Origin of the sequence: Paraburkholderia bryophila (assembly GCF_003269035.1) — a bacterium.
GTDB classification, from domain to species: Bacteria; Pseudomonadota; Gammaproteobacteria; order Burkholderiales; family Burkholderiaceae; genus Paraburkholderia; species Paraburkholderia bryophila.
Genome location: NZ_QLTK01000024.1, coordinates 1 through 115343, shown reverse-complemented (window position 1 = coordinate 115343; position 115343 = coordinate 1). Strand labels below are relative to the sequence as shown.

General features: G+C 64.0%; 102 protein-coding genes, 3 pseudogenes and 2 riboswitches. Of the genes and pseudogenes, 56 read left to right on the top strand and 49 right to left on the bottom strand.

Annotation, left to right across the window (positions count from 1 at the left end; genetic code table 11):
* Nucleotides 1-434 precede the first annotated feature (434 nt).
* The 4 genes and pseudogenes from BX591_RS27175 to BX591_RS27160 all read right to left on the bottom strand — a co-directional run bounded on the left by BX591_RS27175 (nt 435) and on the right by BX591_RS27160 (nt 3144).
* Nucleotides 435-725 carry a hypothetical protein gene (locus tag BX591_RS27175; protein ID WP_111934411.1) on the bottom strand — a complete coding sequence of 97 codons (291 nt, stop codon included), beginning with the start codon at nt 723-725 and terminating at the stop codon, nt 435-437.
* 311 nt (nt 726-1036) lie between these two features.
* On the bottom strand, nt 1037-2116 hold the full coding sequence (locus BX591_RS27170) for a linear amide C-N hydrolase (protein ID WP_111934410.1): 1080 nt from the start codon (nt 2114-2116) through the stop codon (nt 1037-1039).
* 195 nt (nt 2117-2311) lie between these two features.
* Nucleotides 2312-2656 (bottom strand): cupin domain-containing protein, encoded by a 345-nt coding sequence (locus tag BX591_RS27165; RefSeq protein WP_111934427.1) that lies wholly within the window; start codon nt 2654-2656, stop codon nt 2312-2314.
* Between the two features lie 83 nt (nt 2657-2739).
* Nucleotides 2740-3144: pseudogene (locus BX591_RS27160) on the bottom strand (VOC family protein).
* Between the two features lie 692 nt (nt 3145-3836).
* Here BX591_RS27160 and BX591_RS27155 point away from each other — a divergent pair.
* Nucleotides 3837-4157, top strand: a complete 321-nt coding sequence (locus tag BX591_RS27155) for a hypothetical protein (RefSeq protein WP_111934409.1) — start codon at nt 3837-3839, stop codon at nt 4155-4157.
* Between the two features lie 264 nt (nt 4158-4421).
* On the top strand, nt 4422-4784 hold the full coding sequence (locus BX591_RS27150; protein WP_111934408.1) for a translation initiation factor Sui1: 363 nt from the start codon (nt 4422-4424) through the stop codon (nt 4782-4784).
* 41 nt (nt 4785-4825) lie between these two features.
* Here BX591_RS27150 and BX591_RS27145 read toward each other — a convergent pair whose 3' ends face one another.
* Complete coding sequence (locus BX591_RS27145; protein ID WP_111934407.1) at nt 4826-5959, bottom strand: FAD-dependent oxidoreductase; 1134 nt, start codon at nt 5957-5959, stop codon at nt 4826-4828.
* Nucleotides 5960-6070: 111 nt separating this feature from the next.
* Here BX591_RS27145 and BX591_RS27140 point away from each other — a divergent pair, with 111 nt between their 5' ends.
* Nucleotides 6071-6751 (top strand): TetR/AcrR family transcriptional regulator, encoded by a 681-nt coding sequence (locus BX591_RS27140; protein ID WP_111934406.1) that lies wholly within the window; start codon nt 6071-6073, stop codon nt 6749-6751.
* 40 nt (nt 6752-6791) lie between these two features.
* Here the strand turns inward: BX591_RS27140 and BX591_RS27135 are convergent, their stop codons facing one another.
* Nucleotides 6792-7439 carry a LysE family translocator gene (locus BX591_RS27135; protein ID WP_111934405.1) on the bottom strand — a complete coding sequence of 216 codons (648 nt, stop codon included), beginning with the start codon at nt 7437-7439 and terminating at the stop codon, nt 6792-6794.
* Between the two features lie 103 nt (nt 7440-7542).
* On the opposite strand from BX591_RS27135, the gene BX591_RS27130 reads away from it, so the two are divergent.
* Nucleotides 7543-8391, top strand: coding sequence for a LysR substrate-binding domain-containing protein (locus BX591_RS27130; protein WP_111934404.1), 849 nt, complete (start codon nt 7543-7545; stop codon nt 8389-8391).
* A 46-nt stretch (nt 8392-8437) separates the two neighbouring features.
* Here the strand turns inward: BX591_RS27130 and BX591_RS27125 are convergent, their stop codons facing one another.
* A complete protein-coding gene (locus BX591_RS27125) occupies nt 8438-8911 on the bottom strand; it encodes a GNAT family N-acetyltransferase (protein ID WP_111934403.1) in 474 nt (157 codons plus the stop codon).
* A 77-nt stretch (nt 8912-8988) separates the two neighbouring features.
* Complete coding sequence (locus BX591_RS27120; protein WP_111934402.1) at nt 8989-10269, bottom strand: DUF445 domain-containing protein; 1281 nt, start codon at nt 10267-10269, stop codon at nt 8989-8991.
* A gap of 196 nt (nt 10270-10465) precedes the next feature.
* Between BX591_RS27120 and BX591_RS27115 the strand changes: the two genes are divergently transcribed.
* Nucleotides 10466-11608 (top strand): metallophosphoesterase family protein, encoded by a 1143-nt coding sequence (locus tag BX591_RS27115; protein ID WP_111934401.1) that lies wholly within the window; start codon nt 10466-10468, stop codon nt 11606-11608.
* On the top strand, nt 11605-14229 hold the full coding sequence (locus BX591_RS27110; RefSeq protein WP_111934400.1) for an AAA family ATPase: 2625 nt from the start codon (nt 11605-11607) through the stop codon (nt 14227-14229). The genes BX591_RS27115 and BX591_RS27110 overlap by 4 nt, the downstream gene beginning before the upstream one ends.
* 93 nt (nt 14230-14322) lie before the next feature.
* Here BX591_RS27110 and cobJ read toward each other — a convergent pair whose 3' ends face one another.
* From cobJ to cobG, 4 genes are read right to left on the bottom strand one after another with little or no spacing between them, the layout of a single operon-like run.
* Nucleotides 14323-16083: a precorrin-3B C(17)-methyltransferase gene (gene cobJ, locus BX591_RS27105; protein ID WP_111934399.1), complete on the bottom strand. Its 1761-nt coding sequence runs from the start codon at nt 16081-16083 to the stop codon at nt 14323-14325.
* Nucleotides 16080-16811 (bottom strand): precorrin-2 C(20)-methyltransferase, encoded by a 732-nt coding sequence (locus BX591_RS27100; RefSeq protein ID WP_111934398.1) that lies wholly within the window; start codon nt 16809-16811, stop codon nt 16080-16082. The genes cobJ and BX591_RS27100 overlap by 4 nt, the downstream gene beginning before the upstream one ends.
* Entirely contained in the window at nt 16812-17438 is a 627-nt protein-coding gene (locus BX591_RS27095) for a precorrin-8X methylmutase (protein WP_111934397.1), read from the bottom strand.
* On the bottom strand, nt 17431-19068 hold the full coding sequence (gene cobG, locus BX591_RS27090) for a precorrin-3B synthase (protein WP_276330784.1): 1638 nt from the start codon (nt 19066-19068) through the stop codon (nt 17431-17433). The genes BX591_RS27095 and cobG overlap by 8 nt, the downstream gene beginning before the upstream one ends.
* Before the next feature lie 91 nt (nt 19069-19159).
* Nucleotides 19160-19338, bottom strand: a riboswitch (cobalamin riboswitch).
* An 84-nt stretch (nt 19339-19422) separates the two neighbouring features.
* Between cobG and cbiE the strand changes: the two genes are divergently transcribed.
* The 3 genes from cbiE (at nt 19423) to cobM (ending at nt 22401) form a co-directional block, all read left to right on the top strand.
* Entirely contained in the window at nt 19423-20826 is a 1404-nt protein-coding gene (gene cbiE, locus BX591_RS27085) for a precorrin-6y C5,15-methyltransferase (decarboxylating) subunit CbiE (RefSeq protein WP_244147127.1), read from the top strand.
* Complete coding sequence (locus BX591_RS27080) at nt 20823-21545, top strand: cobalt-precorrin-6A reductase (RefSeq protein WP_111934395.1); 723 nt, start codon at nt 20823-20825, stop codon at nt 21543-21545. The genes cbiE and BX591_RS27080 overlap by 4 nt, the downstream gene beginning before the upstream one ends.
* A 130-nt stretch (nt 21546-21675) precedes the next feature.
* The gene (gene cobM / locus BX591_RS27075) at nt 21676-22401 is read left to right on the top strand and encodes a precorrin-4 C(11)-methyltransferase (RefSeq protein WP_111934394.1); all 726 of its coding nucleotides are present in this window, start codon (nt 21676-21678) and stop codon (nt 22399-22401) included.
* Nucleotides 22402-22412: 11 nt separating this feature from the next.
* Here cobM and BX591_RS27070 read toward each other — a convergent pair whose 3' ends face one another.
* Both BX591_RS27070 and speB read right to left on the bottom strand, forming a co-directional pair.
* A complete protein-coding gene (locus tag BX591_RS27070; RefSeq protein ID WP_111934393.1) occupies nt 22413-23513 on the bottom strand; it encodes a polyamine ABC transporter substrate-binding protein in 1101 nt (366 codons plus the stop codon).
* Between the two features lie 66 nt (nt 23514-23579).
* Complete coding sequence (gene speB / locus BX591_RS27065) at nt 23580-24542, bottom strand: agmatinase (RefSeq protein WP_111934392.1); 963 nt, start codon at nt 24540-24542, stop codon at nt 23580-23582.
* 178 nt (nt 24543-24720) lie between these two features.
* Between speB and BX591_RS27060 the strand changes: the two genes are divergently transcribed.
* The 3 genes from BX591_RS27060 (at nt 24721) to BX591_RS27050 (ending at nt 27907) form a co-directional block, all read left to right on the top strand.
* Nucleotides 24721-25611: a LysR substrate-binding domain-containing protein gene (locus tag BX591_RS27060; protein WP_167444621.1), complete on the top strand. Its 891-nt coding sequence runs from the start codon at nt 24721-24723 to the stop codon at nt 25609-25611.
* 176 nt (nt 25612-25787) lie between these two features.
* Nucleotides 25788-26762, top strand: a complete 975-nt coding sequence (locus BX591_RS27055) for an AraC family transcriptional regulator (RefSeq protein ID WP_244218699.1) — start codon at nt 25788-25790, stop codon at nt 26760-26762.
* A 2-nt stretch (nt 26763-26764) separates the two neighbouring features.
* A complete protein-coding gene (locus BX591_RS27050) occupies nt 26765-27907 on the top strand; it encodes an alpha/beta hydrolase family protein (RefSeq protein ID WP_111934390.1) in 1143 nt (380 codons plus the stop codon).
* A gap of 43 nt (nt 27908-27950) precedes the next feature.
* Here the strand turns inward: BX591_RS27050 and BX591_RS27045 are convergent, their stop codons facing one another.
* Nucleotides 27951-29447, bottom strand: a complete 1497-nt coding sequence (locus BX591_RS27045) for an MDR family MFS transporter (RefSeq protein ID WP_111934389.1) — start codon at nt 29445-29447, stop codon at nt 27951-27953.
* A gap of 186 nt (nt 29448-29633) precedes the next feature.
* Here BX591_RS27045 and BX591_RS27040 point away from each other — a divergent pair, with 186 nt between their 5' ends.
* The 5 genes from BX591_RS27040 to BX591_RS27020 all read left to right on the top strand — a co-directional run bounded on the left by BX591_RS27040 (nt 29634) and on the right by BX591_RS27020 (nt 33129).
* Complete coding sequence (locus BX591_RS27040; RefSeq protein WP_111934388.1) at nt 29634-29894, top strand: DUF1488 family protein; 261 nt, start codon at nt 29634-29636, stop codon at nt 29892-29894.
* A 219-nt stretch (nt 29895-30113) separates the two neighbouring features.
* Nucleotides 30114-30422 (top strand): DUF4148 domain-containing protein, encoded by a 309-nt coding sequence (locus tag BX591_RS27035; RefSeq protein ID WP_111934387.1) that lies wholly within the window; start codon nt 30114-30116, stop codon nt 30420-30422.
* Nucleotides 30423-30854: 432 nt separating this feature from the next.
* Nucleotides 30855-31490: a carbonic anhydrase gene (locus tag BX591_RS27030; RefSeq protein WP_111934386.1), complete on the top strand. Its 636-nt coding sequence runs from the start codon at nt 30855-30857 to the stop codon at nt 31488-31490.
* A gap of 197 nt (nt 31491-31687) precedes the next feature.
* Nucleotides 31688-32371: a type 1 glutamine amidotransferase domain-containing protein gene (locus BX591_RS27025; protein ID WP_111934385.1), complete on the top strand. Its 684-nt coding sequence runs from the start codon at nt 31688-31690 to the stop codon at nt 32369-32371.
* Between the two features lie 38 nt (nt 32372-32409).
* Entirely contained in the window at nt 32410-33129 is a 720-nt protein-coding gene (locus BX591_RS27020) for a carbonic anhydrase (protein ID WP_111934384.1), read from the top strand.
* Here BX591_RS27020 and BX591_RS27015 read toward each other — a convergent pair.
* Nucleotides 33126-33707 carry an alpha-ketoglutarate-dependent dioxygenase AlkB gene (locus BX591_RS27015; protein WP_111934425.1) on the bottom strand — a complete coding sequence of 194 codons (582 nt, stop codon included), beginning with the start codon at nt 33705-33707 and terminating at the stop codon, nt 33126-33128. The two genes, BX591_RS27020 and BX591_RS27015, sit on opposite strands and share 4 nt — an antisense overlap.
* Before the next feature lie 362 nt (nt 33708-34069).
* On the opposite strand from BX591_RS27015, the gene BX591_RS27010 reads away from it, so the two are divergent.
* Nucleotides 34070-34435: a tlde1 domain-containing protein gene (locus BX591_RS27010; protein ID WP_111934383.1), complete on the top strand. Its 366-nt coding sequence runs from the start codon at nt 34070-34072 to the stop codon at nt 34433-34435.
* On the top strand, nt 34432-34776 hold the full coding sequence (locus BX591_RS27005; RefSeq protein WP_111934382.1) for a hypothetical protein: 345 nt from the start codon (nt 34432-34434) through the stop codon (nt 34774-34776). Before BX591_RS27010 ends, BX591_RS27005 begins: the two co-directional genes overlap by 4 nt.
* A 149-nt stretch (nt 34777-34925) precedes the next feature.
* Here the strand turns inward: BX591_RS27005 and BX591_RS27000 are convergent, their stop codons facing one another.
* The gene (locus tag BX591_RS27000; RefSeq protein ID WP_244147128.1) at nt 34926-37247 is read right to left on the bottom strand and encodes a PA14 domain-containing protein; all 2322 of its coding nucleotides are present in this window, start codon (nt 37245-37247) and stop codon (nt 34926-34928) included.
* Nucleotides 37248-37615: 368 nt separating this feature from the next.
* On the opposite strand from BX591_RS27000, the gene BX591_RS26995 reads away from it, so the two are divergent.
* Both BX591_RS26995 and BX591_RS26990 read left to right on the top strand, forming a co-directional pair.
* Entirely contained in the window at nt 37616-38515 is a 900-nt protein-coding gene (locus BX591_RS26995; RefSeq protein WP_111934380.1) for a DMT family transporter, read from the top strand.
* Nucleotides 38516-38832: 317 nt separating this feature from the next.
* Nucleotides 38833-39780, top strand: coding sequence for a DUF4148 domain-containing protein (locus BX591_RS26990; RefSeq protein ID WP_167444620.1), 948 nt, complete (start codon nt 38833-38835; stop codon nt 39778-39780).
* Between the two features lie 83 nt (nt 39781-39863).
* On the opposite strand, the gene BX591_RS26985 is transcribed toward BX591_RS26990, so the two are convergent.
* The gene (locus BX591_RS26985) at nt 39864-40604 is read right to left on the bottom strand and encodes an LrgB family protein (RefSeq protein ID WP_111934378.1); all 741 of its coding nucleotides are present in this window, start codon (nt 40602-40604) and stop codon (nt 39864-39866) included.
* Nucleotides 40601-40972, bottom strand: a complete 372-nt coding sequence (locus tag BX591_RS26980; RefSeq protein ID WP_111934377.1) for a CidA/LrgA family protein — start codon at nt 40970-40972, stop codon at nt 40601-40603. Before BX591_RS26980 ends, BX591_RS26985 begins: the two co-directional genes overlap by 4 nt.
* 138 nt (nt 40973-41110) lie before the next feature.
* Here BX591_RS26980 and BX591_RS26975 point away from each other — a divergent pair, with 138 nt between their 5' ends.
* From BX591_RS26975 to BX591_RS26965, 3 genes are all read left to right on the top strand, one after another.
* On the top strand, nt 41111-42274 hold the full coding sequence (locus BX591_RS26975) for an epoxide hydrolase family protein (RefSeq protein WP_111934376.1): 1164 nt from the start codon (nt 41111-41113) through the stop codon (nt 42272-42274).
* A gap of 257 nt (nt 42275-42531) precedes the next feature.
* Nucleotides 42532-43887, top strand: a complete 1356-nt coding sequence (locus BX591_RS26970) for a sigma-54 dependent transcriptional regulator (RefSeq protein WP_111934424.1) — start codon at nt 42532-42534, stop codon at nt 43885-43887.
* A 342-nt stretch (nt 43888-44229) separates the two neighbouring features.
* Nucleotides 44230-45204, top strand: a complete 975-nt coding sequence (locus BX591_RS26965; protein WP_111934375.1) for a hypothetical protein — start codon at nt 44230-44232, stop codon at nt 45202-45204.
* Between the two features lie 72 nt (nt 45205-45276).
* On the opposite strand, the gene BX591_RS26960 is transcribed toward BX591_RS26965, so the two are convergent.
* Nucleotides 45277-46278: a YkgJ family cysteine cluster protein gene (locus BX591_RS26960; RefSeq protein ID WP_338068908.1), complete on the bottom strand. Its 1002-nt coding sequence runs from the start codon at nt 46276-46278 to the stop codon at nt 45277-45279.
* Between the two features lie 633 nt (nt 46279-46911).
* Here BX591_RS26960 and BX591_RS26955 point away from each other — a divergent pair.
* Nucleotides 46912-49077, top strand: a complete 2166-nt coding sequence (locus BX591_RS26955; protein ID WP_111934373.1) for a M1 family metallopeptidase — start codon at nt 46912-46914, stop codon at nt 49075-49077.
* A gap of 127 nt (nt 49078-49204) precedes the next feature.
* On the opposite strand, the gene BX591_RS26950 is transcribed toward BX591_RS26955, so the two are convergent.
* Nucleotides 49205-49852: a glutathione S-transferase family protein gene (locus tag BX591_RS26950; protein WP_111934372.1), complete on the bottom strand. Its 648-nt coding sequence runs from the start codon at nt 49850-49852 to the stop codon at nt 49205-49207.
* A 43-nt stretch (nt 49853-49895) separates the two neighbouring features.
* Nucleotides 49896-51011 carry an alkene reductase gene (locus BX591_RS26945; RefSeq protein WP_111934371.1) on the bottom strand — a complete coding sequence of 372 codons (1116 nt, stop codon included), beginning with the start codon at nt 51009-51011 and terminating at the stop codon, nt 49896-49898.
* A gap of 322 nt (nt 51012-51333) precedes the next feature.
* Between BX591_RS26945 and BX591_RS26940 the strand changes: the two genes are divergently transcribed.
* From BX591_RS26940 to BX591_RS26925, 4 genes are all read left to right on the top strand, one after another.
* Nucleotides 51334-52278: a metallophosphoesterase family protein gene (locus tag BX591_RS26940; RefSeq protein WP_111934370.1), complete on the top strand. Its 945-nt coding sequence runs from the start codon at nt 51334-51336 to the stop codon at nt 52276-52278.
* 33 nt (nt 52279-52311) lie between these two features.
* On the top strand, nt 52312-52656 hold the full coding sequence (locus BX591_RS26935; RefSeq protein WP_111934369.1) for a cupredoxin domain-containing protein: 345 nt from the start codon (nt 52312-52314) through the stop codon (nt 52654-52656).
* 428 nt (nt 52657-53084) lie between these two features.
* On the top strand, nt 53085-53858 hold the full coding sequence (locus tag BX591_RS26930) for a hypothetical protein (RefSeq protein ID WP_111934368.1): 774 nt from the start codon (nt 53085-53087) through the stop codon (nt 53856-53858).
* A gap of 67 nt (nt 53859-53925) precedes the next feature.
* Nucleotides 53926-54987, top strand: a complete 1062-nt coding sequence (locus tag BX591_RS26925; protein WP_111934367.1) for a GGDEF domain-containing protein — start codon at nt 53926-53928, stop codon at nt 54985-54987.
* Between the two features lie 10 nt (nt 54988-54997).
* Here the strand turns inward: BX591_RS26925 and BX591_RS26920 are convergent, their stop codons facing one another.
* On the bottom strand, nt 54998-55207 hold the full coding sequence (locus BX591_RS26920) for a DUF1289 domain-containing protein (protein WP_111934366.1): 210 nt from the start codon (nt 55205-55207) through the stop codon (nt 54998-55000).
* Between the two features lie 82 nt (nt 55208-55289).
* Between BX591_RS26920 and BX591_RS26915 the strand changes: the two genes are divergently transcribed.
* Nucleotides 55290-55418, top strand: coding sequence for a phytochelatin synthase family protein (locus tag BX591_RS26915; protein ID WP_244147129.1), 129 nt, complete (start codon nt 55290-55292; stop codon nt 55416-55418).
* Between the two features lie 20 nt (nt 55419-55438).
* Here the strand turns inward: BX591_RS26915 and BX591_RS26910 are convergent, their stop codons facing one another.
* From BX591_RS26910 to BX591_RS26890, 5 genes are all read right to left on the bottom strand, one after another.
* Nucleotides 55439-56089 carry a glutathione S-transferase family protein gene (locus tag BX591_RS26910; RefSeq protein ID WP_111934365.1) on the bottom strand — a complete coding sequence of 217 codons (651 nt, stop codon included), beginning with the start codon at nt 56087-56089 and terminating at the stop codon, nt 55439-55441.
* Between the two features lie 142 nt (nt 56090-56231).
* Nucleotides 56232-56621, bottom strand: coding sequence for a VOC family protein (locus BX591_RS26905; RefSeq protein WP_111934364.1), 390 nt, complete (start codon nt 56619-56621; stop codon nt 56232-56234).
* A 99-nt stretch (nt 56622-56720) separates the two neighbouring features.
* The gene (gene glgA, locus BX591_RS26900; protein ID WP_111934363.1) at nt 56721-58364 is read right to left on the bottom strand and encodes a glycogen synthase GlgA; all 1644 of its coding nucleotides are present in this window, start codon (nt 58362-58364) and stop codon (nt 56721-56723) included.
* Between the two features lie 313 nt (nt 58365-58677).
* Complete coding sequence (locus BX591_RS26895; RefSeq protein ID WP_111934362.1) at nt 58678-60150, bottom strand: sodium:solute symporter family protein; 1473 nt, start codon at nt 60148-60150, stop codon at nt 58678-58680.
* Nucleotides 60147-60362 (bottom strand): DUF3311 domain-containing protein, encoded by a 216-nt coding sequence (locus tag BX591_RS26890; RefSeq protein WP_111934361.1) that lies wholly within the window; start codon nt 60360-60362, stop codon nt 60147-60149. Before BX591_RS26890 ends, BX591_RS26895 begins: the two co-directional genes overlap by 4 nt.
* Nucleotides 60363-60660: 298 nt before the next feature.
* Here BX591_RS26890 and BX591_RS26885 point away from each other — a divergent pair, with 298 nt between their 5' ends.
* From BX591_RS26885 to BX591_RS26875, 3 genes and pseudogenes are all read left to right on the top strand, one after another.
* A complete protein-coding gene (locus tag BX591_RS26885) occupies nt 60661-61338 on the top strand; it encodes a MarC family protein (RefSeq protein WP_111934360.1) in 678 nt (225 codons plus the stop codon).
* 30 nt (nt 61339-61368) lie between these two features.
* Nucleotides 61369-61632 (top strand): annotated as a pseudogene (locus tag BX591_RS26880) (class II glutamine amidotransferase); the annotation flags it as partial.
* A 31-nt stretch (nt 61633-61663) separates the two neighbouring features.
* Nucleotides 61664-62524, top strand: a complete 861-nt coding sequence (locus BX591_RS26875; protein WP_111934359.1) for an MBL fold metallo-hydrolase — start codon at nt 61664-61666, stop codon at nt 62522-62524.
* Between the two features lie 14 nt (nt 62525-62538).
* On the opposite strand, the gene BX591_RS26870 is transcribed toward BX591_RS26875, so the two are convergent.
* Both BX591_RS26870 and BX591_RS26865 read right to left on the bottom strand, forming a co-directional pair.
* On the bottom strand, nt 62539-64287 hold the full coding sequence (locus tag BX591_RS26870; protein ID WP_111934423.1) for a cobaltochelatase CobT-related protein: 1749 nt from the start codon (nt 64285-64287) through the stop codon (nt 62539-62541).
* A gap of 11 nt (nt 64288-64298) precedes the next feature.
* A complete protein-coding gene (locus tag BX591_RS26865) occupies nt 64299-65522 on the bottom strand; it encodes an AAA family ATPase (protein ID WP_111934358.1) in 1224 nt (407 codons plus the stop codon).
* Nucleotides 65523-65895: 373 nt separating this feature from the next.
* Here BX591_RS26865 and BX591_RS26860 point away from each other — a divergent pair, with 373 nt between their 5' ends.
* The 8 genes from BX591_RS26860 (at nt 65896) to tkt (ending at nt 74640) form a co-directional block, all read left to right on the top strand.
* Nucleotides 65896-67005, top strand: a complete 1110-nt coding sequence (locus BX591_RS26860) for a porin (RefSeq protein WP_111934357.1) — start codon at nt 65896-65898, stop codon at nt 67003-67005.
* 213 nt (nt 67006-67218) lie between these two features.
* Nucleotides 67219-67668 carry a sugar dehydrogenase complex small subunit gene (locus BX591_RS26855; RefSeq protein ID WP_111934356.1) on the top strand — a complete coding sequence of 150 codons (450 nt, stop codon included), beginning with the start codon at nt 67219-67221 and terminating at the stop codon, nt 67666-67668.
* A gap of 2 nt (nt 67669-67670) precedes the next feature.
* Nucleotides 67671-69305, top strand: coding sequence for a GMC family oxidoreductase (locus BX591_RS26850; protein WP_111934355.1), 1635 nt, complete (start codon nt 67671-67673; stop codon nt 69303-69305).
* Nucleotides 69306-69307: 2 nt separating this feature from the next.
* Nucleotides 69308-70594 carry a cytochrome c gene (locus tag BX591_RS26845; RefSeq protein WP_111934354.1) on the top strand — a complete coding sequence of 429 codons (1287 nt, stop codon included), beginning with the start codon at nt 69308-69310 and terminating at the stop codon, nt 70592-70594.
* A 290-nt stretch (nt 70595-70884) separates the two neighbouring features.
* On the top strand, nt 70885-71130 hold the full coding sequence (locus BX591_RS26840; protein WP_111934353.1) for a DUF6723 family protein: 246 nt from the start codon (nt 70885-70887) through the stop codon (nt 71128-71130).
* Nucleotides 71131-71342: 212 nt separating this feature from the next.
* A complete protein-coding gene (locus BX591_RS26835; protein ID WP_244147130.1) occupies nt 71343-71660 on the top strand; it encodes a hypothetical protein in 318 nt (105 codons plus the stop codon).
* 80 nt (nt 71661-71740) lie between these two features.
* Nucleotides 71741-72286 (top strand): cupin domain-containing protein, encoded by a 546-nt coding sequence (locus tag BX591_RS26830; RefSeq protein WP_111934352.1) that lies wholly within the window; start codon nt 71741-71743, stop codon nt 72284-72286.
* A gap of 275 nt (nt 72287-72561) precedes the next feature.
* On the top strand, nt 72562-74640 hold the full coding sequence (gene tkt / locus BX591_RS26825) for a transketolase (RefSeq protein WP_111934351.1): 2079 nt from the start codon (nt 72562-72564) through the stop codon (nt 74638-74640).
* A gap of 139 nt (nt 74641-74779) precedes the next feature.
* Here the strand turns inward: tkt and BX591_RS26820 are convergent, their stop codons facing one another.
* From BX591_RS26820 to BX591_RS26805, 4 genes are all read right to left on the bottom strand, one after another.
* Complete coding sequence (locus BX591_RS26820; RefSeq protein WP_111934350.1) at nt 74780-75862, bottom strand: hypothetical protein; 1083 nt, start codon at nt 75860-75862, stop codon at nt 74780-74782.
* Nucleotides 75863-76090: 228 nt separating this feature from the next.
* Complete coding sequence (zapE, locus tag BX591_RS26815) at nt 76091-77182, bottom strand: cell division protein ZapE (protein ID WP_111934349.1); 1092 nt, start codon at nt 77180-77182, stop codon at nt 76091-76093.
* Between the two features lie 153 nt (nt 77183-77335).
* Complete coding sequence (locus tag BX591_RS26810; RefSeq protein ID WP_111934348.1) at nt 77336-79666, bottom strand: hybrid sensor histidine kinase/response regulator; 2331 nt, start codon at nt 79664-79666, stop codon at nt 77336-77338.
* Between the two features lie 269 nt (nt 79667-79935).
* Nucleotides 79936-80838, bottom strand: a complete 903-nt coding sequence (locus BX591_RS26805) for a YihY/virulence factor BrkB family protein (RefSeq protein WP_111934347.1) — start codon at nt 80836-80838, stop codon at nt 79936-79938.
* A 353-nt stretch (nt 80839-81191) separates the two neighbouring features.
* Between BX591_RS26805 and BX591_RS26800 the strand changes: the two genes are divergently transcribed.
* The 3 genes from BX591_RS26800 to BX591_RS26790 all read left to right on the top strand — a co-directional run bounded on the left by BX591_RS26800 (nt 81192) and on the right by BX591_RS26790 (nt 84766).
* Nucleotides 81192-82436 (top strand): ligase-associated DNA damage response exonuclease, encoded by a 1245-nt coding sequence (locus BX591_RS26800; RefSeq protein WP_244147134.1) that lies wholly within the window; start codon nt 81192-81194, stop codon nt 82434-82436.
* The gene (locus BX591_RS26795; protein WP_111934346.1) at nt 82433-84115 is read left to right on the top strand and encodes an ATP-dependent DNA ligase; all 1683 of its coding nucleotides are present in this window, start codon (nt 82433-82435) and stop codon (nt 84113-84115) included. Before BX591_RS26800 ends, BX591_RS26795 begins: the two co-directional genes overlap by 4 nt.
* A gap of 192 nt (nt 84116-84307) precedes the next feature.
* Complete coding sequence (locus BX591_RS26790) at nt 84308-84766, top strand: response regulator (RefSeq protein WP_111934345.1); 459 nt, start codon at nt 84308-84310, stop codon at nt 84764-84766.
* Nucleotides 84767-84834: 68 nt separating this feature from the next.
* Here the strand turns inward: BX591_RS26790 and BX591_RS26785 are convergent, their stop codons facing one another.
* Nucleotides 84835-85239 (bottom strand): PRC-barrel domain-containing protein, encoded by a 405-nt coding sequence (locus tag BX591_RS26785; RefSeq protein ID WP_176343127.1) that lies wholly within the window; start codon nt 85237-85239, stop codon nt 84835-84837.
* 188 nt (nt 85240-85427) lie between these two features.
* Here BX591_RS26785 and glgX point away from each other — a divergent pair, with 188 nt between their 5' ends.
* The 3 genes from glgX (at nt 85428) to BX591_RS26770 (ending at nt 90159) form a co-directional block, all read left to right on the top strand.
* On the top strand, nt 85428-87644 hold the full coding sequence (glgX, locus tag BX591_RS26780; RefSeq protein ID WP_111934344.1) for a glycogen debranching protein GlgX: 2217 nt from the start codon (nt 85428-85430) through the stop codon (nt 87642-87644).
* Nucleotides 87645-87807: 163 nt separating this feature from the next.
* Nucleotides 87808-88047, top strand: coding sequence for a DUF2934 domain-containing protein (locus BX591_RS26775; protein ID WP_111934343.1), 240 nt, complete (start codon nt 87808-87810; stop codon nt 88045-88047).
* Between the two features lie 6 nt (nt 88048-88053).
* On the top strand, nt 88054-90159 hold the full coding sequence (locus BX591_RS26770; protein WP_111934342.1) for an AI-2E family transporter: 2106 nt from the start codon (nt 88054-88056) through the stop codon (nt 90157-90159).
* Between the two features lie 49 nt (nt 90160-90208).
* Here the strand turns inward: BX591_RS26770 and BX591_RS26765 are convergent, their stop codons facing one another.
* The 6 genes from BX591_RS26765 to BX591_RS26740 form a co-directional block, all read right to left on the bottom strand.
* Nucleotides 90209-91819 carry an efflux transporter outer membrane subunit gene (locus tag BX591_RS26765; protein ID WP_111934341.1) on the bottom strand — a complete coding sequence of 537 codons (1611 nt, stop codon included), beginning with the start codon at nt 91817-91819 and terminating at the stop codon, nt 90209-90211.
* 1 nt (nt 91820) lies between these two features.
* Nucleotides 91821-93407: a DHA2 family efflux MFS transporter permease subunit gene (locus BX591_RS26760; RefSeq protein WP_111934340.1), complete on the bottom strand. Its 1587-nt coding sequence runs from the start codon at nt 93405-93407 to the stop codon at nt 91821-91823.
* A gap of 100 nt (nt 93408-93507) precedes the next feature.
* Nucleotides 93508-93825 (bottom strand): DUF4148 domain-containing protein, encoded by a 318-nt coding sequence (locus BX591_RS26755; protein WP_244147131.1) that lies wholly within the window; start codon nt 93823-93825, stop codon nt 93508-93510.
* Nucleotides 93826-93966: 141 nt separating this feature from the next.
* A complete protein-coding gene (locus BX591_RS26750) occupies nt 93967-95166 on the bottom strand; it encodes an HlyD family secretion protein (RefSeq protein ID WP_111934338.1) in 1200 nt (399 codons plus the stop codon).
* Nucleotides 95167-95274: 108 nt separating this feature from the next.
* The gene (locus BX591_RS26745) at nt 95275-95457 is read right to left on the bottom strand and encodes a hypothetical protein (protein ID WP_111934337.1); all 183 of its coding nucleotides are present in this window, start codon (nt 95455-95457) and stop codon (nt 95275-95277) included.
* A complete protein-coding gene (locus BX591_RS26740) occupies nt 95454-97028 on the bottom strand; it encodes an FAD-dependent oxidoreductase (protein WP_111934336.1) in 1575 nt (524 codons plus the stop codon). Before BX591_RS26740 ends, BX591_RS26745 begins: the two co-directional genes overlap by 4 nt.
* 220 nt (nt 97029-97248) lie before the next feature.
* On the opposite strand from BX591_RS26740, the gene BX591_RS26735 reads away from it, so the two are divergent.
* From BX591_RS26735 to BX591_RS26725, 3 genes are all read left to right on the top strand, one after another.
* Nucleotides 97249-99417, top strand: coding sequence for a hybrid sensor histidine kinase/response regulator (locus tag BX591_RS26735; protein WP_111934335.1), 2169 nt, complete (start codon nt 97249-97251; stop codon nt 99415-99417).
* 129 nt (nt 99418-99546) lie between these two features.
* Nucleotides 99547-99831 carry a hypothetical protein gene (locus BX591_RS26730; protein ID WP_111934334.1) on the top strand — a complete coding sequence of 95 codons (285 nt, stop codon included), beginning with the start codon at nt 99547-99549 and terminating at the stop codon, nt 99829-99831.
* 274 nt (nt 99832-100105) lie between these two features.
* Nucleotides 100106-101131 (top strand): alpha/beta hydrolase, encoded by a 1026-nt coding sequence (locus tag BX591_RS26725; RefSeq protein WP_111934333.1) that lies wholly within the window; start codon nt 100106-100108, stop codon nt 101129-101131.
* A 123-nt stretch (nt 101132-101254) separates the two neighbouring features.
* Here the strand turns inward: BX591_RS26725 and BX591_RS26720 are convergent, their stop codons facing one another.
* From BX591_RS26720 to BX591_RS26710, 3 genes are all read right to left on the bottom strand, one after another.
* Nucleotides 101255-102274: a class I fructose-bisphosphate aldolase gene (locus BX591_RS26720; protein ID WP_111934332.1), complete on the bottom strand. Its 1020-nt coding sequence runs from the start codon at nt 102272-102274 to the stop codon at nt 101255-101257.
* Between the two features lie 89 nt (nt 102275-102363).
* Nucleotides 102364-102783, bottom strand: coding sequence for a secondary thiamine-phosphate synthase enzyme YjbQ (locus BX591_RS26715; RefSeq protein ID WP_111934331.1), 420 nt, complete (start codon nt 102781-102783; stop codon nt 102364-102366).
* A gap of 9 nt (nt 102784-102792) precedes the next feature.
* Nucleotides 102793-103113 (bottom strand): thioredoxin family protein, encoded by a 321-nt coding sequence (locus tag BX591_RS26710; RefSeq protein ID WP_111934330.1) that lies wholly within the window; start codon nt 103111-103113, stop codon nt 102793-102795.
* A 253-nt stretch (nt 103114-103366) separates the two neighbouring features.
* On the opposite strand from BX591_RS26710, the gene BX591_RS26705 reads away from it, so the two are divergent.
* The 4 genes from BX591_RS26705 to BX591_RS26690 all read left to right on the top strand — a co-directional run bounded on the left by BX591_RS26705 (nt 103367) and on the right by BX591_RS26690 (nt 107134).
* A complete protein-coding gene (locus BX591_RS26705) occupies nt 103367-103663 on the top strand; it encodes a DUF2628 domain-containing protein (RefSeq protein WP_111934329.1) in 297 nt (98 codons plus the stop codon).
* 153 nt (nt 103664-103816) lie between these two features.
* Complete coding sequence (locus BX591_RS26700; protein ID WP_111934328.1) at nt 103817-105157, top strand: sugar efflux transporter; 1341 nt, start codon at nt 103817-103819, stop codon at nt 105155-105157.
* Between the two features lie 232 nt (nt 105158-105389).
* Complete coding sequence (gene gnd, locus BX591_RS26695) at nt 105390-106427, top strand: phosphogluconate dehydrogenase (NAD(+)-dependent, decarboxylating) (protein WP_111934327.1); 1038 nt, start codon at nt 105390-105392, stop codon at nt 106425-106427.
* Between the two features lie 14 nt (nt 106428-106441).
* A complete protein-coding gene (locus BX591_RS26690) occupies nt 106442-107134 on the top strand; it encodes an HAD family hydrolase (protein WP_111934326.1) in 693 nt (230 codons plus the stop codon).
* A 63-nt stretch (nt 107135-107197) separates the two neighbouring features.
* Here the strand turns inward: BX591_RS26690 and BX591_RS26685 are convergent, their stop codons facing one another.
* Nucleotides 107198-107743 carry an ankyrin repeat domain-containing protein gene (locus BX591_RS26685; protein ID WP_111934325.1) on the bottom strand — a complete coding sequence of 182 codons (546 nt, stop codon included), beginning with the start codon at nt 107741-107743 and terminating at the stop codon, nt 107198-107200.
* An 88-nt stretch (nt 107744-107831) separates the two neighbouring features.
* Nucleotides 107832-107957 (bottom strand): hypothetical protein, encoded by a 126-nt coding sequence (locus tag BX591_RS37180; protein WP_276330783.1) that lies wholly within the window; start codon nt 107955-107957, stop codon nt 107832-107834.
* 457 nt (nt 107958-108414) lie between these two features.
* On the opposite strand from BX591_RS37180, the gene BX591_RS26680 reads away from it, so the two are divergent.
* Entirely contained in the window at nt 108415-110808 is a 2394-nt protein-coding gene (locus BX591_RS26680) for a phosphoketolase family protein (protein ID WP_111934324.1), read from the top strand.
* A 12-nt stretch (nt 110809-110820) separates the two neighbouring features.
* Nucleotides 110821-111978 (top strand): acetate/propionate family kinase, encoded by a 1158-nt coding sequence (locus BX591_RS26675; protein WP_111934323.1) that lies wholly within the window; start codon nt 110821-110823, stop codon nt 111976-111978.
* A gap of 2 nt (nt 111979-111980) precedes the next feature.
* Here BX591_RS26675 and BX591_RS26670 read toward each other — a convergent pair whose 3' ends face one another.
* From BX591_RS26670 to BX591_RS26660, 3 genes and pseudogenes are all read right to left on the bottom strand, one after another.
* Nucleotides 111981-112241 (bottom strand): BON domain-containing protein, encoded by a 261-nt coding sequence (locus tag BX591_RS26670; protein ID WP_111934322.1) that lies wholly within the window; start codon nt 112239-112241, stop codon nt 111981-111983.
* A 148-nt stretch (nt 112242-112389) separates the two neighbouring features.
* Nucleotides 112390-113601 (bottom strand): D-amino acid dehydrogenase, encoded by a 1212-nt coding sequence (locus tag BX591_RS26665; RefSeq protein WP_111934321.1) that lies wholly within the window; start codon nt 113599-113601, stop codon nt 112390-112392.
* Nucleotides 113602-113783: 182 nt separating this feature from the next.
* A riboswitch (glycine riboswitch) is annotated at nt 113784-113878 on the bottom strand.
* A gap of 404 nt (nt 113879-114282) precedes the next feature.
* Nucleotides 114283-115233: pseudogene (locus tag BX591_RS26660) on the bottom strand (MFS transporter); the annotation flags it as partial.
* Nucleotides 115234-115343: the final 110 nt, after the last annotated feature.

Sequence of the window (115343 nt, the reverse complement as noted above, 5' to 3'; positions counted from 1 at the left end):
GTTGGGATTGTTGATCATGGGATCGATCGGGGTGGCGATCCATGGCTACGACTTGAGTTCAAGGTAGGCAACCTTGTCGTCGGACACGCCGACCACTACCGAGAAAGATATAGACGTCTCAATGGACGTCATATCCGCTCCCGCGAGCGTTGCCTTCAAAGCATGCGTCACACCCGTCAACGCTTTTATGGGCCTCCCCGATTCAATCCGTTGTGAGCAATCATGGATCGACTACCACGGCCACGCGATGGTCGAGGGACAGGAAAAATCGCGAATTTACGTACCGGCAGTTCGATAGCGATGCGACGAACAGTCTCCAACCAGCCCCGGTCGGCAACGATTTGTGTGGCCACCTCGAAGGTCCGCTGCTGGCCGTACACGCTCCAACGCAAACCGCACTCGCTTGCTCCTGCCGAGTTCGCAAATTCGCGCCGTTATTGCAGGCCGCCCCGGTGTATCACGAACGTTTCGGTGCGGGAACCATATCGTTTCGTGACTTCTGCGTCTGTCATCATGCGGGACGATTTCAGGATGGGACTTACCACGACATACAGTCGATCGGGATCGGGGCCGTACATATAAAAATAACCGTCATTGCCGTCAAGGTGAAATTCGGTCTCACCGAGTTCGCCAACACCCGCAAGCTTTATCGCGCTTTCTAGCCGATGTTCCAGCGCGTGAATTCGCGGCAAATCTTTGGGGTAATAGTCGAAATGGACCATCATTATCGGCCCTGTGGCCTTTGTAACGGCTCCGAAGCTGCTGCGTTGCCCGCAAACAAAGCCATGCATAGAAACGTGGTGACTGTTCGTCTCAACATGAACACGAAATCGTAGGTGAAGTGAGGATCAATTGTCGACCATGCAGGCAGTTCGTCGAGTGTCACTTTGTGGCCCGACGTCTGTCCAACGTGGCCGCTGTAGCGGACCCGAATCGGCCCTTGGCGAACCCTATTTCAATGATCGTTCCCGAGCGTCCAGTCGCCAACCGAGCCCAGCGGGCACCGCTGAACGCGAGGTGCGGACAGCACAGGAAGTCAGTGCGACTTGTCGGCATCGAGCCCGAGGAACTTAAACGGCGCTGCGGGCTGGAAGTCCGCAGAGACTTCACCGTTAAACGTATTGCGCTGGTCCTTGCCGAGATCGAGTCGCTTGACGGGGGCGCCAGTGGAGAAATCGACCTTCTTAAGATCGACCCAGAAAGTGTTGGGCGTCAGCGCGGACTCGAAGAAGTAGAGCATGCGCTTGTGGTCGACGACCGTACGCCAGCGGGTGGACGAGATGTTCGGTTCATCCGGCGTCGTGATCCCGAACGGCACCGACACGTTCCGGATCACGCTGAAGACGCTGGCGAGCGCGACAACGGGATCCTCGCTCTTCGGGATGGCATTGATGTAGAAGGAAGCACGCGCAAAGCGATCCGCCGAGCGATTCGTCCCGGGCAGCCACGACGTGCCGCCAATCCGCTTCCAGTATTCGTTCAGTGCGAGTTGTTCGTCGAAGGTCGGCGAGTTGGTCATGACCTGGTACTGCCGCCCATGGTGGATGATCTGCCGGCCGTTGATGTATTCGACGATGGCACTGTCACCGGTGGCATCCGACATGGACAGGTGCAGCGTGGCAAGTCGCTGCTCGCCGGGCACGTTGTCGCTCACGACCGTGAAGGGCTGCTTCTCAAGTGCGGCAACGGCTTCTGAGACGGTCGCAAAGTTGTCGAGCACGTACTGCGCCCACGCGGCGATGGTGAGGCCGGGTTTCGAGTTCCTGTCGTAGGCGGGGTATTGCGATTCGACGAGCCAGAGCAGCTCGGCAGCCAGGCCCTTTTCGTTCATACCGTCGGTGGTGGAGACGTCGTAGCCCGTGGCCACGACACTACCGTATTTTGCGGTCCATTTGAGCGAGTTCGGACCCGCTTCTCCAGTGCGAGCGATGCCGCGCGGCAGGATATAGAGATTGGTGGCCACGTCGAGTTTCCAGTCCATTGATCGGGCCGTGATGACATCGTTGTTGTCGCCCAGATAGACAACACGCGTACAGGCAAACGACGCGACGGGCAGACTGACAAGAGTCGTCGCAGCGACGAAACAGGACAGAACCGAACGAAGCGTGCTGTGCATGACAACTCCTTATTGTGGTTGCCAGATACTGATTTCCTGCGCGCGAGGACCCAGTCACCTGATCAGGCGACTCAGCTAACACTGGCCATTCAGAGCCCCGGAGTGGATGACACTTCCTGGCTGCGTGCTGCTCACCGCGCCAGCCACATGTCGACCTGTTAGGGACATTCGCTGTTCGCGGAAGCGGACGTTCGTTCACGTCTGAACGCCGCCTTCTGGGCCGAAGAAGATTACCCAAGTCCTGAAATCATCACTGAAGCTCTCAAATCGATGATCCACATGCGCGGGCACGAAGAGCAGATCGCCGCTGCTGAATTCAAGGACGTGGTCCGCGCGGCGGAACGTTCCCGAACCTGAGGCAATGATGTAAAGCTCATCGCGCGTATGTGGCGATTGCTTGTCTGAACCTCGTGGCGCATACAGCTCGATTGATACGTCGCCACGCTCGAACAGAACGCTAAACGGCAGCGGGAGCTTGGACAGCAGGCCAGACGCTTCCGCCTCGGAGATGTGAAGAACATCGTTTGGAATAGTTGTCATGATCTGATTTTCTCGCACGCCGTTGCAAGCACAACTATCGGGTCTGCGTCCGCTGAACTCCGTCATGCACCCTGAGAGGGGCTTCATGCCCCATCGAACGCAGGGACGTGACTGGCAACGCAGAGTTTGTTTCCCTCAGGGTCGCGAAAGTACGCACCGTAGTAATTTTCATGATATTGCGGCCGCAGCCCAGGCGGACCTTCGCAGCTACCGCCATTGTCCAATGCTATCTGGTAGGCAGATCGGACAACCGCCCTGGAGCTTGCTGCGAAGGCGATCATTTGTCCATTGCCCGGATGATGTGGCTGTCAGTTAAAGGGCTGGCAGATAACGAAGAAGGGGCGCGCGCTGTCTGCACTGTGCCACCCGGCCCATGGCCTATCCCGGTCGCAGAAACGCAATTCGACGCCCAGGCTGCCCATCACGGCATCGTAGAAGCGCAAGGCGCGCTCGAAATCACTAACGCTGAAAAAGACATGAGAAAACACGCTTGCTCTCGCGGAGATACGGCAATCGCTTCAACCACCCGTTGCCAGCCGGGCCCGGAAGTCGCCCAGGCGCGAGGACAGATACCTGGTGGACCGTCGGAATGTCGACGCATGATTGTCGGCGAATCTGGCGGTCATGTCGAGCGTCTGGAACTGGCCGCGTACTGTCAGACACGGTCGGCACAGCGAGGGACACGCTCGTCGAACGGGAATGTCGGATCGTTTGTCGTGTCGGACATGATTCTCTTGCGAACAGGATTTGAAGTTATGTTGCTTGAATATCCATTCGCAGAGAGCTTTCACCTACGAACCTCCTAAGTGCCAGCAATGTCGTGATTGGTCGCGATGCTACACCGAATAAAGCATGACCAAATTACCACGCGCGCTCGATTTTCTTCGTTGAATGCCGCCGGCCTCATGGTCAATTCTCGGGGCAATCGGGCGAAGAATCCGTTAGTTTTTTCCATGAAAAACTTCGCTGCACGACACAAAAAGTCCGAGTTTTTCCGACCTCGACGCGTTCAACCCGAATCCGCGCGGTAAATGCATCCGCTTTGCAGCAGCCATACACGTATTCGCGCAGCCCCTGATGCATCCCCACAATCGCGCGGCACACCGCTTGCTCGATTCATGGTCAAGCAGACGACGTTCGTCTGCGTCGATTTTCCAATCCGATCGAGGAGGGATGGATCATGAACAAGGCAACCAGCGCATTAATCGCGGCCGTCGCCGCACTCACGCTGTCGGGCGGTGCTCATGCCCAAGCGGCCGGCGGTTCGAACAGCGGGTCGTCAGGGAGCACGGCAAGTCCGGCGAACCAGATGAATCCGATGAACGGCGCAAACAGCGGGTACGGTACGCCGGGCACGCCGAACTCGGATAGCGGCAGGGTCATGGGCGCGCCGAATTCGGGCCTGCCGAGCAGCACGAACAGTACCTCGACCAACAGCGCGCCGAAGAGCAACAACACGCTGGCAAGGCCGAGCGTCGTGTCGCCGGCCGCGGGTCAGTAGTAGTCGGTAGCAGTGGCTTGATCAAGGCGAAGAACTAGTCGCGAATAAACCGCGGGGAGTTAACCGCCAATAAGCGATCAAGCAAATTAATCGTGCGGGGCGCCGGGTCGTGACGACCGGCGCCCTCGTTTCGTGGCTCGGAAACTCTGACACCCCATCGGCGACGCGAGGCAAGAGTTCTGCAGTTACGCCCGCGACGATCACATCAACGCGCCTGCTAAACTCCTCGCGTTCCCGATCTCCTTGTCTTCCAGTAAGCCAATCATGAAGAGCAGTTCAAAAAGCGGCCTCGTCTATTCGACCGAAGGCGGGCGCATGTGTCCCGACTGTCGGCAGGTACGCGCGGAATGTGTTTGCAAGACACTGGCCAAAAAGTTACCCGCAGGTGACGGCGTCGTGCGAGTGAGTCGCGAAACCAAAGGCCGCGGTGGAAAGAGCGTGACAATCGTCAAAGGCCTGGCGCTCGATCCCGTTGCCCTGGCGGTGCTCGGCAAACAATTGCGTACGGCCTGCGGTACGGGCGGAACGGTCAAGGACGGCGTGATTGAAGTGCAGGGCGATCATTGCGAACGCGTCATCGAGGCGTTAAAAAAATACGGCCACAGCGCGAAGCGGGCCGGCGGGTAATCGCTTCAATCAGCGGTAACGCGACCCGCCCAATCGTCCCCTTACTCGACCGCCTGATAATTAGCCAGCATGTCGACCAGACTCTGTGGTGCGTCAGAGCCTAGGCAGATATCCAGAATACCTACCGCCTCCCTGGCTTCGAACGCGCTGCGCGGAAACAATTCTTTTTCATACGCGAGAAGCGCGACTTCTACATTCCCCTGATTAGCGATTAAAGCCTTCGCCAGTTCAGCACCGTCGAACATGGCGAGGTTCGCCCCTTCGCCGGACGGCGCCATCAGATGCGCCGCATCGCCGAGCAGCGTCACGCCGGGCACGCGCGACCATCGGTGCTCGACCGGTAGCGCATGAATAGGGCGCGGCACCGGGTCGGTTTCACCATCGGTTATCAAGGCTTTCAACGCCACGGCCCAGCCATCGAACTCTTCCGCCACGCGAGCCAGGGCCGTCGCCGGCTCGGAGAAGTCGATGCTGTCGATCCAGTCCTTGGGCTTGTTTAATTGCACATACGTATGCAGCACGCCATCGGGCTCACGGTGCGCGGCAATGCCCTTGCCCGGCGTCATCGCGAACAATGCGCCACCGCCCACCGCTGCCGCGCTTGCCTTGTGACGGGTGTCGCTATCGAACAGGTAGGTCTCGATGAACGACGTACCGACATACGTCGGCCTGGCATCCGAAACGAGCGCGCGGATTTTCGACCATGCGCCGTCGGCGCCAACGAGTAGATCGGTAGTGACCGTAGCGCCGTTGGCAAACGTCAGCCCATGCCGTCCACCGCCGAGCGCGGCCACCTCGGTGACCTTGTGCCCCCAGCGCACCGTGTCGGCAGGAAGCGAGTCGAGCAGAATCCGGCGGAGCGCGCCGCGCGGCACCTCTGGCCGGCCGCCCGAACCGTCGTCGGGATGGTCGAGCAGAACCGCGCCGTCCTTGTCGAGCACCCGCGTTGCCTGACCGCCCGGATGGATGATCTCGACGAATCGATCGAAGAGTCCCGCTGCCTTGAGCGCGAGCTGCCCGTTGTTTTCGTGGATATCCAGCATGCCGCCCTGCGCTCGCGCGTCGGCGGAGGCTTCCGCTTCGTAGATCGTCGCGGCGATGCCATGAACATGGAGAACCCGCGCCAGCGTCAGCCCGCCGAGCCCCGCGCCGATGATCGCAATTGAAGTGTCCATCCTGATTCCCTTGAGCAGTCGGAGACGCCCAGAGAACCTGCAGAAGGCAGTCTCTGGAACGGCATTCCATAGTAATATTGGAACAACATTCCATAAGTGTCAAGGCGAGACATGGCAAAGAAAACCCGTAGCGTTCAGCGTAGAGAGGATTCGCTATCGCCCGAACGAATCGTCGAGGCTGCTATCGAGGTCCTCGACAGCGGCGGAGAGAAAGGCCTGACGTTCCGGGCCTTGTCGGAGCGGCTCGCTACCGGCCCAGGTGCGATTTACTGGCACATCGAGAGCAAGAGCGATCTGCTGACGGCCGCATGCGACGCGATCGTCGCTCGCACACTGAACGCGCCAGTGGACGGCACGACGCCGGAAGCAGGCATTCGCGCGCTGGCGCTGGCCATGTTCGACGCGATCGACGAGCACCCGTGGGTCGGCTCGGCGCTGACACGCGCCCCCGGGCAACTGCCGACGGTGCGCGTGTTCGAGCGCATCGGCCAGCAGTTAAGGGCGCTCGGTGTGCCGCGCGAAGAAGAGTGGGCCACGGTGTCGGCGTTGCTGAGTTACATCCTCGGGGTCGGCGGGCAGAACGCGGCGAACACGCACTTTGCCCGCGAGCAGGGCCTCGATCGCTCCAACTTTCTGGGTGAGGTGTCGACCGTGTGGTCCGAGCTCGATCCGGATGAGTACCCGTTTACCCGCAGCGTGGCGAGCCAGTTGCCCACGCACGACGACCGCGCTGATTTCGTCGCGGGCATCGATCTTATTCTTAGGGGTGTTGCGTCAACGCGCGATCGCTGAGCCGGGTTGACTCGTCGTTTCGTGTCCTCAGAAAGTCGAGTCAATGCCCGCCCGCCAGCCTCACCGCGTCGATCGCCATGTGTCCGCCGAGGGCCAGCAGAACGCAACCCATGACCCAGCGTTGCGCGAGCAGAAGTCCCGGGCGGCTCGCGAGAAACGACGCCATGCTGCCGGAACAGATCGCCACGAAGCCATTGACCGATGCGAACGCAACGATCAACGAAGACCCGAGCACCAGCGATTGCTTCAACACGCCACCCGCCTGATAGTCGATGAATTGCGGCAGCAGCGACAGAAAGATCATCGCGAGCTTGGGGTTCAGCAGGCTGGTCGTGGCGCCGATCGCGAGAAGCCGGCGAGGTTGTTCGCGAGGCAGATCGCGCACCTCCAGCGGAGAGCGGCCACCCGGTTTCACCGCCTGCCACGCGAGATAAAACAGATACGCGGCACCCGCCGCCCCCAGAACGCTCGCCGCATACGGCACGCTTAAAAACAGCGCCGTAATGCCGAACGCCGCCGAAAACATATAGAAGAGATACCCGAGCATCACCCCCGCCAGCGATATCAGCCCGGCGGTGCGCCCTTGCGCGATGGAACGCGACATGACGTAGACCATATTCGGGCCCGGTGTCACGGCCAGCATGCCGCCTACCGCGAGAAATCCGTAAATCGACGCCGTACCGTGCATGTTCAGAAGCTCCTTCAGGGATTCGTCGCTGACAGTATCGGTTCGATGCAGTTTCAAGTAAAACGCATTAAACTGAAGTCATTGCTCAGATTTTCTGACGAATATGAAAAAGCTCGATCTCGATGTGCTGGAAATGGTGGTGGCGGTCGCCGAGACGGGATCGTTCGTGGGCGGTGCGGAGTCGGTGCACCGCTCGCCATCGGCGGTGAGCATGCAGATCAAGGCGCTCGAAGACGCACTCGGCAAGCCGCTTTTCGAGCGCAGTACGCGTAGCCTCGCGATTACGGCGGAGGGCAAGACGCTGGCGGACTACGGCCGGCGCATGCTGGCCATGCGGGAGGAAGCCTGGGCGTCGATCGTGCGCCCGGAGATGAAGGGCCGCGTCACCATCGGCGTTCCCGACGACTACGCTTCATCGTTGCTGCCGCAGGTGCTGGGCAAATTCGCCGCGGCACATCCACGGGTCGACATTCGCGTGATTGGTCTTGCCAGTGTCGCGCTCGTCGCGTTGCTGAAAGACAATACGCTGGACCTCGCCTGCATCACCAGGGTCAAGGGTCTGGCGAGCGAATTCATCCGGTTCGAGCCGATGGTGTGGGTGGGGTCGTCGGCGAGAAAGGTGTGGAAGGAGCGCCCGCTGCCGATCGCCGTGTTCGCGCAAGGGAGTACGGCGCGTGCCAATGCGATCCGCGCGCTGCAGCGGGAGAACATTAAATATCGCATGTCGTACGAAAGCCCGAGTTTGCTGGGACTGATCAGCATGGTGGACGCCGGGCTCGCGGTGGCGCCGCTCGCCAGGTGCAGCGTGCCGGCGCACCTGGCTCAGTTGTCGCAGAACGAAGGCTTGCCGCCGCTGGATGATCTCGAAGTGGTGCTTGCCCGCAGCGCCCGGTCGGACCGGCCACCTTGCGATTTTCTGGCTGAGCAGATTCTGGCCGGGATGCGGGTGTAGGGCGCTCGCTTAACGGCGCGGCCCGCTCGACAATTTCCTGAGCCGGTCAGACTTCCGCGCCCGTTATCCGTTCGGCCGTCGGATAGACGTAGTGGCGATATCCCTGTTCGTCGTGCGTATAGCGAAAGCCCGCGTTTTCGTAGAGACGGCGAGCCGGATTGTCTGCCTTCACACCCAGGGTAAGTGTGCCAAAACCCTGCGCGCGGGCATCGGCGATGAACTGCGTGAGCAGTTGCCGACCGAGCCCATTGCCACGCCGATCGGGGACCACGTAAATCGATGCGAGAACCGCCGCCTCGCCGTGGACTTCCCAAAAGAAATAGCCCACCGGCGTGTCACCCGATTCGGCGATGAACATGCGATCGAGATCGTTCGTCCATTGTTTCAGATGAAATTGCATGCCACCCGCCCAGCGTGTTTCCTGCTGCGGCTCGATCTGCCGGATGTAGTCCAACTCACCGAGATAGATTGTCGGCAGATCGGTGGGGCGGGCACGGCGAATCGAATAAAGGCTCGTCATTAGTAAATTGAGTACACATCAACTGGTGGAAGAAAGCATGGCAACGCCTCTTGCCTAAAAAGGTCGCACCCGGCAACTCACTGAATATGCGCGCGCAGCACCTCAAACAGCAACGAACTCCCATACAGTAACAAGCCAATAAACCCACCGACAATCGTCCCATTGATCCGGATGTACTGCAGGTCCTTGCCGATATTCAGTTCGATTTGCCGCGACATCTCACGCGAATCCCAGTTCTTGACCGTATCGCTGATATGACGCGTGAGGAACTGCGCGAATTCCGGCGCCATTGCGCGAGCGGCGTCTTCCAGATGATCGTTCAACGATTGTCGCAGCGCGGGATCGTTCGCCAGTTCACGGCCGACCCATTGGCCCATTGCCATCACACGCGCGTGCAAGGCGGAATCAGGGCTCTGCAGGTCGCGCTTGAGCCAGGCGCGCAATTCGCCCCACATGTCTTTCACATACGTGCTGAGCGCTTCGCCTTCCACCAGATAACGCTTCAGGTCTTCGCCTTTCTGCAGGAACGCCGGATCGGTCTTGAGTTTGACGATCAGCTTGTGCGCGGCCTCGTCGAACCGGGCGCGCAATTCGTGGGTGGGGTTGTCGCTGATCTGCTGCAGCATGCGGTCCACGGTGTTGGCGATGGCCTCCGCGCCTTTCTCGCCGAGCCACGCGGACGGCAGAATCTTCTCCATCTTCGGATACTCATTCTTGACCCAGTCGACGATCCGCCCGGCGATAAACTCGCGCGCCTGCGGTTCGCGCAGCAGCATCACCACCTGTTCGATGCCGGCGTCGAGCAACTCCTGGTGGCGGCCGTCTTTGGTCAGCGTATCGAGAATTGAGCCCATCGATTGCGACAGGTCCACCTTGGTGAGCACGTCGCGCAGCGCGTCCTTGATGAAGCTCTGAATCCGCACGTCGTCGGTCAGTTCCAGAATGCCGCCGGCGAGCTTCACGACGTAATCGCCCAGGCGCGCGGTATTGGCGGGCTCGGTCAGCCAGCCGGTGATGCTCTGCGCCGGATCGTGCCGCTTGATCAGGCCGACCAGCGAGGGCACGTCGAGGAACTTATCCTGCACGAACACCGCGAGGTTGTCGGCGATCTTATGCTTGTTGCGCGGAATGATCGCGGTGTGCGCGGATACGATCAGAATCGGCACGCGGCGAAACAGCGCGGCCACCGCGAACCAGTCGGCGAGCGCGCCGACCATCGCGGCTTCGGCCACGGCCTTGATGCCGTCCACCCACACACCACGCGGCATGAACGCGGTCACCACGAAAACGCAGGCGGCCGCGAGCAACAGCAGCAACGGCGTGCGTTTGGCCTGTTTCAGTTCGATTGCTTTATTCATCGGCGATTAGGCGAGGTTCGAGTCTGATGCGATTGGACTGCACGCTCCGTACACGTCCGGACACGCGAGTGTAGCGCCGCTCGCCGGGCAATGCGCCAATCGCGCGGAGGTATCTTTAGCGCGTCGGCGCGGTAACATTCGCGGTTAGACTGCGAGGTCGTGTAATAGAACGCAATGTGAACGCAATGGAGGCACAGTGATCAGGTTTCTGCACACCGCGGACTGGCAGATCGGCACGCAATTCGGCCAGTTCGAGCCGGACGAAGCCGCGCATCTCGCGGAGGCGCGATTCGACACCGTGCGCCGCATCGCGACGGAAGCCGCCGCGCGCAAGGTCGACGCGGTACTGGTGGCGGGTGACGTATTCGATCTGCAGACCGTGTCCGACACGGTGATCCGCCGTCTGTTCGGCGCGCTGCAAGCGTTCAGCGGTGCGTGGATCATGCTGCCGGGCAATCACGACGCGGCGCTGGTGGAGAGCGTGTGGACCCGCGCGCAGCGCCTGAATTGCATCGCGCCGAATGTGCGCGTGGTGCTCGAACCCGGCGTGGTGCTGCTCGACGATTGCCGCTGCGCCTTGCTGTGCGCACCGCTCACGCAACGCATCACGTACGACGACACCACCGGCTTCTTCGATACGACGGAGACGCCGCCGGGTTATCACCGCATCGGTCTCGCCCACGGCAGCGTGAGCGGGATTTTGCAGGAAGGCATCGACTCGTCGAATCCGATCGCGCCGACGCGCGCCGTGAGCGCGCGTCTCGACTACCTCGCGCTCGGCGACTGGCATGGCCATCTGCGCGTCGACGAACGCACCTGGTACGCCGGCACGCACGAGCAGGACCGGTTCCGCGCCAACGATCCGGGCTTCATGCTCGACGTGACCGTGAGCGAGCCGGGCGCCGCGCCGGTGGTCGAGGCGGTGCGGGTCGGTCAGTATCAGTGGCATCGCTGGGACGAAACGATCGCCGTGCCGACCGACGTGGACGCGCTCAAGACGCGGCTCGCGGCGCTCGGCAGCCACGACGTACTGCGTCTCGCGGTAAGTGGCACGACCGCGTTGGCGGACGCCGAGGCGATTCATGTGGCGGTCGAAGAAGCCCGTGCCCGCGTACGCGCGCTGCGCGTCGACCTGAGCGGCCTGCAAGTGCTACCTACCGCCGACGACCTCGCGGAACTCGGCGCGCAAAGCGGTTATCTCGCCAAAGTCGTGGCGCGCTTGCGCGGCTTGCAGGAAGACCCGCAGTCCGACCCGCAACAGGTCAAGCGCGCGGCGGAAGCGTTATTGCTTCTGGCGCGTTTTCAACGTGAACTGCCGCGCGAAGCGAGGTCCGCATGAAGTTGGAAAGTATCGCGATTCAGGAGTTCAAGCAGTTTGCGGGGCGTATCGTCATCGACGATCTGCAACCGGGACTCAACCTGTTCGTCGGGCCGAACGAGGCCGGCAAAAGTACCATTGCCGAAGCCGTGCGCGTGGTGTTTCTGGAGCGCTACAAAGCCTCGCATCTGAAGGATTTATTGCCGTGGGGCAAGGCGAGCGGACAACCGTCGGTCGAAGTCAGCTTCAATCTGGACGGCGCCGCCTGCCGGTTGTCGAAGCAGTTCGTCACGCGGCAGCGCTGCGAGCTGAAGATCGGTCAGAGCGTATTCGGCGAAGACGAAGCCGAAGACAAACTCGCTGCCTTGCTCGGGTTTTCTCGCGCCGCGCGCGGGCCGCTGAAGGCCGAGAACGCGGGCGTGCCCGGTTTGTTGTGGGTGCAACAAGGCGGCACGCAGGAGGTGCGCGACTCCACCGGCCACGCGGCGCAATATCTGCGCGATGCGTTGTCGCAACTGTCGGGCAGCCGCGAATCGGCCGGTGAAGACGCGTTGATCGTTGCCGTGCAGCGTGAACTGCGGCAATTGCTCACCGCGCGCACGCAGAAAGCCACCGGGCCGCTGGCCGAAGCCGAGCAAACGCTCGCGGGTTTGATCGAGCAACGCAACGAACTGGAGCAGCAGCGTCTGCAGTTCGAAGAGAACATTGCACGCCTCGCGACGCAGCAGGAAACGTTCGAAGACACCGAGCGCAAGCGTCCGTGGGAGCTTCACGAGCAGAAGGCCGTGCTGGCGCAACAGCGCGCCGAGGCCGCGGCGGAACTGGAGCGCGGGCTGGAGGGATTGGTGCACGCGCTGAAATTAGGCGAAGCGGAACTCGCGCTGTCGTTGCAGCAGGAGCAGAACGCTGTAGAACTGGAAGCGAACGTCGCACGCGAGCGGCAGCAGCTCGACGTGGCAAGAGCCGGCGTAGCCTCCATACAGGCCGACTATGCGCAAGCCGCGGCAAGCGTCGCGCAATTCGAGCAGGCCTCCGTAGCGGCCGACCGTGCGCTCGATCTGGCGAACGCGGCGGTGACCGCAGCCGACTTGCGCAATCAGATTGGCCTCTACGAGAGCGAAAGCCAGCGGCTCGACGTGGCTATCCAGGCCGCCAGCCAGGCGAATGAAGCCGTACTCGACGCCGCTCGCGCAGCGGCGGCCGTCGAAATCGACGAGGCGAAACTGAAGCGGCTCGCCACGCTCGACGGCGAATTAACCCTATTGCGCGCCCGCACCGAAGCGGCGATGACGCGCATCGAATACACGTTGAGCGGCGCGATTGCCGTCAATGGGACGACGGTGAGCGGTGACGGCGTGCTGCGCGTCGACGAGGAAAAGCTGATCGGCCTCGGCGCACTCGGTGAATTGAGGGTGATTCCGGGCGTCTCGGATCTCTCTGCGCAGTTGACCGAACTGGCGTCGCTCGAAACGCAGCATGCGCAGTTGCTGCAGGCGCTGGGCGTGGCGTCGCTCGTTGAAGGCGAACTCAGGCGCGAACAGTGGAAGACGCTCGTCGCGCAGCAGAAAAGCCATGCCGGGATTCTCCAGGTCCACGCACCGCAAGGCATCGACGCGTTGCGTGCGGCCTTGGCTTCGGCGGCGGCGCGTTGGCAGGCGTCGAACGATCGCCTGAAGAACTTGCCCGACGTGTCCGCCGCGCCACCGCTCGACGAAGCGCGACGCAACGCCGGGACCGCGCGCGACATGTTGGAAGCGGCGCGCAAGGTGTTGGCGCAGGCAGCGGAGAAACGATCGACCGGCGTCGCCAACGCGGAATCGCTTGCTGCGCAATTGCAGCGCAAGGAAGCGCAGTTGAGCGATGAAACCTTCTGCCGCAACCGTGCGCAGTGGCAGACCAAAATCGTCGAACAACGCGTCCAGGTCGACGCGCAACGCAGGCAGCACGAAGCGCGCGAGCGCGAACTGCAAGCGGCGCGGCTCGACGATCCGGCGGCCGAGGCGAAACGCTATCGCGCGTCGGCGGATCTGGCGCGTGGTGAACAGCACGAGCGTCAGGTGCGGATCGCGCAATTGCGCAGCCAACTGGAAACGGTCGGTGCGTCCGGGCTCGGTGAACGGTTGGCGGCGCTGGAAGCGCGCGTCGAACAGGCCACGCGTCGCAAGGAAGAGTTGAGCCTGCGGGCCGGCGCGCTGAGTTTGCTCGACGAAGTGCTCGTCGACGAACGCGACGCGGCGGTCGCGCAATTGCGTGCACCCTTGACCGAGCGGCTCGGCTATTACCTGCGCCGAATTTTCCCGCAATCGACGATCGCGCTCTGCGACGATCTGAGTCCCGCTACGCTAGACCGTTACGGCCGCGCGGATACGCTGGAAGCATTGAGCTTCGGCACGCGCGAACAGCTCGGCATCCTGACGCGGCTCGCCTATGCGGACCTGCTGAAGGCGTCGGGCCGGCCGACACTGCTGATGCTCGACGACGCGGCCGTGCATACCGACGCCGCACGTCGCGACGCGATCAAGCGCGCGCTGCTCGACGCGGCTACCCGGCATCAGATTCTGGTGTTCACCTGCCACCCGGAGTTGTGGGACGATCTGGGCGTGCGGCAACGGGCCATCGACGATCTCAAAGTCGCGGCTTAGGCGGACGTCGCCGGGCGCATGCCCGGCGGCCGGTTTGCATCAGCCAACGGCCGATTCACATCGGGCAACGCATCCGCCGTCACGCGTCCCGCTTCACTCATACCATCGGGGCGTATAAACCCATTCGTCGCCTTCGAGGTCACCGGCGCCTTTTGCAAAACGCCGCGTGGTCGATGAACCGACGATCACCATCGTGCGCATATCCACGTCGGACGAGCGCAGCTCGCCTAGCGTGACCGTGCGCAGCGTGCCGCCGGGTCGACCGACGTCGCGCCCCAGCACCACCGGCGTTGCCGACGCGCGATACGTCCTCACGATATCCAGCGCCTTGTCCAGTTGCCACGGACGGGCGCGCGAAATCGGGTTATAGAACGCCATCACGAGATCCGCTTCGGCGGCATGCCGCAGGCGCGTTTCGATGATGCTCCACGGCTTCAGATTGTCCGACAGCGACAGCATGCAGAAGTCGTGGCCCAACGGCGCGCCGGCTTGCGCGGCGGTTGCGAGCGCCGCCGACACGCCGGGCACGATGCCGAGTTCGACTGCTGCCCACGCGTCGTTCGCGGCGGCTTCGAGCGCTTCGAGCACTGCGGCCGCCATTGCAAATACGCCGGGGTCGCCCGACGACACCATCACCACCGAACGTCCCACGCTCGCCAGTTCGAACGCATGACGCGCGCGTTGCAATTCCTCGCGATTATCCGTGCCATGAACCCGCTGATCGGCGCGAAACGGGCCGGCCATTTTCACGTAGGTGTCGTAGCCGAGGATATCGGTTGCATGGTCGAGCGCGAGGCGGGCGGCGGGCACCATCAGCTCGGCGCTGCCCGGGCCCAGGCCGATCACGGTCAGGCGGCCGCGCCCCATGCCGACCGTGTTCGCGTCGATGGCGAGCGGCGTGAGGGCCAGCGCGACGCCCGCAGCGGGATCGTCGTGCAGGGTTTCGTAGGGGATGCGCAGCGCCGCGTGCAGCAGGTTGCTGGGTGGGGCGCCGTCGTCGGGGCGGGTCTGGGCGAAGCGCAACGGGACATTCAGGCTCGCGGCGGCGTCGGCCAAAGCGGGGTCCGCGATTCGATCCGAGGCGGCGAGCAGGGCGGCTAACGAAAGCGTCGCGAGGCCATGTTCGTTCAATGCGGCGCGTACGCTTGCTGCGATTTCGGTGCCCGATAAACATGCATTCGCGCGAGCGCCGTCGCCATCGCCAGCACCTTCACCAGCAGCAACCGCCGCCACCACGCTGCGCGGATGAATCACCAACTCGTCCTCACATCCATCCCACGCACGCGGCGTCACGCGAATCGCGAGACGCGCCGATGCCGAGCGCGGCAATTGCGCGTCGTCGAGCCACGGCGCTTCACCTTCGACACGCGTGCTTTCCCCCGCCAGCAGATCCGACACGAAGCGTTTGCCTTGCCCGATATCCGCCAGCGCGTAACCGTCGGGCGGATTGAGCACACAGGTGCCGAAGCGCAACTCACCGCTCGTCGTAATCGCGGGCGACACCTTCAACGCGGCGGCAATCTCGCGCGCCATCACGTTGACGCCGGCCAGACCGCCGAGCAGCGGCACGACCGCGCTGCCGTCTTCGGCCACCGCCAGCACCGGCGGCTCGACACCTTTGTTCGTCAACAACGGCGCGACGCAGCGAATCACGATACCTGCCGCGCACAACGCGACGATCGGCGTGCCGCCTGCATACAGCTCGCGCAACTGGGCGCCGAGTTCGGTGTACGGCACGTCGGCTGTCACGCGTTCGTGCAGCGCGTATACCTGGCTACCCGCGTACAGCGTTTGAATGCGCCGCGCGGTTTCCAATGCGCCCGCGCCGAGAATCACGATGGCCGGCGCCTTCATCCTTGCCATTTTTCCCCCGGCACGACCAGCAGGGAAAAATACGGCGACGCCATCGGCTCGACCTCGGCGAGCGGCACGATGCGCTGATTGCCCATCGTCGCGCGTTCGACGTACAGCGCGCGATCCGCGAGACCGAGTTCGCCCAGCACGCGCCGCACCTTGTCGAAATTGCGGCCGAGTTTCATCACGACGGCGGCGTCGGCGTCGGCGAGACGGCGGCGCAATTCGGCTTCGGGCAGCACGCCGGAGAGCACCGACAAGCTCTGATTCCGGTACACCAGCGGCGCGCCGAGCACCGCCGCGCCGCCGAGCATCGAGCACACGCCCGGCACGACTTCGCTCTCGTAGCGCGGCGCGAGCCGGTCGTGCAGATACATGTAGGAACCGTAGAAGAACGGATCGCCCTCGCAGATCACGGCGACGTCGCGGCCTGCATCCAGATGGCCCGCGACGATCTCCGCCGCGCCGTCGTAGAACTCGGCGATGATCGCTTCATACGACAGCGGCGGTTCGAGCGCTTCGGTCGTGACGGGATAGACCAGCGGCAGATGCTGCTGCGTGTCGTGCAGATGCGCTTCGATAATGCTGAACGCGTTGCCTTTCTTGCCCTTCGCGACGAAGTACGCGACCACCTGCGCCGCTTTCAGCAGACGCAGCGCTTTCAGCGTGATGAGTTCGGGGTCGCCGGGGCCGACACCGAGTCCGACTAGACGTCCTCGCACGGTCATTTATTCGACCTCCGTGGCGAGCGCGTTGACGGCGGCGGCAGCCATCGCACTGCCGCCGCGCCGGCCTTCGATCGCCACGTAGGGCACGCCGCGGCTGTCCTGCGCGAGCAGCGCTTTCGATTCCGCCGCGCCGACGAAGCCGACCGGAAAGCCGAGAATCAGCGCGGGCTTCGGCGCGCCGTCGTCGAGCATGTCGAGCAGATGGAACAGCGCAGTCGGCGCATTGCCGATCACGACGACGCTGCCCGCGAGGTGCGGGCGCCACAATTCGAGCGCGGCGGCCGAGCGCGTATTGCCGAGTTCGCGCGCGAGCGACGGCACGTCCGGATGCGTGAGCGTGCAGATCACCTCGTTGTTCGCCGGCAAGCGTGCGCGCGTGATGCCTTGCGCGACCATGCCCGCGTCGCACAGAATCGGCGCGCCTTGCGCGAGCGCCGCGCGGCCCGCCGTGCCCGCGCCTGCGGAAAAGCGCAGCGCGTCGACCACGTCGACCATGCCGCACGCGTGGATCACGCGGACCGCGAGTTTGTCGAGATCGGCGGGAATGCGCGACAAATCGGCCTCCGCGCGGATCGTCGCGAAAGATTGGCGATAAATCTCCTGACCGTCGCGGAGGTAATCAAGCATCGGGGTGACTCATGGGTTTTGCCTGTGAAGTTTGCTTAACGGCGACGTCGATCGGGGCGCCGATGTCGGCCAGGCGCGCGAGCGTGTCGGCGGCTTCGTCGATCGTGAGTCGTTGCGCGACGCAAGCGCCGAAACCGGGCGGGCCGTCGCGTCGATACAGGTCGTAAGCGCCGGGTGCGACGGCCAGCAACGTGTACGGTGCGCAATGCGCGGCGGCGCACGAACGCGGGCAGCCGCTCAGATGCAGCTCGACGCCGGCGGGCAGGCGTGGCGCGAGTCGCAGCGCGTCGGCTTTGGTGTCGGCGAGGCTCCTCGCGCAGCCAGTCGAGCCCGTGCAGGCGATCAGACGCGTGATGGCTTGCGCGGGAGCGGTGGCGAGGCCGAGTTCGGCCAGGCCGGTTAGCACGTCGGCCACGGCGTGGGTTGCGATGTCACGCAGCAGCACGCTTTGCCAGGGGGTCATCCGTAACGTGCCGTCGCCATGTCGTTGCGCGAGCGTGGCGAGGCCGTGGAGGGTGACGGCGTCGAGCCGTCCGAGCGGCGCTTGGCCGCCTGCGTGCCAGGTTTGCGGCTGGCTTTGCGCGTGTGCGCCGAGTCGCAGCGAAGCGTCGGCTGGCGTGTGGCGTCGCCAGTCGGCTAGCGACGTGTCGCGTAGCAATGGGAAATCGACGTAGCGTTGCGCGTGATGCAGCAGCGTGCCGGTGCCATGACTGGCGAGCAGGTGGCGCATACGCGTGGCATCGGCTGCGGCGAGATCGAGGAACGTGTGCAGCAACGCGCGGATCAGCGGGCAGACTTGTGACGGCAGCACGGCAGCTAAAGCGCCGCTGTGGTCGGCATGTTGTGATCCGGCTTCAGGCGGGCAACCCGCCAGACCAAACACGAACCGTACACCGTCGGCATCTTGCGTCGCCGCCAGCCAAACGTCGTGTGGATGATCGACACGCGCAAGTTTTTCGCCACCGTCCAGCAACACGGCGAATTTCGGCGACAGCGCCGCGAAACGCGGTTCGCTTTGCAGCAACGCGAGCGATTCGGCGCAAAGGGGAGCGGTATCGAACAACGCAAACGGGTCACGTCCCGCAGCGGGGCTGATCATCACGTTGCGGACATCGTCGGCGAGGCTGGCCGCTGCGTAGGCGGCGCGATCGACGTGAGCTGTTTCCGGCGCTGTCATGGTCCGCGTCGGGCTTGGTCCAGTCTCGACCGGCGCTGTCACGGTCGGCAGCGGGCTAGTTCCAGTCTCGACCGACGCTGTCACGGTCCGCGTCGGTCCAGGTTCAGCCTTGATCGATGCGTCGGTCTGCCAGGGTGCCGCCTCGACCAACGCGCCGCTCGGCCCGAGTCCCGCTTCAATCAACGCCTCGATCAACGCCGCGTCGTGACCCTGACGCACGCCACGCACCTGCAGATTCGCACGATTGGTCACTTCGATCGCGCCGGCGGCATGCTGCACGCTCGCATCGGCAATCGCGCGCGCCTGGGCCGCGCTCAACGCGCCGCCGGGCAGCTTGATCCGGCACAGGCCGCCGTCGCGCGCGGCGACGATCCGCAGCAGTCCCGGACAGGCGGACGGCCGCAGCGCATGCGCCGCACGATGCACAACAGGGAAGGACGAAGCTTGCTTCAAAACGGACACCGGGTAGCGTCGCGCGGTGGCCCGAGCAAGCCTGGAAGTGGGCGTTGCTGCGGCATCGGTACACCCCGCCCGATGTTGGCTGGCACGAACAGTCTCGCCGGCAGGTCTCCTGGCTGGCAGGTCAAAGTCCGTCGCGGCCTTCCCGGTCGAACCAGTGGCGCGCAGCGCGGGCGGACTCGCTGCATACAGTTGCGGGGGCAGCCACAGTGACACTGTGTTCCCTCTTAGGCCCCGAAGGGCGCCGGCGGCTGTATTATGCCTTTTTTCGAACAGCATAACGAGGCTGGACGCCTTGATCGGCGTGGCTCAGCGCATTATTTGAAGATACAGAACGAGGATGTCCGGATGCCGGCATGGCTGACCGTGGTAGGCATTGGCGACGACGGCTTCGCCGGGTTGGGGCGGTCCGCGCGACGTGCGTTGCTGGCGGCGTCGGTGGTGTATGGCGGCGAGCGGCATCTGTCGATGCTGCCCGCGCGGATCGCGGCGCGGCGGGCCGCGTGGCCGCGTCCGTTCGATCTCGCGCCGTTGCTCGCCGAGCGTGGCGGCGCGGTGTGCGTGCTGGCGAGCGGCGATCCGATGCTGTTCGGCGTCGGCGCGACGCTCGCGCGCCAACTGCCGGCCGACGAGTTGCAAGTGTTGCCTGCGCCGTCGTCGTTGTCGCTGGCGGCCGCGCGGCTCGGCTGGCCGTTGCAGGATGTCGCGACGGTCTCGCTGGTGGGCCGCCCGCTCGCGACGCTGAACGCGCATTTGCATCACGGCGCGCGCGTCTTCGTGCTGAGCGCGGACGGCCGCACACCTGCGGCGCTCGCGGCGTTGCTGAACGCGCGCGGCTTCGGCGCGACTCGCATGGTCGTGCTGGAGCATCTGGGCGGGGAGTTGGAACGGCGGATCGACGGTCGCGCGGATCAGTGGTGCGCGGGTGACGTCGCCGCGTTGAATCTGATCGCACTCGAATGCCGGGCGACTCAGGGCGCGCCGCGTTTGCCACTCACTTGCGGCTTGCCCGACGATGCGTTTCGCCATGACGGCCAGTTGACCAAGCGCGACGTGCGGGCCGTCACGCTCGCGCGTCTCGCGCCGACGCCCGGCGAGTTGTTGTGGGACGTGGGCGCGGGCAGCGGTTCGATCGGCATCGAATGGATGCGCGCGCATCCAACCTGCCGCGCGATCGCGATTGAAGGCCACGCGGAACGGCAACGCTTTATCGAACACAATCGCGACGCCTTGGGCGTGCCGGGCTTGCAACTGGTGGCCGGCCGCGCGCCGGATGCGCTGCAGGGCTTGCCGGCGCCGGATGCGGTGTTCATCGGCGGCGGCGTGACCGTGCCGGGCGTGCTGGAAGCGTGCTGGGCGAGCTTGCGCGACGGCGGGCGGCTGGTGGCCAACGCGGTGACCCTGCAGGGCGAGGCGGCGCTGGTCGCATGGCGCGAGCGGTTTGGCGGCACGCTGACGCGCATTGCGCTGGCGGAGGCGCAACCGCTCGGTGGTTTCGATACGTGGCGGCAAGCGTTGCCGATCACGATGTTTGAGGTGACGAAACCGGCGCGTGAGGTGAGTGTGGCAAACGGGGGAAGTGGTGCAGGCGGCGCGACCGGCGGGAGCGGTGCGAGCGATGCAAGCGGCGATAGCGGCGCAAATGCGGCCAACACCGCCAACACCGCCAACACCGCCAACACCGCCAACACCGCCAACACCGCCAACACCGCCAACACCGCCAACACCGCCAACCACGGCGCCGCGCAATGACGCGCATCCTGCTGCTAGGCGGCACCGGCGACGCATTGCGAATCGCGCGTCAACTCGGCTCGACACATGTGTACAGTCTCGCCGGTCTCGGCAAAGTGCCCGACGATTTGACGTGTGCAGTGCGCGTCGGCGGGTTCGGCGGTAGCGAGGGCATGGCGCGTTACATCGCGGACGAACGCATCGGTCTCGTGATCGATGCGACTCATCCCTACGCCGCGCGCATCAGCGCGAACGCCACGCACGCCAGCCACACGGCGCGCGTGCCGTGTTGGGCGCTGCGCCGCCCGGCCTGGCAGCCGCAAGGCGGCGACGACTGGCGCATGGTCGGCGACTGGAACGAACTCACGGCGGCGCTCGCGCCGTTCAGAAAACCGCTGTTCACGCTCGGCCGCGAACCGCTCGCGCATCTCGACGAGATCCCCGCGCATCAGTTCTGGACCGTGCGCTGTCTCGATTCGCACCCGGACGCAGCGCGCGCAAGGATCATCGCGACGCGCGGCCCGTTCACGCTCGAAGGCGAGCGCGCATTGTTCGCGCTGCAAGCCTTCGATGTCGTGGTCAGCAAGAACAGCGGCGGTGGGGCGACCGAAGCGAAACTCGAGGTGGCGCGCGAACGTCGCCTGCCGGTGGTGATGTTGCGCCGCCCCGATTTGCCGGCGGTGGATCGCGAGTTCGACAGCGTCGACGCTCTACTCGACGCGCTGCGCGTGCTCGCGTGAACCTTAGTGCTGGCGGCGGCGCGAATCGTAGCGCTAGTCACGGCCGCAGCCACAACGTGAGCGTGTGCCGCGAAAACGGAACCGGCCATTCACCCAGCGCACGCCACCCCAACAAACCACGGAGCAGTCAATGACGGTGTTTTTTATCGGCGCGGGTCCAGGCGACCCGGAACTGATCACGGTAAAAGGCCAGCGCCTGATACGCAGCTGTCCGGTGATCCTGTACGCGGGCTCTCTGGTGCCCGATGCCGTGCTCGAAGGTCACACGGCGGAACAGGTCGTCAACACCGCCGACCTCGATCTCGATCAGATCGTCGCGTTGCTCGAAACCGCGCACGGCAACCACCAGCACGTCGCGCGCGTGCACTCCGGCGACCCGTCCTTGTATGGCGCGATCGGCGAACAGATCCGGCGTCTGCGCGCGCTGAACATTCCGTACGAAATCGTGCCGGGGGTGACGGCCACCGCCGCCTGCGCCGCGACGCTCGGTTGCGAACTCACGCTGCCCGACGTGTCGCAGACGCTGATTCTCACGCGCTACGCAAGCAAAACCCGCATGCCCGAAGGCGAACAGCTCGCGGACCTCGCCCGGCATCGTGCGACCATGGCGATCCACCTGGGCGTGCGCCATCTCGCGCGGATCGTCGATGAACTGCGGCCGCATTACGGCGGCGCGTGTCCGATCGCGGTGATCTATCGCGCGAGCTGGCCCGACGAGGAGAAGATTGCCGGCACGCTCGACGATATCGTCGGCAAGGTGCAGTCGACATCGATCGAGCGGACCGCGTTGATCCTGGTGGGTCAGGTGCTGGCCGCCGAAGGTTTCGCGAATTCGACGTTATACGCGAAGGATTGAACCAACCGCCTCTACGCCCCCGACTTCAACTGCGCCCACAACCTGCCTTCCAGCCGTTTGATCGGCGCGGACAACGGCTTCAGCAGAAACAGCGTCTTCAACACCGGCTCAGGCGGATACACGGTCGGGTCGTTGAGAATGTCGGCGTTGACGAATTTACGCGCGGCGGCATCCGCATTCGGATAGAACACCGCGTTCGTAATTGACGCGTGCACCTCGGGGCGCTCGATAAAGTTGATCCATTCGAGCGCCGCCTGCGGATGCGGCGCGTCTTTCGGAATCGCCATCATGTCGAACCAGACCGGCGCGCCGCCTTGCGGAATGAAGTATTTGATCTGGTAACGCTTGTTGGCTTCGCGCGCGCGATGGCTCGCCATCGACACATCGCCCGACCAGCTCAGCGCGAAACAGATATCGTCGCCGGCGAGATCGTTGATGTAGCTCGTCATATTGAACTGCGTGATGTACGGGCGAATCTTCTTCAACGCTTCATACGCGGCCTGATAGTCGGCCGGATTGTCGCTGTTCGGGTCGCGGCCGAGATAGTGCAGCGTGACCGCGAACACGTCGGTCGGCGCGTCGAGCATGGACACGCCGCAGCTCTTCAGCTTGCTCAGATATTCCGGCTTGAACAGCACATCCCAGCTATCGAGCGGCACGTTGTCGCCGAGAAGTTTCTTCACGCGCGTGACGTTATAGCCGAGCCCGGTCGTGCCCCACGCCCACGGCACCGCGTACTGATTGCCGGGGTCTGCGTTGGCGACGAGCTTCATCAGCGCCGGATCGAGATTTACCAGATTCGGCAGCTTCGACTTGTCGAGCTTTTGATAGATGCCGGCTTCGATCTGTCGGGCGAGAAAGTTCGAGGTCGGCACCACGACGTCGTAGCCGGTCGAGCCGGTCAGCAGTTTCGCCTGCAAGGTCTCGTCGCCGTCGTACTCGTCGTAGCGCACCTGAATGCCGAACTCTTTCTGGAAATTCGGCACGGTGTCTTTCGCGATGTAGTCACCCCAGTTGTACAGGTTGAGCTGCTTGTCGTCGGCGTGCGCCGCAGTGCCGAAGGCGCACATCAGCAAGGCGGTCAGGATCGGTTTGGTGGCGGTGTGGGGCATGGTCGTCGGATCGTCCGCTAGGGGTTCGGGGAGGTTTTTTCAGTGCATGCGTTCGAGTGAACGGGTCTAGCCGTGCCGCTGGCGTTGCAGCTTCTGATTGCGCATCAGGCACAGCATGTCGGACGCGAGATGCGCGGCGGCGAGCGCGGTCACGTCGCTGTGATCGTAGGGCGGCGACACTTCCACCACGTCGGCGCCGACCAGGTCCACGGCGCCGAGCGAGCGCACGATCTCCAGCGCCTGCGCCGAACTCAGGCCGCCCGCTACCGGCGTGCCCGTGCCGGGCGCGAAGGCCGGATCGAGACAGTCGATGTCGAAGGTCAGGTAAGTCGGCGCGGCGCCGACGATCTTCAGCACTTCGTCGATCGTCGCCTGAATGCCGTTGCGGTGAACCCATGGGGCGTCGAGAATGCGCACGCCCATGAAGTCGTCGTTCCAGGTACGAATGCCGATCTGCACCGAGCGCGCGGGATCGATCAAGCCTTCGCGGATCGCCTTGTAGAACATCGTGCCGTGGTTCAGTGAAGCGGGGTTGTCGTCGGGCCAGGTGTCGCAGTGCGCGTCGAAGTGGATCAGGCTCAGCGGCTTGCCGTATTTCTCGGCATGCGCGATCAGCAGCGGATAGGTGATGTAGTGGTCGCCGCCGAACGTCAGCATGCGCGTGCCGGTCGCGAGAATGCCGCGAGCGTGCGCGACGATCGCGTCGCGAATCCCGAGCGGATTGTGCGCGTCGAACCAGCAGTCGCCGTAGTCGACCACGTTCAACTGGTCGAACGGGTCGACGCCCCACGGAAATGCGCCGAGTTCGGCCAGTTGGACCGAGGCGGCGCGCATGGCGGCCGGCCCGAAGCGGGTGCCGGGGCGGAAGGTGGTCGCGAGGTCGAGCGGCACGCCCGAGACGGCCACGTCCACGCCGGTGAGGTCGCGCGTATAGGGGCGGCGCATGAACGACAGCACGCCGGCGTAGGTGGGGGCGGCGGGTTGTTCGTTGCCCGGCACGGGCGGGTTGGGGGAGCGTTCCAGAGTCATGCGTGTCGGTCCAGTTGGCATTGGCGAGGCGCCCATTGCACAAATATTTCTCATGTCTGTTGAAACAGGAAAACGTGCAAAGGGCAACTGGAGCTATGATTGCGAGGAAAAATTCCCGCGAAAAGCGAAGAATCTTGCTGGAAGTATCGATATTTTTAATATCTCGCCAGGATCGCCCATGCGTAGACTGCCCCCGCTGCAAGCCTTGCTCGCCTTCGATGCCGCCGCGCGCGTCGGCAGTTTCACGCGCGCGGCGCAAGAACTCGCGCTGACCCAGTCGGCGATCAGTCATCAGATCCAGCAACTCGAGGAGTGGACCGGGCAACCGCTGTTCCGGCGGATTGGCCGTGGCGTCGCGTTGACCGCCGCCGGCGTGCTGTACGCGCAAACCGTCACGACGGCGCTCGCCACGCTGGCCGACGGGCGCGACCGGATCGAGCCATACGGCAATCCGGATTCGGTGATCCTCGTGTGCGCGCCGCAGTTCGCTTCCGGCTGGTTGATGCCGCGCATGCGGCAGTTCGCCGAGGCGCTGCCGGCGCTGGAAATCTGGCTCGTGACCGGTGAGGAGGTCAACGAGATCGATCGCGTCGACGTCGACCTGGTGGTGTCGGCCAAACCGATCCGCACGCCGGAAGTGACGTGCGAGTTGTTGCTCGAGGAAGAGGCGGTCGCGATCTGCGGACCCGAAACCGCGCGCCGTCTGCGTGACGCACCGTTTCCCGAGGTGCTGACGCAAGCCCCGCTGCTGGTTCACGAGGCGCGTCCGGAATGGGCGCCGTGGCTGCCGGAACTCCGGCGCGGCGGGTTGCGCACGCGCCGCGCGCTGACGGTCAGCGACCCGCGTTTTGTCGTGGCGGCGGCCGAACAGGAGGCGGGCATCGCGATGGTGTCGCGGCTCACCGCGGCAAACGCGTTGACGAGCGCACGCGTGGAAGTCTTGCCGCAGGTGCCGGGCTTCGCGTTGGCGCCGCTCTGGTTGATGCGCTCGGCGCAACCGGCGCGCTCGGCCGCGGTCGACGCCGTGCATGCGTGGATGATCGGCCTGTGCCGGCCTGCCGACCTGTAAAAACGATTCGGCCACGGTACGGCACCGAGTGGGAAAGCAACGCTCGCCGCGCGGGGCTCGCAAGGCAAAGCCCGGCATGGTGCGATGACACGCGGCCGCATCGCCGTGCGCTCGCGATGAAATTTCGCAAGCTCTGCACCGTATTGTGGCGGCGAGGCCGCTATCCTAGCGCCATGATGAAACCCAGCACAGAACTCGATTATCGTCGGCGGATCGCGCGTGTGATCGAGGCGATTCTGCTCGAACCGGGCGCGCCGCATACGCTCGACAGTCTGGCGGCGGTCGCGCATCTGTCGCCGTATCACTTTCATCGCATTTATCGCGCGCTCGCCGGCGAGAGCGTTGTCGAGACCGTTCAGCGCCTGCGTCTTGCGCAAGCCGCGCAACGTCTGACCGACGCTTCGTCGCGCGTGACCGCCGTCGCGCACGACGCCGGTTACAACAGTCCACAGGCCTTCGCCCGTGCATTTCGCGGTTTTACCGGCGTCACGCCGAGCGAGTTCAAGGCGCGTCAGAAACATCTCGCGACGCCGGCGGCGAGCCGCCGTTCCGGCGCGGCGGCTAACGTAGCCGACGCTGCGAATATCGTCGACGCTGCGCACCAACCCGACGCCGCCGACGCCGCCGACGCCAACGCAAACCTCGCCACGAATCCGGACGATGGCCGCAGGTCGCTCTGGCCCGCGGTCGAACTCGCGCAGATCGCGCCTATCGACGTGCTCTGCCTGCGTCACGACGGACCGATCGCAACGATCGGCCAGACGTTCCGCGATCTGTTGCACATGCTGCGCTGCGAGGACGACGCACACACGGTTCGACGCGTCGGCATTTGCGTGCGCGACACTGCGTTGAAGGGCAGTTTTCGTTATCTGGCGGGAGTGGTCGCGTCGCCCGATGTTGCATTGCATGAAACGCCGCCCGTGCCGGTCGAACCGCTGCGCGTGGACGGTGGTTTGTACGCGATACACCGGCTGGTCGGCCCGTATGCGCTGATCGCGCCGACCTTTCGCGCGCTGTACGGTGTCTGGCTGCCGCAAAGCGGCTATGCGCCCGATACCCGTCCCGCGCTCGAGTTGTATCGCGGCGCGGCGCGCGCCGGATTGCAGCGTGCCTGTGTCACGGATCTGATGATCCCCATTCGCCGGGACTGACAATGTTGCGTAGATGCGGTGCCGCCCTCCTGGGTGCGGCGGCTTTGTCGTGGGCGGGCGGTACTGTCTCGGCGCAGGAAGTGGCCGGGGCAGGCTGGCATGTGGGCGAAACGGTACGGATGGTTCATCCGCCGGTCGCGCGCAATTGGCGCGGCGCGGCCACCGAAGCGCTGGTGACGCGGATCTGGTATCCCGTCGATCCCACCGTACCGGAGCAGCCGCACGACGTCGGCGCGCCCGGCGATCCTTTGTTCGTGGGACATCCCATCGCCGACGGCGCGCCGCTGTCGGCCGTGCGCGCCACCTATCCGCTGCTGGTGCTGTCGCACGGCACCGGCGGCAGCGCGGACAGTCTCGACTGGCTCGGCGCCGCGCTGGCCGCGCACGGTTATATCGTGGCGGGCGTCAATCATCCGGGCAACAACGAACTCGAACCCTTGACCCGCGACGGTTTTACGCTGTGGTGGGAGCGCGCGACGGACGCCAGCGAAGTGCTCGATAGCGTGCTGGCGGACCCGAAGCTCGGCGCGCATGTCGACCGCGACAGGATCGGCGCGGTGGGCTTTTCTCTGGGCGGTTACACGGTTCTGGAACTGGCCGGGGCGCGCACCGATCTGGCGGGCTTCGACCGGTTCTGCGGGTCGCCGGCGGCCGATGCGATTTGCCAACCGCCGGAAGCGGCGCGGATTCGTGACGCGTCCGGCGCGGCGGTGCCATTGCGCGATAAATCGACGGACGATGCGGCCTCGCCGGAGACGAAGGCATCGCGCGCGCGCTCCGGTGCGTCGTATCGCGATCCGCGCGTCAAGGCCGTGTTCGCGATTGCGCCCGCGCTTGGCGAGGCGCTGAGCGCGGCGTCGCTCGCCGCGATCACGATTCCCGTGTCGTTGGTGGCGGGCGCGGGCGACGTTACCGCCCCGGTGGACACCAACATTCGTCGCATCGCGTCGTCGATGCCGAAGGCCAGCGTCACGCTCGTGCCCGGCGCGTCGCACTACACGTTTCTCGATACCTGTTTGCCGGCGGTGGCCAACCGTCTTGCCCGCATCTGCCGGGACGCCGCCGGCGTGGACCGCGACGCGGTGCATGCGAAAACGGCGGCGCAGGCGGTGGATTTTTTCGCCGCGACGCTGCCCGCGAAATAGCGCTGGAAACCGCCATGCGAGCCGCCTTCAACGCAGCCGCTCGTCAATCCTCCAGCGGCGACAATGCTTCGAGCGGCACCGGTCTCGCGGTGCGAATGCTCACCGGCGGTACGAACGCCAGCAGCACGACCACGAAGATCGCGATCACGAACAGCGAGATGAACGTGAGGTGCAGCGACTGATGCAACACCATGCGGATCATGTCGCTGTCGCCGAGACTCGCTGCCTGATTCTGCAGCAGCGCCTTCAGTTGGTCCGACGTGACGACCGCCAGACCTTTCGAATGCGTGAGCCCGAAGTTGAGCACGGCGCCGAACAGCGTCGCGCCCAACGTGCTGCCGAGATTGCGCGAGAACAGATTCGACGCGGTGGCACTGCCGCGTTCGTCCATGCCGACGATCTCCTGAATCAGCACCAGCGAGCTGACGCTCGACGTGCCCATGCCGAAGCCCATGATCAGCGAGCCGAACGCGGCGATCAACGGCGATGCACCGGGCGACAGGAACAGCAGCAGTGCCGCGCCGATCGGTACGAACGCGCTCCCGCCGATCAGAATGCGCCGCAAGCCGAGGCGGTGAAACGACTTCGCCGCGAGCGTGGCGCCGGTCGGCCAGCCGACCATCATCATCGTGAGCGCGAGGCCGGCGACCACTGGCGAGCGATGCAGCACGCCTTGCACGTACATCGGCAGAAACGTGGTGGCGCCCATCAGGATCATGCCGGACAGCAGCGTCGAGCCGTTACAGGCGGCAATCGGCCGGCGGCTCCATAGTGCGAACGAGATCATCGGCTCGGCCGCGCGACGCTCCTGCGCGACGAACAGCAGCACGCACAGCAGAAATGCGCCGCCCGCCAGCGCGGCGCGCGCGAATGCGTCGTCGCCCGCGTAGGTCAGCGCCATCATCAACGCGGCGATCGCCGCCATGAACAGCGCCGCCCCGGCGAAGTCGATCGATGGCCGCGCATGGCGCTCCGATTCGCGCAGGAATGCAATGAAGCCGCCCGCGGAGGCGAGGCCGATGGGTATGTTCATCCAGAAGATCCACGCCCACGAGAGGTTATGGATGATGAAGCCGCCGACCATCGGCCCGATTACCGCTGAAATCGCCCAGACGCTCGCGAGATAACCTTGCACCTTGCCGCGTTCATGTGCCGGATAAAGATCGGCGACGATGGTCAGCGTGACCGGCTGGATCGCGCCCGCGCCCACGCCCTGAAGCAGGCGGAACACGATCATGGCGGGCATCGACCACGCGAAGCCGGCCAGCACCGAGCCGAGCAGGAAGATCGCGATGCCGATCAGCGCGATGGGTTTGCGCCCGTACAGGTCGGCGAGCTTGCCGAACACCACCGTCATGGCGGTTTGCGTGAGCAGGAACGACGAGAACACCCAGCTATACAGATGCAGGTCGCCGAGTTGCGCGACGATTTGCGGCATCGCGGTGGAGACGATGGTGGCTTCGATGGCGACCATCGCCATCGAAGCCATGACCGCGGCAATGACGAGAGGACGCGACGATTGTGGGTTGCGGGAGGGCATTGGGCGTTAGTATCAGGATGTCAGGCACGTCGCACGGCACCAACTGCGGCCTGCCGCGACGCATCAGCGCGGCCGCGCGAAAGCGGCCGAGGGTCGAGTATGCACCTTGCGGAGAAAGCGCGCAGCGCTTCGCGTTTGGCACGGCGTTTGCGCGTTCATCGTTACTTTCACAGATGGAGGGTCACCATGAGGATCGAATTCACCGGACGCCGCGAAGTGGTAGCCGCGGCGCGCGTCGCCTTCGAAGCCAATGTCGACGGGGCAGACGTCTGGTGCAGCGTGTCGCTGGATGCGCTGAACAACCATTTCGGCAACGACGGCCCATCGGCCCACAATCTGGTCAATACCTTCGAGGCAAATCGCGCCAGGATTGAAAACGCTACGCGTCGGGTCCTCGAAAAGAACGGTGGACAGTCCGTGGAACTCGAAACCGGCGACTTCAATTAAGGCAATGAAAGTCCGGCGTTTGTGCGCCGGGCTTTTTCGCGAGCGCTGGCCGCGTTTGGCTATTCACCCATTGAGCACGACTTCTCCAGATCCAACAACAATCCCTTCGGCGGGCGCCCATTATTCTCCGACGACTCGACGCCTATATTGAGTTCTGCGGCGACGGCGAGCACGACTCGACGCACCGCAGACCATCAATTACCGGAGGTTGTTTTCATCATGAAGTCTTTGCTCAAGGCCGTCGTTATCGTCGCTTCGCTCGCTGCCTCGGCCACGGTGTTTGCCCAGTCGAGCACCCGTATCACCCGCGAGCAGGTTCGCACCGAACTGGTTCAACTCGAACAGGCTGGCTATCACGTCGGCGACGGCGACCAGGCACATTACCCCGATGCGATTCAGGCCGCCGAAGCGCGCGTGGTCGCACAAAACAGCAACGCCAGCGGCTATGGCGGCAATGTAGCCGGTGCGTCGCAAAGCGGCGGCCCGGCAGTGTCCAAAGCCGACTGGAATGCGATGTATAGTCGTTGATCCGGCGTGCTTCGCGCGACGGGGCGCGTTGCGATCGCAGTCAATGTGGAGCGTGCTGGTTGTGTTGCGCTTATGCGTGTCCGGTGTCGAAACCGCGCATTAGCGCAACGCTTCGAGCGGTGAGCCGCGATGGAAAGGACTCTTCCAGCGCGGCACCTATATCCGCTTCGTCGCCCCCGATACAGTCGTCATGCACGCACGGTTCCGGTGTGCGAGCGAGAGAGTTTGCCCCGGCTGGTCACAGCCGGGGCTTTTTGATTGGGGCAACCCGTCGATGAAATCGTTGCGATGGACGTGCGGACGATTTGCCGACGCACGAGACCGGTGTGCCGGACGCCAGCTGAGGTATAGTCGCGCCAACAGACAGCCGACTCGCGCCGTTTAACCGGTGCGGGCGCTGCACACCTAAGCCTCGACTATCTGGAGATCATCGTGCAGGAAATCATCGAAGGTATCATCCGCTTTCAACGTGACGTCTTTCCGCAGCAAAGCGAGCTGTTCAAGCGCCTATCAGCAGCGCAAAGCCCGAATACGCTGTTCGTGACCTGTTCCGACAGCCGCGTCGTGCCGGAACTGCTGACGCAGACCGAACCGGGCGCGCTATTCGTGATCCGCAATGCGGGCAATATCGTGCCGTCGTACGGTCCGGAACCGGGTGGCGTTTCGGCCACGGTCGAATATGCGGTGTCGGTGCTGGGCGTGCGCGATATCGTGATCTGCGGGCACTCGAACTGTGGCGCGATGACCGCGATCTCGACCTGCACGAATCTGGATCATCTGCCGGCGGTGGCCAGCTGGCTGCGTCATTCCGATGCCGCCAAGGCGATCAACGCGTCGCGCACGTATCACTCGGACGCCGAGCGTCTGTCCGCGCTGGTGAAGGACAACGTGATCGCGCAGTTGTCGAACATCCGCACGCATCCGTCGGTGGCGGTCGGGCTCGTGAACAAGACGCTGCAATTGCACGGCTGGATCTTCGACATTGAAAGCGGCACGATGCTCGCACTCGACGGGCGCACGGGCCAATTTTTGCCGCTGGTGGACAACCCCAATATTTACGCCGTCTGACAACGCGTTTTTCGATGTGAGCGGGCCGCCGGCCCGCTCGACCTGGGCTGCAACAAATCCTCTTCGGCGTCGCCCGGCGCCACCTATACTGCCAGAGCGCCTGGAGCGGCTTGCGCCACTTCAGGCCACTTCGGCGCCCCTCCAGCGCCGTCCGGCGCGCGCAAGCGAGGCGCATTGAAACCGCTTCCGAGGTCGATATGAAAATCCTGGTGGTCTTGACGTCCCACGATCAGCTTGGCAACACAGGCAGAAAAACCGGTTTCTGGCTGGAGGAATTTGCCGCGCCTTATTACGTGTTCAAGGACGCGGGCGTCGCGACGACCCTCGCTTCACCCAAAGGCGGACAGCCGCCGCTCGATCCCAAGAGCGACGACCCCGACGCGCAGACCGACGCGACCCGGCGCTTCGGCAAGGACGCCGATGCGCAAGCCGCGTTGGCGAATACGGTCAAGCTCGCCAGTGTCTCGGCGGCGGACTACGACGCGGTGTTTTACCCCGGCGGCCATGGGCCGTTGTGGGATCTGGCGGAAGATCCGCAGTCGATCGCGCTCATCGAAGCGTTGTATGCCGCGGGCAAGCCGGTCGGCGCGGTGTGCCATGCGCCCGGCGTGTTTCGTCATACGAGGACGCCCGACGGCACGCCGCTGGTGCGCGATAAACCGGTCACCGGCTTTGCGAATTCCGAAGAGGCCGCTGTCGGGCTCACCGACGTCGTGCCGTTTCTGGTCGAAGACATGTTGAAGAAACACGGCGCGAGTTATTCGAAAGGGCCGGACTGGCTCTCGCATGTGGTGGTCGCCGGAAATCTGATCACGGGGCAGAATCCGGCTTCGTCGGAAGCGGCCGCGAAGGCGCTGCTTGCGAAACTCGGCGTGGCGTAAGTTCCTACCGTCACGCACCGGCACATAGGAGAGCGGCCATGTGCGAGCGTCATCCGATTTCTTCCACACGACGTGACTGGCTGCTGGCCGGTGCCTCCGCCATCACGTTCGCGGCGTTGGCGCCGCACGACGCAATGGCGGCCGAACCAATTGCCGGCCACACGCCGAATTCGATTCCACCGCAGGAAGCGCTCGACCGGATCATGCAAGGCAACGCCCGCTACGCGGCGAATAGCCCTTCAAACAAGGACTTTTCCGCAGGCCGGGTGGCGCGTGTCGAGGCGCAGTATCCGATTGCGGCCATTGTGGGTTGCGCCGATTCGCGGGTCGCGCCGGAACTTGCTTTCGATCAGGGCCCGGGCGATCTGTTCGTGGTGCGCGTGGCCGGTAATTTCGTCAACGACGATATGCTCGCGAGTCTCGAATACGGCGTCGAGTTTCTCGGTGTGCCGCTGATCATGGTGCTCGGACATACGAACTGCGGGGCGATTGCCGCGACCGTCAAGGTGATTCAGAAGGGCACCCTGTTGCCGGGTCATTTGCCAGACCTGGTGCGCTCGCTCAAGCCGGCGGTGCGATTGGCCGGTTCAGCTCACGATGACGATCTGCTTGCGCGCGCCACGATCGAGAACGTGAAGCTGAACACGAGTCGGCTGATGGTGTCGAAGCCGCTGATCGGCCAGTACGTGCGACGCGGCAAGGTCAAGGTAGTGGGCGGCATTTACGACCTGGCGACGGGCAAGGTCGGGCTACTCTAAGGCGCGAAACACCGGAACGCGAGACTGATGTGCGGGCCGACCGCCTCCGCCAGTTTGGGGATGCCATGCTCGTGCGTGAATTGCGACGCGTAGCTCATCACCAGACAACTGCCGGGTTCGAGTTCGACATGAATGGTCCGGCCTGGACCTGTTTTGGACCGGATCGACATGCGGCGGCTCGCGCCGAGCGAGACGATCGCAATAGGTTGGCCCGGTATGAGTTTGTCCGTCTTGTCGCTGTGCGGCGCGACGCTGTCGCCGCCGTCGCGGTACAGATTGAGGCCGACGCGATTGAACGGCGCACCGACCAGCGCGCGCACCGCTTCGAACGCCTCGCCGAGCGGCGCGGGCAAGCCGGCCGATTCGCGGGCGAAAGTGGTGAGCAGGCGCGGAACGGCCACCTCGCGTTCGTACATCATGCGTTGCTGGCTGAGCCAGCCGACATTGCGCTGTGCCTCGTCGAACCAGCGCTGGGCGATGGCCGGCGGGATCGAGTCGGGCAGGTAGCGGATGCCGCCTTCCCGGTCGTGAACGAGAGCGACGGGTTCGGCGGCGAAGAGGGCTTGCTGGGCGGACATCATTCCAACGACGGTAGCGAGGGCGCGCAAGCGCGCGGGTGTTTGCTGCCGCCTATTGTACTGTGTTTTTATACAGTATTCTGGGGCGTTGGAAATGCGGGTCGGTTCTTGTCGGTGCGATGCCTGCTGCGGCAGGTCGACGACATGCACATAAGAATTTTGCGGACGAAAGTAAGTCCAAAGGCCTGAAAACAATCTTTATCCTATGAATAATTAATAAGAATGAGTTTTTTCTTGGGTTGATGCAGGAGAATATAAGAGAAAAATAAAGGAGTTGCTGTCGCTATCTCGAAACGGTTGCGCATGATGTCATCGTGTTGTAATGTGCCGGCAATCTAATTAATTGTTAGGTGCGGTATTTAATGACATGGACATATCAGCAAAGCACCGGCCACCTCCGTTTTAACGAGGCGTACATTGAAAGCGGGTATTCGGGGAAATCCGCATGGAAAAACCATCCCGAGTTTCAGGGTTTCAATGGTAAAGGACCGATTCCGCGCGGCCGCTATACGATCGGCGCGCCATTCACCCATCCGCAGACCGGCATATATTCGCTGCGATTGACACCGGGCATTGGTAACGTTATGTTCGGGCGCAGTGGTTTCCTGATTCACGGGGATAGCCAGGACCACCCGGGCGACGCATCGGACGGCTGCATTGTCGTTTCCTTGCACGCCCGACATAGAATATGGGGCAGCGGAGATCGCGCTCTGGAGGTAATCGAATGAAGCGCCTGATTGCTGTGTTCATGTGTGCCGCACCGCTTTTTGTATCGGCCAAAACAGCAATATTGCATTGCGAACATTGGCCAATGACGATGGCTTTGATGTCGCTAAAAAACAGCGGAATGATTGCCGGTGACGATATCCAGGAGAAGCGCACGAAAATCGAATTGATGGCATCTGAAAAAATTGGCCGAGATTTGTATCGGCAGGTTTATCACATGACTTTTTACGGAGCAACGGGAAAAGTCATAGACGTCATCACCAATAACCAGGCTTCGTCGGTTGAGTGCTCGGTATCGGCGGTCGATGTTTATGTCACGGGCAAGAATATCGGAAGGCGATAATAATCGATCTTTTATCGACTTGACGCGACCTGCGACCTGCAACCCGCGCCCAGCCCAAATCGCCAGGCAAATCAACCGCCACAGCCGGCAGATCGACCGACGAGTCGTCCGGCAGCGTTGCACTGCCGGACGACTCCCTCACCACCCGATCAATTCGCCGTCACGAGCGACTCCGACGGCACGATCCGCAAGGCCGACGGATTGCGTGCCGCCGAACTCGACCACAGCAGATGCATGCTGGCCGGCCCGGTCCCATGCACGTACTCGACCTTGATCGACGCGCGTTGCTTGGCTGCGAGCCAGGTCTTGCCGCTCAACGTGCCTTGCGACGCGCTCTTTTTGTCGATGATCTTCACGCCGTTGATCCACAGCCGTGCAATGTTGTCGCTGTCGATCGAGAACGTGTAGAGCCCCGCCTGCGCCGCCTGAATCGCACCGGTCCAACGCACGCCATAGCCGGTTGCGTTGACGCCGGCGGACGCGTCAGGCGAATCGGTGCCGCGCTCGGTGTTCAGATCGAAGTCGATCAACGGCGTAACCGACGTCTTCACCGGTGCGCTTTTGAAAGTCGGATCGTTGTAATAGCCGACCTGCAGCACCGGCAGTTTCACGTCGAAGCCGCCGGTCAGCGCCTGCGTTTCTGAAGTCTGCCACGGGTGGCCGTCCGGATAGATCGTGCCCTGGAACGGAATGGCCGGTTCCACCGTAGCGGGTGCGCTCGGCACTTGCCCCCAGTGGAAGCGCGTATTGGTGCGCCCGATCATCAACTCCCACACGATAAACCCGGTGCTGCCGCCGTAGTTCGCGACGATGCCCGGCATGGTCTGCCCCGTGGTGCCCGGAAAACCGCGCTGCAAGGTTTCGGAATTCAGCGCGCTGACTGAGCTGCCGTTCACCGGACCCGTGTACGGATTGCCGTACGGATGGAACGCGTAGAAGTCCGAGAAGTACGTGCCTTCGTCCTCCTGCACTTGCGGCGCATTGATCGGCTGGGTGGCGCCGGCATTGAGGATCGCGATGCGGGCGTCGTTCATCAGCACGGCGCGGGTTTCCTGCAACGCGCCGTTACCGCTGCAACCGGGCTCGTTCATCGTCTCCCAGAAAATGATGCGGGGATCGTTACGATGCGGCGCGACGAAGTCGGTGATGTAGCTCGCCAGACTCGCCTTATACGTGACGCTGGCGTTCGACGCGCTCGGCTGGAAATAGGCCTGTTCGACCGGCGTGCCCGGCGACTGCACCCACTGGCTGTTATGCACGCCCCAGACCGGCGCGGGTTGCGGGCCGTATTGCGGGGTGGGATTCCAGCAGTCGTCGTAGAAAATCGGCGAGACCTTGATGCCGTGACGCGCGGCGATTTTCAGCAGGTTCTCGAACTTGCTCAGGAACGCGACGCGGTCGTTCGCCCACACCAGGTAGTGCAGATACACGGCAATGGTGTTCATGCCGTAGGTCTGCGCGTACGTCAGTTCACGATTGACGATCTCCGGGTCGTAGTTCTCCCAGAAGTCGATCGCGTTCACCGCGTTCGACGGCGTGTAGACCGCACCGACCACCTTGGAAAAATCGTAGCTCGGCGAGCTCACCGTGGGATACGTGCGAATCGTGACGTTGCTGAAGCTCGCGCCGACGCCGAAGCGTCGCAGCCCGAAGCTGCCCGACTGGAACACGGCGGGCAGGGCATTGGTGGCGTCGTTGACGCTGATCACGCGTTGCTGGTCGAGGTCGACGGTGATCGCGGTGCCGCTCGTCGTGACCTTCAGGTGGTGCGTGCTGCCGCCCACCACCGAGCTGACCGGATACGCGATGAAGTTGGTCCAGTTGTTGTTCTCGCGTCCCACCACGACCGAATGCGTGCCGGTGTCGAGGCCGATGTAGTAGCCGGTCAGGCTGTCGGGACCGCCCGCCGTGGGGTTGGTGGTGCGTACGAGAAAGCCCGCGTTGGCCGCCCCGTTGCCGACGGGTGCGCTGACCGTCAGGTCGGCTTCGTACGAGGCCGTGGCGTAGGTGCTGGCGAGCGCGACGGTCTTGTCGCCGGCGCCCGTGCCGTTGCTCGGCGGCGCGGGAATCGCGATCGTCGAGCTGTTGGCGCCGGGCTGCCAGCCCTGGGTCGAGCCGGGCGCGAGGTAGCTGGTGAAATCGCCGAACGAGAGCGTGGTGGTGGAGACCGGGGCGGGCGGCGCAGGCGGTGTGTAGGGCGCGAGGCCAAGCGTCGGATCGGCGATCACGAGCGGCGGCGTGGTCGTTTTCATGCCGAGCGGAACCGTCTTCGCGGCCCGGAATTCGTTGTCGACGCTGGCCAGGTCGGCCGCCGAGGCTGCCGATGCCGCGGCCGCCACGGAAGAGGCCGAAGCCGATGGATCGACCGCGACGGTCTGCCTGTTCGCCGATGCGGCCGCACCGGGCGAGCCGTCATTGCCACCGCAAGCGCCAAGCGTAGCCAGCGCCGCAAGCACGAGGTAATTGCGCACCTGTATCTCCTGATGCCCCGTTTAGTAGATGGTCATAATTATTATTAAACCTGTGCGAGGCCATTCAACGATAGTCTTGGCCTGGAGATGCGGAAATCGATATGAATAATATTATTACTTTTACTTACCTGTATCGGGACTTACCCGGAATCGTCGGTGGAAAGTTTGGAGACCGCTGAAGCGGCCGGGCAATGCGAATTGGGTAGGTGCTCGGCCCGAGGTCGACCCCGGGGTCGATCGGCTTGCCGGACAGCGGGCATAATCCGTTTTCCGATGGCGCTCGCTTCCCGAGCGCCATGCGAAGACTCCACGAACGTCACGCAAAGCGCAGCCGCCGCCGTTGCCTTGCGCGCTGTCCAGGACCCCTCATGCCGCTCATCGCCGCCGTTCGAACGACCGCTGTACCGCCGCGCAGCATTGCGCTGATCCTCGTTTCGATGTTCTGTTTCGCGCTCGTCGACGCGCTGGCCAAATCCGTGGCGCTCGCCTATCCGGCCAACGAGGTGACGTTCTTCCGCATGCTGTTCGGGCTGGTGCCCGCCGTCGCGGTCTGCCTGCGCGGCAAGCCGCTTGCCGAACGTCTCAGACACATGGACGTGCGCGGTCAGACGCTGCGCGCGCTGACCTTGCTCGGCGCGTCGGGTCTGTTCTTCGCCGGTTTGCCGTACATGCCGCTCAGCGAAGCGGTCGCGATCGTTTATTCCGAAACCTTGCTGGTGATCGTTCTGGCGCCGTTGCTGCTGAAGGAAAAACTCAAGCCGCGCGATGCGCTCGCGGCGGCGGTCGGTTTTATCGGCGTGCTGTTCGTGGTGCGCCCGGACGGTGCGCATTCGAGCTGGCTCGGACCGGTGCTGCTGATGTCGAGCGCGCTGTTCGGCGCGTTGTCGATCGTTCAGATCAAGCGCATTCGCGCCACCGACGATTCGGGCACCACGGTGCTCTACTTCACGGTGATTGGAACGCTCGTCACCGGCGCTTCGCTGTTGCTGGCGTGGCGCACGCCGTCGCTCGAAGCACTCGCGACGATGGCGCTGCTCGGTGCATTCGCCACGGCCGGGCAACTGCTGATGACGATGGCGTTTCGCGAAGCCGACGCGGGCGCGCTCGCGCCGTACAACTACACCAGCATCGTCTGGGCGGCGCTGTTCGCCTACGTGGTGTGGGGCGAGACGATCGGCGCGATGGCGCTGCTCGGCATCGCGTTGATCGTCGGCAGTTCGATCGCGGTCGCGATGCGCGGCAAGCAGGCGGAGGGGCCGCTCGTGTAGTTCCGGATGCCCGGGCCGCCGGCCCGTTTTCAGGTCTGTGGATTGCCTCGCGGCTCCAGCGTGGTTCGCAATAAAACCCCTTTGCCGCAGGCCTTTTCGGACAACTGGCAGGCCCATTCCGACGTTTCCGCGTTTCAAACGCGGAAACGGAGATTTCCTCGCATCCAGTTCCATCACACTTTCGTAGGTGACTGGATCGGCCCCGAACTCGTGGTCGTTGCGGTGGCATCGATCTGTCGGTCGCCGCGAACCTTCTGATGAGTTCGGACACGTTGCGGCGAGCGCGGCGTGCGGTCACGATCGGAGGGGGACAAGGAATGCAAGGCGAACCCAGGAAAGTCGTTCTGAGCGGCCTCGTGGTCGGGGTGGTGGCGATTGCGGCTTACGTCTCACCGGCAGGCCGGCACTGGCTCTCGGTCGATGACCCCAGCGTGGACAACGGCGGCGAGTCGGTCCGGCACGTGCGCGGCGACATCATGAGCGGGGCGATCACGTCCGGTCCGGTGGTGGCTAACAGTCGTTCAGATGCCGCGTTGTCGGGCGGACTGCAAGCCGCCCGCAGCAGTTTGCAACGCAACGATCTCGCCGCCGCGCAGGCGCAACTCGACGCGGTCGCGGCGACGCATAAGCACGATGGTCAGGTGGCCGCGCTGCAACGCGAAGTGCTGACGCGCGCACAAGCAACGCAGCAGGCGCAGACGGCGACCCAGGAGGATCCGAAAGCGACGCGCACGTCGCCAGCTTCGCCGCCGAAGGGGCATCGTTCGCGAGAGCGCCGCTATGCGACTCGCGATTATTCGAGCCGTGCGTCCGGCTACGCGACGAAACGGCGTGGAGTGGAAGCCCAGGCGATGAGTGCCTCAGGCGATCGCATGGCGGGCAGCAACGGCCCGCTCGATGAGTCCGCCGTGACGACGTCGCGCGCGCGTCCCATTGCGCCGCCCGTCAGGGTGGGACAGGGACTGTCCAGCGCGCCGGCCGTGCCGCCGCCGATCCTGCAGACGCCACCAGCAGCGGTCGTCGAGCAGCCGTCGCCGTTTAACCGCCAGGCCGAACTGACCGCGCAAGCGCCGCTTCAGTCGACGTCGCTGCAACCCACTGCGCCGGGAGGGACCGTGTTGAAATCGGATGGGCCGAAAACACGCGAGCAAGTACGCGAGGAGATTGTTCGCGCGCGTAGTAACGGCAGCCTGCCCGCATTCGGTAATCCGGACCCGGCGGGGCCGGGCGGCGCGCCGAGTCTGGTCAACGCGCAGCGTCCCTGAGATCGCGCTTGCCGAACACCCACTGAGAGGCGACAGCGGCAAGCTATCGCTTTTCCAGGCGCGACGATCCCCAACCGCGCCCATCACCCCATCAACCACCGTGCCGCCAGCGGCATCAGTACCGGCACGACGAACGCGGTGAAGATGCCGTTGAGCCCCATGCCCAGACCGGCGAACGCGCCCATTTCCTCACTGACCTGGAACGCCCGGGCCGTGCCGATACCATGCGACGCGATCCCCAGCGCAAAGCCTCGCACCTCCGGTTCCACGATCCGCAGCGCGTTGAGAATCGCGCGCGCGAACACGGCGCCGAACACGCCGGTCGAGATGACGAGCACCGCCGTCAGTGACGGAATACCACCGATTTCCGCAGCCACCGCCATGGCGATCGGCGTGGTGGCCGATTTGGGCGCGAGCGAGGCGACCGTTTGATGCGACGCGCCGAACAACGCCGCCACGCCCACCGCCGAGACGATCGCCGTCAACGATCCGGCGACCAGGCCGCCGATCAGCGGCACTGCCGAGCGGCGCAGTTTGGGCCACTGCCGGTAGAGCGGGAGTGCGAGCGCCACCGTCGCGGGGCCGAGCAGAAAGTGCACGAACTGCGCACCTTCGAAGTACGTCGCGTACGGCGTGTGGGTGATTTCGAGCAGCGCGACCAGCAGCGCCACCGCGATCAGAACCGGGTTGGCGAGCGGATTGAAGCGCGCTTTGGTGTAGAGCATCTGCGCAATCAGATACGCGATCAACGTGATGGTGAGCCCGAGCAGCGGGCTCGCGGCGAGGTAGACCCAGATCGCGCCGAGCTTGGGGATGGCGGTCACGATGCGGCCTCCGGCGCGACCGGATCGCGGCGTTGCCGGCGCATCAACGCACGCGTGACGAGCGCCGCCACGGCGATCGCCAGCGTCGTGCTGATTGCAATGGAAGCGATCACCGCGACCGCGTCGCCGCGAATCCGCCCGGCCGACACCATGATGCCGACGCCGGCCGGCACGAACAGCAAGGACAGATGACGCAGCAATTCGAGCGCGGTCGGCTCGATCGCGTCGGCGGATTGCGGACGCAGCATGAGGAAGCCGAATAGCAGCAGCATGCCGATCACGGGTCCCGGTACGGGCACGTGAAACAGATATGAAATGCCTTCGCCAAGGCACTGAAACGTGAGCAGGGCAGCGAGCGCTCCTAGCATGACGGTCTCCGGAACGGACAGGGGGCAACGAAAAATGCGCCCATTGTGTACCATGGCGCTGCTTCGTGTTCGTCGCGTGCGCAAGGTGAGCGCAGGTGATCGCACGCAATGTCCCAGCCTCCAACGGATGCGTTCTCCATGCGAATAGATGCGTTTCACATCGCCATTCCCGACGCCGATATCGACGATCTGCGCCGGCGGATTCGCGCGACACGCTGGGCGCCGGCCACGCCGTCGCCGGCATGGCAGCAAGGCGCCGACAATGCGTGGCTACGCGAACTGGCTGCGTATTGGGCCGACGGTTTCGACTGGCGCGCGGCGGAACGCAAGCTGAATGCGCAGCCGCAATTCCTTGCCCATGTCGAAGGTCAACGCGTGCACTTCGTGCATCGGCGCGGCGAAGGTCCGGCGCCGTATCCGCTGGTCGTGACACACGGCTGGCCCGGGTCGTTCTTCGAGTTCCACGCGTTGCTCGAGCACTTGTGCAATCCGGCCGCGTTCGGCGGCGATCCCGCGGATGCGTTCGACGTCGTCGCGCCCTCGTTGCCCGGCTTCGCATTCTCAGCGGCGCCGGCTCAGCCGGGCTGTTCGGCGTTTCAGGTGGCTGACCTGTGGGCGTCGTTGATGCAAGGGCTCGGCTATGAGCGCTTCGGCGCGCAGGGCGGCGATCTTGGCGCGGGTGTGTCGACCGCGCTGGCCGCGCGGCATCCGCAGCGGGTCGACGGGATTCACCTCAATTTTCTGCCCGGCTCGTATGCGCCCGCGATCGGCGCGGACCGGCAGCCGCTCACGCCCGCCGAGGAAACCTACCTGCGCTCGAAAACCGAATGGGCCACGCTCGAAGGCGCTTACGCCAACCTGCACAGTACGAAACCGCTCACGCTGGCGGCGTCGCTGAACGATTCGCCGGTGGGACTCGCCGCCTGGATCGGCGAAAAATTCCGTGCGTGGAGCGATTGCGGCGGCGAGATCGAGCAGGTGTTTTCGAAGGACGACCTGCTCACCGATATTTCGCTGTACTGGTACACGCAATGTATCGGCCCATCGATGCAGATGTACTGGGAGAACCGCTTGCAACCGATGCGCTTCGACGCGGACCAGCGTGTCGTGCCGCCGGTCGGTTTCGCGAGTTTTCCGAAAGAGATCAATCATCCGCCGCGTCGCTGGCTCGAACGAACCTTCGACGTCCGGCAGTGGAGCGAACTGCCCGGCGGCGGCCATTTCGCGGCAATGGAACAGCCCGCTTTACTCGCCCACGAAATCCGCACGTTTTTCAGACCCTTGCGGCGCGGCGTCGAATAGAGGGCGTTACGCGATTCGATCGGCCCGCAGAAAAAAGCGCGGCTATCTGTCTGGAAGCCCACCAAACGAATGCAAAACTGCATGCGCGCTCAACTATTAAATTTCGTCAGACCTGGTCTGAATCGGGGCCGTACCGCGTATTATCGACGGTCCTCACCGTATCCGGGGCACACAACGGCAATTGCATGACGCCGAGGGTCTGGGCTCGATACAGTCCAGCGCAGGCAGTGCGGGACAGTCAAAAAACAATGCACAAAATGAAGGCCATTACGCGGCGCGTCATCTATTTCAGCCGGGATCCTTCGGCGGATCTGCTTGCGAGCTTCCAGGCACGCGACTGGAACGTCGAAGTCATCGGCTCGGTTCAGGAAGTGCGGCAAGTCATGCAGGACGGCTCGCTGGCGGGTGGTCTCGTCGATTTTTCGAGCGTCTACGAGTCGCGCGACGTGGCCATGCTCGAGGCCTGCCTGGCTTTGCCGACCATCGGCTGGGTGGCGATGGCCGCGGCCACGCAACTCGACGACGCGAACTCACGCCGGCTGGTGCGGGACTACTGCTTCGACTACATCACGCTGCCGGCCGCCAACGAAAGAATCGTCGACACCGTCGGCCACGCCTGCGGCATGATCTCGCTCGGTGAACCGGCGTTCATCGACACCGCCGAGGCCGAGGGCGAGATGATCGGCACGTGCGACGCCATGCTCGAGTTGTTCCGCTCGATCCGCAAAGTCGCCACCACCGACGCGCCGGTTTTCATCGCCGGCGAGTCCGGCACCGGCAAGGAGTTGACCGCTGCCGCAATCCACGCGCGCTCGCCGCGCCGCAAGGCGCCGTTCGTCGCGATCAACTGCGGTGCGATTCCACCGCATCTGCTGCAATCGGAGTTGTTCGGCTATGAGCGCGGCGCGTTCACGGGCGCGAACCAGCGCAAGGTTGGGCGCGTCGAAACGGCGAATGGGGGCACGCTGTTTCTCGATGAAATCGGCGATCTGCCGTTCGAGAGCCAGGCGAACCTGCTGCGCTTTCTGCAGGAAAGGACCATAGAACGTTTGGGCGGTCAGGGTTCGATCGAGATCGACGTGCGCATTATCTGCGCGACCCATGTGGATATGGACGCCGCAATCGAGGCCGGGCGGTTTCGCTCCGACCTGTATCACCGTTTGTGCGTCTTGCGGATCGACGAGCCGCCGTTGCGCGCACGCGGCAAGGATATCGAGCTGCTCGCGCTGTCCACGCTCGACCGCTATCGCAAGGACGCAAGCCGCCGGGTGTACGGCTTCTCGCCGGACGCGATCACGGCCATGCATCAATACGACTGGCCCGGCAACGTGCGGGAACTGATCAACCGCGTGCGTCGTGCCATCGTGATGTCGGAAGGGCGCACGATCAGCGCCGAGGATCTCGAACTGTCGAGCTATGCGACGATCCTGCCGGTGACGCTCGCTCAGGCACGCGAAACAGCGGAACGTCAGGCAATCGAACTCGCGCTGTTGCGTCACCGCGGACGCCCCGGCGACGCCGCGCGCGAACTCAGCATTTCACGCGCCACGCTGTACCGTTTGCTGGCCGCACACGGCATGCGCGAGGGCGTGGAAAACGAAGCGCGCGGCTGATGTTTTCTTTCGTGTGAGTCGGCCGCGACTCACCTCAACATGAATGACGATTCGACGTGGCGTGCGTCGCATGCCGCGCCGCCTGTCGCGCTGATCAGTAAGTTGTTCATACGCGCTCAATCGTCAAACCGCAATTATTGCGTAAAGCCGCGACGCTGAAAGCCGATCGATTCCCAATGCGTTATGTCTCGCTGGTTTTTGGCGGAAAGCCAATGCCGGGACGTGAAACGATTGTGCATACCTGATGCCTGCGGCACCGTCGCCACACACCGATTCAACCTCCGAACAACTACGGCAGCGCTGGAAAAAGCGAACCGTCTCTCACGCACGGTGAGGAGCAACGTGAACCTTTTTCCTTGCACGCTGGTTTATGTGGATGATGATGCGAAGCCCGGTCCGAATTCGACGAACCGCGATCCGCTGTCTTACGTTAGCCAGGCGATCGGCCTGAATAACAGCTTGCGGCGCGTCGGCATGCCCGCACTGACCATCATGACGAATGCGCCGGCGCTGGTCGAGCAGCGGCTCGGCGGTATGCCGCCTGAGCATCGCCCGGCCGTGACGAAGCTCGCCGCGACCATCGAGTTGCCGAAGAACATGCCGTTCTACGCCGCGCATTTCAAGCTCGACCTGATGGACCAGGTGGCCGCGAGTTTGCCCGAAGACTCGATGATGCTGTTGCTCGACGCCGACATGGTCGCGCTGCTGCCGCTCGACCGGAGTCTGGTCGAACGTTGCGCGGAAGCGGGGCTCGGTGCGTTCGATATTTCGGATCAGGTTTTTCCGGCGTATGGCAGCGAGAGCGTGGTCGAGGATCTGGAGATCGTCGCGGATCGGCGCCTGAAAAATCCGCGCTGGTACGGCGGTGAGTTTCTGCTCGCGACGCCGGCTTCACTGCGTCGACTGGTGCCGCGTGCGCGCGTCTATTACGCGCGTTATCTCAGCGAAAGCGGGCGCCTCGAACATCACGGCGACGAAGCGTTCATCTCCGCGGCGCTCAATACGCTGGTCGACGAAGGGCAGGTGCTGATCGAGGTCGGGGCGTACCAGGCCGTGGGCCGCCACTGGCCCGGCAACAACTATCGCGACGTGCGGTGGTTTCGCTGCTGCTCGTTCGTTCATTTGCCGGGCGGCAAGGCGCTGCTCGAAAAGGAAGCGCGCTTCGGCGAGTTCGCGCCGGACCGTTTCTGGCGGCGTATGCGCGTGGCGCATTTGCGTGGCCGCGTGCGGCACGCCTTGAAGCGGATTGCCCGGATGCTGAGTGTCGGGCGGCTTGCCATGTGGTCCGCCTACGCGGCCCGCAGCGTGAAGAGTTAGACGCGCGAACGGCGCGCTGAACTCTTCACCGGAGCGTTCCTCACGCGACGCGGACGCGCTCCACGTCCACGATCACGCCGGTTCCTCCGGGAAATAACCGTGATAGCGAAAGTGCGCATCTGTCGCGGGCTGGCTGAGGCGGCCGGTCGCGCCGACCGACAGCAAGGTTTCCAAGGTCGCAGCGCGGTTCGAGACGAAGCTCCACGGCGCGGCTGCCGGCGGCTCGTCGGCGGATGTCGCGCTAACCTGCTGAAGCGCGGCGCGTAGCGCGTCGCTGTCGGGGGCATAGATCACGAAACCTTCGTTGGCGAGCGCCGCTTCATTCAGCCCCAATGCCAGACACAATTGCACGCGCAAGGCGGCCTCGCGTTCGCTGGCGCGGCGCGACTCGCCGATCAGTTCGCGGGTCGTCTCGTCGACCAGCACACCGTGCCGTTGCAGCGGCGTGTGCTGCCACGCCTCCGGCGGACAGGCCTTGCTTTCCGGCGCGAGCGCCACGAACGGATTGATTTCCGCCGGATAGATCCGGCACACCAGCGGCCGCTGTTCGTAGATGCCGCAGCGCATGTCGCTGCCCAGGTTCGGGCAGGCGCCGGCAAACGCGGCAACCAGCAAAACGGAGACGCGCACGGGCAAGGTGCCGCTCATCGTGGCCGCCGAACGTGCCTTCTTGTAGGCCGCCTGTTCGTTGCCGGCCTCGGGCTCGACCGGCCATGGAATCGCCTCGCACAGCAGCTCCATCTGGCCGCCTCGCGCGAGCCACGCGGCCGCCTCGGTCAGCGTCAATGGCAGGCGCAAATCATGGCAGCACTTACCGCATGCCGTGCATTCAAAGTTGATATCGTCCACCCTGTGATTCCCTCTACAAAAGTCGGTGTCGTGCTTGGTCGGGACGGGCGCAAGATTCTGACAGCGGGTCGAAAATAAATTGCAGGTCGGCCGCACGGCTGGATGATGCATCCAGCTTGCGGTAAATGGCAGGCCGCCGTGGGATTTATTTGTTTTGTCGCGGCAGGCGGCCGGAAAATCGTCGGGACACGATTGAAAGCGGGCCACAGTGTGGTGCGAACGCACGGTGCGCGGCCTTCATGGATGAAAGCTTTCGAAACGAGATCGTCAGCATGGTCACTTGCATCGCGCTCGTTCAGTTCGACAGGTTCAAATTAAAGCGGCATTCGACTCGATTGAAAGTCGTTGCTCGGAATAGCACATTCTCTGCGAATAGAAAAATAAAATTTTCCGTAGTGACGGAGCGTATGCCGTCGTTTAGAGGATTAACTCTCGCGATTACCTGATCCATTCGATCTGCATACGTCATAGGCAGTACGTGAAATATTTTGAAAGAAAGTTGACATGAGAACGTCTGCCAAACTAGGCTACGCACTGTCGTCGAAAACTGATCCCGCTTTGATGCACCTGCCCGGAGACGCAGGTGAGGCGCCGCTGTGCCGGGTCAGGTGGACGATGGCGTAAAAGCCAGGAAAAGCCAGAAAAAACGGTTCAAGCCGTCATTCTGAAAGTATCGTTCTGAACAGAAGTCGTCATTTAAAAATCAGCCGTTAGTGCTGAGGGCGCAACACGTCCATTTATTCTCGCTAGCAATTCGGTGCTAGTGCGGGAGACCTTTTTTGCTGAAAAAACAGAGAAACACAGCTCAAGTACTCATCGCACATTCTTTATGCCGATATTGTCAGTCGAGGATTAAAAATGCGTATAAATTTCCGATTGCAGATACAGTGCCTCGCACTTGCCGGAATCGTGGTTCTGGCGGGATGCGGCGGCAGCGACGGTTCGCCTTCGTTGAGCAGTAAAGCGGCGCAGCCTCCGGTCGCCGCGTCCGAAGCCGCGTTAAGGCCGCCGCCCGCACCGATCGTTGCCGATACATCGATCAACAAGGGCGTGTCGCCGGTCGAGTTGCCGGACACCGTCACGCCGATCAACTACAAGCTGTGGTTCCGGCCGAACCCGGCGCTGTCGTCGTTCGACGGTCGCGCGGACGTGCAGATCAAGGTGCAGAAAGCCGTCAACGCGATCACGATCGCCGGCCACCGGATCAAGTTCACCAACGGCACGATCACGCTGCAGCCAGGCAACATCCCATTGATCGCCACGCCGCAGGACGACGGCGATTTCTATCAGTTGCGCCCGGTCAGCGGTCAGATCGCCGCCGGCAACTACTCGCTGCATATGGAGTGGAGCGGCATCATCAACTTCAAGACCTACGACGACCCCGTCGCAAAGACGGGCGGCAGCTGCGGCAACGATCCGTATCCGGGTTGTTCCGCCGCCGAAGGCGTGTTCCGCGTCGATCTGAAGTCGACCGACGGCACCACCAGCGGCGCGATTCTCACGCAAGGCGAGTCGAATCTGTCGCGGCAATGGTTTCCCGGCTGGGACGAACCGGCTTTCCGGCCTACGTATGAGGTGAGCGCCGAAGTCCCGCAGAACTGGAACGTCGTCTCGAACGCGGCCGAAAAACCGGCGGTGAACGTGGATAGCGGCTACAAGCTGGTGTCGTTCGAGAAAACGCCGCCCATGCCGTCGTATCTGCTGTTCTTCGGCGGCGGCCAGTTCGATATTCTCGAAGACGATTTCACGAGCCCGCTGCCCGACGGCAAGGGTCTGCATCTGCGCATCTTCACGCCGCCCGGCATGCGTGACTGGGCCAAACCGGCCATGCAGCAGACCAAACAGGCGCTCGATTACTACTATCGCTACACCGGCATTCCGTTGCCGCTCACCAAGTTCGACACGATCGCCGCGAACGACGCGTTCAAGGAACAGAAGGACCTGAACTTCGGCGGCATGGAGAACTGGGGTGCGATTCTGGAATTCGCGGACGACATTCTGCCGGCACCCGGCACGCCGATGTCCGATTACGGCGTGACGGTGCTCACGCACGAAGCCGCGCACCAGTGGTTCGGCGATCTGGTCACGCTCGACTGGTGGGACGACGTGTGGCTCAACGAATCGTTCGCGACGTTCTTCGAGAACAAGACCAAGGTGCGTTTCTTCCCGGACCGCTTCAACTGGGTCGACAACGTGAAGGAGAAGTACGCGGTGATCAACGCCGACCTGAAGTCGACCGCGTTCCCGGTGCAACCGAACTTCAACGGCTGGGCCTCGAACGACTTCGTGCTGAGCGCGAGCGCCTTCACGTACAACAAGGGCGGCCACGTGCTGAAGATGCTGGAGAACTATCTCGGCGAAGACGTGTTGCGCAAGGGCCTGCAGTCGTATCTGGCCGATTACTCGCTCGGCAACGGTACGCCGAAGCGCTTGTGGGACGAGCTCAGCAAGGCGAGCGGCCAGCCGATGGGTGCGATCGGCGACAGCTTCGTGCGGCAAACGGGTGTGCCGTTGATCTCGCTGGATACCCAGTGCGATCTGACGACCAACCAGACGGTCGTCACGCTGAAACAGTCGCCGTTCCCGAATCAGAACCAGTATCCGGGCACGCAGTGGACGATTCCGTTGACGCTCGCTTACGGCGACGGACTCACGTCGCGCAAGACGCTTGCGCTGAAGGACACGCAAACCCAAGTGCGTCTGAACGGCTGTTCCGCGGTGCTCGCCGATCCGAGCGGTCTCGACTACTACGTGACCAACTACAGCAACGTCGCGTGGAGTCAGTTGCTCGCGCAAGGTAACGCGTTAAAGGATCCCGTGCTGCTGACGAGTCTGCAACTCGAGGCGAAGCTGCTGGTGAAGAACGGTCTGGCCGATCCGTCGCGCGCCACCAGCATCGGCTCGCTCAGTCCGGCGGCCGCACCGCTCGCGCGTCAGATGCTGATGACGGCGCCGGACACGCAAGCGCAACGTCCGGCGATCCGCTACCAGGGCAAGTTCCGCCCGAAGCCGCAGGCACAGTAAGCGGCAGGAGTGAGTAGCAGGGTGGCCCGCATCGCATCGCTGCAGCAACGCAGCGATGGGGGCCACTGCTCCAGTCTGATTTTCCACCTCGCCTCGAACAAGGCGACGCTTCACGCGCGGCGATCCATCATGCGACGGCACTCGCTCGCGTCGATACGCTCTCATACCAGCGCTTGACCGACTGCAATGCCGTCGGCACGGGCAGGTCGATCGCCTTCGCCGCGAAATCGATCGTGACCAGCGCGGTAATGTCGGCTACCGAGAAACGGTCGCCCGCTACGAACGCCGTCTGTTGCAGACGCTCGTCCAGATCCGCCAGGAAATTAATCGTGCGCTGCCGGCTACGTTCGACCAGTTCGGGAATCTGCGCGTAATCGTGCGGCCCGGCAATCGCGCGACCCTTTAAACCGGCCGCGAGATTGCGGATCGCTTCCATCACCGACGCGAAACCTTCCTGTTCCACACGCCGGTCCCACATCGCGATCAACGCCTTGTGTTTTGCAGTCGTGCCGAGAAGCGGCGCGTCCGGATAGATATCTTCGAGGTAGCGCTGAATCACCGGCACCTCGCCGATCGACGTGCCGTCCGCGAGCACCAGCGTCGGCACGACCCGCCGTGGATTGATCGCGCGATAGGCGTCGCCGTGTTGCTCGCCCTTGCCGAGGTCGACCGCGACGAGCGGGATCGTGAGGCCTTTCTCGGCGAGAAAGACGCGCACGCGGCGCGAATTCGGCGACGATACACCGTGGTACAGCGTCAATGTTTCGGTTGTCATGACAGGTTCCTTTGAACGATGTTGAAGATGCCGAACGCGCGCGTTAAGCCGCGACGCCTTCCGCGTAAGTGGAAAAGTCGAGATAGCCACGCTCGTCGCCACCCCAGAACGCTTCGCGCACGTACGGAGTCAGCGGCTGTCCGAGCCGGAAGCGCTCGGGCAAATCCGGGTTCGACGAAAACCACCGGCCGAACGCCACCAGATCGGCGTCACCGCTTTGCAGAATCTGCTCGGCGCCGTCGCGATCGAAACCACCCGCGGCGATGATCGGTCCGCTGAAAAACCGGCGCAGGAACGCGGACGCAACCGGCGTCTGTGCTTCGACCAGCGTTTCCGTGCCCATCACGCGCGGTTCGATCACGTGCAGGTACGCAAGGCCGTACTCGTTCAGCCGTTGCGCGAAGTAACCGAAAGTCGCTTCGGGATCGCTGTCCGAAATGGCGCCCCACTGGCCGCTCGGCGACACCCGCACGCCGACGCGATCGGCGCCCCACACCGAAGCGAATGCCTCGACGGCTTCCAGCGAAAAGCGCGCGCGCTTCTCGAGCGTGCCGCCGTAGGCATCGGTACGTTGGTTGGTGCCGTCCTGCAGGAACGTATCGGCGAGGTAACCGTTGGCGTTGTGCAATTCGACACCGTCGAAACCGGCGTCTTTCGCACGCGCCGCGGCGTCGCGGAACGAGCGGATCAGCGCGGGAATTTCGTCGGTTTCGAGCGCGCGGTGCGGCGAGTTCGGCACCCAGCCGTTCTGCGTGAACACGGTCGTGTCGTAAGGCACCACCGAAGGCGCCACCGGCGCATTGCCCCAGCTCAGGTCGACGTGGGATTGCCGGCCGTCGTGGGCGATCTGCATGACGATGCGCGCGCCGCGCGCGTGGACCGCGTCGGTGATCTGGCGCCACGCCTCGACGTGCTCGTCGGTGTAGATGCCGGGTGCGCCGAGATAGCCGCGGCTGTCGTACGACGGATGCGCGCTTTCGGTGATCATCAGTCCGCCCCCGGAGGCGCGCTGCCGGTAGTACTCGACCATCATCGCGCTGGGGCTGTCGTCCGGCCCGGCGCGCAGGCGCGTCATCGGGGCGAGGACCACGCGATGGGACAACGACATCGGCCCGACGTTGGCCGGCGACAGCAGTTTCAATTCGGAAGGAGCGTTCATTTTTTTAGCAGTATGTGTTTTCGGTATGGGGCGAGTTGTTCGTCGTCACTTTGGGTGTCTCGTGAGCGGCGTCAAATCGTTGGCTTGAATGCAATTTAGAGGTTCGGCAGCCAGAGGAAAAAGACTTTATAAGCTGGTAGGCATGCTTCGAAGGTATGGGGTCAAAGAAGAAAATGCACTTCGCCGACCTCGCCGGACGGCGCGCACTCAACAAGTTGGAATAAAACCGACACCTCGCCGGTCATGCGTGACGAACCGAGTCGCGACACCCGCCGGATGATCCGGCGGTCCGTTCGCGAGTCTTTACCCTGAGGTGGTCACCATGTCGTCACATCAACCGTTCGACGCGTCACGTCGCAACGCGCTCAAATGCCTGGCATTCGGCAGCGTGGGCACCGTGTTCGTGCTGGCGGGCGGGATTCTCACGCCCATGGAACTGGCGCTCGCCGCCGACGCCGGAACGTCCGCCGCGAAATCCGGCGTGCCGCTCTTTCTGCAGATCAGCGACTCGCATATCGGCTTCAACAAGGAGGCCAACCCGGACGTGGCGGGCACGCTGAAGCAGACCATCGACTTCGTCAACGCGATGCCGGTGAAACCGGCGCTGACGATCCATACGGGCGATATCACGCACCTGTCGCGGCCGGCGGAATTCGATCTGGCGGCGCAGCTCTTGTCCGGCCTGAACATCACCGAGTTACACACGGTGCCCGGCGAGCACGACGTGACCGACGGCGCCGGCACCGAATACTTCAGCCGTTTCGGTCAGGCTTCGGACAACAAGGGCTATTACAGCTTCGATCATCAGGGCGTGCATTTCGTCGCGCTCGTCAACGTGATGCATTTCAAGCCGAACGGCCTGGGCGGTCTCGGCGACGACCAGCTCGCGTGGCTCGACAACGATCTGAAAGGCCGCTCGTCGAGCACGCCGATCGTGGTGTTCGCACACATGCCGATGTGGACCATCTACGAACCGTGGGGCTGGGGCACCGGCGACGCGGGTCAGGCCATGAGCTACCTGAAGCGCTTCGGCTCGGTGACGGTGCTCAACGGGCACATTCATCAGATCGTCTCGAAGGTGGAGGGCAACATCACGTTCCACACGGCGCGCTCAACGGCGTATCCGCAGCCGACCGCCGGCAACGGCCCCGGTCCCGGCCCGCTGACGGTGCCGAGCGATCAACTGCCCCGCATGCTCGGCGTGACCAGCATCAAGATCGCGCACCATCCGCTCAAGGCAACGCTCGACGATACGACGCTGGTCTGATCCAGCGCGCTTTTCACATTCAGGAGTTCGACCATGCAAATCCTTACCCTTCGTCGCGTGTCGCGTGTGCTGTTGCTGGGCGCGAGCCTGTTCGCGGTGGCCGCCGGTTCGTCGGTTGCGCGCGCGCAGACACCGGGCGCCGTCGTCATCAAGAATTTCATGTTCTCGCCGATGGCGATGACCGTTAAAGCCGGTTCGACGGTGACGTGGAAGAACCTCGACGGCGAGCCGCACACTGTGGTGAACGACGCGGGCTTGTTCCGTTCCGCCGCGCTCGATCAGAACGACACGTATCAGTTCAAATTCGATAAGCCGGGCGTGTACAAGGTTTTCTGCGGGATTCATCCGACCATGAAGGAGACCATCACGGTTGAATGAGGTCGCGGGTCGGGTCTGTTCGGTATGCTTTCGCGGGTTGTCTTGCACCACTGTGTTTCAAGCACTGCCCGCGAAATTTTACGGTTCGGCACGGCACCGCTGCGGTGCAGGCCTGGTTGTTGCGTCTATGAGTGCCATCGAACGCAGTCGAGAGCCGTTCGCCCGGCCGGGCCTTGTTCCGGCGGGCACAAGCGCGCCGGGCGGTTACCCGGTGGCGCGTCCGGCGACGGGTAGCCCTGGCAGGTTTTACCAGCCGGCCCGACGCCGACAGCTCTCGCAACGATGGCGTTTAAAGCGCAGCATTGCCGTGTTGTCGCTATCCGATAAGCGGGGTAAATTCTTCGAACGACCCTGCGTCGGCTCGGCAAGGTCGCGCGAAACCCCCGTCTGCTTAAACGTCAGACATCAGGATGACGGAGCGTATTGCGATGTACCACGATACCGACTTGCCCAATCTCCCCGTTTCTCCGCTCGACGAACCCGCTCCCGCCGGCAAGGCGTATGGCCGGCCGGCGCCGGCCGTCGCGCCGCCACGCTTCGGCCGGCTGGCGATGGGCGTCGCCACCGCCGGCGCGTTGGCCCTCGGCGTGTTGGGGACGGTCGCGTATGGCGTCTGGTTCAATCACGATCAGCAGGCCTACGCCGAAGCGATCGCAGGCGCGCGCCAGGCGCTCGGCGCGAGTGCGCCGGTGGCGGGAGGCAGTGCGGCCGGCACGCTCACGGCGAACGCAGGCAGGGCAAACTCTGCGACACAAAACGCGGCAAATGCCGCCGCTGCAGCGCCCTCGGCACCGAACCCGACCACCGTCGTACCCACGGCGGGCGGAACGTCCAGCGAGGCACAGGCGGAGCAGGGTGGCCGCCTCGCATCGTGGTCCGGCGAAGTGGCACGACCCGCCACGTCAGATCCGCAACTCGCCGGCGCGACGGACGTTGCGCCGGGCGCGTCGCCGTTGTCGTCGTCATCGGCAGCGGGTCGCCGTGCAACCGTCGCGACGGCTCCGCCCACCCTGCAACTCGCCGCCGCCAGGCCCGCCAAAGACCCACGGTCCGCCGACGCCCGCGCCGCATCCCCCTCCGAGCGCCACGCCGCGAACACCCGACCCAAAAGCCTGTTCGCCCGCATGGGGCAGTTTTTCCACCGTGTGAGCTACCGGCAGCATGGCAACGCAAGTCAACAAGACATCTACTCCCACCCGTGAGCGTCAGCGCACCTGGCGCGGCCGAGCGAAACGCGCTTTCGCGACCCGCTTTGCGCCGGCGCCGGCCATGCTGGCTGCCGTCTCGCTGCTGTGTCTGCTGATCGGCCTGCTGTATCTGGCGTTGCAGATCAGGACGATCTTTTCCGATCAGGTGAAACAGGACTACGCGGGCCTCGTGCTCGACGCGGTGCAACGCGCGGAGGGCGCGCGCGCCGTGGTCGGCGTGTGGCAGCAGGCGCCGGGCGATAGCCGGCATGCGGCGCAGGGTGTCAGGCTCGCGCGCGCCGAGCTGGCTCAGCGCCTCGATTCGCTCGCGGCGCTCGTCAATGCCAGCCCGATCCCCGCGCCACGCATGCCGCCCGGGGCGCTCGCGGCCGATGCGCCGCTCGGCGGCGTCGACACATGGCTCGCCACGGTGTCGACGTTCTGGCGTGCTCAACACGACGTGGACAGCGCCGACGTGCGGCTGCGCATCGCGCATGTCGCGAACCTGCTGATCGCGTTGGCCGCGTTGCTGTTTTGCCTGCTGCTGGCCGCACTGGGTCTTTACGCCAAACGTAACCGTCAACTGGTCGGGCAATCACAGGAGTTCGAGCAGGCGGCCTTGCACGATCCGATGACCGGGTTGCCGAACCGCCGCAAGCTGTTCGCCACGCTCGAAGAGGCTGCGGAAAACTGGCATGCGCTTGTACGTGGAAGCGACCCTGCGGTTTCGCCGCCGTACAAGATCGCGGTGCTGTACGTGGACCTCGACGGTTTCAAGCAGATCAACGACTCGCTCGGTCACCGCGTCGGCGATGATTTTCTGATTGCCGTGTCGCGGCGCTTTCGTGTCTCGGTGCGCAAAGGCGATGTCGTCGCGCGGATTGGCGGCGACGAGTTCGCGGTGCTGGTGCGGGAATTTTCGAAGGCCGCCGAATTGGGCGAGATCGCCCAGCGCCTGATTGCATGCGTGATCGAGACCGACACGCAGATGGGCATCGGTTCGGTCAGCGCCAGTGTCGGCATTGCGAGCTTTCCCGATCTCGTCGACGATTATCAGCGGCTGGTCGCCGCCGCCGACGAAGCGATGTACCACGTCAAGCGCACCGGCAAGAACAGTTTCGCGTTCGCCGTCCCGCCCGCATGAGCGCTGCCGCTCAGGACCTGTGCGCCGCCGCGCGGGGGCCGTGAATCTGCGCTTGCGCCGTGACTTCCCGGTGGTTTTTTTGGGCAATGACCTGCAGGCGCAGGTCGTCGGTCATGGTTTTCCACCCGCGAATTTCGTCGCGTGTGCGCAGGCATCCGATGCAGAAGCCGGTCGCGCCGTCGAGTCTGCAGACATCGACGCAAGGTGACGGGATGGTCATGCTCAAACTGTTGATTCCGTTGAATGGATTTCGATGGCGACGGATCTTACCGCACCTGGCCGTTGAACACGGTGAACACATAGTGGCGCGCGACAGGTACCCGGCGGTGTGGGTGCCGGTGGCGCAGTTGTACGCGGCGGCGCTGGCGGTCGACGACCTGAGCGGGTTGTCGCGCGGCGGGCTCGGCCTGGTCGGCAGGCGGCAGAGCTGAAGTCGGGCCCGCCGCACCGGTCAATCGTTCGGGTTAAGCCACTCGGTGAGCCCTTCGCGCGCATTCAGTTCGATGAACGACGGTAGCGCGCGCAACCTCTGGATATAGCTGGCGAGATGCGGCCAACCGGTCGCGGGTCGCGGCTGATTGCGGGTCCAGCGCATCAGCATGAGGGCCAGAAAATCCACTGTGCCGAGCTTGTCGCCGATCAGGTAGCCCGGCTTGCCGGCCAATTGCGCGTCGAGCCTGTCCCAGGCCTGCGAGAGCCGCTGCGCCGCGAGTGCGCGCACCGCCTCGGCGCCGCCGGCCGCTTCACTGTCGACATCCGCGTAGAACCAGTCGCGCATGGCGGGCAGCACCGTGTTGGCGAGAAAGATCATCGTTTCGAACCACTCGGCGCGCTCCGCGGAACCGGCAGCGGGCGCGAAGCCGGCGTCGGGATGGCGTTCGGCGAGCAGCATCAGCAGCGCGGCCGACTCGTGACGCGGCACCCCGTCGACCACCAGCGTCGGCACACGGCCCGTGGGGTTGAGCCGCAGATAGTCCGGCTCGTGCTGCTGGCCGATATTGATATCGACGAGACGGGCTTCGAATGCGACGCCCAGTTCGATCAGCATCCAATGTACCGCCATGCTGGCCGCGCCGGGCGAATAGTAGAGAACGTAAGGCATCGGTGCGCTCCGGATAGTTGTGCGATTGTTGTGGCTGGACCCGGCCGTAGTCTAGCGTCGTTTATCGCTGCGGCGGCGTGGTAACGCGGGTGCTCGCCGGAACGGATGTATGGGCGTGTCGGAGTCGGGCGTGACGTGGGTTTCAACGCCACGCGGCATGCTGCAGCACGATTCGATAGCCATCCGGATCCTCGAACGTTTTGCCCTGACGATCCCAGTAGGGGTTGGCGGCTTGACACGGCGTCGCGCCGAATGCCCGAAGCCGTTCGAGCGCGGCGCGCCATTCGTCGAGCTCGGGCAGATAGAGCGCGAGAAGATGTTCGTGAGTCGGCGCCCGTTCCACGATGACACCGTGCTGATGCGTGAATTCAAGATGCCACGGAGCGTCGCGCCGTCCGACGACGACGCCGTCGAAACCCTCGTGATCGTCGAAGCGTGCCAGCACGTCGAAGCCGAGTCCACGCGTATAGAAGTCGACGACCGGCTGGAGCTGGTTGGTAGGACGAGCGACGCGGAGCACGGGTGACGGCATCGGCAACTCCATGATGACGAGTGTGCCCGCGAGCTTAACGTGCGCGACGCGGAGTCGGGTGGTTCAACCGTGGCCGCGTGGGGTTATTCGGCGCGCCGATCACGCACTACGCGCCATCTCCCCGACGGCGGTGTTGAACCCCTCGTCCGCACGAGCGGCCTGGCGTGTCCCAGCCGCGGAGCCCGCTGCGCGAGCCCGAACCGGTGTCTTGCGAACGCGCGACTCGCGCAACGCGGGGCGTGCATCGACCATTTCCGCATACAGCGCGAGATAGTTCGCGGTGGAGCTTTCCCAGCCGAAATCGCGGCTCATCGCGTTGCGCTGCAGCGCATGCCACGACGCCGGCTGCACGAACGCGGCCAAGGCCCGTCCGAGCGCATGCACGACGTCGTCCACCTGTTCCCCGTCGAACAGGAAACCGGTCGCGCTGTCTTCGCCGTGCATGAGTCGCACGTCGCGCGGCTCACGCGGATCGGGCGCTTCGAGCGGCAGGTAATCGACGATCGTGTCCGCCAGTCCACCCACACGCGACGCCACCGGAATCGTGCCGTAGCGCATGGCGTAAAGCTGGGTGAGTCCGCAGGGCTCGAAGCGGCTGCCGTGCAGCAGCATGTCCGCGCCCGCGTGCAGCATATGCGCGCGCCGTTCGTCGTAGCCGATCTGCACGCCCACCCGCCCGGGCCATGCCGCCGCGAGTTGCTGCAGCGCCAGTTCGAGCAGGGGCTCGCCCTGACCGAGAATCGCGAACTGCAGACGGGGATGCCGTTCGAGCAGTATCGGCAACGCGCGTACCACGACATCGGCGAGCTTCTGTTCGGTCAGCCGGCTGCCGATCGCGACCAACGGTGCGAACGGATCGCGCGTCAGCCCGAACGCCTGTTGCAATTCGCGCTTGCAGGCCTGCTTGCCGGCGGTGTCGTCGACGGAATAGGGACGGGCGATCTGCGGATCGGTCGCCGGATTCCACGCCACCGTATCGATGCCGTTGACGATGCCCGACAGTTTGCCGGCCTGTGCCTGCAACACGCCTTCCATGCCGTGGCCGAAGCGGGGCGTCAGAATCTCGCGCGCATAGCGGCGGCTGACGGTGTTGACGCGGTCGGCGTGGACAATCCCCGCTTTCATCATGCTCAGTGAGCCATAGAACTCGATGCTGCGTTCGTCGGATAGCGCGGGCGCCAGCAACTCGGACGGCACGCCGATCCAGCCGCCCATCGCGAGCGGATGGTTGCCCTGGAAGGCCAGGTTATGAATCGTGAAGACGCTTTTCGCGGCGACACCCGCCAGCCGCATATAAAGCGGCGTGAGGCCCGCATGCCAATCGTGCGTGTGCACGATGTCGGGGCGCTTCAGATTGCGCACGCCGCGGGCGATCCGGGTCGCCGCCGCGGCGAGCGACGCGAAGCGCGTCAGGTTGTCGAGATAGTCGCGCCCGTGCGGATCGCGGTACAGACCTTCGCGGGCGAACAGGTGGTCCATTTGCAGCAGCAGCACCGTGACGCCGGTGTCGGGCATCCGCGCGCGCAGCAGCCGGGCGTCGCCGCCGGGCAGGCCGGTCATGCGCGCGACGGGCGTGACGTCGAGGGCGCGCTCGAGCGCGTCGGGGTAAGCCGGCATCAGAATCGAGACATCGACGCCGGCATCGCGTAGCGCGGCGGCGTAGGCACTGACCATGTCGCCGAGGCCGCCGGATTTGGCGAGCGGCAGGGCTTCGGAAGCGACGAGAAGAACGTTGAGCGACAAGATGGCCCCCAGGGACACAGTTTTTTTTGCACTTGCACAGTGCGTTGGGATTCGGCGATGAGTCTGCTGAGCAAGGGGTGTGCCCGAGGTGGGCGGGAGATTCGCGCTGTGGCCGCGGGTTTGTGTTGCAGTGCGGGCCGCTGTATTGCGCCGTGACGTTCGCGCCGGAACGCCGGCGGTTTTTTCATTCTTATGTAGATTTGACATTCTGCGCGCAGCCGTTTTTCCGGCGACCCGCGTAGCCGCCGTGTAAACGGAAAGGGGCTGTCGCCGACGGCGACAGCCCCTTCAACGCCTGCTCGAAAGCAAGCTTTTAATGCACCGGCGCGTGCGTCTGTTCGACCGGATGCGACTGCGTCACCGCACTGACCAACGCAAACACGATGATGTTCACCGCGAGCGCCACGAAGCCGATGTTGACGTCCTTCAGCATGTCGGGCAGGAACGGCATCAACTGGCCCACGCTCAGGTGCATCGTGGTCGTGATCGCGACCACCGCCACGCCGGCGAGAATCCCGCAGAACGCGCCTTGTTTGGTCGCGCGGTTATGCGGCCGCAGGCTGCAGATCACCGCCGGGAACAACTGCGTCACGAAGCTGTAGCCCATCAACAGCAGGGCCACGATCGTTTCGCCGCCATGCAGCGTGAAGCCGACCGCCACGAGCGCCACGACCGGCACGAGCAGTCGCGCCAGATTGGTCACCGTGGCGTCCGACGCGTTGCGGTTCACCATGCCGCGGTAGACGTCGTTGGCGAGCAGCGTGGAGGCCGAGGTCAGAATCATCGAGCCCGGCACCAGCGCGGTCAGAATCCCGGCCCCGCCGATCACGCCGACAAACCACGGGTCGAAAGTCTGCAGCGACAGACGGAACAGCGACAGGTCGATATCGCCGCCCTTGAGGCCCGGCACTTTCAGGGTCGCGGCGAAGCCGACGAAGAACACGAACAGCAGGATCAGCTGGTACAGCGGCAGCACCATCGCGTTGCGGCGGAAAATGCGTTCGTCCCTCGCGGTGAAGATCGAGCCGAAGGAGTGCGGCCACATGAAGAAGCCCAGCGCGGTCAGCAGCACCGTCGACTGGAACCAGGTCACGCTCGAGCCCTTGGCCGGGAACGTCAGGAAGCCGGGGCGGGCGGCGTCGATCGCGTGGAACATGTCGCTGAAACCGCCGTAGTAGTGAATCGGCAGATAGATGCCGAGGAACACCACGATCGCGAGGATCAGCGTGTCCTTCACCACCGAATTCCATGCCGAGCCGCGCACGCCGGAGACGATCACGTAAGCGGTCACGACGGCGGCGCCGATCCAGATCGCCGTGGTCGACGAAATCGCGCCATACGACGCAGTCGCGACGATAATGCCGAGCCCCTTGAGTTGCAGCACGAGGTACGGAATCAGCGCGGCGACACCCACCAGCGCGACCAGTGTGCCGAGCGCCGGGCTGTCGTATTTGCGCGCGAAGAAGTGCGGTTGCGACACCAGCCGCTGGTCTCGCGCATAACGCCAGATGGGCGGCAGCATCCAGTAGGAGATGATGTACGCGAGCGTGCCGTACGCGAGAATGTAGTAGACCGGTGCGCCCTTGCCATAGGCGAAACCGCTGCCGCCGAGGAAGGTGAAGGTGGTGTAGATCTCGCCCGCCATCAGCAGGAACACGAACGCGGTGCCGAAGCTGCGGCCGCCCACCGTCCATTGTTCCAGGCTCATGTCGTGGCCGCGCCGCGCGCGTATGCCGAGGTACAGCGCGAACAGCGTAATCGCCGCAATGATCAGCAGGGCGCTCATGGGCGGACCTCCTCGCCTTCGGCGGCGAGTTGACGGTTGGACGGATCCAGACGATAGACGACTGCCATGATGACCGCACTGAGCACGACCCACATGACGATCCAGGCCAGCACGAACGGCATACCGAGCATCAGCGGCTCGACGCGATTCACAAAAGGAACGCCGAGCAGAATGCCGACGAACGGCAGCGCGGCGAGTACACGAAGCAACATGGGGGCAACTCCTCGAACCGGTAAGTATGTCTCGTTGAAAGTGCGGCTTCGCTGGAGACTGTATGCCTGATGCTTCGGGTACGTAAAGTAAGTCAAAAAAGTGTAGGCTTTCCGCAAGTTGCGTGCGCATCCTTTTTGCGCTGTTTCGCGCGCTGCTTGCTGCGCTGCAATGCGCGGCGTCGAGTGCGGCGGGGCTGTGGCAAGGTGCCGGCCGCGCACTTTTTGCGGTGCTGGCTGGCGCGCCGCGATATGATCCCGGTCACGCGACGCGAGCAGTCGTTCATCACGGAAAACGCATATGGTCGAAAGTCTGATCTCGGACATTCTGTTTGGCTTCACCGGGCTGATCAGCATCATCAACCCGATCGGCATTGCATTCGTCTTCCTTGACCGGACTGCGTCGTTGACCACCGAGGAGCGCACCGCGCTCGCCCGCAAGATTGCGATCAACGTGATCTGCGTGCTGCTGGTGGCGTTCTTTATCGGCACCCCGATTCTGCATTTCTTCGGCATTTCAATGCAGGCGCTGCGCATTGGCGGCGGCCTCGCGGTCGCGGTCGGCGGCTGGCAGATGCTCAACGCGCCCGACACCCAGCCGGCCGAGCAACCGGCGGTAAAACGTGTCGACGCGGACAACGCCATGTCGAAGGCGTTCTTCCCGTTCACCATTCCGCTGACTACCGGGCCGGGCTCGATCGCCACGGCCATTGCGCTGACCGCGAACCGCACGCACAAGCTGTCCGAGTTCGTGCTGTCGAGTATCGCGTCGGTGGTTATCTCGCTGCTGGTGGCGCTCACCGTCTATCTGGTTTATAGCCGTGCGGTGATTTTCGCCCGTTACCTCGGCGTGGAAGGCACCAAGGTCGCCATGCGCGTCTCGTCGTTTCTGCTGTTGTGTATTGGCGTGCAGATCATGTTGACCGGCTTCTCCGAATTCCTGATTCCGATCGCGACGTTGCAGCCGGTGGTCAAGTAGATCACGTGGATCAAGCCGGAGAGAATCCGATCCGACGGCGAGCAGACCGTCGCGGTGCGCTATTCGAAAGAGGGGGCGTCGCGGCCGCTCTTTCGCCGCACGTCGTTTCATTATCTGCACGAGTTGTAGCCGGACGACTCGCGCATCACGGCGGCCGGCGACTTCGCGTTTCTCGTGCGGTCCGAACCGCTCGCGGGTCTGCCGGGCGGCTGGGAGGAGATACCCGAAAGCACGGCGGTAGTGGCGCGCGGCGGCACGATCGAGCACTATCCGTTCAAGCCGCAACTGGCGTGAACCCAGCAGGATGAGTCGCATGGAGCAGAGCATGAGCCCGTTGATCGAAGCCTTCTACGACGCCACGACCGGCACGTTCACGTATGTCGTGTTCGCCGCCGAAGGCTCGGCCTGCGCGGTGATCGACCCGGTGCTCGACTACGATCCGAAGTCCGGGCATACGTCGACGGCGTCGGCGGAACGCGTCGCGGACTTTGTCGAAGCTCATGGCTTGCAGGTCGAATGGTTGCTGGAAACGCACGCACATGCCGATCACGTTTCGGCGGCGCCGTATCTGAAGGACCGGCTGGGCGGCAAGATTGCTATCGGCAGGGATATTTGCGTCGTGCAGGGCGCGTTCAAACGCATCTTCAATCTGGCCGACGAGTTGCGCGCGGACGGCCGCCAGTTCGATCATCTGTTCGCGCCGGGCGAGATCTTCAGCATCGGCGAATTGCGTGGCGAGGCGCTGCATGTGCCGGGTCATACGCCCGCGGACATGGCCTACCGGATCGGTGATGCGGTATTTGTCGGCGATACGCTGTTCATGCCCGACCTGGGGTCGGCGCGCTGCGATTTTCCGGGCGGCGATGCGGGCACGCTCTACGAGTCCGCGCGCGCGTTGCTGGCGCTGCCGCCGGAGACGCGGCTGTGCATGTGCCACGACTATCCGCCGCCCACGCGCGAGCCGCGCTGGCAAACCACGGTGGCCGAACAGCGGCGCGACAATATTCATTTGCGCGACGGTATGAGCGAGGCGGCGTTCGTCGCGATGCGCAACGCGCGCGACCGCACGCTCGGCATGCCGACGCTGATTTTGCCGGCCATCCAGATCAATATTCGCGCGGGCGCGCTGCCGGAGCCGGAGGCAAACGGCGTGCGCTATCTGAAGATTCCGCTGAACGCGTTTTGAACGGCTGAGTTGCGTTAGCGTTTCAGCAGCATCGTGCTCAGCACGGAAAACACCGTCGACGGTAATTCCGCAAGACGGCTCACCACCACGTTGTGCGGATAGAAATCCTCCACGGCGTCGGTCAGCACACCGATCCCCACCAGTTCGATGCCGCGCTGGCCGATCGCCGCCACGCGTTCGCGCAGATCGCTGCGTAGCACTTGCGGGTCGCCGTCGCCGGTGGACGGATAACCGTCGGAGAACACCATCAGAATGCGCCGGCCGGCCTGATGATCCGCCAGCCGCGTCGCCGCCCACGCGAGCGCTTCGCCGTCCGGGTTCTCGTGTCCGCAGTCGATCCGCGCAATGCCGCTCAGATCCGTCGCGCCGAAGCGTTTGTAGACTTTCAGGTCGAGCCGCTCGACGAAGCGGTTATAGCGCCGCAAGTCCGCACCCGCCGCGCGCTGCCGCTGATAAAGCTGACGCATCGGCTCCGATTCCACCGAGCAGTAGCCCAGCACCTCGCAATCGAACGACAACTGCGTCAGCGCATCGCACAACGCCGTCGCGCATTGGCGCGCGAGTTCGATCTTGCGTCCGGCCATCGAGCCGCTGCGGTCGATCAGCAACGTGACCGCCACGTCGCGCCCCTTGTGCGCCCGCTGCGTGCGAAACGGCGTGCGATACCCCGGCGAGGTGGCGAGTTTCGCGAGCGCGGTACGGTCGATCTCGCCGCGCTCCTGCTCGCGGCGCCAGCGCGTGCGTTCGTCGGCGCTCAGCGCACGTTCGAGTTTTTCCTTCAGCGGCGCGGTGTCCGCCCGGGCTTGCGCGCGTAGTTCACGCCATGCCGCGCTATCGCCCTGGCCGGTGAGGTCGGCGATCTCGTCGAATTCGGTGGCGAGCGGCAAGGACAGTTGTGCGCGCACCGTGTTGGCTACGGCGGCGCCGGCTTCGCCTTCACTATCCGCCGAAGGCTGCTGCGCGTCGCCGGGCGATTGGCCCATGCCGACCGCGTTTTCCGCCTGAGCGCCGCCGCTGCGATCCGACGGCGGCGAATTCGCGCTGTCGTGATCGGGCAGTACCGTGTCGTCTTCGTCGTCGAGCGGCGCGGCCGAACTCGCGGCCGTTTCCGTGTCGATGTCTTCGACCGGGTCGGCGGTGAACACCATGCTGTTCACGTCGCCCGCCGACAACGCGCGCACGCGGGCCAGCAACGCTCGCGCCGTTGCGATGCTCTGCGCGGTCGAGCGGCTGCCGCGTGCTTCGTGCAGCAGGTCCTGCGAGGCATGCAAGGCGGCGAGCAGCGAATGGACCGCTTCGGTTCGCGTCGGCGATTCGTCCCACAACGTACGCTCCACCAACCAGGCCAGCCGGTCGCGCCAATGCAGTTTGGGCCAGCGCTGCCGCACACGTTCGGCAGCATGCACGCGCAGTTTGCCGATGAACCAGCGCGCGCCCGGATACTCGTCGAGCAATTCACCGCACACGCGACGGTCGTCGATCACCTGCGCGAGTTTCGCTTCGATACCGGCCGGCAGCGCGTCGAGTTCCGCGAGCGACGCGTGCTTGGCGCGCGCCACCAGCAGATCCAGATAGCCGATCAGCACATCGCGTTCGATGCCGCCGTTCAGCTCGTAATCGGGAATCACGATCCGCCCAGGTTCCACGCGCGGCCCGTCCGGACTGAACGCGACCGTCACGCCGTATTGCCCCGTCAGTACACGGGCCACCTTGCTGAGCGTGGATTCGAAGGTGAAGCCACGAGTGTCGTGCGTAGCGTGCATCGTGCCCACGTTCAGGCGGCCGGCGCGATGTGATGGCGAATGATGCCGCGAATCAACGCGGCGTCTTCCGGACTGACCTTGGCGTAGATGGCCGGTCCCGCCGCGCGTTCGGGGTCGCCGGTGCGCAGCATCAGTTGGGCCCAGTCGAGCAGACGCCGCGTCGAGAATGCGCTCGACAGGTCCTCGCGCGCGAATGCCGCCCGGCAGTCGGCGGCAATCGCGGCGAGCGTGGTGGCAAGCGTGCGCGTCATGTGTGGGGCGAGGGTGCGGATCAGCACGTCGGCTTCTTCGGCGGGCGACAGATAGTCGAGCATGTACACGCGCCAGCGATCGAGAAACGCCTCGTTCATCAGATTGGCGCCCTGATACAGATGGCGGAACTGGCTCATCGCGCCGACCGCGTTCGCGGTGGCGAACAGCCGGAACGCCGGATGGGGCGCCACGATCTCGTTGCCTTTCTCCTTCAGCACGAGGCGGCCGTGCGGTTCGAGCACGGCGGTGAGCGCGGCGAGAATGGACGGTTCGGCGAAGTCGATTTCGTCGACGATCAACCACAGGCCTTCGCGCATTGCGGTGGGCAGCACGCCGTCGACCCACAAGGTCTCGCCGCCCTTGACGGTCCAGAAGCCGACGAAATCGCCGACCGTGGTCTGCCCGTTCATGTTCGAACGCAACACGCCGTGCCGCGAGCGCGCCGCGACCTGTTCGATCAGGCTCGTTTTGCCGGCGCCCGTGTGGCCGATCAGCATGACGCGGCGGTTCTCGACAATATCCTCGACGATATCGCTGAAGCGCTCGGAAAACAGATACGCGGAATTGACGCGCGGCACCAGCGGGCTATCGAGGCCGCAAGGAACGTCGACATGACCGATCCGCACGCTCCCGTTCACGCCTTCCGCGTGCCGCTGTTTCGCCGCCGCCGTGAGCGCGGCGGCGCGTTGCAAGGCGGGCATGAAGGCGATTCGTTCGGCTGTGTCCTGCTCGGTGTCGGCGTTGTCGATATCGATCGCGAAGCCTTCGCGGCGCCACTTCTTCAGCTTGGCGCGCAGATTTTCCGCGTCGACCACCAGATCGATATCGACCGCGCCGGTGCGCTCGCCGTTGTCCGTGCCGTGTTCGAGCCGGTAGTTTTCGGGGCGGTCGGCGACGCTGACGCGCCACCATTCGGCGCCGTTCTCCGTTGCGCGTTGGTAAAGGCCAAGGTGTTCGTCTTCGGTCAGTTCGGGCGCATTCATGGCGAGAGATAAAGGATCGATAACGGTTAATACGTTTCTATTTGGCGCGGACGTCTTGAGCACCTATCTTATCTTGAGCAGCTTTCGATCGCCCTTTTGAGTGGCCATTTAATGTCGAGTCCGCTGTCCGCAAAAGTTTATTGCGTCAAACGGATAGGCTATCGGCCGCGTATCCCCTATAGTTCGACCGCGCGAGATGTAGTTTTGCAACATCTTTCAATCGTTCGATCCATCGTCGTTTTCGAACCCCGCTTTAAACCGGCGTTCCCGGCAGTCGCTGCATGAGCGCGGCCGGCGCTGCACCGAGTAGTTTCGATTCATCCGCATTTGGCTTTGCCCTCCCTCGCGATACAAAACAACTCACGGCAAAACAATGAGACTACCTGCAAAATTAATGGCGACCCTCGCGGTCGCGGCCAGTCCGCTGGCTTATGGTCAAACCAGCGTGTCGTTATATGGCCGCCTCGATGCGGGACTGGAATACCTGAATCACATCGACAATGCCGCAGGCGGGAGTTCGAGCCGCTGGAGCGCCGAGGGCGGCGATTGGGGCACCAGTATGCTCGGCCTCAAGGGCAATGAAGATCTGGGCGGCGGCCTGAATGCGATCTTCAACCTCGAAACCGGCCTGCAGGTGATGAACGGCACCACCAGCGGCGGACGCCTCTGGTCGCGGCGCGCGTTCGTCGGCTTGAAGAGCGAAGAGTGGGGCACGCTGCAGGCGGGCCGCAATCTGTTTATCGATAGCGACGGCGTGTGGGAATTCGATCCGTTCGTGCAGCAGGCGTTTTCGTCGGCCTCCCTGGTGCGTGGTCGCAACTGGCAGCAGACCAGCAACAACGTCGAGTATCACAGCCCGGTGTTCTGGGGTTTCGACGTGCAGGGGCAATACTCGTTCGGCAATCAGCCGGGCGCGTTCAACAGCGGTGCGAACGGCGAGTTCGGCCGCTCCGACGGCATCATGCTGACCTATCACTCGACGCTGTTCGACGTGCGCGGCATCTACGACGAACTGCGCGACGGCAACGGCCGCTTCAGCAATATCTTCCAGGCGTCGCGCGAATATTTCGTGGGCGCCAACGTGCATTTCGATGCGGTGAAGATCCAGGGCGCCTATACGCATTACTCGGCGCCCGACTCGCCGGCCGGCGTGGCCGACAGCGCGGATCACTACTGGCTGGGTGCGACCTACAACTTCCAGCCGCGCTGGGCGGTGACGGCGGGCGGCTACTACGTGAAGGTCGGCGACGGCAGCGGCGACGCCGCCCACGACCCGTCCGGCCACGCGATGATGTACCTGCTCGGCACCACCTACAACCTGACGAAACGCACCTTCCTGTATGGCACGGTGGGTTACGTGCGCAACGGCGGCAACTCGAACTTCTCGCTCGAAGCGTCGCCGCGCGACTCGGCCAGCAACACGAGTCCGCTGGTCGGCGAATCCCAGACCGGCGCTTATGTCGGCATGCTGCATCAATTTTGACGCTGCGCGATAAGCGGCATGGAACGTGCTGTGAGCGAACGGCGTTTGTACACGGCGGCACCCGCAGCACCCGCGTCATCCGCGTCATCCGCGTCACCCGCAACAAGCATTGAAAAAAACGCCTCACAAGGAATACAACAATTGACTCCACACGATACGCACGGTGAGTCCCGCGACGGGACAGCCTTCGCCGCGAGCGGTGAAGCGTCGAGCATGACGCGGCGCCGCTGGCTCCAGGGCGCGCTCGCGTTAACCGCTGCGGGCCTGACCGGCTCGCTCGCGCTCAAGGCGCTCGCCGACGACACCTCCGCCGCGCCCATCGACGCCTTCATGAGCCTGTCGCAATCGCTGACCGCCCGAACCGCGCTGAATCGCGACGTCGGCGCGCGTCTGCTGGCCGCGTTGCAGAAGTCGTCGGCCGATTTCGCGCGGCAATTGCCGAAGCTGGCCGGCGCGCTTGCCAACGGTTCCGCCGACACATCGCAGCAGGCGCTGGCGCTGAAGATTCTCGAAGCGTGGTACCTCGGCACCGTCGATACGACCGTCGTCACGTACGAACAGGCGCTGATGTACGACGTGGTCTCCGACACGCTGATCATCCGTTCGTATTGCCCTAATAAGCCCGGTTTCTGGGCTACCAAACCGATCGAAAGGCAAGCCTGAGCATGGCCGATTCACAAAATCAAACGCAACCCAAGACCCAGCAGGCCGATATCGTGGTGGTCGGTTCGGGTGTCGCGGGCGGGATCGTCGCGCATCAGATGGCGCTGGCCGGCAAGTCCGTGATCCTGCTCGAAGCGGGGCCGCGCATGCCGCGCTGGGAGATCGTCGAACGCTTTCGCAACCAGTTCGACAAGTCGGATAACTCGGCGCCGTATCCGTCGAGTCAATGGGCGCCGCATCCGGAATACGGTCCGCCGAACAATTATCTGATCCTGAAGGGCGAGCACAAATTCAACTCGCAGTACATTCGCGCGGTGGGCGGCACGACGTGGCATTGGGCGGCGTCCGCGTGGCGCTTCATGCCGAACGATTTCCACATGAAGACCGTGTACGGCGTGGGCCGCGACTGGCCGATGGAATACGCGGAACTGGAGCCGTACTATCAGCGGGCCGAAGAGGAACTCGGCGTGTGGGGCCCGGCGGACGAGGAACTCGGTTCGCCGCGCAGCCAGCCGTACCCGATGGCGCCGCTGCCGCTGTCGTACAACGAGCAGACCATCAAGGGCAAGCTCAACGCGTTCGATTCGCGCTATCACGTGGTAACCGAGCCGGTGGCGCGCAACAGCCGTCCGTACGACGGCCGCCCGACCTGTTGCGGCAACAACAATTGCATGCCGATCTGTCCGATCGGGGCGATGTACAACGGTATCGTGCACGTCGAGAAAGCGGAGCAGGCCGGTGCCAGGCTGATCGACAATGCGGTCGTCTACAAACTCGAGGTGGGGGCCGACAAGCGCATCGTCGCGGCTTTGTATAAAGACCCGCAGGGCAACGAGCATCGCGTGGAAGGCAAGTACTTCGTGCTAGCCGCGAACGGCATTGAAACGCCCAAGATCATGCTGATGTCCACCAGCCACGATTTTCCGAACGGCGTGGGCAATAGCTCCGACATGGTGGGCCGCAATCTGATGGACCACCCCGGCACCGGTGTGACCTTCTACGCCGACGAAAAACTGTGGCCGGGCCGGGGACCGCAGGAAATGACTTCGCTGATCGGTTTCCGCGATGGCGCGTTCCGCGCGACCGAAGCCGCGAAGAAGATCCACCTGTCGAACCTGTCGCGTATCGATCAGGAAACGCAGAAGATTTTCAAACAGGGCAAGCTGATCAAACCGGCCGAGCTGGACGCGCAGATTCGCGACCGCGCGGCGCGCTTCGTCGAATTCGATTGCTTCCACGAAATCCTGCCCGCACCGGAAAACCGCATCGTGCCGAGCAGGACGGAGACCGACGCGATCGGTATTGCGCGTCCGGAGATTACGTATCGCATCGACGATTACGTGAAGCGCGGCGCCGTGCATACCCGCGAGGTCTACGCCAACGCGGCGAAAGTGCTGGGCGGTACCGAGATCGAGTATCAGGACGAATTCGCGCCGAACAATCACATCACGGGCGCGACCATCATGGGCAGCGATCCGCGCGATTCGGTGGTCGACAAGCATTGCCGCACCTTCGATCACCCGAACCTGTTTATCTCGAGCAGCGCGACGATGCCCACCGTGGGCACCGTCAACGTGACGCTGACCATCGCGGCGCTGGCGCTGCGCATGGCCGACCAGTTGAAGAAGGAAGTTTGAACGTGCTGAAGAAGACCTTTTTCTGGCTGCTGGCCGGTGCCTTGACTCTGCCTGCGTTGGCGCAAGCGGATGCGTCGGTGAACGGCAACGACACCGCGTTGATCAAACGCGGCGAATACCTCGCGACAGCCGGCGATTGCATGGCGTGTCATAGCACGGTAAAGGGCATGCCGTTTGCCGGCGGCTTGCCGCTGAAAGTACCGATGCTCGGCACGATCTACTCGAGCAACATCACGCCAGACCCGCAAACGGGGCTCGGCACATGGTCGCTCGACGACTTCGATCGCGCGTTGCGCAAAGGTGTCTCGAAGGACGGCCACAATCTGTATCCAGCCATGCCGTACGTGTCCTACGCGAAGGTCAGCGACGACGACGTGAAGGCGCTCTATGCCTATTTCCGTTACGGCGTCGCACCGGTGAATCAGGCCACGCGCGCGAGCGACATTCCGTGGCCGCTCAACATGCGCTGGCCGCTGAGCGCATGGAACTGGCTGTTTCTGACGAGCGGTCCGTATCAGGCGAAGTCGAGTCAGAGCGTCGAATGGAATCGCGGTGCGTACCTCGTGCAAGGCCTGGCCCATTGCAGCACATGCCATACGCCGCGCGGCGTCGCGATGCAGGAAAAAGCGCTCGACGAAACCGGCGGCGATTTTCTCGGCGGCTCGGTGCTGGCGGGCTGGGACGGCTACAACATCACGTCGGCGACCAACAGCGGGATTGGTGGATGGACCCACGCGCAGCTCGTGCAGTATCTGCGGACGGGCAGCGTGCCGGGTCTCGCGCAAGCGGCCGGGCCGATGGGCGAAGCGGTGGAGCACAGCTTCTCGAAGATGACGGAGGCTGATATCGGCGCTATTGCTACTTACGTGCGCACGGTGCCTGCTGTAAGCGACGGCAGCCGGCAAGCGCGCGGCACGTGGGGGCAGCCGGCCACGGACGTGACGCGGTTGCGGGGTGTGGCGCTGAGCGACGGTACGCTCGATCCCGCGCGCTTGTATCTCGGCAATTGCGCGACCTGCCATCAGGCGCAAGGCAAGGGCACGCCGGATGGGTACTACCCGCCGCTACTGCATAACACCACGGTGGGGGCATCGAATCCGGGGAACCTGGTGCAGGTGATTCTGCATGGCGTGCAGCGCAAAACCGAGGGTAATGATGTCGGGATGCCGGCGTTTGCCACGGAGTTGAATGATGCGCAGGTTGCCGCGCTTGCCAATTATCTGACGGCGCAGTTTGGGAATCCGGCGGCGGTGCAGGTGACGGAGAAGGATGTGGCGAAGCTGCGGTGAGTTGAGTCCGCGTTGAACGCCGCGCACGGTTGATCGACGCGTGCGGCGTTAGAACGTTAGAAAAGGGCATGCCGGGTTTATCCGGCATGCCCTTTTTCGCGTTTGGCTGATGAGTTCTACGCGGAGTTGCACACGGAGTCGCGCGTGGAGCCCGGTGGACGGGGCCGGGCGTCGCGTGGTACGTGGCTTGCTCGACGTCGGTTAAGCGTGCGGCTGCGGCAGCGCTATAAGCGCCACACGATGACACGAAATATGACGTACCACGAGTGCAGGGATAAGGGAAAAGACACATGGCGCGACATAAGGCCGACGTTGCTGACGATGACTTCGAGATTTACGCGAGCTATCACGGAACAGGCGACGGCCGTTACGTAGGTGGGCTGAAGGTAGTCAGAAAAGCGGACAGAAAACTTCTGTTTCCATTCGACGGCGCGCCCGAGATCGGGCCTTACGCGACCGCGGACGAAGCGCGCCGCGCCGCGATCGATTACGGACGCGAGATCGTGGCTGCGGACCGCGCGGCCCCGGAGCAGTGACACCAAACACGCCGGACACGCGAATCGTCGCGATCGTCAGGACGTTCTCCTTTTTACAAACAACGGCCGTGACCTCCACGTTCAGCGCCGCAACGCCCACGTCTATCAAGTCGGCGCAAGCGTCGCGCGAAGCCATCCGGCGCGTTTCACAGACAGGGACCGATTGTTGCTGCACCGATCAAATAGCCGACAGGCCAGTCAAGGAGAGCGACATGGAGCAGAGCGACGCGCAACACAACGATAGCGGCGGAAGCGACAACAGCGCCCCCCAGCACGGCGAATTCCGCACCACCACCAACGTATGGCACATCTCGCCGGAAACGAAACAGCGCAACAAACCGAGCGGCACGCATTACGTCGAACCGAGTCCACTCGGCATCGAACCCGTCGAGCAGACCGGCGTCGACAAGGCCACCAATCCACCGCGTTCGTCGGAGCGTCCCGCGCAGACCGCCGAAGTCCCGCTGGGCACCGGCGAGCACGGCGAGCCTCCGGGCGGCGGCGGCCGCGAGTCGCAGCGCAAGGAATAAGCGGCGCCACAACACGGCAACTCCGCAAAAGGCAACGCACACCGCCGCCGCTTGACTCGCAGCACGCACAGGAGCGAACCATGTTCAACGATTCGAAGCACGGTTTCGACGCGGCGCAGACCGAGTACGAAGCCTTCATGCTGGAGCCGCATGACTGGGTGCCGAACAACCGCAAACTACCGGTGGTGATTTATCGCCGGGCACTTTTGCCCGATAGCGGCGACCTCGCCGCCGCGTTCGAGATGCTGTTCGAGCGCAACGAATGGCCGCCGCAATGGCGCGACGGCATTTTCGACTATCACCATTTCCATGCGAGCGCGCATGAGGTGCTCGGCATCGCGGAGGGTTCCGCGCAGGTGATCGTCGGCGGTCCGGGCGGCCGGGTGGTGACCGTGTCCGCGGGCGATGCGTTGCTGCTGCCGGCCGGCACGGGCCATTGCCTGCAATCGTTCGCGCGGCATTTTCAGGTGGTGGGCGGTTATCCGCAAGGGCAGCAGTGGGACATTCGTCGCGAAGCGCTCACACCGCAAGACATGGCCGCGATGAACGCACTGCCGTTTCCGCCGATGGATCCGATCGACGGCAAGCTCGGCCCGCTGGTCGAGTTATGGCTGCACGCGGCCTGAAACGGAGCGATGCGACGCGACGTGCGCGGCGGTTTGGCCCTGCGTCGAAGCCGATACCGCAAGCGTCCTGAAAGATCCATCGTCCGTACGGCGCGGATTGTCGCGTTGGCCTGGCAACTAGCGTGCAGAATCGCGCGCATCGGCGCATCATCGGTGAGCCTGTGCGGTTTGCCTGCGTTACCCCCCGAACACCACCACCGGCCGCGCTCGCCGAATCGCTGAATGAGGCGCGGCATGCCGGCCATGTTCTCCACCGCCGAACAAGGAGTGTCCCCATGCAAAACGATCCCGCCCTCGACCAGTTGTGCATCAACACGATTCGCACACTGGCCATGGACGCCGTGCAAAAGGCCAATTCCGGTCACCCCGGCACGCCGATGGCGCTGGCGCCGGTTGCTTACCATCTGTGGCAAAACCATCTGCGTTACGATCCGGACGAACCGCTGTGGCCGAATCGCGACCGCTTCGTGCTGTCGGTCGGGCATGCGTCGATGCTGCTGTATTCGCTGCTGCATCTGGCCAACGTGAAGGCCGTGGACGACGACGGTAACGTGACCGGCGGACCTGCCGTGTCGCTCGACGACATCGAACATTTCCGCCAACTCGGCAGCAAGACGCCGGGCCATCCCGAATACCGCATGACCACCGGCGTGGAAACGACCACGGGACCGCTCGGCCAGGGGCTCGGCAATAGCGTGGGCATGGCGATGGCCGCGCGCTGGTACGAGAGCCGCTTCAACCGGCCGGACGCGCCGCTATTCGACTACCGCGTGTACGCGTTGTGCGGCGACGGCGACATGATGGAAGGCATCTCTCACGAAGCGGCGTCGCTCGCGGGCCATCTGAAACTGTCGAATCTGATCTGGATCTACGACAGCAACCGCGTGACGATCGAAGGCCACACCGACCTCGCGTACAGCGACGATGTGGAAAGCCGCTTTCGCGGCTACAACTGGCACACGCTGCACGTAAACGACGCGAACGACGCCGCCGCGCTCGAAGCCGCGTTCGTCGAGGCGAAAAGCATCACGGACCGGCCGACGCTGATCGTGGTGCACAGTATTATCGGCTGGGGTTCGCCGCATAAGCAGGACACCTCGGCGGCACACGGCGAAGCGCTCGGCGTCGAAGAAGTTGCTTTGACCAAGAAAGCGTATGGCTGGCCCGAAGACAAATTCTTCTACGTGCCGGACGGCGTGCACGAACGTTTCGCGCAAGGCATCGGCGCGCGCGGCAAGGCGGCGCGCGCCGAATGGCTCGCGAAGCACGATGTCTATCACAAGCAGTATCCGGAACTGGCGCGCGAACTCGCGTTGATCGAAGCGCACGAATTGCCCACCGGCTGGGACAGCGATATTCCCACGTTCGACGCGGACCCGAAGGGCGTCGCGTCGCGCGATTCGTCAGGCAAGGTGCTCAACGCCATCGCCGCGCGCGTGCCGTGGATGATCGGCGGTGCGGCGGATCTGTCGCCGTCCACCAAGACCAATCTGAAATTCGAAGGCGCGGGCAGCTTCGAAGCCGATAACTACGGCGGCTGCAATCTGCACTTCGGCATTCGCGAACATGCCATGGGCGCGGCGGTCAACGGCCTCGCGTTGTCGAATCTGCGGCCGTTCGGTTCGACCTTCCTGATTTTCAGCGACTACATGAAGCCGCCGATCCGTCTGTCGGCGATCATGGAAGTGCCGGCGATCTACGTCTTCACGCACGATTCGATCGGCGTCGGCGAAGATGGTCCGACCCATCAGCCGATCGAGCAACTGGCGTCGCTGCGTGGCGTGCCGGGGCTGACCGTGCTGCGCCCCGGCGACGCGAACGAGGTGGCCGAAGCGTGGCGGGTGGCGCTCTCGCATCCGCGGCGGCCGTCGTGCATCGTCGTCTCGCGCCAGGCGTTGCCGACGCTCGACCGCAGCCGTTATGCGTCGGCAAAGGGCGTGCAGAAGGGCGCCTATGTGCTTGCCGACGCGCCCGACGGGCAGAAGCCGCAGGTGATCCTGATGGCGACCGGCAGTGAATTGTCGGTGTGCGTCGACGTCTACGAAAAGCTCAAGGGCGAAGGCATTGCGGCGCGCGTGGTGTCGATGCCGTCGTGGGATGTGTTCGAGCGTCAGGACGAGGCGTATCAGGAATCGGTGCTGCCGGATGACGTGGTTGCACGTGTGGCGGTGGAGCAGGCGGCGTCGCTGGGTTGGGATCGCTATGTGGGACGGCACGGCGCGCAGGTGGTGATGCACACGTTCGGCGCGTCCGCGCCGCTCGCCGAACTGAAGAAGAAGTTCGGCTTTACGCCGGAGCATGTGTACGAGGCGGCGAAGCAGCAGATTGCGAGAGTGCAGGGCAAGCGGAGTTAGGCGCTTCTTATCGCATGAGTTCGGTTCGCTTTGAACTGCATGATGCGTAGTATAAAACCGGCGGTGTCAGTTCACAGTTCATAAAACCCGCCGGTTTTTTACGTCACACCGCCAGCCTCGGTTTCAACAAACGCCCCGATCAATTCGCCGGAATCGTCACCACCGGCGCCTTGCTGCTCGTATCCGCTTCCGCCAGCGCCATCAGATTCTGCACGACGGTGAACGCGTATTTCGAATCGAAGTCGTTGCGGTCCACCCAATACGCGGACGGGCCATAAGAAATCATCACGTACACATCGTCGGGCGGCGTCTTGCCCGAATGGACGATGATCGTCGGCCGCGTCTCGCCGCCGATCAGACCCACGGTCGGCTTGGTCGACCCATCGTCGATACGGGCGACTGGCACCTGCACCTGTGCGCCGAGATCGCTCAGAATGCCGAGCACCGAGCGCGTCACCATCGGAATAGTGTCGCCCTTTTTCGACGACGACGGCCCATAGACGATCTCATACGTGCGCGTCGCCGAAGACAGATGCAGCAGTCGGCGCACCCGCGCGAGATCCGCGCCGGTTTGCGGCGACTCGCCGCTGGTGGCCGCGCCCATCACCAGATACACGCCCATCTGGCCGCTCTTGCCGTCGGCCTGGCGCGACTCGACATTCAGTTCGCCTGCGAGTTGCAGACGGCGCAGCGCCTGCAGCAATTCGAAGAAACCCGGCGCGCCCGCGCTGTTTTCTCCGCCGAGCGCGTTGCCGTTCTGCAGACCGCCCACCGATTGCGCGGTGATACGTAGCAACAGATCGATCGGGATGCCGCCTTCGGCTAGCGGTAATACCAGCGATGGCGCGAGCGGCCGGATATACGCGGACGCGAATGCGTCGCCGGTCGTCGGTGTGAAGGTGAAGGTCGGGTGATTCGAATAGGACACGCTGCCGGTGGCGAGCGCGTAGCTCGGCTGGCTGCCCGAACCGGCGTTGGCGGTGGCGCCGCCGGTGGCGTCGAACGTGTAGGCGGCGATGATGCTACTGACGCTCAGGAAGGCCGGCGCATCGCCGTAACGCAGGCCGACCACGGCGGCGAGAATCTCGCGTTTCTTGGCGTCGCCCAACGCGCGGGCGTAATCGACCTGGTCGGCTTTGAGACGGGAAGGCCCGATATGTACACAGGCCGACGTGAGGCAGGCCGCGCAAAGCGCGGCAACGACAGAAGCGGTTCTGATCATGGCGACGAACGAGGCTGAGGGTAATCCGCAGAAGAATGAGTCCGCTGCGCCGGTAGCAGGGCCCATTCCCGCCTGCCTGTCGGACGAGCCGCTTTCGTCGTTTCACCTGATGAATAGGCATGAGCGTCGGCCGAGTGGGCGGCCTTCTCGCGCAGGATTTGCCGTCACGTTGCAAGATTTGCAGAATGCGCGCAGCCGACCCGCCCGCGTTTCCAGCCTACGCGCGAATCAAGGCGCGAGGGCGGTTCGCCCGACGCCGGCGGCGGCATCTTCGAGCGTGTTCCGATACGCGCGCGACTGCATCTCCGCGAGCCGGCTCAGCGTTCTCGACAGATCGTGCGCGCCCGCGAGGCCCGCGAGCGCCGCTTCGATCGGTTGATCGGACGCGATGAACAGCGCGCGTTTGCGGTCGTAGAAAATATCCACCAGCCACACCAGCCGCTGCAACGTAGGCGATTTCGTCAGCCGGTCGGTGTGCAGGTTGTCGACAATCAGCCCATGCCATTGCCCGGCGAGATCGAGATAGTCGAGGTGCGAACGGCTCGCCACGCATAAGCTGTCGAAGTCCGCCCACAACAAGGCCGCGCCTGCTGCGCGCGCGGTGAGCGGCCGGCCCGCCGCGCTCAGCGTGACGGGTTCGAGGCTCGCATCGTCGCCTTCGTGGCGCACGAAAATCTGCCGCAGCGCGTCGTGATTCGACGGGTCCAGCGGCGCGAAGAATCGCGGCGCCTCGGCTTCTTCGCCACCGAAACGATAGTCGCGCGCGCCGTCGAAATGGATCACGGTGAAGCAACGCTCGATCTGTTCGATGGTCGGCAGAAAACGTTCGTGAAATTCCGGATCGGACAGCAGCGCACCCGGCGCGTAGTTCGAGGTCAGCATGATGCGTGTGCCGAGGCGGATCGCGGTGTCGAGGAAACGGCCCATCAGGAACGCGTCGGCGATATCGTGTACATGGAATTCGTCGAAGCACAGCAAGTCGATGCCGTCGAGCCACTGCCGCGAGACCGAGCCGAGCCGGTCGTCGCCGCGAGGTTCGCTGACGAGCCGCCGGTTCATCTCGCGCAGAAATTCGTGGAAGTGCAAACGCCGTTTGCCGCATGCCGCCAGTTCGAACGCGGTGTCGACCACGAGGCTTTTGCCGCGGCCGGGAAGCCCGTGGCAATACACGCCTTGGCGCGTGGACGTCGCTTCGTCGATCCCGCGCCGGGCTTGCGGATGCAGCAGCGCGACGAGCGCCGCGATCGCGTCGCGCTGGCTGGCGTCGGGCTCGATGCCGCGCGCGGTGAGGGCGCGGGTGACCTGAGCCTCGTCAAGCATGAACGAGCGTCCCGCAGGCGGAGTACAGGGCATGGGCGGTCAGGACGGCGGCGAAGTCGGTGAGCATGGAGGGCAGGCGGGACATGAGCGCGTTAGTTTAACAAGGGCTGCCGGCAGGGCTTAAACGCGCAACGATTGCAAACCATCGCCGCCTCAAACCCGCTGCCGCCCCAACACCTGCTGCAACTCGCGCGGATCGACCGGTTTCGTGAAGTGATGATCGAAGCCCGCTTCCACGGCAGTCTGTTTGTCCTGCTGCTGCCCCCAGCCCGTCACAGCAATCAGCAGAAGACTCGCGCCGCCATAGTCGCGACGAATCCGCCGCGCGACCTCGTAGCCATTGAGCCGCGGCAAACCGATATCGAGAATCACCGCGTGCGGCGCGAATTCACCGATCAACGCCAGCCCCGCGAGACCGTCGCCGGCCGTGCGCACTTCGTGGCCTTCGAGTTCGAGCACCATCGCGAGACTGTCGGCGGCGTCGGCGTTGTCGTCGACGATCACGACCCGCAGGCCGGCCGCAAGCGCGGGCTCGGGTGCGGCACGGTCGGCCGGTGCCGAGGCGGCGCGCGACAGCGGCAGGCGGATCATGAACTCGCTGCCGGAGCCCGCGCCGTCGCTGAAGGCCGCCACCGTGCCGCCGTGCAGTTCCGCGAGCCCGCGCACCAGCGCGAGACCGATGCCGAGTCCGCCTTGCGAGCGGTCGAGCGCGGGCGCCAGTTGCGAGAACATTTCGAACACGCTGTCCAGATGCTCGCGCGGAATCCCGATACCGGAGTCGCGCACCACGATCACCGCTTCGTCGCCTTCGCGCTCCGCCGCGAGCGAGATGCGGCCGCCGGGCGGTGTGTACTTGGCGGCGTTGTTCAGCAGATTCAGGATCATCTGCGACAGGCGCGTGGGATCGGCGTCGAGATAAATCGGTTCGCGCGGCAACGTCACGCTCAGATGATGCGATGAAGCCTGCACGGTCGGCCGCGCCGCTTCCATGGCCGACTGCATCGCGCGGGCGAGTTCGAGGCGTTGTTTGCGCAATTCCAGCTTGCCCTGCGTGATCCGCGAGACCTCCAGCAGATCGTCGACCAGATGCGTCATATGTTGCAACTGCCGGTCGAAGACGTCGCGCGACCAGCTCAGTTGGGGATCGGCGAATTCCTTGAGCCGCAAAATTTCGAGCACGTTGCGCATCGGCGCGAGCGGATTGCGTAACTCGTGCGCGAGCGTGGCGAGAAATTCGTCCTTGCGACGGTCGGCTTTCGAGAGTTCGAGATTCAGGCGCTGCAGTTGCTGCTCGGCGCGGCGGCGCTCGGTAATGTCGCGGCTCACGCAAACCGCGCCGTAAATGTCGCCCCGCGCGTTCGCGAGCGGTTTGACGACGGTGTCGCACACGCCGTGCGAACCGTTGCGCCGTACGAACGGCAACTCGCCGCGCCAGGTGCCCTCGGCGGCGAGGGCGGCGAAGGCTTCGCGGCGAATCCGCAACGCCGCTTGCTGCGGGTGGAACATCGTGACAGGCTTGCCGAGAATCTCGCGTCGCCGATAGCCCAGCATGCGCTCGCCGCCGACGTTGAAATCGGTGATATTGCCGCGCAGATCGGTGATCACGATCGCGTCGCTCAGGTGCTCGAAAATCGCCGCCTGGCGCAGCAGCACGGTCTGCGCTTCCTTGCGCTCGGTGATGTCCGTGCCGAGACCGTAGACGGTCAGCGGCTCGCCCTGACGGTCGTAGGTCGCGCGGCCGCGGCCTTCCATCCAGCACCAGTCGCCGCTCGCATGCAGAAAGCGGAATTCCACGACGTAATCGTCGGCGCTCGCCAGCGCGTGTGCCACCGCCTCGTTGAGCGCGATCAGGTCGCCCGGATGAATCAGCTCGAAGAAGCCGCCGGGTATCCTGGCAAAGCGTCCTTCGGCGTAGCCCGCGAGCGCTTCCAGTTCGCGGCTCCACCAGAACTTGCCGGACTTCGGCTCGTGCGACCACGCGCCCATGCGCGCGCCGCGCATGGCGAGGCTCAGCACGTCGCGGCTTTCCTGCAGCTCCTGTTGGGCACGCTGATGCGCGGCCACCGAAGCCTCCGCGTTGCGCCGTGCGAGCAGCAAGTCCTGCTCGTACTTATGACGGTCCTCGACGATCAGCACCGCGATCTCGAGGAAGTCGGCGTTGTCGTGACGGCGGCATGCCGCGTTGAGCAGCATCGGCACCATATGGCCGTCGCGGTGCACCATGTTCAGCTTGATCTCGGCCACCGAGCCCTGGGTTTGCAGCAGCGGCGCCCAATGCGTCTGATAGAACACCTTGCCGCCGGCGCTCAGCAGATCGTTCAGTTGCTTCGACGCGACGAGTTCGGCGGCGTCGTAACCGAGCCAACCGCAGAAAGTCGCGTTCACACGCAGGATACGGCCGAGGTGATCGGTCAGCAGCAGGCCGCAGGCGGCGTGCTCGAATAATGCGTCGGCGGAAGGCTGCGGGCGGTCCGTGCTTGACATTGCGTTATGGGACTCGCGGCCCGGTCGAGGTGTGAATGGCCGGCACCGTGACTGGTTTGCCGCTGGCGGTATTCGGTAGGTCGTGGCGCTGCGCGATGCTCATCGTGATGTCCTGAGGCCTGCTGGGCATGAAACGGCGATTGCGTCCGGCCCGCCGGCTTCGACGGATGTTACCGCAGTCTCAGGGCAAATCGAGGTTGGCGTGCGACATGCTGCACCGGTCATGCGACATGCATTGACAACGCGAGGCAGTTCGTCATGAAACGGCTTCAGCCGGTTTTGATGGTCGGCACCGGCGCGGCCGCCGGTTCGAGTCCGAAGCGTTCGTACTGGGAGATCACCTGAGCGCCGAACAGCAGAAGCGTGGCGAGCCATTCGAGACTGAACAGGATCACGATCGCCATGGTCAACGAGCCGTACACCACGCTGACCTGCGAGAGCGTGGCGAAATACCAGACCAGCACGTGGCGGGTGATTTCCCACAGCGCGGCTGCAACCACGCCGCCGAGCAGCGCGTGTTTGAGCGACGGCTTGCCGACCGGCATGACCAGATAGATCGAGGTCAGCACGAAGATTTCACCGGCGAGGCCCAGCAGATACAGCACCACCCGCGAGAGCCCTTGCAGTGATACGTGCAGGCCGAACAGATCGACCCCTTCGGCGCCGATCGCTTCGAGTCCGCTCGATACGAACGTGACGATCAACAGGCCGACGCCGAGAAACAGAATGTAGCAATACGGTAGCAGCGCCGACAGCAAAAAGTGCCGCCGCCTGACGACCACGCGATGCACGAAGATCAGCGACATCGCATTTTCCAGCACGGTAAACGCCAGCGAACTGAAGAAGATCATCGTCACGAGCAGCACCCAGCCGATCACCGCGCGGTGCGCCAGAAAATTCGCGAGCTCGCGCACCAGTGCAGAAGATTGTCCCGGTACGAGCCATTGCAGAAGATGCCCGAGCGCTGTCAACAATACCTGCTGCGGGACCATCCGCGACAGGACGATCACAATCAGGATCAGCAATGGCACGATGGAGAGCAGCGCGTAATACGCCACCGCGCCCGCGAGCAGCAAACCCTGGTTCGCGCGGAACGCCTTCAGCGTCTGCAGCACGAAGCTGCCGGGATGTTTCGCGACATACAGCGCGTGTTCGTCGATGAGCGTTTGCATGGGGCCTCGCGGCGCACGTGGCGGACGGTAATGGGGGGCGTCCTCGCCGACGTGCTGAACTTTGCTGCGTGAACTGAAGCAAGAACGCAGCCATACTGGGGGGGAGGGGCGTGCGATTGAGCGTGAACCGCGCGCTGGCCGCCTTGCGCCTACCCGATACGCCATTGCTACGCGCGCCGCATTCGTGTCGGGAATACAGCTTGCTTGCCGATGCGCGGCAAGGGTTACCGGTCGGCAGCCGGCGCGGGTTTTTCGCAACGGGCCGAGGGGCCATCGCAACGGAGCCGCCATTGACTAGCGCGTTTGACGATCAGGACCACGAGCAAGACCATGCGCAGGACCCCGAGCAGCCCGTGAAACACGATCCCACCCACGACGACACCCAGGACCTCGTCGTCGCGCGCCCCGAAGGGCTGTATTGCGCGGCGGGCGACTTCTACATCGATCCATGGCGGCCGGTCGAGCGCGCCGTGATCACCCACGCGCATTCCGACCACGCCCGCTTCGGCCATCGTCATTACCTTGCGGCGCGACCCGGGGCGAACGTGCTGCTGTCGCGCTTGCCCGGCATCACGTTACAAACGCTCGCTTACGGCGAACGACTTGCCGTCGGCAACACGGTCGTCTCACTGCATCCCGCCGGGCATGTGCTCGGTTCGGCGCAAGTGCGGATCGAACACGCCGGCCGCGTGTGGGTCGCCTCGGGCGACTACAAGCTCGACCCCGATCCCACCTGCGAGGCGTTCGAACCCGTGCGCTGCGATACCTTCATCACCGAATCGACCTTCGGCTTGCCGATCTACCGCTGGGACCCGCCGCAAAGCGTGTTCGACGGTATCGATTCCTGGTGGCGCCGCAACGCCGCCGAAGGGCGCGCGTCGGTGCTGTTCTGCTATTCGTTCGGTAAGGCTCAGCGCGTGCTGGCCAGCGTCGACGCCGGCATCGGCCCGATCTTCTGTCACGGCGCGGTCGAACCGCTCAATCGCGCCTATCGCGAAGCCGGCGTGCCGTTGCCGCCGGTCAGGCTGGTCAGCGAAATCGAGCGCAAGGACAAGGCGATGTTTCGCCAGGCGTTGATCGTGGCGCCGCCGTCCGCGCAAGGCAGCGCGTGGCTCAAACGTTTCGGCGACTATAGCGACGCTTTTGCCTCGGGCTGGATGCGTCTGCGCGGCGCGCGGCGTCGACGCGGCGTCGACCGTGGCTTCGTGCTGTCGGATCACGCCGACTGGCCGAGCCTGCAAAGCGCGATTCAGGCGACCCAGGCGCGCCGCGTGATCGTCACGCATGGTTCGGTCGAACCGATGGTGCGCTGGTTGCGCGAGCAAGGACTCGAAGCCGGCGCGTTTGAAACGCAATACGGCGACGATACGGACGCGGCGGACGCAGCGGATGCAGCGCCCGGCGACGCGACCGCGACCGCGCAGGACAGCGACGCCGCATCGCAAGTGCTCGTTGCGAAAGACCATGACGGCCCACCGCAAGCGCTCGCCGCGAAAGACAGCGATGCCGCTCGCCATGCCCCAGCCGGGCAGGCCGACGAACCCGTCGCTCAGCCCGCGCCGCGCGACGATTCCCTGCCCGGCGCGAACCCCCGATGAAACGTTTCGCCGCCCTCTACGCCGCGCTCGACGCCAGCACCTCCACGCACGACAAACTCGAAGCGCTGACCGCCTATTTCGCCGTGGCCGCGCCGGAAGACGCTGCGTGGGCCGCCTACTTCCTGGCCGGCGGCAAGCCTCGCCAGGCGGTGCCCACCCGTCAGTTGACCGAGATCGCGCGGGAACGGGCCGGTCTGCCGCCGTGGCTATTCGAAGAGTCGTATCACGCGGTCGGCGATCTGGCCGAGACTATCGCGCATATCTTGCCGCCTGCCGAGCGCAGTTCCGAACTGGGTCTCACGCAATGGATCGAGCAGCGCGTGCTGACGCTGCGCGGCATCGCGCCCGACGAACTGCGCACGCGTCTGCTCAGCTATTGGGACGAGCTCGACTGGAGCGGCCGGTTTCTGCTGACCAAACTGATCGGCGGCGGCTTTCGGGTCGGGGTGGCGCGGCAACTGGTCGTCAGGGCGTTGGCGGAAATCGCGGGCGTCGACCATAAGCGCATCGCGCAACGCATGGTCGGCTGGACCGACTCGCAACAGAAGCCCGACGCGGCGCGCTATCTGCGTCTGATCGCGCCGCAAGCCGCCGACGAAAACACCGACGCGCAGCACGGCGAGTTCAGGCACGACAGCGATCTCGGCTTACCGTATCCGTTCTTTCTCGCGCATCCGTTGCAGGCCGAGCCGGCGACGCTCGGCGCGCCGTCGCTGTGGCAGATCGAATGGAAGTGGGACGGCATACGCGCACAGCTCGTCAAACGCGATGGCCGCGTCTGGTTGTGGTCGCGCGGCGAGGAGTTGATCACCGACCGCTTTCCCGAAGTCGCGGCGCTCGGCGACGCGTTGCCGGACGGCTACGTGATCGACGGCGAAATCCTCGCATGGCAGCCGGGCGCGAATGCGCCTCTGCCATTTGCGCGGCTGCAACCGCGTATTGCGCGTAAAACGCTGACGAAAAAAATCCTCGCCGATTCGCCCGCCAGCTTGCTCGCCTACGACCTGCTCGAAGCGCAAGGCAGGGATCTGCGCACCACGCCGCTCGCGCAACGGCGCGCGCAACTCGATGCGCTGGCCACATCGATGGACGGCACGCTGGCGCGCGATCTGCTGCGCGTCTCGCCCTTGATCGACGCGCCGGACTGGCAGACGCTCGCCGCGCTGCGCGACGACAGTCGCGCGCGCGGCGTGGAAGGCCTGATGCTCAAACAGCGCGAATCGATGTATGGCGTAGGCCGCACCAAGGCATCGGGCACCTGGTGGAAGTGGAAGATCGATCCCTTCGCGGTCGACGCGGTACTCGTCTACGCGCAACGCGGTCACGGCCGCCGCGCGAGTCTTTACACGGATTTCACGTTCGCGGTCTGGGACGAAGCGAACGGCATGCGCACGCTCGTGCCGTTCGCGAAGGCTTATTCCGGCCTCACCGACGACGAAATGCGCCAGGTCGATGCGATCGTTCGTAAAACCACCATCGAGAAGTTCGGCCCCGTGCGCAGCGTGACCCCCACGCTGGTGTTTGAAATCGGCTTCGAAGGCATTCAGGCGAGCCCGCGTCATAAATCGGGCGTGGCGGTACGCTTTCCACGCATGTTGCGCTGGCGGACCGACAAGACGATCGACGACGCCGACACGCTCGCTATGCTCAAAGGATTTATCGACGATCGAGCGGGATAACCCTCAGAGCGGAAACCCTGGAAAAACCGCTGTCTTTTATTGACGCGCCCCAACTTGACTGCATGATATCGACGTGACCCGCCTCCGCGAGTTCATCCGATGAGAGACGCATATTGCCGGATCGCGGGAGCGAATCTTGCGCGCACGCCGCGGGTTGCGCCCACAGGGCGCCGGAAGAACAAGGAGAAAAGGGTGAGGCTCGACGACAGAATGGACGACAACGACGACGTCGTGGTGTGGCGGCCGATTCAGTATGCGATGGCGTCGCACCGTCGCGTGCTGGTGGTGGACGACTATCGCGAAGCGGCGGAGGCCTTGCAGATGCTGCTGAACGCGGACGGCTTCGAATGCCGCGCGCTGGAAGATCCGCTTGCCGTGTGCGACTTGGCGTGCGAATGGCAGCCGTTTGCCGTCGTGCTGGACATCAGGATGCCGGGTCTGGATGGGTTGGAACTGGCGCGGCGTCTGCGCGCGCATCCCGACACCTCGCATATGTTACTGGTGGCGTGTACGGCTTCCGCGTCGCGCGACGACCGGGCGCGTGCGAAGGCGGTCGGTTTCGATGCGCATTGCGCGAAGCCGTTGACCCCGGAACGGCTGTTGCGGGTGCTGGAATCGGCGGCGGCGCTGCCGGCGGTGGGGCCGTCGTGAGAGCGGTAAAAAAGATGGCGTGAAGGCGGCGCGATTCGCCACGACCTCGCGCCGATTCAGCAGAACCATCAATCCGGCGCGTACTTAAACTCCGGCAGCGTCTCGAGCGATTTTTTGGTGGCGCCAGGCAGCACGACGCGACGGTTGTCGATCTGCAAATCGTTGAACGGCACAGCCACCAGATGCTTGCCCATGCCAAGAAATCCGCCGACGGAAAGAATCGCGTAGGTGCCGCGATCGCCGCTCGGCGACACGATCAGATCGTCCAGCGTGCCGATAGTGTCTTTATTCCGGTTGTAGACGTCGGCGCCGCTTAGTTTCGACGCGCGATACCCACTCGCAAGCTGAACCACGTCGGTGCGTTTTTCCGTAATCGCTTGCGGTGCCCCTTGTGCGTAGGCATGACCGTAACCCGTCAGCGTGCCGAGCAGTAGTGCCGATACGACGAGCGGTTTGAGATGAAGTCGGCGCATGATGTGGTTTCTCCCTTGATGTGCAGTGGGCGCTCGTTGCGGCGCGTGTGGATCGCGTAGTAAATCGGATCCCACCTGCCGGCTGCAAGAGTTGTGCCGCGGCTGTACCTCGACGACTCAGGTCCGGAAGTTGCTAATTGAGCGAGCCCAACTCGCGCGCAAGCGCTCATGCTTTCACAGGAAACGCTATGTCATCCCAGGCCAACTTCTCGACGCGCATTGCCGAAGGCACGCCGTTCCCACTCGGCGCGACATGGAATGGCAGCGGTGTGAATTTCGCGCTGTTCTCGGCGCACGCCACCAAGGTCGAACTGTGTCTGTTCGACGACACCGGTACGGAAGAAATCGAGCGTATCGAATTGCCCGAATATACCGACGAGGTCTGGCATGTTTTCGTGCCGGGTCTGAAACCCGGCGCGGTCTACGGTTACCGCGTGCACGGCCCTTACGAGCCGGAACAGGGCCACCGTTTCAATCCGAACAAATTGCTGCTCGATCCGTATGCAAAGGCGCACATCGGCGAACTCAAATGGGCGCCTGAAATTTTCGGCTATACGCTCGGTTCGGAAGAGGGCGATCTGTCGTTCGACGAACGCGACAGCGCGCCGTTCGTGCCGAAGTGCAAGGTGGTCGACGCCAATTTCTCGTGGAGCCATCCGGAACGCAACGCGTTGCCGTGGGAACGCGTGATCTTCTACGAAACCCATGTGCGCGGTTTTACCAAACGTCATCCTGAAGTACCCGAGGCGCTACGCGGCACCTTTGCCGGGCTCGGCCAGCAGCCCGTGCTCGACTACATACGCAACCTCGGTGTGACCTCGATCGAATTGATGCCGATCCAGACCTTCGTCAACGACAGCTATCTGCTCGACAAAGGTCTCACCAACTACTGGGGTTACAACACCATCGGTTTTTTCGCGGCCGATCCGCGTTTCTTCGCGTCGCCGACGGACTCGGTGGCCGAGTTCAAGGAAATGGTCGACCGCATTCATAACAACAATCTCGAAGTCATTCTCGACGTGGTCTACAACCACACTGCGGAAGGCAACGAACGCGGCCCGACGATTTCGTTCAAGGGCATCGACAACGCGTCGTACTACCGCCTGATGCCCGACGAGCCGCGCTATTACATCAACGACACCGGCACCGGCAATACGCTGAACCTGTCGCATCCCCGCGTGCTGCAAATGGTGACCGACAGCCTGCGTTACTGGGTGACGGAAATGAAGGTCGACGGGTTCCGCTTCGACCTCGCGACGATTCTGGGCCGTGAAACCCACGGTTTCGACGAAGGCGGCGGCTTTCTCGATAGCTGCCGGCAGGACCCGGTGCTCTCCAGCGTGCGGTTGATCGCCGAGCCGTGGGACTGTGGCCCAGGCGGTTATCAGGTGGGTGGTTTTCCGCCGGGCTGGGCGGAATGGAACGACCGCTTTCGCGACACCGTGCGCGAATACTGGAAGGGCGACGAGGGCAAGGTCGCCGATCTCGCCACCCGGCTGACCGGTTCGGGTGACAGGTTCAATCGTCGCGGAAGGCGTCCGTGGGCGAGCGTGAATTTCGTCGCCGCGCACGACGGCTTCACGCTGAACGATCTGGTCTCGTATAACGACAAGCACAACGAGGCCAACGGCGAGGACAACAAGGACGGCCACTCGGACAACAAGTCGTGGAACATGGGCGTGGAAGGTCCGACCGACGACGCCGAGATCCGTCAGCAGCGCGAGCGCCAGAAACGTAACCTGCTGGCCACGCTGCTGCTGTCGCAAGGCACGCCGATGATTCTCGCGGGCGACGAATTCGGCCGCACGCAGCGGGGCAATAACAACGCCTATTGCCAGGACAACGAGATCAGTTGGGTCGACTGGGACGCGATCGACGACGAGGGCCGCGCGCTCACCGAGTTCGTCAAGAATCTGACGACCTTGAGGCATCGTTTGCCGGTGCTGCGGCGCGGCCGTTTTCTGAGCGGCGAATTCAACGAGGCGCTGGAGGTGACCGACGCGCGCTGGCTGTCGCCCGACGGCACGGATCTGTCGCAGGAGCAGTGGGACGACCCATCGATGCGCTGTTTCGGCCTCGTGATCGACGGCCGCGCGCAGGCCAGCGGAATTCGCCGGCCGGCTTCGGACGCGACCTTGCTGCTGGTGCTGAACGCCCATCACGACGTCGTCAATTTCACGCTGCCCGACATTCCCGAGGGCGACCGGTGGACCTGTCTGCTGGACACCAATATGCCCGTGCGCGCCGAGTTGCCCCAGTTCAGCGCTGGCGACGCTTACCAGGTGACGGCGCGCTCGCTCCTGCTGTTCGCGCTCGTAGCGCCGAGCCGAGCAACGCAACGCGTGTTCGACCGTCTTGAAGAACAGCTCACCACGGACGAAAGCGAAGCGCCCGACCCGGCATGACGACGCGTCGATCGATCGATGCGAGCATCCCCGAAACATTCGCGTAGCCAGGTATAGCGCTTGCTCGACTGCCGGTAACTGCGCGCTGTCGCCCATGTTTTCGTGCGGCCCGCGCGTAGCTCAACCGATACCGGTTTTCATCAGGTCTAACCGAGGTGATCAAATGGAACAGGAACCAAGCTCTCAAGAGGAACAGATTCGCGAGCGTGCCTATTACCTGTGGGAGCAAGCCACCGGTACGAAGGGCCCGCCCGACGAGTACTGGGAACAGGCTCGCGCCGAGGTCGAACAGAACACGCCGCTGGGCAAGAGCAAGCCGGTAGCGGGACACGGCGATGAAGGCGTGGAGGAGCCGCCCAGCGAAAAATCCGGCAAGCAACCCGCGAAGGAGCCTGCCCGGTAGTTGCCAATGAAAGACCTGCCCGACCCACGCGGTGTGCGGCCTGCCACCCAGATTCAGGCACCGCGCGCCGCTTTCGGCATCGACAGCCTGATCGCGCTTGCGGTCGGCATGGGCGTGGTTGCGTGTCTGTACTTGGCGAGCGCGGTGCTGATTCCGATCACGCTCGCCATTCTGCTCAGCTTTCTGGTGGCGCCGCTGGTGGATGCACTGGCGCGTCTGCGGCTGGGACATGTCGCGTCCGTGTTCGCCGCCGTGCTGGTGTCGATCTCGGTGATCGGCCTGCTCGGCACGCTGATCGCCACCCAGCTGACCGATCTCGCGTCCGGTATGCCGCGCTACCAGGCGACCATTCAGCACAAGATGGACACCGTCCACAGCGTGACGATCGGCAAACTCGACCGCTTTGCGGGCGCGGCCGGCCAGGCGCTGCAACGCGTGACGAGCGAGCCGGCGCCATCGCGCGGCAGCGCTTCGCCTGATACGGCGCACCCGCCGGCCGCCGTGCCCGTCGAAGTGCGCGAGCCGATCCCGACGCCGTTCGAACTGGCGCGCCGGGTGTTGTCGCCGGCGATCAGTCCGCTCGAAACGGCGTTCATCGTGTTCGTCGTGATGATCGTGATCCTGTTGCAACGCGACGATCTGCGCGACCGCGCGATCAGACTATTCGGTTCGCGTGATCTGCATCGCACGACGACGGTGATGGATGAAGCCGCCGGGCGCCTCAGCCGCTATTTCGTGTCGCAGTTGGGGGTGAACGCAGGTGTGGGTGTGGTGATCGGCACGGGGCTGTTTCTGATCGGCGTGCCGAGTCCGATTCTGTGGGGCATTCTCGCCGCGCTGCTGCGGCTCGTGCCGTATGTCGGCATCTGGATTTCGGCGACGCTGGCCACGGCGCTCGCTGCCGCGGTGAGTCCCGGCTGGGCCATGGCGATCGGCTCGCTGGCGCTGTTCGCGACTGTCGAGTTGCTGGTCGGGCAGGTGGTCGAGCCGCTGCTGTACGGACATAGCACTGGGCTCTCGCCGTTTTCGGTGGTGGTCGCGGCGATTTTCTGGAGCTGGATCTGGGGTCCGATAGGCTTGATTCTGTCGACGCCGCTCACGTTGTGCCTGCTGGTGCTGGGGCGTCATGTGCGGCGTCTGGAGTTTCTCGATGTGCTGCTCGGCGATCAGCCGGCGCTGACGCCCGTCGAGAATTTTTACCAGCGCGCGCTCGCGGGCGATCCGGACGAAGCGATCGAACAGGCCGAGCTTCTGCTGCGCGAGCGGTCGTTGTCGGCGTACTACGACGAGGTGGCGATCAAGGGTTTGCAGCTTGCCGCCAACGACGTGGAACGCGGTAGCGTGACAGCGATACAGCTCGCGCGGATCGAGTCGACCACGAACGATCTGGTGGATGCCCTCGACGGATACGAAGACGAGGAGCCCGCGCCGGCAGCTGTGGAGCCGACGTGGAGCGCGATGAGTCCGACCGTGCCGCCGAACGAGCCGCAAGCTGCCGAATCTGCGTCCGTTACAGCCGACGCCGACCGCGCAGACGCCGTGCGAGGCAACGCGGCGCGGCGCGTCGAGCCGCCGAGAATACAAGAGCTATCCCCGGGCAACGCAGCGGCGGATAAGCCGCTCGCCACTCCCCTCGACGTGCTCGCAAAGCCTGCCGCCCGACGCTCCGGCGACACCGCTCAGCCAGCGCGAAACCGTGTGCTCTGCCTGCCCGGGCGCGGGCCGCTCGATCCGCTTGCCGCCACGATTCTGCTGCAGCTACTCGGCAAGCACGGCTTCGCCTCGCGGACCTTGCCGCACGATGCCGCCTCGCGGGCCGCGATAGAACGGCTCGACGCGGACGACATCGACATTGTTTGTCTTCTGTATCTGCAGATCGACGGCATTCCGTCGCATTTGCGCTATCTGGTCAGGCGGTTGCGTGCGCGCTTGCCGCACGTGCATGTCGTCGTCGGCTTGTGGGGCAAGCAGGATACGGACAGGTGGAGCGCCGATTTGCAAAGCGCTCTCGGCGCGGAGTGCTATGCAGGTTCGTTGCGGGAAGTCCTGGCCGCGTGCCGGCGTATTGAAAGCGCGAACGAAGAAGAGGCGCTTGCCGTGGTCAACGCATGACCCGAAACCGCCTCGAACGCCCGAACGTCAGCGATATGTCGCGCGATGACTACCGGCTAGCGCTCGACGACGCATCCCCACCTTGCCACCCACCGCCCAGCGCCTTATACAACGCCACCAGATCGGTGCTCACCTGTACGGTGCCCTGCGCATATTGCTGTCGGGCCTGCGCCAACTGCCGTTCAGCGTCCAGCACGTTGATAAAGCTGGTGATCCCTTTGCGGTAGCTGTCCCGCGCGAGTTCATACGAGGTCTGCTGCGCGGCCACGCTGTCCCCCAACGCGTCGCGCCGGGACTGATCGGTGCGATATACCGCCAGTGCATTGTCCACGTCGCGTAGCGCCGTCAACACGGTCTTGCGGTAATCGAGCGCGGCTTCCGCCTGCTGCGCTTTCGACATGCGCAGATTCGACACCAGCGCGCCGCCCTGGAAAATCGGCAGCGACACGCTCGGCCCGAACGAATAGAACAGATGCGACCAGCGCGAGAGGTCGCTCGCATTCGTTGCGCGCGTGCCGATCTGGCCGGTCAGCGAGACGTCCGGGTAAAACTGCGCGACCGCCACGCCGACATTCGCCGTCGCCGCATGCAGGTTGGCCTCGGCGCGGCGAATATCCGGCCGGCGCCGCGCGAGTGTCGACGGTAAACCGACCGGTACGGTGGGCGGTACGGGTGGCACCGCGGCAGGCGTGCCGAGTTCCGTTTCCAGTGCACCGGGCGCCTCGCCCACCAGATACGCGAGGCCATTCAACGCCTGAGCGATCTGCTGATCGAATTGCGGCAACTGCGCCTGGGTCTGCGCGAGCTGGGCGACCGCGGCTTTGACGTCGATCTGGCTGGCGAGACCGACCTTCGCCTGGCTCTGCGTCAGCGTGACGATCTCGCGCTGCTGATCGACGAGGCTCGCGGTGATGTCGTGCAAGGCCTGCGCGCCGCGCAATTGCAGGTAGGTCTGCGCGACTTCCGCTTCGAGCGAGAGCAGCGCGTCGTTGCGGCTCTCCTCGGCGGCTTCGGTTTGCGCGTTCGCGGCCTCGACCGAGCGGCGCACCCGGCCGAACAGATCCAGTTCCCATGACGCGTCGAAACCTGCTTGCCAGAGATTGACCGGCGCGGTGAGCTGGTTCAGCAGGTTGTTCGCGCCGCTTTGCAGTGTCGCGCCCGCACCCGGCGCGATCGCGTTGACCGGTGAGTTCGCCGCGCCGAGTTGATCGACCTTGTCGTACACGCCGTCCGATTCCAGAAAACCCTTCACACCGAGCTGCTCGCGCTGGTAGCTGCCGCTCGCGCGCACGTTCGGCAGTCCCTGAGCGGCGGCGCTCTGCACCTGCGTGCGGGCTTCGACGATACGCAAGACGGCCTCCTGCAAATCCAGGTTGCCACGCACGGCACGTTCGATCAGCGTATCGAGCTGCGGATCGTTGAAATTGCGCCACCAGCGCGGATCGGGGTCGGTGTCGAGCGTCGGCACGGACGCCACGCTCGCGGCGGAAGCCGGGGTGGCGCCGGCGGCGGATGCAGCGGCAGCCGCGCGCTGCGGATCGCGCCACTGCGCGGGTACGTCGGCATCCGGCGCATGAAAATCCGGCCCGACGCTGCAGGCGGCCAGCAGCATGGCCAGAGACAGCACCGATAACTTCGGAGCACAACGCGAGCGTGTCATATCAATGTCCTCCCGCACCGCCGGCTGCTTTGGCCGGAGAAAAGAAGAACGTCATCGGAATGCAGAGCGCGCAGAACACCGCGAGCATCGCGAACACGTCGACATACGCCAGAATCGTCGACTGCGAAATGAACTCGGTGTACAGGCGGCCGGTGGCGGTTTGCATGGCCTGGGCGAACGGCACGCCGGTCATGTCGGCGATGGTTTTCGCGCTGCGCTGCACGGCGTCGTTGTAGTTCTGCGAAAGCGTGGACATGTGTTCGGAAAGATGCGCCATGCGCGCCTGGGTGCGCTCGCGGATCAGCGCGGTGGAGAGCGAAATACCGATCGACCCCGCCACGTTGCGGAACATCGTGAAGAGCGCCGAGGCGTCGTCGTTCAGATTCGGCGGTACGGTCAGATAGGCGAGGGTGGTGATCGGCACGAACAGGAAGCCGATCGCGAGCGACTGCGCGCTGCGCATTTTCACCAGCGTCGCGTAATCGATATCGGGCACCAGCAGATGCGAATAGGCGAGCGCGCAGGTCAGCAGCGCGAAGCCCGTCGCCACCAGAAAACGCGTCTGCACATACGGCATCAGTTTGCTGATGATCGGGATCTCCAGCGTGATCAGCACCGCGCCGGGCGACAGCACGAGGCCCGCGAGCATCGCCGTGTAGCCGAGCTGCTGCTGCGCAAGCTGCGGCACCAGCACCGCGCTGCCGTACAGCACGGTGGCGAAGGCGCCGATCGTCATGCAGCCGAGTGCGAAATTGCGGTCTTTCATGCAGCGCAGATCGACCACGGGCTTCTTCGTGTACAGCAGCCAGAGGGTCGCGCCGACGATCCCCGCGACCGCCAGGACCGCAAAAATGCGGATGAAGTTCGACGAGAACCAGTCGTCGTCCTCGCCGCGATCGAGCATGACCTGCAGACAGCCGAGCCCGATCGCGATCAGCGTAATGCCGATGTAGTCGATCGATACCTTGGTGTCGGGGTTCTTTTTCCACGGCGGGTCCTCGACCAGTTGCATGACCGCGAGCGTGGTCAGTACGCCGACCGGCACGTTGAGCAGAAACACCCAGCGCCACGAGAAGTTGTCGGTGATCCAGCCGCCGAGCGTCGGTCCGAGCACGGGCGCGACGACGATCGCCACCGCCGAAATCGAAAACGCGCGGCCGCGTTGTTCGGGCGGGAAGGTGTCGAGAATGATCGACTGCTGGTTCGGCTGCAGGCCGCCGCCGAAAAAGCCCTGCAAAATGCGGAAGATAATCAGTTGCCAGAGGTCGGTGGCGATGCCGCAGAGGAACGAACAGATCGTGAAGGCAATGATGCAGACCAGAAAATAGCGCTTGCGACCCATCACACGGCCGAGAAAGCCCGAGATCGGCAACACGATGCCGTTGGCCACGAGATAGGAGGTGAGGGTCCACGTGGCTTCGTCGTAACTGGCCGACATGGTGCCGGCAATGTGCGGCAACGCGACGTTCACGATGGTGGTGTCGAGCACTTCCATGAACGCCGCGAGCGTCACGACGATCGCGATCAGCCACGGGTTGGCGGCCGGCTTCCAGTTGGACTGGTCCGCGCTGGCGTCGGCTGAACTCATCGACGCACCGCGCTAGAGAAGATCGCGCGCGCGATGCGGCGGCCGGTGCATGGAGTCGGACTGACAACCAGCCCGCCCGCCGGACATTCCCGTGCAACGCTTACTGCGAGTTCTGTCCGTTCGCGCTCGGCATCGGCCCGGTTGGTTTGCCGCCGCCGTTGGCTTTCTTCTCCGCGTTCTGAATATCCTGCGGATAATGCGGGTCGTCCGCGCTCGGTTGATAGCCGTTTTTCTCCAGTGTCTTCAACTCGGCTTTTTTGGCGGCGCGCGTGGTCGTGCCGTTGTTCTGGGTGTCGGCGGACGGCTGTTGCGCCTGCACCAGATGCGCACCGGCCATGCTCAAGGCCGAGACGGCCAGCAAACGGGCCAGCAAACGGACAAGCACGCGCGGGGCGCTGTAACGGTTGAATCGGGTCATGATGGTCTCCCTGAATATGGCCTTCATGACGCTCTTCACAGCATGCCGCGTGCCTTGACGCGTGCCTTGCGTTGCGCGCGACCCGCTCGCGGTGTTGCGGACTCGACGACAATCCGCCCAGCGTGGAAAAGAACGGGCGCGTCATTTCAGATACACCTTCGGCGTGACCGACAAACCGAGCCCGAGCGGCTGATCGCGCGGCAACCCGTCGTCGATGATGATTTTCACCGGCACGCGCTGCACGATCTTCACGAAGTTGCCGGTGGCGTTCTCCGCCGGAAACGCCGAGAAGCGCGAGCCGCTGCCCAGTTGCACGCTGTCCACATGGCCGTGCAGATCGAGATTCGGATACGCGTCGACCTCGACCTTGACCTTATCGCCCGGCCGCATGCGTTCGAGTTGCGATTCCTTGAAGTTGGCCGTCACCCACACCTGCGGCGTGACGATCGAGAATAACGACACGCCCGCCTGCAGAAAGCTGCCGAGCTGCACATTGCGGCGCGTGATCCAGCCGTCCGACGGCGCGCGCACCTCGCAGTACGAGAGATTCAGTTGCGCCTGTTCCAGTTGCGCCTCGGCTTGCCGTACCTGCTGACGACGTTCCTCGACGGTGGCTTCGGTCTGGCGGATCTGCTGCGGCACGAGGCTCGCGGTCTGCTGCTGCGCGCGCGCCTGCTCGACACCGGCGTGAGCGGATTGCTGCTGCGCATCCGCCGTATCGATGTTCTGCTGCGACGTGGCCCGTTGATCGACCGCGTGCTGGCGTACGTAGGCGGCTTGCGCCTGCTTGAGGTTCGCTTCCGCCGACGAGGTCTGAGCTTTAGCCTGGCGGTACTGCGCCGGATATTGAATTCGCGCGATATCGAGCTGCACCTGGGCGGCATTCAGTTGCGCTTTCGCCAGCCCGACCTGCGCCTGCGCCTGATCGACTTGTGCCTGATAGTCGCGTTTGTCGATCACGATCAGCAGATCGCCCTTGTGCACATAGACGTTGTCGTTGACCGCGAGCTGCACCACGTAGCCCGAGACTTTAGGCGCCATGGTGATGGCGTTGCCGTCGGTGTACGCGTCGTCGGTAGTCAGTTCGTTGCGGGTCGCGAACCACCAGATGAAGGCGACGATCGCCAGCAGAATCACCACGACGGCAAGAATGATCAGCGGTTCTTTGCTGGGCTTCTTGCGCTTTTTGTCGTCGCCGTTGCCGTTGCCGTCACCTTTGCCGCTTTCTTTATCGCTGTCGTCGTTTTTGCCGCCATCCGGCTTCTCGTTCTTCTCGTCCTTCGGCTTCTTATGTTCCGCGTCCTCTTGCGTATCTTCAGCGGCGTCGGTTTCGTCTGACATGGCGATTCGTTCCCATCGTTGCGGAGGGGTAGCAGATGCATAGCAGAGAGAGCCACCCCGTCGGCTGTGCTGCTGTGCGGGCGGGGCGGTATCGGTAGGGCAGGCGTGCTAGCGGTGAGCCGGCTTATCGGCCGGCGCGTGTGGCTTCGACGCGTGCTCCCTGTCGGGCACGATCTTCGTGGTGCCTCCCGTGGATGGCGGATCGCTGGCGGGAAAACTGTCCTCGACCTGTTTGTCGATCTGTTTCTCGCTCTTGTTCGAGTGGGGATGCTTTTCCTTGTGTTCCGTCATTGCTGCTTCTCCTTCAGGGAATCGACTGCTTCGATAATCGCCAAGGCTTCCGCGCGCGACAGACCGCCGCGCATCGCTTCGATCAGACGCGCGGTGTGCGCTTCATGCTGGCAGGCGAGTACGGCCGCAACCTGGCCGTCCGTCAAATACAACGCGATGAATTGTTGCTGCTCCAGATCGCCATGAACGACGAACTCGTCCCACGCGCTCGCATGGCCGAGATATTCAAAGTTGTTGCCGAAGTGATAGGTCCAGAAAAACGGTACGCCGCTGTAGCGATGTCGCGCACCGCACATGTTTTCCGCCGCGATCCGTGCGTGCTGCTGCGCGAGGCGCCAATGTTCGATACGCAACGGCTCGTGGTGCTCGTATAGCGGAAACACCGCGATATCGCCGGCCGCATAGAGTCCGGGCGCGGCCTGCATGCCCGCATTCACGATCACGCCGCCGTCTTTCTGCAACGGCAATCCTTCGACGAAACCGGTGGCGGGCGTCACGCCCGTGGCAAGCAACACGAGATCGGCCGCCACGTGCTCGCCGCCTTCGAGCATCACCTCGTGCACGTTGCCTTCCTCGCCTTCGAGGGAGGCGACTTTCGCGCCGAGCCGGAACACCACACCATGGCGTTCGTGCAATTCGCGGAACATCGCGCCGGCGCGTTCGCCGAACTGCTTCGCGAACGGCACGCGGTCCGGCGCGATCACAGTGACCTGCACCTTGCGCGTGCGCAACGCGGCGGCCGTTTCGAGACCGATAAAGCTGCTGCCGATAATCGCGACCCGCACTTGCGAAGGGTCGTCGCCGAATGCGTCGACGAGCGCAGCGGCGTCGTCGAGCGTGCGCAGCACATGCACGCCACCGAGTTCGCGCCCGGCGATATCGGGAAGCCTCGGCGTGCTGCCAGTGGCGAGCAGCGCGGTGTCGTAAGCGAGTTCGCCGCCGCTTTCAAAATGGATCGTGCGCCGGGGCACGTCGAGACGCGCGACGGTCGCGACGAGCCTCTCGACGTCGTGTTGCGCGTACCAGTCGGGCGGCAGTAGCGGCGGCACATCGGCCGACGCCATTTCACCGGACGGCACGAATTTGCTCAGTGCAGTGCGATCGTAAGGCGCATGCGGCTCGGCGCCGATCATCGTGAGACGGCCCGCAAAACCGTTTTCGCGTAGCGCTGCGCAGGCGGCTGCCCCGGCCGCGCCCGCGCCGATCACCACGAAATACGGATCGCGTGCCGATGCTTTGTGCATCGGTCGAGGCAGTTTTTCGGGGGTGACCGTGACGTCGTCGCCGGTCACGAGCACGGGGTAACGGTCGAGCGCGATCAGCGCGCAAGGTTCGAGCACGTTGCCGGTAGCGATATCGAATTCGGCCTTGTGCCAGGGGCAGATGATTTTCCCGTTGCACAGTGCGCCCTGTTCCAATGGCGCACCGGCATGCGGGCATTCGGCGCCATAGGCATGTACGGTGTCGCCGTCGCGAACCAGCAGAATTTTTTCGCCGTCCAGCTCGACACGTTCAGCGCGGTCTGCTCGCAATTGCGAGAGTTGGGCGACGCGTTGGGCAGGAGTGTTCATAACCGGTTTCTCGCGGGCGGTGAAATCGCTGGGCGCATGTGCAGCAGCAATCCACGTGCCCGCGAACTGGCAGCCTGACCCGACACGGTTTCGTCACGCCTCACACTAGGGAGAACGCCGGAAGTGAGGTAAATTCGGGAAAAAAGGAAATAGCGCACGAACAACGCGCCGCGCATTTGCGCGTCAAACAGATGTGCGCCTTGCCTTGTGAATACCTTTCATGGAGATCGTGGCCGTGCAGCGAGCGGAGCGAGTCGCAGTCGATTTCCCGATGCCGTCGCGCAACTTCGCGGCCACGCGGCGCATGCTGCTGATCGTGCTCGCGGTGTCGATCGTGTTTCCGCTGGCTTGCCTCACGGGTTATGGCTACTTCGATTATCAGCGCCGCATTGCCGATTCGAACGACATGATCGACCGGCTCGCGCGCGTGACCGAAGAGCAGGCGGTCAAGGTACTGGATCTCAACCAGCAGATGGCTTCACGCATCGTCGACTTGCTCGGCAATGAAGACGACGCTCAAGTCCGCGCGCACGACGCGCAGTTGCACGACCGGTTGCGCGAAATCGGCGGCGACTTTCCGCAGGTGTCGTCCATTTATCTGCTCGGCGCAAAAGGCGATCTGCTGGTGTCGAGCCTCGCCTATCCGGCGCCGACCCTGTCGAATGCGCAGCGCGACGACTTCATCGCGGCCAAGGCCATGCGCCCGCAGCCGTATTTCTCGTTGCCGATCTTCGGGCCGGTGTCGCGCACCCATGTCTTCACCACCTCGACCGGCCGCTCCGGTGTGGATGGTCAGTTCCTCGGCGAAGTGTCGGTCGCGCTGCGCAACGACTACTTTTTGCGCTTCTACCGCGAACTGACGAACGGCGATCCGTCGCTGGCGTTGGGTCTGTATCGCCAGGACGGCAATCTGCTGGTGCGTTATCCGGAATGGCCGCCGGGTTCGAAGCCCACTTCGCAGAGCGCCTTTACCGAGGCGCTGCGCGACAAACAACTGTTCGGCCACGTGCGTCTGCATTCAACGGTGGATGGCGTGGAACGTTTGCTGGCGTTTCGGCGCGTCGGCGACTATCCGCTCTATGTGATGAGCGCGTACGCGACCGAGTCGATCGGCGTCGCATGGCGTCGACATTTCATCATGATCGCCGCGCTCACCGCGGTGCCGTGCATCGCGATCTGGCTGCTGGTGTTCTACTCCTTGCGCCAGCTCGAAGGCGAGCGCCGCGCGTGGGAGCGCTGGCAAGGCGAGGTCGCGATGCGCCTGTCCGCCGAAGCATCGAGCCGCCAGTTGCAGCGCATGAGCGCGCTCGGCAATCTGGTCGCCAACGTCGCGCACGACTTCAACAATCTGCTGATGGTGGTCGCGGCCAATACCGAACTGGCGCGCCTCAAGCGCTACAACAACCTCGAGAAAGAAGTGCTCGCGGTCGAGCGCGCCACGGCCACCGCCGAATCGCTGACGCGGCGTTTGCTGAGCGTGGCGCGCAAGCAGCCGCTCAAACAGGAGGCGGTCGATCTGGCGAACTGGCTGCCGGCCGCCGCGCCGCTGATCGACGCGGCGCTGGGCGATAACGTCGAACTCGCGCTGAACATGGTCGACAACGTCTGGCAGGTGCTGGCCGATCCGACCGACCTCGAGTTCGCGATCATGAACCTCGCGGTCAACGCGCGCGACGCCATGCCGCGCGGCGGCCGCTTCGTGATTCGCTGCCAGAACAACCGGCTGGTCGGCAGCGATACCTTGCTGCCGGACGGCGAATACGTGCTGATTGCCTGTTCCGACGACGGCGAAGGCATGCCCGAAGCCGTCGCGCGGCGCGCCTTCGAGCCGCTGTTCACCACCAAGCTGCGCGGCTCGGGCACCGGCCTCGGCCTCGCGCAGGTGCTGTCCATGTGCGAACAGGCCGGCGGTACCGCGAAGATCGAAAGCGTACCGGGCAGCGGCACGACGGTGCGGCTGTACTTGCCGCGTCACCGCGAACGGCAGACGGCGGCCGCCGCGAACCTCGAAACGGTTCGCCAGCCGCTGCCGGCGTCGACGGGCGTCGTGCTGCTGGTCGAAGACAACGAGGACGTCGCGGCGGGCGTGGCCGCCGTGCTGGAAACCTTCGGCTGCGAGGTGCGCCACGAACCGACCGCCGACCAGGCGCTCGCCGTGCTGAGCGGTGGCGCGCGCTTCGAGCTCGTGCTGTCCGACATCCAGATGCCCGGCAAGCTGAACGGCATCGACCTCGCGGAAAAAGTCCGCAGCGCGTGGCCGTCGCAGAAGATTGCGCTGATGACAGGCTATGCGGACGAGCTCGAGCGCGCGCGGCGCCTCGGCGTCGCGATTCTCGCGAAGCCGTTCAATATCGACGAGCTGCACGCGCTGGTGGTCTGCGAACCGTAAGGCGCAGGTCGGCGTGTTCGAAGCGTTTCATGACTCGCGGCACACCCCTTGCTGCGAAGTGGCTGAGGTTCGTGTATCCGGCTGGCGCAGCCGGCGCGACCCGCTACTTTCCGGAAAGGGAGAACGGTCATGAAGATCAAACACGCATTGATGATTTCAACGCTGCTCGCGGCCTCGTCGTTGGCCATGGCGCAGGGCAGCGGAGGCGGAGGCGGCGCAGCGGGCAACGATCCGAACGGCGGCACCAACGCAGGTTCCACCCGCGAAGGCGGCGACATGCAGGCATCGGGTGCGAGCGCGCATACCAAGTCGATGAAAAAGCATTCCATGAAGTCGACCAAGGCGAAGAAACCCATGACCGATTCCACCAACGCGCCCGGCGCCGACGCGAGCAGCGATACGAAGGGGCAATAACCAGCAAGCGACCTGGGGGCGGGCGGCTCAGCGCCCGCTGCGCCCGGGCTCGACGAGATTCTTGCGTACTCAGCCCACGTTCAACGTACGTTCACCTCTGCTCACCACCTCGCACCGCTAAGCGTTTAGTCAGACTTTTTGCGCTCGACCATGCCGCTGGTCATCCTCTCCGACGGGTATAGCGCTTGCTGGATTCGACCGCATACACGGTCGCCGGGCGCCTTCTGAAAGGGGCTCCGATGGGTCCGTGCCGTGACCCACCAGGAGTTTCGACATGACGCTCGGCGACACGATCAAAGGCATGGTGGGACTCGATCCCACGGGACATGCCGATCCCGACATGAAGGCCGTGCTCGACGCACTGAAGAGCCTGAACCCCAAACCGATCGAAAAGTGCACGGTAGCCGAGGCGAGAAAACAGCCCACGCCCGCCGACGCCGTCAGGAAACTGATGGCGCAGCCGGCGTTCAGCGCGCGGCCTTCGCTGGAACTGGAGGCCGTGCGCACGGACGACATCGTGATTCCGGACGCGGCCGGCGAAGACAATCCGGCGCGCGTCTATACGCCGCAAGGCGAGGGCCCGTTCCCGCTGATTCTGTATTTTCACGGCGGCGGCTGGGTGATCGCCAGTCTCGACACCTACGACGCGACGCCGCGCGCCATGGCTGCCCAGACCCACGCGATCGTGGTGTCCGCGCATTACCGGCAGGCGCCCGAGCATCGACTGCCGGCCGCCCACGACGACGCGTTCAGCGCGTGGCACTGGCTGGTCGAGAACGCCGCCAGCCTCGGTGGCGATCCGGATAAGCTTGCCGTGATGGGCGAAAGCGCGGGCGCGAATCTGGCGCTCAACGTGTCGATCCGCGCGCGCGACGCCGGTATGCATGCGCCCCTGCATCAAACGCTGATCTATCCGGTGGCGAGCAACAATATCGTGTCGGTATCTTATGAGGAGAACCGCAATGCACGTCCGCTGAACAAGCCGATGATGCTGTGGTTCATGCAGAACGTAATCAATAGCGAGAGCGATCTGACCAGTCCGCTGATCGATGTGGTCAGCGCCGACCTATCCCGTTTACCGCCGACGGTCGTGGTGACCGCGGGCATCGATCCTTTACGTTCGGACGGCGAAAAGCTCGCGCAGAAACTGCAGGCGGCGGGTGTGGCCGTCGAGCATCGCAACTATCGCGGCGCGACCCACGAGTTCTTCGGCATGGCGGCGGTGGTGGAGGCCGCGCGTGACGCACAGGCATTTGTTTCGCTGGCGCAGCGGCAGGCGTTCGGCGCGGCGCCTTTATGAGGGGGGTGGTGTGGAGATAAGCTGCGGTGTTGGATTACATCCAAAGCTCGGAGGGACCGCGCGCGTAGCGTAACCTTCGCGCGCGATCCGCCCGTTCATGCTCGCTCGGGGCGAGCTTCTCGCTCAACCCTTTTCCTGCGCCGCGTCGTATTTCCCCAGCGCGGCCGCGCTGTTCAGCCGTGCGCGCTTGAGCAAGGCCTCCTGTGCTTCCTTCACATTGCCCGGTTGTCCCTTCCAGGCTTGCAGCGGCGGTTCCTGCAACGCACGCCCATATGAAAAGCTCAGATTCCATGGCAGCGGCCCGAGGCGATTCATCGCGTCCAGATTCGCGGTCGCTTCCTCGGGCGTCTGACCACCGGACAGAAACACGATGCCCGGCACCGCCGAGGGCACCGTGCGTCGCAACACCCGCACGGTATGCGCGGCGATATCGCCCACGGCCGACTGCTGCGCGTGCTCGGAACCCGCCAGCACCATGCTCGGCTTCAGCAGGATATGTTCGAGCACCACGCGGTGCCGGTGGAGTGCATTGAAGACCTCGTGCAGCACGGCTTCGGTCACTTCCGCGCTGCGGTGGATGGTGTGATCGCCGTCCATCAGCACCTCCGGCTCGACGATCGGCACAATGCCCGCTTCCTGCGAAATCGCCGCGTAGCGCGCCAGCGAATCGGCATTCGCTTCGATCGCCAGACGGCTCGGCAAGCTCGCGGTGATGTTGTAGACCGCGCGCCATTTGGCGAAGCGCGCGCCTTGCCGTTTGTAATCGACGAAACGTTTGGCGAGACCGTCCAGTCCTTCGGTGATTTCGTCGCCCGGCGCGAGCGCGAGCGGGATCTTGCCGAGGTCCACCTTGATGCCGGGCACGATGCCGTTTTTCGCCGACAGTTGCGGGAACGGCGTGCCGTCGTCGGCTTTCTGGCCGAGCGTTTCTTCATAAAGAATCACGCCGCTCACGAACTCGCCGAGACCCGGCGTGGTGAGCAGCAGATTGCGATACGCCCGGCGGTTTTCCTCGCTCGATTCGAGGCCGATCGTCTTGAAGCGTTTGGCGATGGTCGGGCCGCTTTCGTCCGCGGCGAGAAGGCCTTTGCCGGGTTGAACCATGGCGTTGACGGTGGCTTGCAGTTCGCTATGGGTGTCCATGAGGTGTGCTCCCTGTTGATCCGGTTTGCGGATGGAATCCTGCAAAAAACCTGCGGTAACTCCGGTGACTCGACCGGCTCATTCCCGGCTCATTCACCGATCAGATGCAACACGACGTCACGATGCTGCGTGTGGCGGCGATGCTCGAACAGATACAAACCTTGCCACGTGCCGAGGACCATCTGCCCGTGTTCGACCGGCACGGCTAACTGCACTTGCGTGAGCGCGGTGCGCAGATGGGCCGGCATGTCGTCGGGGCCTTCGGCGTCATGCTCGTAGCGCTCGGCGTCTTCCGGTGCGAGGCTCGCGAAGTAGCGCTCCAGATCGCGCTGCACCGAAGGGTCGGCGTTCTCCTGGATCAGCAGCGACGCCGACGTATGGCGACAGAACAGCGTCAGCAGACCGGTCTCGATCGCCTGGCCCGCGACGAACCGGCGTGCTTCGTCGGTGAATTCGACCAGCCCGCGGGTGCGGGCTTTGACGCTCAGATGGTGAATGGCTTGCCGCATCTCACCGGCTCACAGCGACTTGAATGCTTGCGCGATGTCCGCCGCGCCGGCGGGCCGCACCACGCGCGCGACCTCGATGCCGTCGCGCAGGAAAACCAGCGTCGGCCAGAGTTTGACCTTGAACGAGCGGCCCAGCAGCCGGCCGGGGCCGTCTTCGATTTTCAGATGACGGACGTAGGCATGAGGTTCGAACGCCCGCGCGATCGAAGCCTGCGCGCCCTGGCAATAGCCGCACCAGTCGGTGCCGAATTCGACGACGGTGGCGCCGGGCAGGGCGTCGAGTTCGGCGCGCGAAGGGGCTTTCGTTGAGTAGGCGGTCTGGGTGGCCATGCATGCTCCGGTGCGGTTCGATCCGTGCCGGCAGGCCTTTCGCGGGGAGGGCGGGCCGGCACGTGAATTCGGTAAGAGTAGCAGCTATGCTTCTAATCGTCAGTGAGCCCGGCCTCGATGAAGTGCCGCGTGGTGAGCGGCGGCCGTACGGTTCGCGCGAATTGTCATGCGCCTGTTCGCATGGCGTGTTAAATACTGACACCCGCACTGATACCGGCCGTCTTGTGGCGGCTTATCGCCTTTAGGAAAGGATATGGGAGCAAGGATCTATCTGCATTATCCCGGCAACGAGGAGACCGTCGCCGTCCCGACCGGTTTCAGTTGGGGGGCATGCCTGCTGGGGTTCATGTGGGCGCTGTCGAAAAAGATGTGGTTTGCCGCATTCGTGATGCTGGCCGTCAGCGTGATTCTGTTCTGCTCGGGACTGTGGGGTGAAACCGCCGACTGGATCGGTACCGTGCTTGGGGTGCTGTTCAGCATCGGTTGCGGGGTGTACGGCAATCAATGGCATCGCTGGACGCTCGAAAAGCGCGGGTATGTCGTGCTGTGACGCGCGAACTTCGGGGTAAGCGGATTTGGGATGCGACCGGCCCGGGTTTACGCGGTTGCAAGCCAGGTTGATAATGCCCCGGTTGTTACGGCTACTCAGTCCTCGGCGCGCGTTGCGTTTCGCGGGCACGCACCCCCTGACCCATCGCCACCCGTGTTGAAAACCTCACGTTTTTTCGACCTGCTGCGCATCCCGGGCTTCAAGCCGCTCGCCGCCGCGACCCTCATGCTCGGCGTCGCGATGTCGTTCACCGCGCCGTATCTATCTCTGTTCGGTGTCGAACGCGCCGGCATGACGCCGTTCAGGCTCGGTGTCTTCATGACGCTGATCGCCGCCAGCGGCGTGCTGGCCAGCACCCTCGCGGGCCGTTGGAGCGATGCGAGCGGACGGCATCGCCCGCTGCTGCTCGCGGCGTTGGTAGCGGCCGCGCTCGGTTTTCTGTGCTTATGCGTGGTGCGTGATTACCGTCTGCTGCTGGTGGTCGGCATCGTCTTCATCGGCGCGGGCGGCTCGGCGATTTCCATGGTCTTCTCGTTCAGCCGCGCGGCGTTGCCCGTCGACGACCCGGCCGAACGCGTGTTCGCCAGCGCGACGTTGCGGACCATTCTTTCCGCGGCGTGGGTGTTCGGCCCCTCGGTGGGCGCGCTGGTGCTGGCCGCCAGCAGTTTCTATGGGCTCTTCCTGTTCGCCGCGGCGAGCTTCGCGACCTGCGCGGCGATCGTCTGGCGCATGCACGAGCCGCAAGGGCATCTGGGCGATCACACGGTGGAAGACACCGCGTCGGAGCCGTCGGCGTCGATCACCGTGCCGCCGCTCACCGCGCCTGGCGAAGACGCGCACGAAGAGTTGCCCGGCGTCGCGTCGGCCAACGACATCGGCCGCGCGGTCGCCGCCTTGACCCTGCTTGGGCTCGCGGCGAATGCGACGATGATCGTGCTGCCGCTGTACATCGTGCATGGGTTGAACGGCACGCATCTCGACGTATCCGTGATGCTCGGCCTCGGCGCGTTAACCGAAATCCCGATGATGCTTGCGCTCGGCGCGAAGTCGTCCTCGCTGCACAAGCCGAACTGGCTGGCGGCGTGCGCGGCGGTGCACGCGGTGTACTTCGTCGCCATGTCGATGGCCGGCACGGTGCATATGCTGATCCCGATGCAGATCCTCAACGCGTTCGTGGTTGCCGTGACGTCGTGCCTCGGCATGACCTACGTGCAGGATCTGATGCCGCACGCGCCGGGGCGTGCCACCGCGCTGTTCTTCAACGCGGCGCGGGTCGGCTCGATTTTATCGGGCGTGTTGTCGGGTTTGCTGGTGCAGGCATTCAGCTATCGCGGCACGTTTTTGTTCTGCGGTTTGCTGGCGTTGTGCGCGCTGGTTCTGTTCGCGGTGCCGGGCGATCGCTATCCGCTGATGTGGCGCGCGGTGAAGCGCTTCGCACGTGCGCAATACGTGAAGTTGCAGGCCCGCGGCGCTGAACGGCGCGACCGGGTGTAAGCGCAACGTAGAAGAGCCACGGACAGGAGCCAGACAAAAAGGACTACCTGTAAGACGACCGTCAGCCGAATCGAAACCCACGCAGGCGGCAGGCGAGCCAATTCCATGCGCGCGGAACTTTACGCGCTGCAAAACCTCTGCAAAGAGGCGTATCGTCTTTTGACGCGCGCGGTGATGCGCAGCAAAACGAATCAGGGCGAGCAACGCAACGACGCACTTTCCGGAGCGAGATATGCAGCTAGGCATGATTGGATTGGGACGCATGGGCGCCGACATGGTGCGACGCCTGACGAAAGGCGGTCAGCACTGCATTGCCTACGACGTGCAGGCAGCGGCGGTCGACAAACTGAAACAGGACGGCGTAGCGGGCGCCGCCTCGCTCGAAGACCTCGTCGCGCAACTGGAAAAACCGCGCGCCGTCTGGCTGATGGTGCCGGCCGCCGTGGTCGACGCCACACTCGATAAACTGGTGCCGCTGCTGGAACCGGGCGACATCGTGATCGACGGCGGCAACTCCTATTACCACGACGACATTCGCCGCGGCAACGAACTGGGCGCGCGCAAGCTGCATTACGTGGACGTCGGCACGAGCGGCGGTGTAGCGGGCCGCGAACGCGGTTACTGTCTGATGATCGGCGGCGAGCCGGAGGTGGTGAAACACCTCGAGCCGATCTTCGCGGCGCTCGCGCCGGGCGTGGGGGCAGCGACACCCACACCGGGCCGCACGGCCAGCGCCAGCACCGCGGACCAGGGCTTCCTGCATTGCGGGCCGCAGGGGGCGGGGCATTTCGTGAAGATGGTTCACAACGGCATCGAGTACGGCATCATGGCCGCGTATGCCGAAGGGCTGAATATCCTGCATCACGCCGACGCCGGCAAACACGCCCGCGAGGTCGACGCCGAAACCACACCGCTGCGCCGTCCCGAGCTGTATCAATACGATCTGAATCTCGCCGAGGTCACCGAGGTGTGGCGGCGCGGCAGTGTGATCGGCTCGTGGTTGCTCGACCTGATCGCGGGGTCGCTGGTCAGCGATGCCGAGTTGAAGAACTACGCGGGTCGCGTATCCGATTCGGGCGAAGGGCGCTGGACCGTCGCGGCCGCCATCGACGAAGGCGTGCCCACGCCGGTGCTGAGCGCGGCGCTGTTCGCACGCTTCAGTTCTCGCGGCGAGGCGGACTTCTCGAACCGGGTGTTGTCGGCCATGCGCAACGACTTCGGCGGCCACTTGGAGAAACCGGCCACGCCGCCCGACGGGCAGAAGAGTTAATCAACGGAGCCGCAATGTCAGCCACCCCCACCACGCCGCACGACGTCGTGTTTCTGTTCGATTGCGACAACACCTTGCTGGACAACGATCACGTGCTGGCCGATTTGCGCGCGCACATGATCAAGTCGTTCGGTGCGGAAAACAGCGCACGTTATTGGGAAATATTCGAGCAGTTGCGTTCGGACCTGGGCTACGCCGATTACCTTGGCGCGTTGCAGCGCTACCGGCTGGAACATCCGCGTGATACGCACCTGTTGCTGATGTCGTCGTTTCTGATCGACTATCCGTTCGCCAACCGGCTCTATCCGGGCGCGCTGGATGCGCTACGGCATGTTGCGCAGCGCGGGCCCACGGTGATTTTGTCCGATGGCGACGTGGTGTTCCAGCCGCGCAAGATTGCCCGTTCCGGCCTATGGGACGAGGTCGAAGGGCGCGTGCTGATCTACATTCACAAGGAGCAGATGCTCGACCAGGTGATGGAGTGCTATCCGGCGCGCCACTACGTGATGGTCGACGACAAGCTGCGCATTCTGACCGCCATGAAGAAGGCATGGGGCGAGAAGCTAACCACGGTGTTTCCGCGCCAGGGGCACTATGCTTTCGATCCGAAGGAAATCTCCAGCAATCCGCCGGCGGACGTGAGTATCGAGCGGATCGGCGAACTGGCGGAGTTCGATCTGGATACGCTGGTGGGCAGGAAGGGCTGAGGCCTGAAGCCTGAAGCGGCGCCGCTGGCGCCGCAACGGCAACCGGAACCTTCAGCGGAACCTTCAGGCGCCGCCGAGTGCTTTCAGGCGCGCCTGCGCATCGCCTGCGCCCATGCGGCCGGCCGCGTCCAGTGCGCTGACGCCGTTCGCGTCACGCGCGTTGGGGTTGGCGCCGTGCGCAATCAGCAACTCCATGGTCGCCGTGCGGTTGAACATCGCGGCGATCATCAGTGCGGTGCGGCCGTCCGGCGACGCACCTTCCACGTCCGCGCCATGCGCGAGCAGCGTCTCGATCACGGGATCGAAACCCTTGAATGCCGCGCCTGCGATCGGCGTCTGTCCGTTGTCGTTGCGCAGATCCGGATCGGCGCCGCGTTCGAGCAGCACGCGCACCGCATCCGCGTGGCCGTGGTAGCTCGCTAGCATCACGAGGCTGTCGCCTTTATCGTTGCGCAAATTCGGCGGCACGCCTTTTTCGATCACTGCGGCCAGCATCGTGGCGTCGCCGCTTCGCGCGAGATCGAATACCTGCTGCGCGAGTTCGACCAGCTCGGGGTCGATTCTGGCCGGCTCGGCCGGGGAGGGTTCGGAATGGGCGGTCAACGGCATCTCCTTGCAATGAGTCCGGGCGCCCTCGTGGCGCCGCGCGAACGCTCAGAATATACAGTCCGCGCACAGTCCGCGCAGGGCTCGCGTGTCAGGTGAGCCCGAACAGCTTGATTAGCAAGCCGAACACGCCGATCAGCACAGCGACGCCCGCGAACAGCAGCACGATCGAAAGAACGAGAATCAGAGGCGCCTTGAAGGGGCTGGGTGTCGACATGATGGCCGTTGAGTGTGAGGGATGAGGGGGCCGGCGTAGCGGTTGTGCCGGAAAGACGGAAAGCCGGATGGGGCGCGCCGATCCGCGTCGAGCATAAACGGGCTCACTTAAGTTGGACTTAACGGTGGCCTGACTCGCGTTTGAAGTCTAGCGCAGGCGCGCGGCCTGCTGCAGCACACAACAGCAAACCCGATCCAGATCAACCCTTTCGACATTTGCCTCGAACGATGCCACGTGCGGCCTGTCACAACCCCTTACTATCATCGACTTAGCTTTCACCCAGCCTGTTGCACATTGCCCCGGCATCGCGCTTGCGATGTGTCACCGGCATGACAGGCATGACAGGCGATCGGGCCGCTCTTATTTTTTCCGCACAGCGCCGCATCGCGCTTCACCGCCGAACCAGCACCGCAGCCTCCGCTAACCTGCCTGACAGTCCTTTTCGAGGAGTGACGCCATGGCCGAAGCAACCTCACGTGCGACCCCGCCGACCATTCTGGACCCCGACACGCTGCGCAAGATGGATCGCTACTGGCGAGCCTGCAATTACCTGTCGGCCGGCATGATCTACCTGCGCGACAACCCACTGTTGCGCGAGCCGCTCAAACCCGAACACATCAAGAATCGCCTGCTGGGCCATTGGGGTTCCGATCCGGGGCAAAGCTTCCTGCTGGTGCATCTGAACCGGATGATCCGCCAGCTCGATCTGAATCTGATCTACATTGCCGGCCCCGGTCACGGTGCGCCGGCCACGCTCGCCAATTGCTACCTCGAAGGACACTACTCGGAAATCTATCCGGACCGCAGCGAGGACGAGGCCGGCATGCGGCGTTTCTTCCGGCAATTCTCGTTTCCCGGCGGCATCGGCTCGCACTGCACGCCCGAAACGCCGGGCTCGATTCATGAAGGCGGCGAACTCGGCTACAGCCTGTCGCACGGTTACGGCGCCGCGTTCGACAACCCCGACCTGATCGTCGCCGTGATGATCGGCGACGGCGAAGCGGAAACCGGCCCGCTCGCGACCTCGTGGCACTCGAATAAATTCCTCAACCCGATCCGCGACGGCGCGGTGTTGCCGGTGCTGCATCTGAACGGCTACAAGATCGCCAATCCGACCATCCTCGCGCGGATTCCGCGTGAAGAACTCGAGGCATTGCTGACCGGTTATGGCCACAAGCCGTACTTCGTCGAAGGCGACGACCCCGACACGATGCATCAGCAGATGGCGGCGACGCTCGAACAATGCATCGGCGAAATCCGTGCAATCCAGCAGCATGCGCGCGAACGCAACGACGCCACGCGGCCGCGCTGGCCGATGATCGTGCTGCGTTCGCCGAAGGGCTGGACCGGCCCGAAAGAAGTGGACGGCCACAAGGTGGAAGGCTCGTGGCGCGCTCACCAGGTGCCGGTGCTCGATCCCGTCACGAATAGCAAAAGTCTGAAGCTGGTCGAGCACTGGCTGCGCAGTTACGAGCCCGAGTCGTTGTTCGACGAAGCGGGGCGTCTCGTCGAGGAACTGCGCGAACTCGCGCCCGAAGGCGCGCGCCGCATCAGCGCCAACCCGCATGCAAACGGCGGCTTGCTCTGCAAGACGCTGGATCTGCCGCCGTTTCGCGACTACGCGGTCGCGGTGAAGAAACCGGCCGGCTCGTACACCTCGCCCACCGAGGTGCTCGGCACGTTCCTGCGCGACGTGATGCGCAACAACATGATGAACTTCCGCGTGTTCGGCCCCGACGAGACCGCCAGCAACAAGCTGACGGCGATCTACGCGGCGTCCGGAAAGACCTGGCTCGCGCAAACCGAAGCGAGCGACGCCGACGGCGGCGAACTCGCCACCGACGGCCGCGTGATGGAAATGCTGAGCGAGCACACGCTCGAAGGCTGGTTCGAAGGATACGTGCTGACCGGTCGTCACGGCCTGTTCGCCACCTACGAAGCGTTCGTCCACGTGATCGACTCGATGTTCAACCAGCATGCCAAGTGGCTGGAAAAGGCCAAGCGCGACCTCGGCTGGCGGCAGCCGGTACCGTCGATCAACCTGCTGATCACGTCGCTCGTCTGGCGTCAGGATCACAACGGCTTCACGCACCAGGACCCGGGTTTTCTCGACGTCGTCACCAATAAAAGCCCGGACGTGGTGCGCATTTATCTGCCGCCCGACGCCAACTGTTTGCTGAGCGTCGCCGATCATTGCCTGCGTTCGCGCGATTACGTCAACGTGATCGTCGCCGACAAGCAGCCGCATCTGCAGTATCTCGACATGGACGCAGCTGTCACGCATTGCACCAAGGGCATCGGCATCTGGGACTGGGCGTCGACCGATCAGGGGGTCGAACCGGACGTGGTGATCGCCTGCGCGGGCGACATCGCGACCATGGAAGCGCTCGCGGCGGTAGAGATTCTGAAGGCGCGTTTCGCCGATCTGAAGATCCGCTTCGTCAACGTGGTCGACCTGTTCCGCCTGATGCCCGAGCATGCGCATCCGCACGGGCTGTCGAGCCGCGATTTCGATTCGTTGTTCACCACCAGCAAGCCGGTGATCTTCAACTTCCATTCGTACGCGTCGCTGGTGCACAAGCTGACCTATAACCGCACCAATCACGACAATCTGCACGTGCACGGCTACCACGAGAAGGGCAATATCAATACGCCGCTCGAACTGGCGATCATCAACCAGGTGGACCGTTTTTCGCTTGCCATCGACGTGATCGATCGGGTGCCGGCGCTGCGCGGCGTCGGCGATCACGCGAAGGAATGGCTGCGCGGCCAGATTATCGAACATCTTGCTTATGCGCATGCCGAGGGCATCGACAAGGAAGAGATCCGCAACTGGACCTGGAAAGGCTGAGCGAGGCAAGCTATGGAGACACAGGAGCGTACCCCGGCGCCGACCATTCTGGTGCTGAACAGCGGGTCGTCGTCGCTGAAGTTTGGGTTGTTCACCTACGCGGGCGGCGACGAAGCGTTGCTGCTCGCCGGCAGTGCGGAAGGCATCGGACGCAGCGACGGCAGCCTGCTGATCAAGGCGCCCGACGGCCGCGTGCTGGTGCGGCAGGAGCGGGTGCTGGAGTCGCAAACCGACGCGTTGCGCAAGCTCGCCGAGGTGCTCGTGGAGCAGGGGCATGGGCGGCCTGCGGCGGTCGGGCATCGGGTGGTGCATGGCGGGCCGCATCTGCGCAAGCATCAGCAGCTCACGCCCGAGGTGCGCCAGCGTCTGCAGGACGCCGTGCATTTCGCGCCGCTGCATATTCCGCCGGCGCTCGCGTTGATCGACGAGGCCGCGCGGATTTTCGGCGACGCGCCGCATTTCGCCTGCTTCGATACGGCGTTTCATGCCACGCTGCCGCCCCGCGCGGCGCAACTCGCGTTGCCGCGGCGCTATGTGAAGTCGGGGGTGATCCGTTACGGCTTTCATGGGCTGTCGTACGAGTCGCTGGTGACGCAGCTCGGCGCCGCGCTGCCGTCGCGCGCGGTGTTCGCGCATCTCGGCAACGGGTCGAGTCTGTGCGCGTTGCGGGATGGTAAATCGGTCGACACGTCGATGGGTTTGACGCCGACCGGCGGTGTGCCGATGGGCACGCGCAGCGGCGATCTCGATCCGGGCGTGTTGTTGTATCTGATGCGGGTCGAGAAGCTCGACGCCGCCGCGTTGGAAACGCTATTGAACCGGCACAGCGGCCTCGCCGGTTATACGGATGGCGAAAGCGATATGCAGGCGCTGGAAAAACTGGCCGCTTCGGGCGATGCCAATGCGGCGCTGGCGCTCGACGCGTTCGCCACGGCAGTGCGGAAAACCATTGGCGCCTATGCGGCGTTGTTGGGCGGGATCGATCTGCTGGTGTTCACGGGTGGCATCGGCGAGCACAGCGCGGGGATTCGCCAGCGCGTGTGCGACGGGCTTGCGTTCATGGGACTGGTGGAGGGCGATCCGGCGGGCAAGGTGCGGGCGATTCATACCGAAGAAGAGAAGCAGATCGCAAGGCATTGCCGGACGCTGTTGAGCGCCAGCGCGCACTGAGGCTACTTGCCCTTGATGGTCGTGCGATCCGATACGCCGGTGACGCCGAACAGGCGCGTGACGTCTTCGAGTGCGGCGGCGCGTTGCTGATCGCGTTGCAGTTCGCCGTGCAGCGTGACGCGGCCGGCGGCGACCTTGACCGTGATGGCGTGCTCGGGAACCGCGCTGTCCCAGGCGAGACGGCGGGTGGCCTCGGCGGCGATCTGAGCGTCGGTCAGGCGCGGGCGGGTAGTGGGGTGTTTCGTGGAACGCTTGTGCGGCATGGGTTCTCCACCGAGATTGCGGGGATTCGGGAACACTAGCAGATGTGACGGATTTTGCATGGGGTCACGGCTGTCTTCGTCTCTCTCCGCAGCGTTCGCGCCTGCTGTATCGATACCTTCCACAGCAGGCGCGCTTTACATCGCGAGCTTATTGAATCGCACTCGCCACCGCCTGCGCGGTCGCCGCCGACAGCGTCCACCCCAGATGCCCGTGGCCCGTGTTGTAGAACACGCCTGGCCGCTTGCCGCGCCCGACCTTGGGCAGCATGCTCGGCAACATCGGCCGCAAACCCGCCCACGGAATCACGCGCGAAGTCGACACCTCAGGGAAGTAACGTCGTGTCCAGTCCACCAGCGGCGCAATCCGGTCCGAACGGATATCCCGGTTGAAGCCGTTGATTTCCGCGGTGCCCGCCACGCGGAATCGGTCCACACCGAGCCGGCTCGTGACGATCTTCGCGCTGTCGTCGAGCAGGCTCACACACGGCGCGCGCTGCTGACTGGTCTCGTCGTCGAGACAGACGGTGATGGAATAACCCTTCACCGGATAGATGTTCACGTGATCGCCGAGCATTGCCGCGAAATCGCGACTCTTCACGCCCGCGCAGACGACGATCCGCTCGAATGCAAAGCGCTGCGCCTCGCCTTCCAGATTGACCGTCAGCGAAAACTTGCCCTCCGCGGGCTGCTCGACCGCCGTGATCGCGGCGTCGTAGTGAAACTCGACGCCGTGCCGCACGCAGGCATCCGCAAGACCGCGCGTGAACTTGTGGATGTCGCCGGTCGAATCGGACGGCGTGAAAAAACCGCCGAAGAAATCGCCTTGCAGGGTGGGCTCGATCCGCTGCAGCTCCGCTGCCGTCACCGGGTTGCGATCGAGCCCACCTTCGCGCAGCAACGCATTCACTTTGCTCGCCGCGGCGAATTCCTTCTGTGTCTTGTAGATATGCAGAATGCCGCGCCGTTCGAGATCGAACTCGATGCCCTCGCTGCGCGCCGTCGAAAACAGATGTTCGCGCGCGGCAATCGCGAGCCGCACGGTCTCGACGGTGTTGCTCCGGTAGTGCGGAATCTGACGCAGGAATTCGCCCATCCACGAGTATTTGTGCCACGTGGGCAGGGGATTGAGTAGGAGCGGGGCGTCGCGCGTGAGCATCCAGCGCAGTCCCTTCAGTACGGTGGCCGCGCTGTTCCAGACTTCGGCATTGCTGGCCGATAGCTGGCCGCCGTTGGCGAACGACGTTTCCATCGCCGCATAGCGATGGCGCTCGAAAACCGTGACGTGGTGGCCGCGTTGGGCGAGGGCGTAAGCAGTCGTGACGCCGGTGATACCGGCGCCAATAATGGCGATTCGTGACATGACAGAGTCCAGATAAGTTGAGCATCACCGGTGTCGATTTCGTGTCGAAACCGGCGTCGATGCCCCATCTGTCCCTGTACCTGAGAGTTTCTTCCCGCGCCATGCCGGCTCGATGCGAGCCGCAGTGGGGAATCCCCTTCGGTGGACGCGCGCGAGTGTCAGCGGCGTCGCTCTCCAGATGTTCCAGCTGCGCGGTCCTTTTGCCTGAGAGTTTCCGGGGCGGTTGCTCCGTCGGCGTCGTCACTGACTTCATGACGATCTCTCCCGCGCTGCATTGCAGAACGGCACGACGATACCGGGCAAAAATTGTTGCTGCAAGTGTTTCGTACGCTGCGCTGCAGCGCGCTTACGTGTATGTGCTGTGCCTGTATCGAGGCTTGGCCGGGATTCGTTAAAAATCCGCCGTATCTCAACCTACGACAAACCGAAGACCGGACCGCTTTGCGCCGGCGATAGCCCCATAGATCGCTTCGTCGAAATCGTTGCGCGCCTGCGTGGCGATACGCTGCAGCGTCGCCAGCGGCGGCAGCTCCGCTCCATCACAAATCGGAAATCACCGTGATTTCCCCGTACGACCGGGCTGTCCAGGAGACTTGGCATTAAGTCAACGCCCCACGATCCGCCCAGGCTGCTTGCCACACCGAGTGTTTTTGGTTTCATGCCAGACCTCGCTTTCATGAACTAATGAAACACTGACTCGGTGCGCCACGTGAGCGATACAAGGAGCGCGGCCATTCCAGCGACAAGAAGCGCGGAATATGCCCATACGTAGGAGCCCGGCGTCAGATTGACCAGCATGCCAACCATGGCCGGCGCAATAGCGGCCGCAACCTGGCCACCAAAGTTAATGATGCCGGCAGCCGATCCGACCGACGCGTCGGACATGTGCTTGAGCGGAATCGCGAAGACAGTTCCGTAAATGACGGTGTAACCCACTAGACACAGTGTCCACAGAACGAGTAGCGAAGGCAACGAAGTGGCGAACGCCATCAATGCAAAAAAGACCACGACCGCGCATGCACCGCACGTCATGAAGAGTCGCTCGCGTCCGTGGCCAACCTTGTCCAGCATCCAGCCGACGATGTTCAGGCAGACGAACGCGACCAGATAGGGTCCGGCTGACGCGAGGCCCGCATGCAGGATATCAATGTGACGTGTCTTGACCAGGAACGAAGGCATCCACGAGATCAACGCTACATAGACGACGTTGCTGAAGAAGAAGATCAACATCGTCTTTCGAAGCATCGGCGAGCGGAATACCGCGCGGAACGCAAGCTTGCCGGCCAATTTCCGACGACGAGGCGCACGTTTGATTGCCAACCAGAGCACCACGGCAACCACAATCCCCACGAGACCAAACACGTGATACGCGTAACGCCAGCCATGGGTATGAACCAATGCGGCGATTGCGCTCGATCCGACTGCGCTGCCAAGGAACGAAGCGCCGATAACGAGCGATTTCGCGCGAGCCCGTTCGCCGCGCGGGAATGCTTCGGCGACGGTCACGGTGCTGGCTGGCACGAACCCGCCTTCTCCGATGCCGAACAGAACGCGGATCACAATGAGCGAGGCGAACGTCGCGGCAAAACCCGTGAGTCCGGTGAAGACCGACCAGCACGCAACAGAAAAAACAAGAACCGTTCTTGATCGAGCTTGTGTGAAAACGCGCTGATCGCCTAAACTGGATTAACTCATTCAGCATGGGTGACCGGATGAAGCGATTCATAGAAGGTGAAGATCGC

Excerpts from the sequence above, each read along its gene's own strand:
- BX591_RS27175 (WP_111934411.1), bottom strand. The coding sequence starts at position 725 with ATGATGGTCCATTTCGACTATTACCCCAAAGATTTGCCGCGAATTCAC.
- BX591_RS27170 (WP_111934410.1), bottom strand. The coding sequence starts at position 2,116 with ATGCACAGCACGCTTCGTTCGGTTCTGTCCTGTTTCGTCGCTGCGACG.
- BX591_RS27165 (WP_111934427.1), bottom strand. The coding sequence starts at position 2,656 with ATGACAACTATTCCAAACGATGTTCTTCACATCTCCGAGGCGGAAGCG.
- BX591_RS27155 (WP_111934409.1), top strand. The coding sequence starts at position 3,837 with ATGAACAAGGCAACCAGCGCATTAATCGCGGCCGTCGCCGCACTCACG.
- BX591_RS27150 (WP_111934408.1), top strand. The coding sequence starts at position 4,422 with ATGAAGAGCAGTTCAAAAAGCGGCCTCGTCTATTCGACCGAAGGCGGG.
- BX591_RS27145 (WP_111934407.1), bottom strand. The coding sequence starts at position 5,959 with ATGGACACTTCAATTGCGATCATCGGCGCGGGGCTCGGCGGGCTGACG.
- BX591_RS27140 (WP_111934406.1), top strand. The coding sequence starts at position 6,071 with ATGGCAAAGAAAACCCGTAGCGTTCAGCGTAGAGAGGATTCGCTATCG.
- BX591_RS27135 (WP_111934405.1), bottom strand. The coding sequence starts at position 7,439 with ATGCACGGTACGGCGTCGATTTACGGATTTCTCGCGGTAGGCGGCATG.
- BX591_RS27130 (WP_111934404.1), top strand. The coding sequence starts at position 7,543 with ATGAAAAAGCTCGATCTCGATGTGCTGGAAATGGTGGTGGCGGTCGCC.
- BX591_RS27125 (WP_111934403.1), bottom strand. The coding sequence starts at position 8,911 with ATGACGAGCCTTTATTCGATTCGCCGTGCCCGCCCCACCGATCTGCCG.
- BX591_RS27120 (WP_111934402.1), bottom strand. The coding sequence starts at position 10,269 with ATGAATAAAGCAATCGAACTGAAACAGGCCAAACGCACGCCGTTGCTG.
- BX591_RS27110 (WP_111934400.1), top strand. The coding sequence starts at position 11,605 with ATGAAGTTGGAAAGTATCGCGATTCAGGAGTTCAAGCAGTTTGCGGGG.
- cobJ (WP_111934399.1), bottom strand. The coding sequence starts at position 16,083 with ATGAAGGCGCCGGCCATCGTGATTCTCGGCGCGGGCGCATTGGAAACC.
- BX591_RS27100 (WP_111934398.1), bottom strand. The coding sequence starts at position 16,811 with ATGACCGTGCGAGGACGTCTAGTCGGACTCGGTGTCGGCCCCGGCGAC.
- BX591_RS27095 (WP_111934397.1), bottom strand. The coding sequence starts at position 17,438 with ATGCTTGATTACCTCCGCGACGGTCAGGAGATTTATCGCCAATCTTTC.
- cbiE (WP_244147127.1), top strand. The coding sequence starts at position 19,423 with ATGCCGGCATGGCTGACCGTGGTAGGCATTGGCGACGACGGCTTCGCC.
- BX591_RS27080 (WP_111934395.1), top strand. The coding sequence starts at position 20,823 with ATGACGCGCATCCTGCTGCTAGGCGGCACCGGCGACGCATTGCGAATC.
- cobM (WP_111934394.1), top strand. The coding sequence starts at position 21,676 with ATGACGGTGTTTTTTATCGGCGCGGGTCCAGGCGACCCGGAACTGATC.
- BX591_RS27070 (WP_111934393.1), bottom strand. The coding sequence starts at position 23,513 with ATGCCCCACACCGCCACCAAACCGATCCTGACCGCCTTGCTGATGTGC.
- speB (WP_111934392.1), bottom strand. The coding sequence starts at position 24,542 with ATGACTCTGGAACGCTCCCCCAACCCGCCCGTGCCGGGCAACGAACAA.
- BX591_RS27060 (WP_167444621.1), top strand. The coding sequence starts at position 24,721 with ATGCGTAGACTGCCCCCGCTGCAAGCCTTGCTCGCCTTCGATGCCGCC.
- BX591_RS27055 (WP_244218699.1), top strand. The coding sequence starts at position 25,788 with ATGAAACCCAGCACAGAACTCGATTATCGTCGGCGGATCGCGCGTGTG.
- BX591_RS27050 (WP_111934390.1), top strand. The coding sequence starts at position 26,765 with ATGTTGCGTAGATGCGGTGCCGCCCTCCTGGGTGCGGCGGCTTTGTCG.
- BX591_RS27045 (WP_111934389.1), bottom strand. The coding sequence starts at position 29,447 with ATGCCCTCCCGCAACCCACAATCGTCGCGTCCTCTCGTCATTGCCGCG.
- BX591_RS27040 (WP_111934388.1), top strand. The coding sequence starts at position 29,634 with ATGAGGATCGAATTCACCGGACGCCGCGAAGTGGTAGCCGCGGCGCGC.
- BX591_RS27035 (WP_111934387.1), top strand. The coding sequence starts at position 30,114 with ATGAAGTCTTTGCTCAAGGCCGTCGTTATCGTCGCTTCGCTCGCTGCC.
- BX591_RS27025 (WP_111934385.1), top strand. The coding sequence starts at position 31,688 with ATGAAAATCCTGGTGGTCTTGACGTCCCACGATCAGCTTGGCAACACA.
- BX591_RS27020 (WP_111934384.1), top strand. The coding sequence starts at position 32,410 with ATGTGCGAGCGTCATCCGATTTCTTCCACACGACGTGACTGGCTGCTG.
- BX591_RS27015 (WP_111934425.1), bottom strand. The coding sequence starts at position 33,707 with ATGTCCGCCCAGCAAGCCCTCTTCGCCGCCGAACCCGTCGCTCTCGTT.
- BX591_RS27010 (WP_111934383.1), top strand. The coding sequence starts at position 34,070 with ATGACATGGACATATCAGCAAAGCACCGGCCACCTCCGTTTTAACGAG.
- BX591_RS27005 (WP_111934382.1), top strand. The coding sequence starts at position 34,432 with ATGAAGCGCCTGATTGCTGTGTTCATGTGTGCCGCACCGCTTTTTGTA.
- BX591_RS26995 (WP_111934380.1), top strand. The coding sequence starts at position 37,616 with ATGCCGCTCATCGCCGCCGTTCGAACGACCGCTGTACCGCCGCGCAGC.
- BX591_RS26990 (WP_167444620.1), top strand. The coding sequence starts at position 38,833 with ATGCAAGGCGAACCCAGGAAAGTCGTTCTGAGCGGCCTCGTGGTCGGG.
- BX591_RS26980 (WP_111934377.1), bottom strand. The coding sequence starts at position 40,972 with ATGCTAGGAGCGCTCGCTGCCCTGCTCACGTTTCAGTGCCTTGGCGAA.
- BX591_RS26975 (WP_111934376.1), top strand. The coding sequence starts at position 41,111 with ATGCGAATAGATGCGTTTCACATCGCCATTCCCGACGCCGATATCGAC.
- BX591_RS26970 (WP_111934424.1), top strand. The coding sequence starts at position 42,532 with ATGAAGGCCATTACGCGGCGCGTCATCTATTTCAGCCGGGATCCTTCG.
- BX591_RS26955 (WP_111934373.1), top strand. The coding sequence starts at position 46,912 with ATGCGTATAAATTTCCGATTGCAGATACAGTGCCTCGCACTTGCCGGA.
- BX591_RS26950 (WP_111934372.1), bottom strand. The coding sequence starts at position 49,852 with ATGACAACCGAAACATTGACGCTGTACCACGGTGTATCGTCGCCGAAT.
- BX591_RS26945 (WP_111934371.1), bottom strand. The coding sequence starts at position 51,011 with ATGAACGCTCCTTCCGAATTGAAACTGCTGTCGCCGGCCAACGTCGGG.
- BX591_RS26940 (WP_111934370.1), top strand. The coding sequence starts at position 51,334 with ATGTCGTCACATCAACCGTTCGACGCGTCACGTCGCAACGCGCTCAAA.
- BX591_RS26935 (WP_111934369.1), top strand. The coding sequence starts at position 52,312 with ATGCAAATCCTTACCCTTCGTCGCGTGTCGCGTGTGCTGTTGCTGGGC.
- BX591_RS26930 (WP_111934368.1), top strand. The coding sequence starts at position 53,085 with ATGTACCACGATACCGACTTGCCCAATCTCCCCGTTTCTCCGCTCGAC.
- BX591_RS26925 (WP_111934367.1), top strand. The coding sequence starts at position 53,926 with ATGCTGGCTGCCGTCTCGCTGCTGTGTCTGCTGATCGGCCTGCTGTAT.
- BX591_RS26920 (WP_111934366.1), bottom strand. The coding sequence starts at position 55,207 with ATGACCATCCCGTCACCTTGCGTCGATGTCTGCAGACTCGACGGCGCG.
- BX591_RS26910 (WP_111934365.1), bottom strand. The coding sequence starts at position 56,089 with ATGCCTTACGTTCTCTACTATTCGCCCGGCGCGGCCAGCATGGCGGTA.
- BX591_RS26905 (WP_111934364.1), bottom strand. The coding sequence starts at position 56,621 with ATGCCGTCACCCGTGCTCCGCGTCGCTCGTCCTACCAACCAGCTCCAG.
- BX591_RS26895 (WP_111934362.1), bottom strand. The coding sequence starts at position 60,150 with ATGAGCGCCCTGCTGATCATTGCGGCGATTACGCTGTTCGCGCTGTAC.
- BX591_RS26890 (WP_111934361.1), bottom strand. The coding sequence starts at position 60,362 with ATGTTGCTTCGTGTACTCGCCGCGCTGCCGTTCGTCGGCATTCTGCTC.
- BX591_RS26885 (WP_111934360.1), top strand. The coding sequence starts at position 60,661 with ATGGTCGAAAGTCTGATCTCGGACATTCTGTTTGGCTTCACCGGGCTG.
- BX591_RS26875 (WP_111934359.1), top strand. The coding sequence starts at position 61,664 with ATGAGCCCGTTGATCGAAGCCTTCTACGACGCCACGACCGGCACGTTC.
- BX591_RS26870 (WP_111934423.1), bottom strand. The coding sequence starts at position 64,287 with ATGCACGCTACGCACGACACTCGTGGCTTCACCTTCGAATCCACGCTC.
- BX591_RS26865 (WP_111934358.1), bottom strand. The coding sequence starts at position 65,522 with ATGAATGCGCCCGAACTGACCGAAGACGAACACCTTGGCCTTTACCAA.
- BX591_RS26860 (WP_111934357.1), top strand. The coding sequence starts at position 65,896 with ATGAGACTACCTGCAAAATTAATGGCGACCCTCGCGGTCGCGGCCAGT.
- BX591_RS26855 (WP_111934356.1), top strand. The coding sequence starts at position 67,219 with ATGACGCGGCGCCGCTGGCTCCAGGGCGCGCTCGCGTTAACCGCTGCG.
- BX591_RS26850 (WP_111934355.1), top strand. The coding sequence starts at position 67,671 with ATGGCCGATTCACAAAATCAAACGCAACCCAAGACCCAGCAGGCCGAT.
- BX591_RS26840 (WP_111934353.1), top strand. The coding sequence starts at position 70,885 with ATGGCGCGACATAAGGCCGACGTTGCTGACGATGACTTCGAGATTTAC.
- BX591_RS26835 (WP_244147130.1), top strand. The coding sequence starts at position 71,343 with ATGGAGCAGAGCGACGCGCAACACAACGATAGCGGCGGAAGCGACAAC.
- BX591_RS26830 (WP_111934352.1), top strand. The coding sequence starts at position 71,741 with ATGTTCAACGATTCGAAGCACGGTTTCGACGCGGCGCAGACCGAGTAC.
- tkt (WP_111934351.1), top strand. The coding sequence starts at position 72,562 with ATGCAAAACGATCCCGCCCTCGACCAGTTGTGCATCAACACGATTCGC.
- BX591_RS26820 (WP_111934350.1), bottom strand. The coding sequence starts at position 75,862 with ATGATCAGAACCGCTTCTGTCGTTGCCGCGCTTTGCGCGGCCTGCCTC.
- zapE (WP_111934349.1), bottom strand. The coding sequence starts at position 77,182 with ATGCTTGACGAGGCTCAGGTCACCCGCGCCCTCACCGCGCGCGGCATC.
- BX591_RS26810 (WP_111934348.1), bottom strand. The coding sequence starts at position 79,666 with ATGTCAAGCACGGACCGCCCGCAGCCTTCCGCCGACGCATTATTCGAG.
- BX591_RS26805 (WP_111934347.1), bottom strand. The coding sequence starts at position 80,838 with ATGCAAACGCTCATCGACGAACACGCGCTGTATGTCGCGAAACATCCC.
- BX591_RS26795 (WP_111934346.1), top strand. The coding sequence starts at position 82,433 with ATGAAACGTTTCGCCGCCCTCTACGCCGCGCTCGACGCCAGCACCTCC.
- BX591_RS26785 (WP_176343127.1), bottom strand. The coding sequence starts at position 85,239 with ATGCGCCGACTTCATCTCAAACCGCTCGTCGTATCGGCACTACTGCTC.
- glgX (WP_111934344.1), top strand. The coding sequence starts at position 85,428 with ATGTCATCCCAGGCCAACTTCTCGACGCGCATTGCCGAAGGCACGCCG.
- BX591_RS26775 (WP_111934343.1), top strand. The coding sequence starts at position 87,808 with ATGGAACAGGAACCAAGCTCTCAAGAGGAACAGATTCGCGAGCGTGCC.
- BX591_RS26770 (WP_111934342.1), top strand. The coding sequence starts at position 88,054 with ATGAAAGACCTGCCCGACCCACGCGGTGTGCGGCCTGCCACCCAGATT.
- BX591_RS26765 (WP_111934341.1), bottom strand. The coding sequence starts at position 91,819 with ATGACACGCTCGCGTTGTGCTCCGAAGTTATCGGTGCTGTCTCTGGCC.
- BX591_RS26760 (WP_111934340.1), bottom strand. The coding sequence starts at position 93,407 with ATGAGTTCAGCCGACGCCAGCGCGGACCAGTCCAACTGGAAGCCGGCC.
- BX591_RS26755 (WP_244147131.1), bottom strand. The coding sequence starts at position 93,825 with ATGACCCGATTCAACCGTTACAGCGCCCCGCGCGTGCTTGTCCGTTTG.
- BX591_RS26750 (WP_111934338.1), bottom strand. The coding sequence starts at position 95,166 with ATGTCAGACGAAACCGACGCCGCTGAAGATACGCAAGAGGACGCGGAA.
- BX591_RS26745 (WP_111934337.1), bottom strand. The coding sequence starts at position 95,457 with ATGACGGAACACAAGGAAAAGCATCCCCACTCGAACAAGAGCGAGAAA.
- BX591_RS26740 (WP_111934336.1), bottom strand. The coding sequence starts at position 97,028 with ATGAACACTCCTGCCCAACGCGTCGCCCAACTCTCGCAATTGCGAGCA.
- BX591_RS26735 (WP_111934335.1), top strand. The coding sequence starts at position 97,249 with ATGGAGATCGTGGCCGTGCAGCGAGCGGAGCGAGTCGCAGTCGATTTC.
- BX591_RS26730 (WP_111934334.1), top strand. The coding sequence starts at position 99,547 with ATGAAGATCAAACACGCATTGATGATTTCAACGCTGCTCGCGGCCTCG.
- BX591_RS26725 (WP_111934333.1), top strand. The coding sequence starts at position 100,106 with ATGACGCTCGGCGACACGATCAAAGGCATGGTGGGACTCGATCCCACG.
- BX591_RS26720 (WP_111934332.1), bottom strand. The coding sequence starts at position 102,274 with ATGGACACCCATAGCGAACTGCAAGCCACCGTCAACGCCATGGTTCAA.
- BX591_RS26715 (WP_111934331.1), bottom strand. The coding sequence starts at position 102,783 with ATGCGGCAAGCCATTCACCATCTGAGCGTCAAAGCCCGCACCCGCGGG.
- BX591_RS26710 (WP_111934330.1), bottom strand. The coding sequence starts at position 103,113 with ATGGCCACCCAGACCGCCTACTCAACGAAAGCCCCTTCGCGCGCCGAA.
- BX591_RS26705 (WP_111934329.1), top strand. The coding sequence starts at position 103,367 with ATGGGAGCAAGGATCTATCTGCATTATCCCGGCAACGAGGAGACCGTC.
- gnd (WP_111934327.1), top strand. The coding sequence starts at position 105,390 with ATGCAGCTAGGCATGATTGGATTGGGACGCATGGGCGCCGACATGGTG.
- BX591_RS26690 (WP_111934326.1), top strand. The coding sequence starts at position 106,442 with ATGTCAGCCACCCCCACCACGCCGCACGACGTCGTGTTTCTGTTCGAT.
- BX591_RS26685 (WP_111934325.1), bottom strand. The coding sequence starts at position 107,743 with ATGCCGTTGACCGCCCATTCCGAACCCTCCCCGGCCGAGCCGGCCAGA.
- BX591_RS37180 (WP_276330783.1), bottom strand. The coding sequence starts at position 107,957 with ATGTCGACACCCAGCCCCTTCAAGGCGCCTCTGATTCTCGTTCTTTCG.
- BX591_RS26680 (WP_111934324.1), top strand. The coding sequence starts at position 108,415 with ATGGCCGAAGCAACCTCACGTGCGACCCCGCCGACCATTCTGGACCCC.
- BX591_RS26675 (WP_111934323.1), top strand. The coding sequence starts at position 110,821 with ATGGAGACACAGGAGCGTACCCCGGCGCCGACCATTCTGGTGCTGAAC.
- BX591_RS26670 (WP_111934322.1), bottom strand. The coding sequence starts at position 112,241 with ATGCCGCACAAGCGTTCCACGAAACACCCCACTACCCGCCCGCGCCTG.
- BX591_RS26665 (WP_111934321.1), bottom strand. The coding sequence starts at position 113,601 with ATGTCACGAATCGCCATTATTGGCGCCGGTATCACCGGCGTCACGACT.